This window comes from Streptomyces sporangiiformans, assembly GCF_005768555.2.
Lineage (GTDB): Bacteria > Actinomycetota > Actinomycetes > Streptomycetales > Streptomycetaceae > Streptomyces > Streptomyces sporangiiformans.
In genome coordinates this window covers 1-113422 of sequence record NZ_VCHX02000083.1, presented here as the reverse complement: position 1 = coordinate 113422, position 113422 = coordinate 1, and the positions used below count along the sequence as shown (strand labels likewise).

General features: G+C 70.4%; 100 protein-coding genes (1 of these 100 cut by a window edge). 45 read left to right on the top strand and 55 right to left on the bottom strand.

The window, feature by feature from the left end; all coding sequences use genetic code 11:
* Positions 1-117: the 5' end (the start) of a fluoride efflux transporter CrcB gene (crcB, locus tag FGD71_RS09320; protein ID WP_119099912.1), read on the bottom strand. Its footprint begins 357 nt before the window's first position; the window shows 117 of its 474 coding nt (coding positions 1-117); the start codon lies at positions 115-117; the stop codon falls past the left edge of the window.
* Positions 118-169: 52 nt separating this feature from the next.
* On the bottom strand, positions 170-562 hold the full coding sequence (locus FGD71_RS09315; RefSeq protein ID WP_119099911.1) for a nuclear transport factor 2 family protein: 393 nt from the start codon (positions 560-562) through the stop codon (positions 170-172).
* Positions 563-617: 55 nt separating this feature from the next.
* Between FGD71_RS09315 and FGD71_RS09310 the strand changes: the two genes are divergently transcribed.
* Positions 618-1187 (top strand): PadR family transcriptional regulator, encoded by a 570-nt coding sequence (locus tag FGD71_RS09310; protein WP_119099910.1) that lies wholly within the window; start codon positions 618-620, stop codon positions 1185-1187.
* Positions 1188-1257: 70 nt separating this feature from the next.
* Positions 1258-2796 (top strand): AMP-binding protein, encoded by a 1539-nt coding sequence (locus tag FGD71_RS09305; RefSeq protein WP_119099909.1) that lies wholly within the window; start codon positions 1258-1260, stop codon positions 2794-2796.
* A 77-nt stretch (positions 2797-2873) separates the two neighbouring features.
* Here FGD71_RS09305 and FGD71_RS09300 read toward each other — a convergent pair whose 3' ends face one another.
* Together FGD71_RS09300 and FGD71_RS09295 are read right to left on the bottom strand one after the other, a co-directional pair.
* Entirely contained in the window at positions 2874-4436 is a 1563-nt protein-coding gene (locus FGD71_RS09300; protein WP_119100041.1) for a glycoside hydrolase family 53 protein, read from the bottom strand.
* 88 nt (positions 4437-4524) lie between these two features.
* Positions 4525-6546: a beta-galactosidase gene (locus FGD71_RS09295; protein WP_119099908.1), complete on the bottom strand. Its 2022-nt coding sequence runs from the start codon at positions 6544-6546 to the stop codon at positions 4525-4527.
* A 186-nt stretch (positions 6547-6732) separates the two neighbouring features.
* On the opposite strand from FGD71_RS09295, the gene FGD71_RS09290 reads away from it, so the two are divergent.
* The 4 genes from FGD71_RS09290 to FGD71_RS09275 are packed head-to-tail and all read left to right on the top strand — an operon-like array spanning position 6733 to position 10902.
* A complete protein-coding gene (locus FGD71_RS09290) occupies positions 6733-8052 on the top strand; it encodes an extracellular solute-binding protein (RefSeq protein WP_119099907.1) in 1320 nt (439 codons plus the stop codon).
* Positions 8049-8972: a carbohydrate ABC transporter permease gene (locus FGD71_RS09285; protein WP_119099906.1), complete on the top strand. Its 924-nt coding sequence runs from the start codon at positions 8049-8051 to the stop codon at positions 8970-8972. Before FGD71_RS09290 ends, FGD71_RS09285 begins: the two co-directional genes overlap by 4 nt.
* Positions 8969-9874: a carbohydrate ABC transporter permease gene (locus FGD71_RS09280; protein WP_119099905.1), complete on the top strand. Its 906-nt coding sequence runs from the start codon at positions 8969-8971 to the stop codon at positions 9872-9874. Before FGD71_RS09285 ends, FGD71_RS09280 begins: the two co-directional genes overlap by 4 nt.
* Positions 9871-10902: a LacI family DNA-binding transcriptional regulator gene (locus FGD71_RS09275; RefSeq protein WP_119099904.1), complete on the top strand. Its 1032-nt coding sequence runs from the start codon at positions 9871-9873 to the stop codon at positions 10900-10902. The genes FGD71_RS09280 and FGD71_RS09275 overlap by 4 nt, the downstream gene beginning before the upstream one ends.
* Before the next feature lie 71 nt (positions 10903-10973).
* Here FGD71_RS09275 and FGD71_RS09270 read toward each other — a convergent pair whose 3' ends face one another.
* Complete coding sequence (locus FGD71_RS09270) at positions 10974-11393, bottom strand: SseB family protein (RefSeq protein WP_119099903.1); 420 nt, start codon at positions 11391-11393, stop codon at positions 10974-10976.
* A 360-nt stretch (positions 11394-11753) separates the two neighbouring features.
* On the opposite strand from FGD71_RS09270, the gene FGD71_RS09265 reads away from it, so the two are divergent.
* The 3 genes from FGD71_RS09265 to FGD71_RS09255 all read left to right on the top strand — a co-directional run bounded on the left by FGD71_RS09265 (position 11754) and on the right by FGD71_RS09255 (position 13281).
* Positions 11754-12338 carry a TMEM165/GDT1 family protein gene (locus FGD71_RS09265; protein ID WP_119099902.1) on the top strand — a complete coding sequence of 195 codons (585 nt, stop codon included), beginning with the start codon at positions 11754-11756 and terminating at the stop codon, positions 12336-12338.
* Positions 12339-12455: 117 nt separating this feature from the next.
* Positions 12456-12800, top strand: coding sequence for a VOC family protein (locus FGD71_RS09260; RefSeq protein WP_119099901.1), 345 nt, complete (start codon positions 12456-12458; stop codon positions 12798-12800).
* A gap of 85 nt (positions 12801-12885) precedes the next feature.
* Positions 12886-13281: a MarR family winged helix-turn-helix transcriptional regulator gene (locus tag FGD71_RS09255; RefSeq protein WP_119099900.1), complete on the top strand. Its 396-nt coding sequence runs from the start codon at positions 12886-12888 to the stop codon at positions 13279-13281.
* Positions 13282-13377: 96 nt separating this feature from the next.
* Here FGD71_RS09255 and FGD71_RS09250 read toward each other — a convergent pair whose 3' ends face one another.
* Entirely contained in the window at positions 13378-13785 is a 408-nt protein-coding gene (locus tag FGD71_RS09250) for an SseB family protein (RefSeq protein ID WP_119099899.1), read from the bottom strand.
* Positions 13786-14184: 399 nt separating this feature from the next.
* Here FGD71_RS09250 and FGD71_RS09245 point away from each other — a divergent pair, with 399 nt between their 5' ends.
* Positions 14185-15450, top strand: coding sequence for an alpha-L-fucosidase (locus FGD71_RS09245; RefSeq protein WP_119099898.1), 1266 nt, complete (start codon positions 14185-14187; stop codon positions 15448-15450).
* A gap of 54 nt (positions 15451-15504) precedes the next feature.
* Here FGD71_RS09245 and FGD71_RS09240 read toward each other — a convergent pair whose 3' ends face one another.
* The 3 genes from FGD71_RS09240 to lnt all read right to left on the bottom strand — a co-directional run bounded on the left by FGD71_RS09240 (position 15505) and on the right by lnt (position 20015).
* Positions 15505-17724, bottom strand: a complete 2220-nt coding sequence (locus FGD71_RS09240) for an NADP-dependent isocitrate dehydrogenase (protein WP_119099897.1) — start codon at positions 17722-17724, stop codon at positions 15505-15507.
* Between the two features lie 115 nt (positions 17725-17839).
* Positions 17840-18313: an NUDIX hydrolase gene (locus tag FGD71_RS09235; protein ID WP_119099896.1), complete on the bottom strand. Its 474-nt coding sequence runs from the start codon at positions 18311-18313 to the stop codon at positions 17840-17842.
* Positions 18314-18401: 88 nt separating this feature from the next.
* Positions 18402-20015, bottom strand: a complete 1614-nt coding sequence (gene lnt, locus FGD71_RS09230) for an apolipoprotein N-acyltransferase (RefSeq protein ID WP_119099895.1) — start codon at positions 20013-20015, stop codon at positions 18402-18404.
* Between the two features lie 218 nt (positions 20016-20233).
* Between lnt and FGD71_RS09225 the strand changes: the two genes are divergently transcribed.
* Positions 20234-21319, top strand: a complete 1086-nt coding sequence (locus FGD71_RS09225; RefSeq protein ID WP_119099894.1) for an O-antigen ligase family protein — start codon at positions 20234-20236, stop codon at positions 21317-21319.
* 9 nt (positions 21320-21328) lie between these two features.
* Here FGD71_RS09225 and FGD71_RS09220 read toward each other — a convergent pair whose 3' ends face one another.
* Together FGD71_RS09220 and FGD71_RS09215 are read right to left on the bottom strand one after the other, a co-directional pair.
* Positions 21329-21886 carry a hypothetical protein gene (locus FGD71_RS09220; protein WP_119099893.1) on the bottom strand — a complete coding sequence of 186 codons (558 nt, stop codon included), beginning with the start codon at positions 21884-21886 and terminating at the stop codon, positions 21329-21331.
* A 157-nt stretch (positions 21887-22043) separates the two neighbouring features.
* Entirely contained in the window at positions 22044-22829 is a 786-nt protein-coding gene (locus FGD71_RS09215; RefSeq protein ID WP_119099892.1) for a glutamate racemase, read from the bottom strand.
* A gap of 58 nt (positions 22830-22887) precedes the next feature.
* Between FGD71_RS09215 and FGD71_RS09210 the strand changes: the two genes are divergently transcribed.
* Positions 22888-24063 carry a glycosyltransferase gene (locus FGD71_RS09210; protein WP_181359156.1) on the top strand — a complete coding sequence of 392 codons (1176 nt, stop codon included), beginning with the start codon at positions 22888-22890 and terminating at the stop codon, positions 24061-24063.
* A 14-nt stretch (positions 24064-24077) separates the two neighbouring features.
* Here the strand turns inward: FGD71_RS09210 and FGD71_RS09205 are convergent, their stop codons facing one another.
* Positions 24078-25421, bottom strand: coding sequence for a TerD family protein (locus FGD71_RS09205; RefSeq protein WP_119099890.1), 1344 nt, complete (start codon positions 25419-25421; stop codon positions 24078-24080).
* 300 nt (positions 25422-25721) lie between these two features.
* Between FGD71_RS09205 and FGD71_RS09200 the strand changes: the two genes are divergently transcribed.
* The 4 genes from FGD71_RS09200 (at position 25722) to FGD71_RS09185 (ending at position 30486) form a co-directional block, all read left to right on the top strand.
* Positions 25722-26159, top strand: coding sequence for a DUF6643 family protein (locus FGD71_RS09200; protein WP_119099889.1), 438 nt, complete (start codon positions 25722-25724; stop codon positions 26157-26159).
* Between the two features lie 105 nt (positions 26160-26264).
* Positions 26265-27089, top strand: coding sequence for an MOSC domain-containing protein (locus tag FGD71_RS09195; protein WP_119099888.1), 825 nt, complete (start codon positions 26265-26267; stop codon positions 27087-27089).
* A 187-nt stretch (positions 27090-27276) separates the two neighbouring features.
* Positions 27277-27882 carry an Rv1733c family protein gene (locus FGD71_RS09190; RefSeq protein ID WP_181359155.1) on the top strand — a complete coding sequence of 202 codons (606 nt, stop codon included), beginning with the start codon at positions 27277-27279 and terminating at the stop codon, positions 27880-27882.
* Between the two features lie 168 nt (positions 27883-28050).
* The gene (locus FGD71_RS09185; protein ID WP_162931077.1) at positions 28051-30486 is read left to right on the top strand and encodes a right-handed parallel beta-helix repeat-containing protein; all 2436 of its coding nucleotides are present in this window, start codon (positions 28051-28053) and stop codon (positions 30484-30486) included.
* Here the strand turns inward: FGD71_RS09185 and FGD71_RS09180 are convergent.
* Positions 30456-32951 carry a hypothetical protein gene (locus FGD71_RS09180; RefSeq protein WP_420878261.1) on the bottom strand — a complete coding sequence of 832 codons (2496 nt, stop codon included), beginning with the start codon at positions 32949-32951 and terminating at the stop codon, positions 30456-30458. The two genes, FGD71_RS09185 and FGD71_RS09180, sit on opposite strands and share 31 nt — an antisense overlap.
* 297 nt (positions 32952-33248) lie before the next feature.
* Between FGD71_RS09180 and FGD71_RS09175 the strand changes: the two genes are divergently transcribed.
* The gene (locus FGD71_RS09175) at positions 33249-34079 is read left to right on the top strand and encodes a DeoR/GlpR family DNA-binding transcription regulator (RefSeq protein ID WP_119099886.1); all 831 of its coding nucleotides are present in this window, start codon (positions 33249-33251) and stop codon (positions 34077-34079) included.
* 98 nt (positions 34080-34177) lie between these two features.
* Entirely contained in the window at positions 34178-34657 is a 480-nt protein-coding gene (locus tag FGD71_RS09170) for an SRPBCC family protein (protein WP_119099885.1), read from the top strand.
* Between the two features lie 84 nt (positions 34658-34741).
* On the opposite strand, the gene FGD71_RS09165 is transcribed toward FGD71_RS09170, so the two are convergent.
* Entirely contained in the window at positions 34742-35839 is a 1098-nt protein-coding gene (locus FGD71_RS09165) for a PLP-dependent cysteine synthase family protein (RefSeq protein WP_119100038.1), read from the bottom strand.
* 352 nt (positions 35840-36191) lie between these two features.
* Here FGD71_RS09165 and FGD71_RS09160 point away from each other — a divergent pair, with 352 nt between their 5' ends.
* Positions 36192-36515, top strand: a complete 324-nt coding sequence (locus tag FGD71_RS09160) for a hypothetical protein (RefSeq protein WP_119099884.1) — start codon at positions 36192-36194, stop codon at positions 36513-36515.
* Between the two features lie 183 nt (positions 36516-36698).
* Positions 36699-37250: an ATP-binding protein gene (locus FGD71_RS09155; protein WP_119099883.1), complete on the top strand. Its 552-nt coding sequence runs from the start codon at positions 36699-36701 to the stop codon at positions 37248-37250.
* A gap of 26 nt (positions 37251-37276) precedes the next feature.
* Here the strand turns inward: FGD71_RS09155 and FGD71_RS09150 are convergent, their stop codons facing one another.
* The 3 genes from FGD71_RS09150 to FGD71_RS09140 are packed head-to-tail and all read right to left on the bottom strand — an operon-like array spanning position 37277 to position 40907.
* A complete protein-coding gene (locus FGD71_RS09150) occupies positions 37277-39838 on the bottom strand; it encodes an ABC transporter permease (RefSeq protein WP_119099882.1) in 2562 nt (853 codons plus the stop codon).
* Complete coding sequence (locus tag FGD71_RS09145) at positions 39835-40602, bottom strand: ABC transporter ATP-binding protein (protein ID WP_119099881.1); 768 nt, start codon at positions 40600-40602, stop codon at positions 39835-39837. Before FGD71_RS09145 ends, FGD71_RS09150 begins: the two co-directional genes overlap by 4 nt.
* Positions 40599-40907: an SHOCT domain-containing protein gene (locus FGD71_RS09140; protein ID WP_119099880.1), complete on the bottom strand. Its 309-nt coding sequence runs from the start codon at positions 40905-40907 to the stop codon at positions 40599-40601. The genes FGD71_RS09145 and FGD71_RS09140 overlap by 4 nt, the downstream gene beginning before the upstream one ends.
* Positions 40908-41154: 247 nt before the next feature.
* On the opposite strand from FGD71_RS09140, the gene FGD71_RS09135 reads away from it, so the two are divergent.
* The 4 genes from FGD71_RS09135 to FGD71_RS09120 all read left to right on the top strand — a co-directional run bounded on the left by FGD71_RS09135 (position 41155) and on the right by FGD71_RS09120 (position 43799).
* Entirely contained in the window at positions 41155-41715 is a 561-nt protein-coding gene (locus tag FGD71_RS09135) for a TetR/AcrR family transcriptional regulator (protein WP_240436484.1), read from the top strand.
* Positions 41716-41820: 105 nt separating this feature from the next.
* Positions 41821-42405, top strand: a complete 585-nt coding sequence (locus FGD71_RS09130) for a DUF4865 family protein (RefSeq protein WP_119099878.1) — start codon at positions 41821-41823, stop codon at positions 42403-42405.
* Entirely contained in the window at positions 42402-43310 is a 909-nt protein-coding gene (locus tag FGD71_RS09125) for a phosphotriesterase family protein (protein WP_119100037.1), read from the top strand. Before FGD71_RS09130 ends, FGD71_RS09125 begins: the two co-directional genes overlap by 4 nt.
* Before the next feature lie 66 nt (positions 43311-43376).
* Positions 43377-43799 (top strand): tautomerase family protein, encoded by a 423-nt coding sequence (locus tag FGD71_RS09120; protein ID WP_119099877.1) that lies wholly within the window; start codon positions 43377-43379, stop codon positions 43797-43799.
* On the opposite strand, the gene FGD71_RS09115 is transcribed toward FGD71_RS09120, so the two are convergent.
* Positions 43796-45274: a ketol-acid reductoisomerase gene (locus FGD71_RS09115; protein ID WP_119099876.1), complete on the bottom strand. Its 1479-nt coding sequence runs from the start codon at positions 45272-45274 to the stop codon at positions 43796-43798. The genes FGD71_RS09120 and FGD71_RS09115 overlap by 4 nt on opposite strands.
* An 89-nt stretch (positions 45275-45363) precedes the next feature.
* Here FGD71_RS09115 and ilvY point away from each other — a divergent pair, with 89 nt between their 5' ends.
* Entirely contained in the window at positions 45364-46212 is an 849-nt protein-coding gene (gene ilvY / locus FGD71_RS09110) for an HTH-type transcriptional activator IlvY (RefSeq protein WP_119099875.1), read from the top strand.
* A gap of 65 nt (positions 46213-46277) precedes the next feature.
* Here the strand turns inward: ilvY and FGD71_RS09105 are convergent, their stop codons facing one another.
* Both FGD71_RS09105 and FGD71_RS09100 read right to left on the bottom strand, forming a co-directional pair.
* The gene (locus FGD71_RS09105) at positions 46278-47513 is read right to left on the bottom strand and encodes an ROK family protein (RefSeq protein ID WP_119099874.1); all 1236 of its coding nucleotides are present in this window, start codon (positions 47511-47513) and stop codon (positions 46278-46280) included.
* Between the two features lie 88 nt (positions 47514-47601).
* Entirely contained in the window at positions 47602-48246 is a 645-nt protein-coding gene (locus tag FGD71_RS09100) for an alpha-ketoglutarate-dependent dioxygenase AlkB (protein ID WP_119099873.1), read from the bottom strand.
* Positions 48247-48365: 119 nt separating this feature from the next.
* On the opposite strand from FGD71_RS09100, the gene FGD71_RS09095 reads away from it, so the two are divergent.
* The gene (locus FGD71_RS09095) at positions 48366-49529 is read left to right on the top strand and encodes a methyltransferase (protein ID WP_181359154.1); all 1164 of its coding nucleotides are present in this window, start codon (positions 48366-48368) and stop codon (positions 49527-49529) included.
* 43 nt (positions 49530-49572) lie between these two features.
* On the opposite strand, the gene FGD71_RS09090 is transcribed toward FGD71_RS09095, so the two are convergent.
* Positions 49573-50367 carry an AraC family transcriptional regulator gene (locus FGD71_RS09090; RefSeq protein ID WP_119099871.1) on the bottom strand — a complete coding sequence of 265 codons (795 nt, stop codon included), beginning with the start codon at positions 50365-50367 and terminating at the stop codon, positions 49573-49575.
* Positions 50368-50437: 70 nt separating this feature from the next.
* Here FGD71_RS09090 and FGD71_RS09085 point away from each other — a divergent pair, with 70 nt between their 5' ends.
* On the top strand, positions 50438-51259 hold the full coding sequence (locus FGD71_RS09085; protein WP_119099870.1) for a phytanoyl-CoA dioxygenase family protein: 822 nt from the start codon (positions 50438-50440) through the stop codon (positions 51257-51259).
* Positions 51256-51540 carry a hypothetical protein gene (locus tag FGD71_RS09080; RefSeq protein ID WP_119099869.1) on the top strand — a complete coding sequence of 95 codons (285 nt, stop codon included), beginning with the start codon at positions 51256-51258 and terminating at the stop codon, positions 51538-51540. The genes FGD71_RS09085 and FGD71_RS09080 overlap by 4 nt, the downstream gene beginning before the upstream one ends.
* On the opposite strand, the gene FGD71_RS09075 is transcribed toward FGD71_RS09080, so the two are convergent.
* Together FGD71_RS09075 and FGD71_RS09070 are read right to left on the bottom strand one after the other, a co-directional pair.
* Complete coding sequence (locus tag FGD71_RS09075; protein WP_119099868.1) at positions 51526-52380, bottom strand: class II fructose-bisphosphate aldolase; 855 nt, start codon at positions 52378-52380, stop codon at positions 51526-51528. The two genes, FGD71_RS09080 and FGD71_RS09075, sit on opposite strands and share 15 nt — an antisense overlap.
* An 11-nt stretch (positions 52381-52391) precedes the next feature.
* Entirely contained in the window at positions 52392-53276 is an 885-nt protein-coding gene (locus FGD71_RS09070; protein WP_119099867.1) for an SIS domain-containing protein, read from the bottom strand.
* 128 nt (positions 53277-53404) lie between these two features.
* On the opposite strand from FGD71_RS09070, the gene FGD71_RS09065 reads away from it, so the two are divergent.
* Both FGD71_RS09065 and FGD71_RS09060 read left to right on the top strand, forming a co-directional pair.
* Complete coding sequence (locus FGD71_RS09065; RefSeq protein WP_119099866.1) at positions 53405-54184, top strand: DeoR/GlpR family DNA-binding transcription regulator; 780 nt, start codon at positions 53405-53407, stop codon at positions 54182-54184.
* Positions 54185-54257: 73 nt separating this feature from the next.
* Positions 54258-55328, top strand: a complete 1071-nt coding sequence (locus FGD71_RS09060) for an alpha/beta hydrolase family protein (RefSeq protein ID WP_240436483.1) — start codon at positions 54258-54260, stop codon at positions 55326-55328.
* Positions 55329-55446: 118 nt separating this feature from the next.
* On the opposite strand, the gene FGD71_RS09055 is transcribed toward FGD71_RS09060, so the two are convergent.
* From FGD71_RS09055 to solA, 14 genes are all read right to left on the bottom strand, one after another.
* Positions 55447-55890: a hypothetical protein gene (locus FGD71_RS09055; RefSeq protein ID WP_119099865.1), complete on the bottom strand. Its 444-nt coding sequence runs from the start codon at positions 55888-55890 to the stop codon at positions 55447-55449.
* Entirely contained in the window at positions 55887-57209 is a 1323-nt protein-coding gene (locus FGD71_RS09050; RefSeq protein WP_240436482.1) for a cation:proton antiporter, read from the bottom strand. Before FGD71_RS09050 ends, FGD71_RS09055 begins: the two co-directional genes overlap by 4 nt.
* A 745-nt stretch (positions 57210-57954) precedes the next feature.
* A complete protein-coding gene (locus FGD71_RS09045) occupies positions 57955-59238 on the bottom strand; it encodes an NAD(P)/FAD-dependent oxidoreductase (protein WP_119099864.1) in 1284 nt (427 codons plus the stop codon).
* Between the two features lie 47 nt (positions 59239-59285).
* The gene (locus tag FGD71_RS09040; RefSeq protein ID WP_119099863.1) at positions 59286-59951 is read right to left on the bottom strand and encodes a haloacid dehalogenase type II; all 666 of its coding nucleotides are present in this window, start codon (positions 59949-59951) and stop codon (positions 59286-59288) included.
* A 56-nt stretch (positions 59952-60007) separates the two neighbouring features.
* A complete protein-coding gene (locus FGD71_RS09035; protein ID WP_119099862.1) occupies positions 60008-60946 on the bottom strand; it encodes an aldo/keto reductase in 939 nt (312 codons plus the stop codon).
* A complete protein-coding gene (locus tag FGD71_RS09030; RefSeq protein ID WP_119099861.1) occupies positions 60943-62403 on the bottom strand; it encodes an aldehyde dehydrogenase family protein in 1461 nt (486 codons plus the stop codon). Before FGD71_RS09030 ends, FGD71_RS09035 begins: the two co-directional genes overlap by 4 nt.
* On the bottom strand, positions 62400-63353 hold the full coding sequence (locus FGD71_RS09025; RefSeq protein ID WP_119099860.1) for a succinylglutamate desuccinylase/aspartoacylase family protein: 954 nt from the start codon (positions 63351-63353) through the stop codon (positions 62400-62402). The genes FGD71_RS09030 and FGD71_RS09025 overlap by 4 nt, the downstream gene beginning before the upstream one ends.
* Positions 63354-63376: 23 nt before the next feature.
* Positions 63377-64759, bottom strand: a complete 1383-nt coding sequence (locus FGD71_RS09020; protein ID WP_119099859.1) for an aminotransferase class III-fold pyridoxal phosphate-dependent enzyme — start codon at positions 64757-64759, stop codon at positions 63377-63379.
* A complete protein-coding gene (locus tag FGD71_RS09015) occupies positions 64756-65622 on the bottom strand; it encodes an ABC transporter permease (protein ID WP_119099858.1) in 867 nt (288 codons plus the stop codon). Before FGD71_RS09015 ends, FGD71_RS09020 begins: the two co-directional genes overlap by 4 nt.
* Positions 65619-66512: an ABC transporter permease gene (locus tag FGD71_RS09010; RefSeq protein ID WP_119099857.1), complete on the bottom strand. Its 894-nt coding sequence runs from the start codon at positions 66510-66512 to the stop codon at positions 65619-65621. Before FGD71_RS09010 ends, FGD71_RS09015 begins: the two co-directional genes overlap by 4 nt.
* 3 nt (positions 66513-66515) lie before the next feature.
* The gene (locus FGD71_RS09005) at positions 66516-67655 is read right to left on the bottom strand and encodes an ABC transporter ATP-binding protein (protein ID WP_119099856.1); all 1140 of its coding nucleotides are present in this window, start codon (positions 67653-67655) and stop codon (positions 66516-66518) included.
* Complete coding sequence (locus FGD71_RS09000; RefSeq protein WP_119099855.1) at positions 67648-68754, bottom strand: ABC transporter substrate-binding protein; 1107 nt, start codon at positions 68752-68754, stop codon at positions 67648-67650. The genes FGD71_RS09005 and FGD71_RS09000 overlap by 8 nt, the downstream gene beginning before the upstream one ends.
* Before the next feature lie 81 nt (positions 68755-68835).
* The gene (locus tag FGD71_RS08995; protein ID WP_119099854.1) at positions 68836-69903 is read right to left on the bottom strand and encodes a succinylglutamate desuccinylase/aspartoacylase family protein; all 1068 of its coding nucleotides are present in this window, start codon (positions 69901-69903) and stop codon (positions 68836-68838) included.
* A complete protein-coding gene (solA, locus tag FGD71_RS08990; RefSeq protein ID WP_119099853.1) occupies positions 69900-71039 on the bottom strand; it encodes an N-methyl-L-tryptophan oxidase in 1140 nt (379 codons plus the stop codon). The genes FGD71_RS08995 and solA overlap by 4 nt, the downstream gene beginning before the upstream one ends.
* Before the next feature lie 284 nt (positions 71040-71323).
* Here solA and FGD71_RS08985 point away from each other — a divergent pair, with 284 nt between their 5' ends.
* Both FGD71_RS08985 and FGD71_RS08980 read left to right on the top strand, forming a co-directional pair.
* Positions 71324-72070, top strand: a complete 747-nt coding sequence (locus FGD71_RS08985; RefSeq protein WP_119100035.1) for an IclR family transcriptional regulator — start codon at positions 71324-71326, stop codon at positions 72068-72070.
* 338 nt (positions 72071-72408) lie between these two features.
* A complete protein-coding gene (locus tag FGD71_RS08980; RefSeq protein WP_119099852.1) occupies positions 72409-73152 on the top strand; it encodes an IclR family transcriptional regulator in 744 nt (247 codons plus the stop codon).
* 127 nt (positions 73153-73279) lie between these two features.
* Here the strand turns inward: FGD71_RS08980 and FGD71_RS08975 are convergent, their stop codons facing one another.
* The 3 genes from FGD71_RS08975 to FGD71_RS08965 are packed head-to-tail and all read right to left on the bottom strand — an operon-like array spanning position 73280 to position 78878.
* On the bottom strand, positions 73280-74719 hold the full coding sequence (locus FGD71_RS08975) for an NAD-dependent succinate-semialdehyde dehydrogenase (RefSeq protein WP_119099851.1): 1440 nt from the start codon (positions 74717-74719) through the stop codon (positions 73280-73282).
* The gene (locus FGD71_RS08970) at positions 74716-77613 is read right to left on the bottom strand and encodes an FAD-binding and (Fe-S)-binding domain-containing protein (protein WP_119100034.1); all 2898 of its coding nucleotides are present in this window, start codon (positions 77611-77613) and stop codon (positions 74716-74718) included. The genes FGD71_RS08975 and FGD71_RS08970 overlap by 4 nt, the downstream gene beginning before the upstream one ends.
* Positions 77610-78878 (bottom strand): aspartate aminotransferase family protein, encoded by a 1269-nt coding sequence (locus FGD71_RS08965; protein WP_119099850.1) that lies wholly within the window; start codon positions 78876-78878, stop codon positions 77610-77612. Before FGD71_RS08965 ends, FGD71_RS08970 begins: the two co-directional genes overlap by 4 nt.
* Positions 78879-79227: 349 nt before the next feature.
* Between FGD71_RS08965 and FGD71_RS08960 the strand changes: the two genes are divergently transcribed.
* Positions 79228-80883, top strand: a complete 1656-nt coding sequence (locus tag FGD71_RS08960; RefSeq protein ID WP_119100033.1) for a PucR family transcriptional regulator — start codon at positions 79228-79230, stop codon at positions 80881-80883.
* 29 nt (positions 80884-80912) lie between these two features.
* Here the strand turns inward: FGD71_RS08960 and FGD71_RS08955 are convergent, their stop codons facing one another.
* Genes FGD71_RS08955 through FGD71_RS08945 form a run of 3 tightly spaced genes read right to left on the bottom strand, consistent with a single transcriptional unit; the run spans position 80913 to position 83562 of the window.
* A complete protein-coding gene (locus FGD71_RS08955) occupies positions 80913-81449 on the bottom strand; it encodes a cupin domain-containing protein (RefSeq protein WP_119099849.1) in 537 nt (178 codons plus the stop codon).
* 35 nt (positions 81450-81484) lie between these two features.
* Positions 81485-82558 (bottom strand): phosphotransferase family protein, encoded by a 1074-nt coding sequence (locus FGD71_RS08950; RefSeq protein WP_240436481.1) that lies wholly within the window; start codon positions 82556-82558, stop codon positions 81485-81487.
* Positions 82555-83562, bottom strand: a complete 1008-nt coding sequence (locus FGD71_RS08945; RefSeq protein ID WP_119099848.1) for a C-terminal binding protein — start codon at positions 83560-83562, stop codon at positions 82555-82557. The genes FGD71_RS08950 and FGD71_RS08945 overlap by 4 nt, the downstream gene beginning before the upstream one ends.
* A 728-nt stretch (positions 83563-84290) precedes the next feature.
* Here FGD71_RS08945 and FGD71_RS08940 point away from each other — a divergent pair.
* The gene (locus FGD71_RS08940) at positions 84291-85562 is read left to right on the top strand and encodes an MFS transporter (RefSeq protein WP_119099847.1); all 1272 of its coding nucleotides are present in this window, start codon (positions 84291-84293) and stop codon (positions 85560-85562) included.
* A 168-nt stretch (positions 85563-85730) separates the two neighbouring features.
* On the opposite strand, the gene FGD71_RS08935 is transcribed toward FGD71_RS08940, so the two are convergent.
* Positions 85731-86555: a fumarylacetoacetate hydrolase family protein gene (locus FGD71_RS08935; RefSeq protein ID WP_240436480.1), complete on the bottom strand. Its 825-nt coding sequence runs from the start codon at positions 86553-86555 to the stop codon at positions 85731-85733.
* A gap of 138 nt (positions 86556-86693) precedes the next feature.
* Here FGD71_RS08935 and FGD71_RS08930 point away from each other — a divergent pair, with 138 nt between their 5' ends.
* A complete protein-coding gene (locus tag FGD71_RS08930) occupies positions 86694-87713 on the top strand; it encodes a LacI family DNA-binding transcriptional regulator (protein WP_119099846.1) in 1020 nt (339 codons plus the stop codon).
* A gap of 38 nt (positions 87714-87751) precedes the next feature.
* Here FGD71_RS08930 and FGD71_RS08925 read toward each other — a convergent pair whose 3' ends face one another.
* The 5 genes from FGD71_RS08925 to FGD71_RS08905 form a co-directional block, all read right to left on the bottom strand.
* Positions 87752-89821: an amylo-alpha-1,6-glucosidase gene (locus tag FGD71_RS08925; RefSeq protein WP_240436479.1), complete on the bottom strand. Its 2070-nt coding sequence runs from the start codon at positions 89819-89821 to the stop codon at positions 87752-87754.
* Positions 89822-90039: 218 nt separating this feature from the next.
* Positions 90040-91683, bottom strand: coding sequence for a glycoside hydrolase family 13 protein (locus FGD71_RS08920; RefSeq protein WP_119099844.1), 1644 nt, complete (start codon positions 91681-91683; stop codon positions 90040-90042).
* A 55-nt stretch (positions 91684-91738) separates the two neighbouring features.
* On the bottom strand, positions 91739-92572 hold the full coding sequence (locus tag FGD71_RS08915; protein ID WP_119099843.1) for a carbohydrate ABC transporter permease: 834 nt from the start codon (positions 92570-92572) through the stop codon (positions 91739-91741).
* Positions 92569-93621, bottom strand: coding sequence for a carbohydrate ABC transporter permease (locus tag FGD71_RS08910; RefSeq protein ID WP_119099842.1), 1053 nt, complete (start codon positions 93619-93621; stop codon positions 92569-92571). The genes FGD71_RS08915 and FGD71_RS08910 overlap by 4 nt, the downstream gene beginning before the upstream one ends.
* Before the next feature lie 11 nt (positions 93622-93632).
* The gene (locus tag FGD71_RS08905; protein ID WP_240436478.1) at positions 93633-94892 is read right to left on the bottom strand and encodes an ABC transporter substrate-binding protein; all 1260 of its coding nucleotides are present in this window, start codon (positions 94890-94892) and stop codon (positions 93633-93635) included.
* 395 nt (positions 94893-95287) lie between these two features.
* On the opposite strand from FGD71_RS08905, the gene FGD71_RS08900 reads away from it, so the two are divergent.
* The 6 genes from FGD71_RS08900 (at position 95288) to FGD71_RS08875 (ending at position 102345) form a co-directional block, all read left to right on the top strand.
* Positions 95288-96361 (top strand): LacI family DNA-binding transcriptional regulator, encoded by a 1074-nt coding sequence (locus FGD71_RS08900; protein WP_338120044.1) that lies wholly within the window; start codon positions 95288-95290, stop codon positions 96359-96361.
* Between the two features lie 641 nt (positions 96362-97002).
* Complete coding sequence (eno, locus tag FGD71_RS08895) at positions 97003-98313, top strand: phosphopyruvate hydratase (protein WP_119100030.1); 1311 nt, start codon at positions 97003-97005, stop codon at positions 98311-98313.
* 96 nt (positions 98314-98409) lie between these two features.
* The gene (locus tag FGD71_RS08890) at positions 98410-99414 is read left to right on the top strand and encodes a VOC family protein (RefSeq protein WP_119099839.1); all 1005 of its coding nucleotides are present in this window, start codon (positions 98410-98412) and stop codon (positions 99412-99414) included.
* A gap of 33 nt (positions 99415-99447) precedes the next feature.
* Complete coding sequence (locus tag FGD71_RS08885) at positions 99448-99999, top strand: carboxymuconolactone decarboxylase family protein (protein ID WP_119099838.1); 552 nt, start codon at positions 99448-99450, stop codon at positions 99997-99999.
* Positions 100000-100137: 138 nt separating this feature from the next.
* Positions 100138-101238, top strand: coding sequence for an alcohol dehydrogenase catalytic domain-containing protein (locus tag FGD71_RS08880; RefSeq protein ID WP_162931076.1), 1101 nt, complete (start codon positions 100138-100140; stop codon positions 101236-101238).
* Positions 101239-101436: 198 nt separating this feature from the next.
* The gene (locus tag FGD71_RS08875) at positions 101437-102345 is read left to right on the top strand and encodes a LysR substrate-binding domain-containing protein (protein ID WP_119099836.1); all 909 of its coding nucleotides are present in this window, start codon (positions 101437-101439) and stop codon (positions 102343-102345) included.
* A gap of 136 nt (positions 102346-102481) precedes the next feature.
* On the opposite strand, the gene FGD71_RS08870 is transcribed toward FGD71_RS08875, so the two are convergent.
* Positions 102482-103717, bottom strand: coding sequence for a CaiB/BaiF CoA transferase family protein (locus FGD71_RS08870; protein ID WP_240436477.1), 1236 nt, complete (start codon positions 103715-103717; stop codon positions 102482-102484).
* Positions 103718-103932: 215 nt separating this feature from the next.
* Here FGD71_RS08870 and FGD71_RS08865 point away from each other — a divergent pair, with 215 nt between their 5' ends.
* Positions 103933-104817: a 3-hydroxybutyryl-CoA dehydrogenase gene (locus FGD71_RS08865; protein WP_119099835.1), complete on the top strand. Its 885-nt coding sequence runs from the start codon at positions 103933-103935 to the stop codon at positions 104815-104817.
* A gap of 70 nt (positions 104818-104887) precedes the next feature.
* On the opposite strand, the gene FGD71_RS08860 is transcribed toward FGD71_RS08865, so the two are convergent.
* The 4 genes from FGD71_RS08860 to FGD71_RS08845 all read right to left on the bottom strand — a co-directional run bounded on the left by FGD71_RS08860 (position 104888) and on the right by FGD71_RS08845 (position 110144).
* Positions 104888-106195 carry an extracellular solute-binding protein gene (locus FGD71_RS08860; RefSeq protein ID WP_119099834.1) on the bottom strand — a complete coding sequence of 436 codons (1308 nt, stop codon included), beginning with the start codon at positions 106193-106195 and terminating at the stop codon, positions 104888-104890.
* Positions 106192-107436 carry a hypothetical protein gene (locus FGD71_RS08855; protein ID WP_240436476.1) on the bottom strand — a complete coding sequence of 415 codons (1245 nt, stop codon included), beginning with the start codon at positions 107434-107436 and terminating at the stop codon, positions 106192-106194. The genes FGD71_RS08860 and FGD71_RS08855 overlap by 4 nt, the downstream gene beginning before the upstream one ends.
* Positions 107437-107531: 95 nt before the next feature.
* Positions 107532-109778: a serine/threonine protein kinase gene (locus FGD71_RS08850; RefSeq protein ID WP_240436475.1), complete on the bottom strand. Its 2247-nt coding sequence runs from the start codon at positions 109776-109778 to the stop codon at positions 107532-107534.
* 201 nt (positions 109779-109979) lie between these two features.
* Complete coding sequence (locus FGD71_RS08845; protein ID WP_338120043.1) at positions 109980-110144, bottom strand: hypothetical protein; 165 nt, start codon at positions 110142-110144, stop codon at positions 109980-109982.
* Positions 110145-110185: 41 nt separating this feature from the next.
* Here FGD71_RS08845 and FGD71_RS08840 point away from each other — a divergent pair, with 41 nt between their 5' ends.
* From FGD71_RS08840 to FGD71_RS08830, 3 genes are all read left to right on the top strand, one after another.
* A complete protein-coding gene (locus FGD71_RS08840; RefSeq protein WP_119099832.1) occupies positions 110186-110587 on the top strand; it encodes an aminotransferase class I/II-fold pyridoxal phosphate-dependent enzyme in 402 nt (133 codons plus the stop codon).
* A 34-nt stretch (positions 110588-110621) separates the two neighbouring features.
* Positions 110622-111218, top strand: coding sequence for a TetR/AcrR family transcriptional regulator (locus tag FGD71_RS08835; protein ID WP_119099831.1), 597 nt, complete (start codon positions 110622-110624; stop codon positions 111216-111218).
* A 186-nt stretch (positions 111219-111404) separates the two neighbouring features.
* A complete protein-coding gene (locus FGD71_RS08830; protein WP_119099830.1) occupies positions 111405-112220 on the top strand; it encodes an SAM-dependent methyltransferase in 816 nt (271 codons plus the stop codon).
* A 37-nt stretch (positions 112221-112257) separates the two neighbouring features.
* Here the strand turns inward: FGD71_RS08830 and FGD71_RS08825 are convergent, their stop codons facing one another.
* Positions 112258-113163: a helix-turn-helix domain-containing protein gene (locus FGD71_RS08825; protein WP_119099829.1), complete on the bottom strand. Its 906-nt coding sequence runs from the start codon at positions 113161-113163 to the stop codon at positions 112258-112260.
* Positions 113164-113422 lie beyond the last annotated feature (259 nt).

The window sequence follows — 113422 nt, the reverse complement described above, 5'->3', positions numbered from 1 at the left end:
GCCGCCTGCCGCGACCACCGCCACGACCCGGCCCTGCCCACGCCACACCGACGGACGCGGGGCAGGCACGCGAAATTCCCCGGGTCCGTCCACCTGCTCGGAGTGGGGAGCTGTCATGGGCGTGCCTCTCCTGGTCGCGGCAGGAGATCAGGCTAACTCCGCCCGCTGATCAGGCGCCCGCCGCCTCCTGCGCGATGCGGTCGAACTGGGCCGCCATCGCCTGCTGGAGTGCCTGGGCGGCCGACAGCGGACGGACCATGACCACGAGGTCGTCGATCCGGCCGTCCTCGTCGAAGTGCAGGAAGTCGCAGCCCTGGATCTCCCGGTCCCCGACGCGCGCCTCGAAGACGAGGGCCAGGTCGCGGCCGTCGGCGTCGGCGATCTCCCGGACGTACCGGAAGTCCTCGAAGACGCGCATGACGCCGCCCAGGATCGCGGCGGTGATCGCCTTTCCGGCGTACGGCTTGAAGACCACCGGGCTGGTGAACACGACGTCCTCGGCGAGCAGGTCGACCACTGCCGCGTGATCGCCGTCCTCGACCGCCTTGCGGAAGGGGTTCATGACACTCCTCATAGTCAATTTGTTGATTAGGTGTGTCGGAGAGTACGCTCTCCGCATGGCACTGCGCAACGCTCTGCTGGCCTCACTCCTCGACGGCGAGGCGTCCGGCTACGACCTGGCGAAGAACTTCGACGCGTCGGTGGCCAACTTCTGGATGGCGACGCCCCAGCAGCTCTACCGCGAGCTGGACCGCATGGCGTCCGAGGGTCTGGTCGAGGCCAGGGTCGTACGGCAGGAGCGCAGGCCGGACAAGCGGCTCTTCGCACTGACGGAGGCGGGCCGGCGCGCGCTGCGCGACTTCACCGCCGAGCCGCCCCGGCCCACCGCGATCCGCGACGAGCTGCTGGTCAAGCTGCAGGCCGTGGACGAGGGCGACGAGGCGGCCGTACGGGCGTCCGTCGAGGAACGCGTCGAGTGGGCCCGGGCGAAGCTGGCCCGGTACGAGCGGCTGCGGCTCCGGCTGCTGGACGGGCGCGGCGAGGAGGAGTTCCTGGCCGGGGCCGAGCGGGTGGGCCCGTATCTCACTCTGCTGGGTGGCATCGCATTCGAGTCGGGGAACGTCCGCTGGGGCGAGCGGGTGCTCACGATCCTGGAGCGGCGGGCGGCGGCGCGCGCGTCGCGGTGACGGCGGGGGTACGTACTTGCCGGTGACGACCGAGGTACATACGTAGGAACACCGACCCGGAGGTGCTGTCGTGTACTACCCCTTGACCGTCCGTGACTTCCTCGACCGCGCGGCCCATGTGTATCCGGACCGCGTCGCCGTCGTGGACGAACCGGAGCAGCCAGGACCGAGCCTGGGAGAGCTCACGTACCGGGAGCTGGCGTCGCTGGCCCGTGCGCAGGCCGCCCGGCTCGACCGTCTCGGCGTCCCCGTGGGCGGCCGGGTCGCGGTGGTCTCGCAGAACTCGGCGCGGCTGCTGACCTCGTTCTTCGGTGTCTCCGGCTGGGGGCGCGTCCTGGTGCCGGTCAACTTCCGCCTCACACAGCCGGAGATCGACTACATCGTCCGGCACTCGGGCGCCTCCGTCGTCTACGCGGACGCGTCCTGCGCGGATGTGCTCGACACGCTCGACGTCAAACACAAGTTCGTGTTCGGCGACCGTGACGACGAGGAGCTCTTCCTACACGGCACTGCGCCGCAGGAGTGGGCCGAGCCGGCCGAGGACGCCACCGCCAGTATCAACTACACCTCCGGAACGACCGCCCGGCCCAAGGGAGTCCAGCTCACACACCGCAATCTGTGGCTGAACGCGACCGTGTTCGGTCTGCACACCACGATCAGCGATCGTGACGTCTATCTGCACACCCTGCCGATGTTCCACGCCAACGGCTGGGGCATGCCGTACGGCGTGACGGGTGTCGGCGGCCGCCACATCGTGCTCCGCCAGATCGACGGGGCCGAGATCCTGCGGCGTGTCGAGCGGCACGGTGTCACCCTGATGTGTGCGGCGCCCGCCGTTTTGAACGCCGTGCTCGACGCGGCGGCCGACTTCGGCGGTGAGATTCCCGGACGCGACCGGGTCCGCATCGTCTGCGCCGGCGCGCCGCCGCCGACCCGCACCATCGAGCGCGTGATGGGCGAGCTCGGCTGGGAGTTCATCCAGATCTACGGTCTCACCGAGACCTCCCCGCTCGTCACGGTCAACCGTGGCCGCGCCGAGTGGGACGACCTGGACACCACCGAACGCGCCCGCAGGCTGGGCCGGGCGGGCGTGCCCGCGCTCGGTGTACGCGTGGACGTGGACGTGGACGGCGAGGTACTCACCGCCTCGAACCACAACCTGGACGGCTACTGGGACCAGCCCGAGGAGACGGCGAAGGCACAGGCGGGCGGCTGGTTCCACACCGGGGACGGCGGATACGTCGACGACGAGGGCTACTTGGTGATCTCCGACCGCAAGAAGGACGTCATCATCTCCGGCGGCGAGAACGTGTCGTCGATCGAGGTGGAGGACGTGATCACCTCACATCCGGCCGTGCGCGAGGTGGCGGTCATCGGGATCCCCGACGCCCGGTGGGGCGAGCTGGTCACGGCGCTCGTCGTGACGGACGGATCGGGTCTCACGGCCGAGGAGTTGATCGCCCACTGCCGTACCCGGCTCGCCGGTTTCAAGACTCCCAAGCGGGTCGACTTCGTCGAGTCGCTACCGCGTACGGCCACCGGGAAGCTGCAGAAGTTCAAGCTGCGCGAGCCGTTCTGGACGCACGGCGGGGGCGACAGTCGGCAGTAGCGGCGGTACGTGACGAAAGAGCCCGCCCACGTTCGGCGCGTGGGCGGGCTCCGGATCAGTCGGTGCCGATCAGCGTGTCACCGGCGGTTGAACAGTGACATCGCCGGAAGCGCCCGGTCGTCGTAGCCGAACAGTGCCTGGTTCTCCCAGCCGTTGCCGGAGGACGGGTCGTTCGGGTCCCAGCCGTTGCCGCTGACCGCGGTCCAGGTGGACTCCCAGTAGAAGACGCCCAGTCCGCGGCCGTTCGGGACGGCCTCCACGATGTTCATGATGTCCCGCAGCCAGGCGGTCTGCCCGGCCGTCGAGGCCGGGTATCCGGACACCAGCTCACCGGTGGTGTTGATGATGTCCTCGTGCGCGTCCTCGCTGCCCAGCCGGAACGGATAGGCCGTCTCGGCGACGTAGACCGGCTTGCCGTACCGAGTCGCCACGTCGTCGAGGGTGGTCTGGAAGTCGTAGAGCGAGCCGTGCCAGTAGCCGTAGTACGACAGCCCGATGACATCGAACTTCACGCCATTGTTGACCGCGCTGTCGAACCACCAGCGGGTGCCCGCCAAGTCACCGCCCTTGGCCAGGTGCAGCGCCACGGTCGTGGACGAGTTGACCGCCTTGACCGCGTCGTAGCCCGAGTTGAGCAGTCCGGCGAGCTGCGACCAGTTGTTGGTGGAGCCCTCGTTCCAGAGCATGCCGCCGTTGATCTCATTGCCGACCTGCACCATGTCGGCCGTGGTGCCCTGAGCCTTCAGCGCGCCCAGCACGTCGTACGTGTGGTTGTAGACGTCCGTCTTCAACTGGCTGTACGAGTGGCCGGCCCAGGCGGACGGCTTGGACTGGGCGCCGGGGTCGGCCCAGGTGTCCGAGTAGTGGAAGTCGACCAGCAGCTTCATCCCCTGCGCCTTGACCCGCTTGGCCATGGCCAGCACGCGCGCCTTGTTGTTGTAGCCGTCGGCCGGGTTCACCCACACCTTCAGGCGGGCGTAGTTGTGCCCGGCGGACTTGAGGATGGCGAGCGCGTCCCCGGTCGATCCGGAGCTGGTCCGGTAGACGCCGCCCCGGGCCTCGCTCTTGGCGAGTGACGAGACGTCAGATCCCTTGACGGCCAGTCCGGGCGTGGTGCCCGAGGTGAACGTCATGTCGTCGACGTTGATCCAGTTGCCCGCGCCCGCATCGGAGTTGATGCTGATCGTGCACTTGTTGTTCGTCACCCTGATGGGGACGACGATCCGTATCCACCCGCTGCTGGAGACCGGCAGGTCGGTGCGCTGCTCGGCGCTTCCGCAGTTCTTGAGCGCCAGGTAGGCGGACTTCTGGCCGCCGCCCGAGCGCACCCAGGCCCTGAGGGTGTAGTTCCCGTTGGTCAGCCCGGAGAGGTACTGGTAGGTCTCCACCTTGTACGCGGAGGAGGAGTAGTGCGTCAGGCGGTAACTACCGCTGCGGCCACCGGACTCCGTGAAGGAGGCGGCGGTGGAACCGTACTCCGACCAGCCGCTGGGTGTGGCGGCGCCGGAGGCGTCGGCCTCGAAGCCGGTGTTGGTGAGCGTGCTCGCCGCCTGCGCCGACTGTGCGGGCAGGGCGGTGAGGGCGAGTCCGGCCGCGAGCGGTGGCAGCAGGGCTCTGAGCGTGCGTCTGGGATGGAACATCGTCGTCCGTCGTCCCTTCGACATGTGGGGATGGGGGGTGCCCCTCCGCCCGCGGCTCGTAGGGCTCGCACGGGCGGAGGGAGTCGGCTCAGCCGTCGAGTCGTACGACCCGGACGGCCCCCGCGGGTACCGCGAGGCGGCCCGCGGCGCGGTCGCCCGTCAGCAGCTCGGTGCCGTGCGCCTCCAGCGGCACCTTGGCGTCCGACGAGGTGTGGTTGATCACGAAGAGGTAGGTGCCGGACTCGCCGGTGCGGCGCACCGCTTCGACGTCGCGCGGCAGCTCGGCGCGCGGTGCGATCCGGGCGTCGTCGGCTGCCCAGCCCAGGACGGCGTCCAGGCCGTCGGATGCCAGGCGCGTGGCGACGTACCACGCGGAGCCCTCGCCGAGCCGGTGCCGGGTGATGGCGGGACGGCCCGCGGCGAGCCCATCGGCGAACGTCCACACGGTGTCCGCACCACGCGGCACCACGAACTCGGTCCAAACGTCGCCGGTGAGTTCGGAGCCCTCGGGGCCGGCGATGCGGACCCGGTCGCCCGGGAGCAGGGGCGAGAACTCCTCGACGGTCAGGCCGAGTACGTCCCGCAGCGGTCCCGGGTACGCGCCGTCGTGCACGGCGTCGTGCTCGTCGACGATGCCGGAGAAGTACGAGACGACGAGGGTTCCGCCGTTCTCCACGTACTCCGTCAGATTCCGCCCGGCGGCTTGAGTCATCAGATACAGCGCGGGCACGACGACTAGGGGATAGGCCGACAAGTCGGCTTCCGGGTGGGCGAAGTCCACCGTGAGGTGACGGTCGTAGAGGGCTTCGTAGAAGGCGTCGGCGCGCTCGCGCGCGTCGTGGTCCTCGCTGGGGCGCCACTGGAGGTTCTGCGCCCACCAGGACTGCCAGTCCCAGAGCACGGCCGCGTCGGCGACGGTACGGGTGCCGCGAATCTCGCTCAACGAGTCGACGGACGCGCCGAGTTCGACCACCTCGCGCCACACCCGCGTGTCCGTGCCGCCGTGCGGCAGCATCGCCGAGTGGAACTTCTCCGCGCCGCGCCGGGACTGCCGCCACTGGAAGAACAGGGCGCCCTCGGAGCCGCGGGCCACATGGGCGAGGGAGTTGCGGGCCATCTGGCCGGGGGCCTTGGCCGGATTGCGGGGCTGCCAGTTGATGCCGGACGTGGAGTGTTCGAGCAGCAGCCAGGGCGCGCCGCCCGCCACGGAGCGGGTGAGGTCGGCGGCCATCGCGAGGTTCACATGCGTACGCCGGCCGTCGGTGATCAGGTAGTGGTCGTTGGTCACCAGGTCGACCTCGCTCCCCCAGGCCCAGTAGTCGATGGAGTCGCACTGGCTGAGGGCGGTCATGAAGTTCGTGGTGACCGGTACGCCGGGTGAGAGGCGGTGCAGGATGTCGCGCTCGGCCACGAAGTTCTCGCGCAGGGTGGCGTCGGCGAAGCGCTTGTAGTCCAGCGCCTGGGCCGGGTTGCCGACGGTGGGAGTCACGCGGGGCGGGTTGATCTGGTTGAAGTCCGCGTACCGCTGGCCCCAGAACGCGGTGCCCCAGGCCTCGTTGACCGCGTCGACCGTCTCGTACGTCGCCCGGAGCCAGCGGCGGAAGTGGGCTGCGCAGCTCTCGCAGTAGCAGGCCGAGACCGGAACGCCGTATTCGTTGTGCACATGCCACATCGCCAGCGCGGGATGGTCGGCGTACCGCGTGGCGAGCCGCGTAGTGATGGCGGCGGCGGCCTCGCGGTAGTCGGCATTGCTGTGACAGATGGCGCCACGCGAGCCGAACTCGTACCGCGTCCCGTCGGCGGCCACCGGCAGGGCCTCGGGTTGCGCGCGGTAGAACCAGGCCGGCGGCGCCACGGTCGGCGTGCCGAGGTCGGCTCGGATCCCGTGTGCGTGCAGGAGGTCAAGGAGCCGGTCGAGCCAGCCGAACGCGTACTCCCCAGGTGAGGGTTCGAGCAGCGCCCAGGAGAAGATTCCGACGCTCACCATGGTGACGCCCGCCTCGCGCATCAGCCTGACGTCTTCGTGCCAGACGGATTCCGGCCACTGCTCGGGGTTGTAATCCCCGCCGAAGGCGAGCCTGGTGAGGCCCTTGGGGATGGTCTCCGGCATGGATCTCTCCCGTTTGAGTCGATCATTTGGGAACGTGCACACACAGCGCGGTCGGCGCGAGGCCAACATAACCGCACAGCAACAACCATTGACAAGTGTCCTGGATGTTTCTCTACTGTGAACGCTCACAGAAGCATGGCACGGTCGCCGCAGCAGAGCGGAGGCCCAGGTCAGGGAGAAAGATCCATGCCAAACACGAAGCTCGGTCGTCTTGTGGCCACCTCGGTGGCCGTCGCGCTCGGTGCCACCGCACTCGCCGCCTGTGGCTCCTCGGACGACGACAGCAGGGCCGACTCGGGGCCGGTCTCGCTCACGTACTGGTCCTGGACGCCGGGCATGGACAAGGTCGCCGACCTGTGGAACAAGGGCCCGGGCAAGAAGGACCAGATCACGGTCACCGTGAAGAAGCAGGCGTCCGGCGACACGCTCGTCACCAAGATCCTGACCGCGCACAAGGCCAAGAAGGCCCCGGACCTGGTACAGGCCGAGTACCAGGCCCTGCCGACCCTGGTCAGCAATGACGCGCTCGCCGACATAGCCGGCGAGGCGGGCGGGGTGAAGGACAAGTTCGCCGAGGGCGTCTGGCAGCAGACGACTCTGGGCTCGGACGCGGTGTACGCGATCCCGCAGGACTCCGGGCCGATGATGTTCTACTACCGCCAGGACCTCTTCAAGAAGTACGGCCTCAAGGTCCCGGAGACCTGGGACGAGTTCGCCGAGACCGCCCGCGCGCTGAAGAAGAAGTCCCCGGACACGGACCTCACCACGTTCTCCGCCAACGACTCCGGGCTCTTCGCCGGTCTCGCTCAGCAGGCCGGCGCCAAGTGGTGGACCACCGAGGGCGACAAGTGGAAGGTGGGCATCGACGACGCGGCCTCGCAGAAGGTCGCCGACTTCTGGGGCGGCCTCGTCGAGGAGGGCGCCATCGACAACCAGCCGATGTACACGCCGGCCTGGAACAAGGCGCTCAACACCGGCAAGCAGATCGCCTGGGTGAGCGCGGTCTGGGCGCCCGGCACACTGACGACCGCCGCTCCCGACACCAAGGGCAAGTGGGCCATGGCCCCGCTGCCGCAGTGGACGGACAGCGACAACGTGACCGGCAGCTGGGGCGGCTCCTCCACCGCCGTCACCACGGACTCCCAGCACAAGGCGGCCGCCGCGAAGTTCGCCTCCTGGCTGAACACGGACCCGGAGGCGCTGACCGCGCTCGCGAAGGAGGGCGGCATCTACCCCGCGGCCACGACCGCGCAGACCAGTGACGCTTTCGCCGAGCCGCCGGCCTTCTTCTCCAACCAGCCGGACTTCTACACCAAGGCCGCCGACATCGCGAAGACCACCGCTCCCTCTGCGTGGGGCCCGAACGTGAACGTCGCGTACACCACCTTCAAGGACGCGTTCGGCAAGGCCGCCAAGAACAAGTCGGACTTCGGTGCCGCCCTGAAGACGATGCAGGACGACACGGTCGCCGACATGAAGAAGCAGGGCTTCGAGGTCGCGGAGTGACGAGCGCACGCCGGAAGGCGTACGGGGTCAAGGGGGCCCCGTACGCCTTCCTCCTCCCGGCGACGATCCTGTTCGCCCTGTTCTTCGCGCTCCCCATCGGCTACGCGATCTGGCTCAGCCTCCACAAGGTCCAGGTCAAGGGCCTGGGCCTGGGCTCGGGCGCCCGCAGCGAGGTCTGGGCGGGCCTGGAGAACTACACCGACGCCCTGACCGACTCGGAGCTGCTGCACGGCGCCCTGCGCGTGCTCGGCTACGGCGCCATCGTGATCCCGGTGATGCTCGGCCTCGCCCTGCTCTTCGCGCTGATGCTCGACACCGACCGGGTCCGCCTCGCGCCCTTCACCCGGCTCGCGATCTTCCTGCCGTACGCCATTCCCGGCGTCGTCGCGGCACTGCTGTGGGGCTTTTTGTACCTGCCGGACGTCAGCCCCTTCTACTTCGTGCTCGACAAGCTGGGCATGCCGCAGCCGGACCTGCTGGACGGCGGACCGCTGTACCTCGCGCTCTCCAACATCGCCGTCTGGGGCGGCACCGGCTTCAACATGATCGTCATCTACACCTCGCTGCGGGCGATCCCGGCCGAGGTGTACGAGGCGGCGAAGCTGGACGGTGCCACTCCCCTGCAGATCGCACTGCGGATCAAGATCCCGATGGTGGCGCCCTCGCTGGTGCTGACCTTCTTCTTCTCGATCATCGCCACCCTCCAGGTGTTCAGCGAACCGACCACCCTCAAGCCGCTCACCAACTCCGTCTCCACCACCTGGAGTCCGCTGATGAAGGTGTACCAGGACGCCTTCGGCAAGAGCGACATCCACTCGGCGGCCGCCACGGCCGTGATCATCGCCCTCGTCACGCTCGCGCTGTCCTTCGGGTTCCTGCGCACCGCGAACTCCCGTACCAGGCAGGAGGAAGCACGATGAGTTCTCTTGCCGTTCGCAAGGCCGCTCCGGCCGCGGGCACGACACCCGGCACCGCCCAGGGCCCGCCGCTGCGCCGCCGGATCGCCTTCGTGCCGACCCTCACCCTGCTGCTCGGCGCGCTCTACTGCCTGCTGCCCGTGGCCTGGGTGGCGATCGCGGCCACCAAGTCCGGCCGTGAGCTGTTCTCCACGTTCACGTTCCTGCCGGGCACCGGCTTCGCGGAGAACCTCAAGGACCTCAACGCCTACCGCGACGGCGTCTACTGGAAGTGGATGGGCAACTCGGCCCTCTACGCGGGCCTCGGCGCCCTCCTGTCGACGGCTGTCTCGGCGCTCAGCGGCTACGCTCTGGCGATCTACCGCTTCCGCGGCCGCGAGACGGTGTTCAACGTCCTGCTGGCGGGCGTGCTCATGCCGCCGGTGATCCTGGCGATCCCGCAGTACCTGCTTCTGGCGAAGGCCGACCTGACGGATTCGTACGCGTCGGTGCTGCTGCCCCTGGTGCTCTCGCCGTACGGCGTGTATCTCGCGCGGATCTACGCCACGGCGGCCGTTCCCGGTGATGTCGTCGAGGCGGGGCGGATGGACGGGGCGAGTGAGTGGCGGATCTTCACGCGGATCGCGCTGCCGATGATGATCCCCGGTCTGGTGACCGTCTTCCTGTTCCAGTTCGTGGCGGTGTGGAACAACTTCCTGCTGCCGTACATCATGCTCAGCGACGACGAGAAGTTCCCGATCACACTCGGTCTGTTCACGCTCCTCGAGCAGGGCGCCAACGCCCCCGCCCTGTACACGCTCGTGATCACCGGCGCCCTGCTGGCGGTCATCCCGCTCATCGCGCTGTTCCTGGTCATCCAGCGGTTCTGGAGTCTCGATCTGCTGTCCGGAGCCGTAAAGTCATGACTATGAACCACTCGGGTGGCCGGCGCAGGCCGCCGACGATCCACGACGTCGCGCGCGAGGCGGGCGTGTCGCGGGGCACGGTCTCGCGCGTGCTCAACGGCGGGCACTACGTGAGCCCTTCGGCGCAGGAGGCGGTCAACGCCGCCATCCGCAAGACGGGTTACGTGGTGAACCGGCACGCCCGCTCACTGATCACCGGGCGCTCGGACTCGATCGGTTTTCTCCTCACCGAACCGCAGGAGCGGCTCTTCGAGGACCCCAACTTCAACGTCCTGCTGCGGGGTTGCACCCAGGCGCTGGCCGCGCACGACATTCCGCTGCTGCTGATGCTGGCGGGCACGGAGGACGAACGGCGCCGCATCGCGCGGTACATCACCGCGGGCCACGTCGACGGAGTGCTGCTGGTCTCCAGTCACTCCGGCGACCCGGTCGCCGAACAGCTGCGGAAGGCGGGGGTGCCGCTGGTCGCGTGCGGCAAGCCCATCGGCCTGGGGTCCAAGGTGAGTTACGTGGCGGCGGACGACCGGGACGGCGCACGGGACATGGTGCGTCATCTGCTGTCGCTCGGCCGCCGTCGCATCGGCGTGGTGACCGGTCCGCTGGACACACCGGGCGGTGTCGAACGGCTCGCGGGCTACAGGGAGGTGCTCACCGAGGCGGGCATCGAGGTCGACGAACGGCTCATCGTCTCCGGCGACTACAGCCGCTCCAGCGGTGAGGCGGGCGCCGAGCGGCTCCTCGACCGGGCGCCCGACATGGACGCCGTCTTCGTCGCCTCCGACCTGATGGCCCAGGGCGTGCTGACCGTGCTCCAGCGGTCCGGACGCAGAGTCCCCGAGGACGTCGCGGTCGGCGGATTCGACGACTCCCCCGCCGCCACAGCCGCGAGCCCCGAGCTGACCACGATCCGTCAGCCCTGGGACCGCATCAGTGCGGAGATGGTGCGCGTACTCCTCGCCCAGATCAGCGGCGAGGACCCGGCGGCGGTGATACTGCCGACGGAGCTGGTGAAGCGCCGGTCGACATGAGACAAAGGGGCACGGGGCTTCATGGGGTGCATGGGGTCATGGGGTACATGGGGTCAAGGGGTTCATGGGCTTCACTGTTCGCCGAGCAGTAATCGCACGCCGTCCACCGACAGCGTCAGCGTCTCCGGCGAACCGGGGTCGATGGTGAGCGAGAGGCCGGCATCGGGCCAGTGGGCCGGGAGCAGACCCAGGGGGACGAGGCGATAGCACTCGACGTCCGGCAGCACCTCGGCCATGCGCGCCTCCGAGGTGAAGACCTGCACGGTGCGGCCCGTCAGCGGAAGGTCCAGTGTCAGCGCGCCCTCCGCGTCCGTGGCGTCGGCGTCCGTTGCGTCCGCGTCCGTGGTGTCGTCGGCGGGAGCGGCGGGCAACAGCACCTGACTCCCCGCCAGCAGAGCCCGCGCGTCGCTGTCCTGGCCGTTGTGCGCCAGGACGCCCAGGGCGCGCAGGATGACGGTGGACGTGTCTTCGTCGGGAGGGTTGATGGTCATGGCGGTGCGTTTTCTTCCGTACCCCACGGGCGAGAGATTCCGTCTGTTGGGGATGTCATTCGCCTACCCTTCGATCGCACGCTCATGCGAGGCCCGCGCGCACGACCGGCAACGGGACCGGTAAACTAGGCCCCCGCGAAGGGGAGTAGCTCTGCGAACCGGTCGTCGACACACTGGAACCCACGGGTTCCCGGTGGCCGGGCCCGATAACACACGGGTGGGCGAGACCTTCGGCCAGGCATGATGCGTCGCACGGCGTGCGACGCACCCGTCATGCCGGGCCGATCGGTTCTCCCGTCGCCCCAGCTGAGGGCGTTTCGCGAAGATCCGGAGGCCCGGCCCGTACAGAAAGCCACCCGGATGTCTCTCGACCCCCTGGCGGTCATCACCGCCTTCGGGCTGATCTTCCTCGCCGAACTGCCCGACAAGACGATGTTCGCATCGCTGGCCATGGGTACCCGTATGCGGCCGTTGTACGTGTGGTTCGGCACGTCAGCCGCGTTCGCCGTGCACGTCGCGATCGCCGTCGGTGCCGGCAGCCTCATCGGCCTGCTCCCCGACTGGAGCGTCAAAACCGTCTCGGCCGTGCTCTTCGCGTTCGGCGCTTTCATGCTGTTGCGCGGTGTCGGGGACGACGCGGAGGAGAACGCGGGCGGCGGGGCCGTCACCGGGTTCTGGCCCGTCTTCACGACGGCTTTCACGGCCGTGTTCATCAGCGAGTGGGGCGACCTCACGCAGATCACCACCGCCAATCTCGCGGCCACGAACGGCGCCGCGTCCGTGGCCATCGGCTCCGCGGCCGCCCTCATGTCGGTCTCCACGCTCGCCCTGCTGGCGGGCCGATTGATCGCCAAGCGGATCCCTCTCAAGACCGTCCAGCGGGCCGGCGGACTGTGCATGCTCGGACTCGCCGTCTGGTCAACCGTCGAGATCTTCACCGGCTGAGCTGTCACCTCCGGAGCAACCGGTCAGGATTCGAGAAGCCGACTCCCGCCGACCGGTCATAGCGTGAGATCACCGGCGAGAACCGCCGGTGATCTCACGACCATCGAGGAGACCGGCATGTCCGAAGGCATCGAAACGATCACTTATCCCGTCAAGGACCTCGCCCGGGCCAAGGCGCTGTTCGGCGCCCTTCTGGGAGTGGAGCCGTACGCGGACGAGTCGTACTACGTCGGCTTCCGGCCCGGCGGACCGGAAGTGGGCCTCGACCCCAACGGTCATGCCAAGGGTTTGACGGGACCGATCCCCTACTGGCGCGTCACCGACATCAGAACGAGCCTGGCGGGACTCCTCGACGCGGGCGCGGAGCTACTGAAGGATGTCCACGACGTCGGCGGCGGCAAACTGATCGCCTCCGTGAAGGACGCGGACGGCAATCTCGTGGGCCTCGTCCAGGCACCCTGAGACCTCGAAAGCCTCCTCAGTCTCTTACATGCACCTGCACTAGTTGCACGGTAAAGGATTGCCCTTTTTCTGTTACCGTGCACCTATGGCAGCAGAGCAGCTCGGCGCCCGGCTCGAGGACCGGTGGCGGGACATCCTGGCGGTGCACGCACGCACGATGTGCGAGATCGACCGCGAACTGCATCCGCACGGCCTGGGCGCCAGCGACTTCGAGGTCCTCGACATCCTCGCGTCGAGCACGCCGGCCGGCTCGGCCGAGCAGTGCCGCGTCCAGAACGTCGCCGAACGCGTCCATCTGAGCCAGAGCGCGCTGTCCCGCCTCATCGGCCGCCTCGAGAAGGACGGCCTGGTCGAGCGCACCGCCTGCCAGGAAGACCGCCGTGGGGTGTGGGTCGCGCTCACTCAGAAGGGCCGCGACCTGCACAGCGAGGTACGCCCACTGCAGCGCGCCGTACTGGCGCGCATGCTGAACGGCGAGTGAGTCACGACCTTCTGCGCGCCCAATGCGCGGCCAGGCCCCCCCCCACAGGCCGGGCCCGGGCCTGCCGTGCCCAGCCTGTGTCAGAGTGCGTCGGCCTCAGCCGCGCGGACGCGCCAGAAGGGTCCGTACGCCCTCGGAGTTGAGCGTCAGGCCGTGCGGGGAACTGGCGTCGATGGTCAGCGACAGGTCCCCGGTGGGCCACTGCGAGGCGAGCGCCCCCAAGGGCACCAGCCGGTAGCGGGAGACGTACGGCAGCAGTTCGGCCATCCGCAGCTCCGACGTGAACACCGGCACCAGCGGCGTCTCGCCGTCCTGCTCCAGGACGGGCAGTGCCACCGTCGTGGGATCGGCCGCCGTGTCGTCATCCGTGTCGTCGGGCACCGGAACCAGCACTTCACTGCCGGCCAGTGCGTCCAGGGCCGCGTCGTCCTCGGTGTTCTCGACCAGCACACTCAGTGCGCGCTCGACCTCCGACGTGGCGCTTTCATTCGAAGGAAACTCCATGGCACATCCCGACGTAGTGGCGTTTTTCAGGCCACCCGGGACACGTTCGGCCCGGGCGCTTTGCTCGCGTACCCACCCCGGGCGATGGCATTCCTGCCCCACGCATCACGGAACGCTCACGGAATGAGGGGATGTCGTGAGAGGGCAGCCCGAGCCGGTCACAACTCACCCGCCGCGCCGGAGGCTCCGCCATGTCGGGGCGCTCACCTCGCGGGTGAAGGACGTGGGGAAGGGGCCTCTTCCATCCGGATGCCGTCGGAGTCGCTCCCCCCGCAGGCCGGCAAGACGCACCAGGAGCGGGCCGGCGCAGCGCGAGGGCACCCCGGATGGTGAAAACGGACCAGTAGTGGGTGACCGGCGCCCACACGTCGGCCCGTCGGCCGTGCGTAGCGTGTGCGCATGCCGATGCAACCCTGGTTTCCGGACGCCAAGCTGGGCGTCTTCATCCACTACGGCATCTACGCCGTGGCCGGCGCGGCCGAGTCCTGGTCCTTCTACACGGGCGAGATGACGCACGAGCAGTACATGAAACAGCTCGACGGCTTCACCGCGTCGCGCTACGACCCGGACGCCTGGGCCGAGTTGTTCGCCCGCGTCGGCGCGAAGTACGCGGTGCTCACCAGCCGTCACCACGACGGCGTCGCCCTGTGGGACACCGACCACCGCAATCTCGACGTGCTCCGGAACACCCCGGCCTCCCGCGACCTCGTCGCCGGATTCGTCGACGCGTTGCGCGCGAGGGGCCTCAAGGTCGGCCTCTACTACTCGCACTCCGACTGGAACCACCCCGACTACGCGAGCGAGAGGCACCCCGGGCCGCACATCGTGCCGCCCAACGGCTACTCGCACGCCGAGCCCGGCAAGGAGGACCCGCAGGCCTGGGCGCGCTATCTCGCGTACCGCGACGGCCAGGTCCGCGAGCTCGTCGAGCGCTTCCACCCCGACGTGCTCTGGTTCGACGGCGAGTGGGAGCGCACCGAGGAGCAGTGGCGGATGCGCGATCTCGCCGACCTGATCCACAAGGGCAGTCCGGACACCATCCTGAACGGCCGCATGCTCAGCTACGGCGACTACGCCACGCCGGAGCAGGGCGCCCCGCTCCAGGCCCCGGAAGGCCCGTGGGAACTGTGTCTCACCATCAACGACTCGTGGAGCTTCCGGCCGCAGGACCGCGACTTCAAGTCGGTGCGCCAGCTGGTGCGGTACTTCACCGAGACGATCGGCATGGGCGGCAATCTGCTGCTCGGCGCCGGCCCCCGGGAGGACGGCACGATCCCCGAGGAGCAGATCGAACGCCTGGAAGGCCTCGGCGCCTGGATCGCGCGGCACTCCGACGCGGTGTACGGAACGGTCGCCGGACTGCCCCCCGGGCACCACTATGGTCCCAGCACCTTGTCCGCCGACCGGCGCACGCTGTACCTGGTGTGCTTCGACGCGCCGCGTGAGTCCGTCTCGGTGCGCGGGCTGCGCAACAGCGTCCGACGGGCCACGGTCCTGGGCACGGGTACCGAACTGGGCCACCACGTCACCGGCGGCCTGGACGCGGTACCGGGTGTGACTTGGATCGATGCACCCGAAGCGGCCGACCTCGACGACGAGGCCACCGTGCTGGCCATCGAGCTCGACGGGGAGCTGGACCTGTACCGCGGGGCGGGACGGAACTGAGAAACGGGACCGCCCCGGCCGGCGGTGTGCCGACCGGGGCGGAAAGACGAACGCTCAGGCGAGCGAAGCGAGCGCCTGGTTGAAGGTCGCCGACGGACGCATGGCGGCTGCGGCCTTGGCGGTGTCCGGCCGGTAGTAGCCGCCGATGTCGGTCGGCGAGCCCTGGACCGCGAGCAGCTCGTCGACGATGGTCTGCTCCTGCGCGGTCAGCGTCTCCGCCAGCGCGGCGAACGCCTTGCCGAGCTCCGCGTCGTCGGTCTGCCGCGCCAGCTCCTGCGCCCAGTAGAGCGCCAGGTAGAAGTGGCTGCCGCGGTTGTCGATGCCACCGAGGCGACGGCTCGGCGACTTGTCGTTCTCCAGGAACGTCGCGGTCGCGCGGTCGAGGGTGTCGGCGAGGACCTGGGCGTGCGCGTTGCCGGTGGTCTGCGCGAGGTGCTCGAAGCTGGACGCCAGCGCGAGGAACTCGCCCAGGCTGTCCCAGCGCAGGTAGTTCTCCTTGACCAGCTGCTGGACGTGCTTCGGCGCGGAGCCGCCGGCGCCCGTCTCGAACAGGCCGCCGCCGTTCATCAGCGGGACGACCGACAGCATCTTGGCGCTGGTGCCCAGTTCCAGAATCGGGAACAGGTCGGTCAGGTAGTCACGCAGCACGTTGCCGGTGACCGAGATGGTGTTCTCGCCGCGGCGGATGCGCTCCACGGAGAGCTTGGTCGCCTCGACCGGGGACAGGATCTTGATGTCCAGGCCCTCGGTGTCGTGCTCCGGCAGGTACTGCTGGACCTTCTCGATGAGGACGGCGTCGTGCGCCCGGGTCTCGTCGAGCCAGAACACGGCCGGGTCGCCGGTCGCGCGGGCGCGGGTGACGGCCAGCTTGACCCAGTCCTTGATCGGGGCGTCCTTGGTCTGGCAGGCGCGGAAGATGTCGCCGGCCGAGACGGTCTGCTCCAGGACGGCGTTGCCTGCCTGGTCGACGAGGCGGACCGTGCCCGTGGCGGGGATCTCGAAGGTCTTGTCGTGGCTGCCGTACTCCTCGGCCTTCTGCGCCATCAGACCGACGTTCGGGACCGAGCCCATCGTCGACGGGTCGAAGGCTCCGTTGGCCCGGCAGTCGTCGATGACGACCTGGTAGACGCCCGAGTAGCTGCTGTCGGGCAGGACGGCGAGGGTGTCGGCCTCCTCGCCGTCCGGCCCCCACATGTGGCCGGAGGTGCGGATCATGGCCGGCATGGAGGCGTCGACGATGACGTCGGACGGGACGTGCAGGTTGGAGATGCCGCGGTCGGAGTCGACCATCGCCAGCTCCGGGCCCTCGGCCAGCTCGGCGTCGAAGGAGGCCTTGATCTCGGCGCCCTGGGGCAGCGACTCCAGGCCCTTGTAGATGCCGCCGAGACCGTCGTTGGGGGTCAGCCCGGCCGCCGCCAGCGTGGCGCCGTACTGCGCGAACGTCTTCGGGAAGAAGGCGCGCACCACATGACCGAAGATGATCGGGTCGGAGACCTTCATCATCGTGGCCTTCAGGTGCACGGAGAACAGCACGCCATCGGCCTTGGCCTGGGCGATCTGCGCGGTCAGGAACTCACGCAGCGCGGCGACCCGCATCACGGACGCGTCCACGACCTCGCCCGCCAGGACGGGCACGGACTCGCGCAGGACGGTGGTGGAGCCGTCGTCGCCCTTCAGCTCGATGCGCAGCGCGCCGGCCTCGGAGATCACCACGGACTTCTCCGTGGAGCGGAAGTCGTCCACGCCCATGGTGGCCACGTTGGTCTTCGACTCGGCGGTCCAGGCGCCCATGCGGTGCGGGTGGGCCTTGGCGTAGTTCTTCACCGAGGCGGGGGCGCGGCGGTCGGAGTTGCCCTCGCGCAGGACCGGGTTGACGGCGCTGCCCTTGACCTTGTCGTAGCGGGCGCGGATGTCGCGCTCCTCGTCGGTCTTCGGGTCGTCCGGGTAGTTCGGCAGCGCGTAGCCCTGCTCCTGCAGCTCGGCGACCGCGGCCTTCAGCTGCGGGATCGAGGCCGAGATATTGGGCAGCTTGATGATGTTCGCCTCGGGCGTCTTGGCCAGCTCGCCCAGCTCGGCCAGGTGGTCGTCGATGCGCTGGCCCTCCTCGAGGTACTCGGGGAAACCGGCGATGATCCGCCCCGCCAGGGAGATGTCCCGCGTCTCCACGGAGACCCCGGCCGTCGAGGCGTACGCCTGGATCACCGGCAGGAACGAATGCGTCGCCAGGGCCGGGGCCTCGTCAGTGTGCGTATAGATGATGGTCGAGTCAGTCACCGGGTGCTCCGCTCCACGTCTGCAACATTGCTCGACATCAAGATATCTCCTGATCGCCCCTCCCCGGACAGGGGTCCGCACAACGAGCATCTGCCCGGGGGCGCGACGGGCTCACTCAGGTCATGGGGTCGAACCACGTGGGCGCGTCGGAGAGTGCCTGCTTGATCCGGGACAGGGCGAACTCGTTCAGCTCCGGCAGTGCGTCGACGCTGAACCAGCCGACCTCCACCGACTCGTCGTCGTTGACGCGTGCCTCGCCGCTGACGGCCCGGCAGCGGAAGGTGATGTCCATGTACTGGCAGGTGTCGCCGTTCTCGTAGGTGACCGGGTTCAGGGCCTGCACCAGCACGACCCGCTCGGCGACGCAAGTCACCGCCGTCTCCTCGAAGACCTCGCGCACCGCGCAGACCGCCGGCTGCTCGCCCGGGTCCGGGATTCCGCCGATCACCGACCACTTGAGGGTGTCGGAGCGGCGGCCCAGCAGCACCCTGTCCTCGTCGTCCAGGACGATGGCGGTGACTCCGGGGAGCCAGAGCAGTTGCTGGCCGGCGGTGGCCCGGATCGTACGGATGAAGTCAGGAGTAGCCATGGGGCGACCCTAACGGCCCGGCTCCGTCGCCCCGATTGATTCCGGGCGCGTGCGACCGACGTAGGAGTGGCGTCCGACTCGCGTACGGCTATGCGTCACCGGCGCGTCGGCCGCGCACCCCGGCGATCACCGCCCAGCCGAGCCCGCCGGCGGCGACCAGCAGGAGCGCCATCTCGGGGAGCACGCCGAGACGCGTGGCCGGGGTCTCGGAGGAACGCAGCGGGACCTCCTGGACCAGTGAGTCCGCCACGAACATGCCGGTCTTCTGCGTGATCTTCCCGTCGGGCATGATCACGGCGCTGACGCCGCTGGTCACCGGGACGGTGACGGTCCGGCTGTGCTCCACGGCGCGGACCCGGGACATGGCGAGCTGCTGGTAGGTCATCTCGCTGCGGTCGAAGGTGGCGTTGTTGCTCGGTACGGAGATGATCTGTGCGCCGTCGGTGACCGTGTCGCGCACGGCCCAGTCGAAGGCCGCCTCGTAACAGGTCGCGAGCCCGACCTTTGTGCCCGCCATGGTGAACACGCCCGGCTTGGTTCCACGGCTGAAGTCCTGGCGCACCATGGACGTCCAGTCCTTGTTGATGGCACCGACCAGCCAACGCAGTGGGAGGAATTCGCCGAACGGCTGGACCTGACGCTTGTCGTAGGTGTCGACGGGGCCCTTGTCCGGGTCCCAGAGGATCTGCTCGTTGTAGAGCTTGCCGTCCTTCGCGACGACCCCGCCGACCGAGACGGGCGCACCGATCGCCTTGGCGGCCGTGTCGATCACGGCGCGAGCGTCGGGGTTGGCGAACGGGTCGATGTCGGAGGAGTTCTCCGGCCACAGCACGAAGTCCGGCTGGGGGACGTCACCAGCCTTGATCTTCGCGGCCAGGCGCTCGGTCTCCCGGGCGTGGAAGTCGAGAACGGCGCGCCGCTGGGAGTTGAAGTCGAGTCCCAGGCGCGGCACGTTGCCCTGGATGACGGCGACGGTCGCGGTCCCGTCCTCCGCCTTGTCACTGACCAGGGGCCGCGAGGCGAAGGCGCCGAGCACAGGGACGACGACGCTGAGCAGCGCCACCACGGCGGCGGAACGTCGTACGGCACGAGTGCGCCGCATTTCGACGACCTGACGGACGATCTCGTACAGCCCGAAGCCGCACAGGACGACCGCGAACCCGAGCACAGGAGTGCCGCCCACCGCGGCGAGCGGCAGGAAGACGCCGTCCGCCTGACCGAAGGCGATCTTGCCCCAGGGGAAGCCCCCGAACGGCACGCGCGCGCGTACCGCCTCGCCGGCGGTCCACAGAGCCGCTGCCCACAAGGGCCAGGCCGGCAGCTTCGACACCGCCGCGACACCCGCGCCGACGAGTGCGACGAACACCGCCTCGATGACGACCAGGGCCAGCCACGGCCCCGGCCCGACCTCCACACCGGTCCACACCAGCAGGGGCAGCAGATAGCCGAGGCCGAAGACGTAGCCGAGGCCGAAGCCCGCCTTCCACGTGCGGCCGCGCAGGCACCAGCCGAGGACCGCGAAGGCCGGCAGGGCGAGCCACCACAGGATGCGCGGCGGGAAACTGACGTAGAGCAGCACTCCGGAGAGTGCCGCGACGGCGGCCGGAAGGAACCGTCGCACCAGCCGTACCCCGCGCGATGCGGGCCGGGCCTGCGGTTCGAGCTGTTCCGACTCGTCTACGGATGTTGCTGTGGCGGTCACTCAGGGAGTGTACGGCGGATGACCTGACCGCCGACAGCGCGGTCCGTCCGCCGCCGGTCAGGCACCTCACCTGCGCGCCGCATCGTTTCTGCGCAACTCGTCCACAAATCGGCGCACCACCCGTTACGGTGTGCCGAAGCCCCTCACGTACGGCCGTATCCGGCCAATCGTTCGGGGTCCGTCATGGGTCGGGGGGCGACGGGGTGGGATCCACGGGGATGGCGTCGACGACCGGTCCGGTGTCGCCGTACGACAAACATCACGACAGACGCACGGTGTCGGACACGACCGGCGTGATCGTGCTCGGCGCCTGCGCGGCCTGGTCCTTGATCACCGCGTCGGCGCACGGCGGCCGGCCCGAAGGAGTGCTGCTCGCGGTGCTCGCCGTGGCCGCCGGTTACGCCTCGGGGCGGATCTGCGGATCCCTCCTGCCGGTCGCCGCCCCCTGCGCGGGCGCACTCGCCGGGCTCGGCCTCGCTGTCACCGCCCCGCACACCACACCGGGGCCGCAGGTCACTTCGCCCCTCGGGCATGCCGGTGCCATCGCGGCCCTGCTGGCCCTGGCCACGGGAGCCGCGTGCTGTGCGGCCTGGGCGGCCCGCACTCCGAAGCTGCGTCTCGCGCTGCGTCTCCTGGCCACCGGGATCGCGGTGACCGCCACCGTGCTGGGCTCGACGGCGGGCTTCGTCGCCTGTGCGGGGGTGCTCCTGTGCTCGCTCGCCGCGGACCGGATGCGGCGCCGCGCCCTGGGGCTCGCGGGTCTTGCCCTTGCCACGGCCCTCGTGACCGGTGGGACCTGGGCGATCGCCGAGAACGTACTGCCCGACGGCCTGACCTCCTCCCTGGAGGGAGAGCTCACCGCGCAGCGAGTGCAGCTGTGGCGCGACGCTCTCGACATGGCCGGCCAGGAGCCGGGGCTCGGTGTCGGCCCCGGCCGGTTCCCGGAGCTGAGCTCGACGATCACGCAGGCGTCGTCACCCGATGGCAGGCCCCACTCCGCGCCGTTCCAGCAGGCGGCCGAGCAGGGGCTCGTCGGCGTGGTGCTGCTCGCCGCCGTGTTCTGCTGGGTCCTGTACGCGCTGTGGCGTGCCCCGCGCCCCACCCCGGTCGCGCTCACCGCGGGCGCCGCCCTGACGGCGCTGGCGGCGATCGCGGCGGTCGGCAACGCGCTGAGCTTCCCCATGGTGACGGCCGGCGCGGGCCTGCTCGCGGGCCTCGCCACCGCCAGTCCGTTGCATGAGGAGGCGCCGGGAAACGAGGTGGACCAAGGCAGGCGCACCCGAAGTGGTCAACTGGGGCCGTGACGGCCGGTGTCAGACAGCGGGGCCCGGAGTGGTGGCCCGCAGCCGGGCGCGGATGACGCGTACAGCCGCCTCGGCGTTGTCCACCGTGACCGTGAACGTATGGCCGTCGCCGAGGCGGAGCACCAGGCCCTCGCCGCGCCGGACGATCACGGCGGTCCCTTTCTCGGGCCGCCAGCGGTAACCCCATCCGCCCCACTGACGCGGAGTGACACGGGGAGCGAAATCGGCATCGGCGATCTGTGAGAACGGGATGCGGCGGCGCGGCAGGCCGATGTGGCCGCACCGGACTTCGAGGCAGTCCTTGTCGACCTTCACGGCGACATGCACGAACGCCAGCGTGCCGAACAGGACGAGGAGTCCCGCGGCGATGCAGCCGACCACGGACATGACGAGCGGGGCGATGCCCGACGTCCAGGCCGAGTCGATGGCCAGTTCGATGCCCAGCGCCATGCACGCGGCGCCGCCCAGCGCGAGCAGCCACTGCACGCGGTTGGTCGCCCGGCCGTGCCATACCTCGGGATACGGGGCGTCGGCAGCGCCCTTTTCACCGTGGGGGTGGTCCCTCATGCCTTTGAGGGTACTCAGGTTCCTCAGCGCGGGCACCGGGTTGCAGCTTGTTACTGCTCCGGGTGGACGCAGATGTCCGGTCCGGCACCAAGGGGTGTCCTCCGGATCAGCCCCCGCTGCGGCGGGTCCGCGCCTTCAGTGCGCGGGGCTGACCGTTTCAGCGCGCGGGGCTGACCGCCCGCAGCAGCCTGCCCTCCGCGTATGTCAGCGCGGCCGTGGGCAGCGGCCCCTCGCTTCCGCTGAGCAGCACCGTGAGCGTGCCTTCGGCAGGCGCCTCGGGGGCGGCCTCCTCGCCGATCCGGCGCAGGGCCTGCGCGGCCACCGCGCCGGCGGAGCCATGCATGACGAGCGGGTCGGCGCCGGGGCGCTGCACCGCCTCGCGGATGCGCTCGGCGACCAGTTCGTAATGGGTGCAGCCCAGGACGACGACTCTTACCTCGTCGGGGGTGATCGCGGCGGCCGCCGCGATCGCGGCGTCGATCGCCGCCTCGTCCGCCTGTTCCACGGCGTCGGCGAGTCCCGGGCACGGCACCTCGGTGACCGCCACGCCGTCGGCGAACTCACGGATGAGGTTGCGCTGATAGGGGCTGCCGGTGGTGGCGGGCGTCGCCCAGATCGCGACGGGTCCGCCGCTCGCGACGGCCGGCTTGATCGCCGGGACCGTGCCGATGACCGGCAGGCCGGGTTCGAGGCGGGCTCGCAGGGCGGGCAGGGCGTGCACGGACGCCGTGTTGCAGCCGACGATCAGGGCGTCGGGCCGGTGCGCGGCGGCGGCCTCGGCGACGGCCAGGGCCCGCTCCGTGAGGTCTTCCACCGTGCGCGGACCCCAGGGCATGCCGTCGGGGTCCGAGGAGAGCACGAGATCCGCGTCGGGACGCAGACGGCGTACCGCGGCGGCAGCGGGAAGCAGACCGATTCCGGAGTCCATGAGCGCGATCTTCACCCGGTCACCATAGACGATCCGCCTCAACGGGCCATGGCGGTGCGGCAGACTGCGGCGGATGGACACCCTTGTGTGGAGCGCTTCGGGATCGCTCGCCGCGTGGCTGTGGCTGCTGCTGGGGCAGGGTTTCTTCTGGCGTACGGATCTGCGGCTGCCACCGCGCCGGGAACCGGAGGAGTGGCCGTCCGTCTGCGTGGTCGTACCGGCCCGGGACGAGGCCGCCGTGCTGCCGCACAGCCTTCCGTCGCTCCTCGCGCAGGACTACCCAGGGCGGGCCGAGGTGTTCCTGATCGACGACGGGAGTTCGGACGGCACCGGCAGGCTCGCCCAGGAGCTGGCCCAGCGGCATGGCGGGCTGCCACTCACCGTGGACTCGCCCGGGGAACCGCCCGCGGGCTGGACGGGCAAACTCTGGGCCGTACGGCACGGAATCGGTCTGGCACGCGCGCGTGCACCCGAGTATCTGCTCCTGACGGACGCGGACATCGCCCATGGGCCGGACAGCGTGCGGGAGTTGGTCTGCGCGGCCCGCACCGGAGGCTTCGATCTCGTCTCGCAGATGGCCAGGCTGCGGGTGGAGAGCGTGTGGGAGCGGTTGGTGGTGCCCGCTTTCGTGTACTTCTTCGCGCAGCTGTATCCGTTCCGCTGGATCTCGGTGAAGGGGGCCCGGACGGCCGCCGCGGCGGGTGGCTGCGTCCTGTTGCGCGCGGACGCCGCCGAGAAGGCCCGGATCCCGGACGCCGTCCGACAGGCCGTCATCGACGACGTGGCGCTCGCGAAAGCGGTCAAGGGCTCCGGGGGACACATCTGGCTAGGGCTCGCGGAACGGGTCGACAGTGTGCGCCCCTACCCGCGGCTGCACGACCTGTGGCGCATGGTGTCGCGCAGCGCGTACGCCCAACTGCGGCACAGCCCTCTGCTGCTGGCCGGTACGGTCGCCGGGCTGGCGCTGGTGTACCTGGTGCCGCCCGTGGCGCTCTTCGTGGGGCTCGCCTCGGGGGATGCGGGCGCGGCGATGGCGGGCGGGCTCGCCTGGCTGCTGATGACGGCCACGTACTTGCCGATGCTCCGCTACTACCGGCAGCCGCTCGGGCTCGCTCCGCTGCTCCCGGTCACGGCGTTTCTGTACCTCCTCATGACGGTGGATTCCGCGGTGCAGCACTACCGGGGGCGCGGCGCCGCCTGGAAGGGGCGTACGTACGCCCGCCCCGACGCGGCGCCGGAACAGCGGTAGCAGTCAGGAGGAGGTCACTTGCGGCCCGGCGTCCAGTTCATGCCCCACCCATAGGCGTAGTCGACGGTGCGCTGCGGGCTCACGCCGCGCTCGGGGACCAGGTAGCGCGCTTCGCGCTGGACGACGAGGTCGCTTCCGGTGTTGGTGATGAGGGCGAGCGCGCACACCGTCGAGGGCACGGTGCACTCGTCGAGCGAGAAGTCGACGGGCGCGCCGTGCAGCGGCTGAAGGGTCACCGTGGCGTGCAGATCGGCGAAGGAGCGGGCGCCCTCGTAGATCGTCACGAAGATGAGGATGCGGCGGAAGGCCTGTTGGTGGTCGAGGCTGATGGTGAGGTTCTCGCCACTCGCGACCGCGCCGGTGCGGTCGTCGCCGTCGAGATGGATGTACGGGGGCTGGTGCAGCGCCCCGTATGCGTTGCCGAGCGCCTGGACGACACCTTTGCTGCCGTCGGAGAGTTCGTACAGGGCGCACAGGTCGAGGTCGAGGTCCGCGTGCATGGCGACGGCCCGGCCCAGCTTGCTGCCCCACCCCGAGAACTGCTTGCGCACCTGCCAGTTGAGGTTCACGCGCAGGGCGCCCGAGGTGCCGCCCTGCTTGGTGAGCGAGACCGACGGGGCTTCCTTGGTGAGTGTGACCTTGGTCAGGCGTACCGGTGCCGTGGGCTGGGCCGGCGGTGCGGGCGGCGGAGTCACCGGCGGCGCCACCGTGACCGGCGGGGCCACGGGCGCGGGCGGCGGTGGCGCCATGGGCTGCGCGGGCCGGGTCGTTGACGGTGCGGGCGGGGCCGTGGAGGGCGTCGACGGGGCCGCGGAAGGCGCGGGCTGCGCCGCCTGCTGCGGCTCGTCCACCGTGATCCCGAAGTCCGTGGCCAGCCCTTCCAGACCGCTGCTGTAGCCCTGCCCGACGGCACGGAACTTCCAGGCACCCTGCCGGCGGTAGAACTCCCCGAGCACGAAGGCGGTCTCGACGGTCGCGCCCTCGCTGTCGAAGCGCGCGACCTCCGTGCCCTGTTGTGCGTCGAGGACCCGGATGTACAGGCCGGGCACCTGCCCGAACGTGCCGCCGTCCGAGGAGGCGGCGAGCACCACCGTCTCGATCGCGGGCTCCACGCGCGCGAGGTCGACGAGCAGCGTGTCGCTCACCTGGCCGCCGGCGTTCCGCTTGCCCTCGTGCCGCACCGCGCCGGAGGAATGGACCGGCTGGTTGTAGAAGACGAAGTCGTTGTCGGAACGGACCTTTCCGGAGGCCAGCAACAGGGCCGAGGCATCCGCGTCGGGGACCCCGTGGCCGGAACGCCACCCCAACTCGACACGAAGTCCGGTCGTGGGCACCGGAACATTCGATCCTTTAGGCATTGACATGTCCGCCCCCATCAGGTGTCACCGCGCCGTCCGACGACCGCGCCTCAGTGCGTTGAGTCGTTGTTCGCCAACTTATTCCCCCGACGGGCGAAGGCCCATGACCTCAATAACGAGTTCACTACGCTAATCCCCGGTAACCCGCCCGGAACTCGGCTTTTACGTGATCTGAACGTGGCACGCTGCCCCTTTTTGCCAGGTTCACCCACATTGAGGACCCCCCGTCACGGCCGACACGGAAAACAACCCTCTTATCGGTCTCCCCAACCAGCACATCGTGGGCTTAACTTATGTGCCATGACCTCCCCCCGCTCCACCTACGGTGGCGGTTACTACTCCGCCTCCTTCCCGGACACCCCGATCTACGACTCGCTCGTCGCAGAGCGGGGTACCCCGCAGATCGCGCCGATCCGGGTCCCCTCGGCGTACGACTCGGGCAGCCATCTGCCCGCGCTACCGGCAGCGCTGCCCGCCCTGCCGGCCGCTCCCTCGCCGCAGACTCCGTCGTACGGCTACCCGCAGGCCCAGCAACCGCAGCCACTGCAGCAGGCCGCCGCGCCGTACATCCCCCAACAGACCAACGGACCGCGGGGCTACCCAGGCACCCAGACCCAGCAGCCGCAGCGCCCCGTAGCGGGCGGCACGGGCTACGAGGCGATGCGCCCGGCGGCGCCGCGTCCCGCCCCGGCCCCGTACCAGGAGCCGTACAACGGTCAGCAGTACCGCGGGTACTGAGGTTCCCGGCGGGTACTGAGGTCTCTCGGGTACTGGCGTCGCTCGGCGGGGGTTGTCGGTGCCGGTCTCGGCGGGGTTGTCGGTATCGGCTGGCAGGATGACCCCATGTCGACGCCGGTACTGCACTCCGTCCACGTCTATCCGCTCAAGGCGGCCCGGGGCCACGCCCCGCGCGAGGCCGTCGTGGAGCCGTGGGGCCTGGCGGGCGACCGGCGCTGGGTACTGATCGACGAGACGGGCAAGATCGTCACCCAACGCACGCATGCGCGCATGGCGTTGGCCTCCGCCGACCCGCTGCCCGGCGGCGGGGTGCGGCTGTCCGGCCCCGGCCGTGAACCGCTGACCGTCCCGGTGCCCGATCCGATCGGCACGACGACGGTTCACATCTGGCGGGACAAGGTGGATGGGGTTGCCGCCGACGCCGCGGCGCACGCCTGGTTCAGCGACTACCTCGGCGTCGAAGTGCGCCTTGTGCATCTAGACGACCCGGCCACACGCCGGCCCATCGATCCGGAGTACGCGCGCCCGGGCGAGACCGTCAGCTTCGCCGACGGCTACCCCCTGCTGCTCACCACGCTCGGCTCCCTCGACGCCCTCAACTCGCTGATCATGCGGGGTGACCGGCCCGACGAGGGCCCGCTTCCCATGAACCGCTTCCGGCCGAACCTGGTCGTCTCCGGCACGGAGCCCTGGGCGGAGGACGACTGGTCACGGATCGCCGTCGGCGAGGCCACCTTCCGGGTCGCCAAGGGATGCGGGCGCTGCGTCGTGACCACCACCGATCAGGACACGGCCGAGCGCGGCGGAGAGCCCCTGCGCACCCTCGGCCGCCACCGCCGCGTCGGCGGCAAACTGCTGTTCGGGCAGAACCTGGTGCCCGAGTCCCTCGGCACAGTGCGTCTGGGAGATCCGGTCAGAATCCTCGACTAGGGGGTGACCCAAACAACACCCCTTGGATCCTCGCGGAGGGAACCACGGCACCGCTCAGGGCCGTTGAACATGATGAGAAATGCATGAAAGGCCGGTAGGAGAGGTGATTTCGCTCTCTCTTGCCCGGCCCCGTGCGTGGACGGCTCCGATCTGGGCTATCACGGACGCGGAAGGGGGGTGCGGGACATTGCGGGCAATCAGGGGACTCTGGCGCTGGCGTCACAATGCGCTGCGCCGCACGACCGATCTCGTCGAGGCATGGATGGCGCTGGCGGCGCTGCTGCTCATCCTGGTCGCCGCGCCCCTCGTCGGCACCCTGATCGGCTCAGTTGCCCAGGATGCCCTGCAGGAGTCCGTACGGGAGCAGAGGCAGAGCCGCCATCTGGTGGAGGCGACCGTCGTCAAGAAGGCGGACAGCACCCCCTTGGACACCGATCCCGAGACGTCCTCGGCGCGCGACTCCCGCAGCCGGGTACTCGCCAACTGGACGGGCCCGGACGGCACCGCCCACCACGGCACGGTCATGGCCGCCCTCAAGTCCCCGCACGCCGGTGACCAGTTCACGGTGTGGACCGACGACCACGGCCGAATAATGGGCCGCCCCCTGGACACCGCCACCGCGACGACGCACGCCGTCCTGGCCGGATTCGGCGCGGCCGCCCTCTGTGCGGGACTCGTGGAGGGCGGCCGGCGACTGCTCGTCTGGCGCATGGTGCGCCGCCGGTACGCCCGTTGGGACCAGGAATGGTCGCAGGCGGGCCCGGACTGGGGCAGGACCGGTACAGGCAGCTGACAGCTGTCGCTACGGTCAACTCCCCCTCCCCGCGCACGCTACGGTGGACCGGCCGAACTGTTCGGCACGTCGTGAGAGGCTGTCCTGGATCCCCGTCTGCGCATCCGACGGGTATCGATGTCAGCCTCTCAGGACCCGCGTACGACGAGGTGGGGGCACAACAGCGCCATGGCACAGGGCACGGTCCAGGTGACGCACACCGGCACGTCACGGTGGCGACGCCGCACGGGTGAGTACGCATCGCTCGCCGCCGCCCTGGAGGCCGCGGGAGACGGGGACGTGCTCACCGTCGCTCCCGGTACCTACCGGGAGAACCTCGTCGTCCAGCGGACAGTGACCCTGCGCGGCCCTGAGGGCTCCCCCGGTTCCGTACGCATCGCGCCCGTTGACGGAGTGCCTCTCACGGTGCGCGCCTCCGCCCTGGTCCAGGACCTGCTCGTGGAGGGCCAGGACGCGGCCGCGCCGGCGGTGCTCGTCGAGGAGGGCGCGCCGGAGCTCATGGACATCCGGATCGTCACGCGCTCCGCGGCCGGGCTCGAGGTGCGCGGGGGCGCGCGCCCGACCGTACGACGGTGCACGGTGGACAATCCGGCGGGCGTCGGCATCGCCGTACTGGACGGCGGGGGCGGGGTGTTCGAGGAGTGCGAGGTCGTCGCGGCCGGGCAGTCGGGCATCTCCGTGCGCGGTGGCGCCCACCCGCGCCTGGAGCGCTGCCGGGTGCACCATGCCTCGGGCGCGGGCCTGTCGGCGACGGGCGAGCACTCGGCGTTCGAGGCCGTCGGCTGCGAGGTGTACGAGGTCAGAGGCAGTGGCGTACAGGTCACCGGGCGGGCGACGGCCCATCTCACCGACTGCGATGTGCACCGTACGACCGCGGACGGCGTCACGCTCGACACGGACGCCGTGCTGACGCTCGCCGACTGCCGGATCCACGACATCCCGGAGAACGCGGTCGACCTGCGCTCCCGCTCGGTCCTCACGATGACCCGCTCCACGGTGCGGCAGTTCGGGCGCAACGGCCTGTCGGTCTGGGATCCCGGCACCCGCGTGGACGCCAACCAGTGCGAGATCCACGACAGTACGGGCGACTACCCCGCGGTCTGGGTGAGCGACGGCGCGACCGCTCTGCTCGACTCGTGCCGGGTGCACGACGTGCCGGATGCCCTCTTCGTGCTCGACCGCGGCTCGCGCGCCGACGTCGTCGACAGCGACCTGTGGCAGGTGCGCAACACGGCGGTGTCGGTGAGCGACGGCGCCACGGCGCAGCTCGACGACTGCCGGATCCGGGACGCCGCGACGGGTGCCTGGTTCCGCGACCACGGCAGCGGCGGCACCCTGTCGGGCTGCACCGTGGACGGCACACAGACGGGTGTGATCGTGACCAAGGGCGCCGACCCCACCGTCGAGCGATGCACGGTCACCTCGCCCGCGGAGGCCGGTTTCTATGTCTCGGCCGGCGGGCGCGGCAGCTTCCACGGCTGCCGGGTCACGGGCAGCGGCGGCTACGGCTTCCACGTGATCGACGGCTGCCGTACGACGCTCAAGAAGTGCCGCACGGAGCGATGCGCGCGTGGAGGGTACGAGTTCGCGGACGCGGGTGGAGAACAGGCGTCCGGCAGTGGACCCGTCGTCGAGGACTGCACGAGCGACGAGAGTGCCGGCGTGCGGCCTCCGGCGCAGGAGCCCGCCGTGCAGACGGCCGGCCAGTCCCCCGGTCTGCTCGGCGCCATCCCCGGCCAGCGCACCACCGAGCAGGAACCGCTCGTCGCCGCCCATGAACCCTCGCCGCCCGCGCGCACGTCGAAGGCGGTGCTCGGTGAACTCGACGCGCTGGTGGGCCTGGACAGCGTCAAGCGCGAGGTACGCGCCCTCACCGACATGATCGAGGTCGGCCGCCGTCGCAAGGAGGCCGGCCTCAAGGCCGCCTCCGTCCGGCGCCATCTGGTCTTCACGGGCTCCCCCGGCACCGGCAAGACGACGGTCGCCCGGCTGTACGGCGAGATCCTGGCCTCGCTCGGTGTCCTGGAGAAGGGCCATCTCGTCGAGGTCTCCCGGGTCGACCTCGTCGGTGAGCACATCGGTTCCACGGCCATCCGCACGCAGGAGGCCTTCGACAAGGCACGCGGCGGCGTGCTGTTCATCGACGAGGCCTACGCGCTCTCGCCGGAGGACTCGGGACGCGACTTCGGTCGCGAGGCCATCGACACGCTGGTGAAGCTGATGGAGGACCACCGGGAGGCGGTGGTCGTGATCGTCGCGGGGTACACGGCCGAGATGGAGCGCTTCCTGAGGGTCAACCCGGGTGTGGCCTCCCGCTTCTCGCGGACCATCACCTTCAGCGACTACGTTCCCGAGGAACTGCTGCGGATCGTGGAGCAGCAGGCCGAGGAGCACGAGTACCACCTGGCGCCGGGCGCCGGCGAGGCGCTGCTCAAGTACTTCACCGCGATCCCGAAGGGGCCCGCGTTCGGCAACGGCCGCACCGCGCGGCAGACGTTCGAGGCGATGGTGGAGAAGCATGCGGGGCGGGTCGCCCAGCTCGCCGAGCCGAGCACGGACGACCTCACCCTGCTCTACGCCGAGGACCTGCCCGAGCTGCCCTGAGGTTCGCCGTCCGCGCCCGGACCGGGCTGGAGCACGCCGCCATCGGGCATGGCGACGCTGTCTGGCGCGGCGACGCTGTCGCTGTCGGGCGCGGCGACGGGCTCAGGTGCGGCAGACTCTGGGGGCCCTCCTTCCGGGCGCGGTCCCGGTACGTCCGGCCGGAGCCGCGCGAGCAGTCGTCGCCGCTCTTCCGCGAACGCCGGGTCCGCCTGGTAGCCGGAGTGCCCGAGGATCGGCTCGGGCAGCGGGTGCCGCGCGGTGCGACCGTATGACAGAGGATCCTTGAGGGCCTCGCGGTCCACCGGGGGGCCGCAGTCGCCGGGCAGCCGGACGGGCCCGCCGATGGGGTCGGTGGCCCGGTGGAGGTTGCGCCAGCAGTCGACCTCGCGGCGCAGGCTGCTCAGCGCGGCCGACCCGAAGTGAGCCGGGAACCAGCGCCCGTAGAGCCGCTCCAGGGGCGAACCGTAGGTCAGCAGGGCGACCCGCTTCCGGACCGACGGCGTGAGCTGCCAGACCGCGGCCGCCGCGAGGACGCTGCCCTGGGAGTGCCCGGAGATCACGAGCCGCCCGCCCGTGGTGCCCGTCCACGTCGCCATGCGCCAGGTCAGGTCGGGCACGGCGCGCTCGGCGTAGCAGGGGGGCGCGAAGGGGTGCGCCGCGCGCGGCCAGAACGTACCGACGTCCCACAGGATGCCGATCGTGCGGCGGGCCGACGGATCGCGATAGGCGCGGCGGCCCCAGGTGACGAGCAATATGAAGCCGACGCCGATCAGCCAGGAGCCGAGGGCCTGCGCGGTCTCGGCCGCGCCCTCCACGAAGGCGTACGTGCCTTGTGCGGCATCGCCGGGCACCTCGTCGGTCGTCATCGCGCCCACGAGGGCGACGGCACCCAGCAGGAGTGTGACGGTCGAGATGATGCCGATGATGCGGGGCGCCCGGTCGGTGAGGGCGGCCATCGCGCGTGTCCTCGCGATGCGCTGGGTGCGCTCGGCGTCCTGCGGCTCCGACGGGTAGTCGAGGCCCACCTTGTCCGTCTCGGCGCGGCGCAGCTGCCCCGTGCGCCTGGCCAGCCAGCCGAAGAGCGCCAGGAGGACGACGATGAGGGGTGGGATGACGGACGCCTGCCAGGTCAGGAACACCGGCGGGCCGTCGATCGGTTTCTCGGTGCCGTCGAGCCAGTCGGCGACGCGCTGGGCCACCCCGCCGGACATCACGCCGCCCAGGGCGCAGGCCAGCATCGCGACGGCGGGTCCGGCGAGGCCCCGCATCGCGGTGCGGGTGTCGGGGTGGGTGCGATACAGGAGGTGGGCCACCACGCCCAGGGCGATCACGAGCAGGCCTTGGACGAGGGCGATGCCGCCGAAGGTCCCGCCGCCCGGCAGCCGGTGGCCCGACTGCCAGTCCGGGCGCGACCAGCCGGCGTACAGGAGGGTGAGCGCGAGCAGGGCGAGTGAGCCGAGGGGCAGCCAGCGCACCAAGGTCGCGTCGAGCTGCCGGTCGAGGTGTCTCTCGCTGCGGCCCCTGTGGCAGACGACCCAGATCACCACGACCGCCCCCGCGACGAGCGTTGCGGTCAGCAGCAGGCCCAGCGTTTCCAGGGCTGCCGGCCCGCCGTCCTCGCGGTCGTGGCGGGCTGCGGAGACACCGACCCCGGCGGCGACCGTCAGCAGCCCGGCGGCGGTGTGGGCGGCGCGCAGCCTGGCCACCAGCCTGCGCCCGTACCAGAAGCCGGGGCGGCCAAGGGCCGGGCGGCCGTTGTCGTCGGAGTCGTCGCGGGGGGCGCCCCCTTCGGACATCGGCCGCTGGGACTCGTACGCGCTCCAGGTGCGGTGGGAGAGGTACCACAGGAGGCCGGTGAGGGCGGCGGGTGCCAGGGAGGCGAGGGCGAGGCGGCGGCCGGGCTGACTCCACCAGCCGTCGTCGGATCCGGTGGGTGAGAGGAAGCCCAGCCAGGAGTTTTCCGCGGCGCACTCGGGCGTACCCGCGCACTGCCAGGCGACCAGGTCGAGGGCCACCTCGCAGGCGGCTGCCACCAGCAGCACCGTGAGCGTGAGGCTCACGAGGCGGACGAGCAGGCCATGGAGGCGTACCGTCCGCGTCCGGCTGTCGGGCACCGTGGGCCGCATCCAGTGGGCGAGGTTGACGACCATGAACGGCAGGAGCAGCAGCCACAGAGCGCGGGCTCCGTTTCCGGAGGTGAGGTTGCACCACACATACGCCTCGGGCACCGGTCTGCCGCGGTAGTCGTCGGGGCGTGCTTCCGCGTCGGCGTCGTCGACGCGGCGGTAGACGGCTGCCGTCTCGTCTCCGGTGATCCGCACGATGCGCGGATCGTTCAGCATTCCCTGGGGCGTGGTGCCACCGACGCCGTGAACCAGGAGTTCCAGTGCGGTGTAGGGCGCCGCGGGCGGCTGCTCGGGGCTGATCGCCTCCCCCGTCGAGGCAGGTTCCTTTGAACGCTCCACTGTCTTCGATTCCCCCGTGATGCGATGTGATGCCACGTGGCATGTGTCATGCGCAGGTACAAGGATGTCGGTTTCAGGGGCTGTGCGCACGTCTCGTCACGGAATCTCCCCGATCCGTGTGACGGTCAGGGCCGCTGTTGCCCGCGTGGCGTGTGCACGTCGGTACAGGGAGTGGCGCGACCTGCGGTCACCCATGCGAGGATGAGACCTCCTTGGGGTCGAAGGCGGGAGAATGTGCTCGTCGGAGGGGGTACGAGGGCGTGTCGGACAGAACGAGGCGAAAGGACCGGAGCGGGCGTGAGTGAGAATCAGAATCTTCTCGCGGAGCAGCGCCGCGCCCTGATCCTCGACGAGGTCCGGCGGCGCGGCGGCGTCCGGGTCAACGAGCTCACCAGGAAGCTCGGCGTCTCCGACATGACGGTCCGCCGTGACCTGGACGCGCTCGCCCGGCAGGGCGCGGTGGAGAAGGTGCACGGCGGCGCGGTCCCGGTGGTCGAGGCGAGCACCCACGAGCCCGGCTTCGAGGCCAAGTCGGGTCTGGAGCTGAGCGCCAAGGAGGACATCGCGCGGGCCGCCGCGGAGCTGGTCACGCCGGGCTCGGCGATCGCCCTGTCGGGCGGCACGACGACGTACGCGCTCGCCCATCAGCTCCTGGACGTGCCGGACCTGACCGTGGTGACCAACTCGGTGCGCGTGGCCGACGTCTTCCACGCGGCACAGCGGAACTCGGGGCAGCGGCAGGGCGCGGCCACGGTCGTGCTGACGGGGGGCGTGCGCACTCCGTCGGACTCCCTGGTGGGTCCGGTCGCGGACCGGGCGATCGGGGCGCTCCACTTCGACCTGCTGTTCCTGGGGGTGCACGGCATCTCCGTCGAGGCGGGTCTGTCGACGCCGAACCTGGCGGAGGCCGAGACCAACCGGCGGCTCGTACAGTCCGCGCGGCGCGTGGTCGTGGTCGCCGACCACACCAAGTGGGGAACGGTGGGCCTGAGCTCGTTCGCCGCACTGGAGCAGGTCGACACCCTGGTCACGGACGCCGGACTGCCCGCCGAGGCGCGCACGGACATCTCCGAACACCTGCGGAGTCTGGTGGTGGCGGGCGAACCCGTGGACGATACAGACATCTGATGGTCCGCCAGCTATCGTGACCTCGCCCGCGCACCACCGCTCCACCTCGGGTTCGCTGTGCTGTCCGGATCCCTTTTCCCGCGAGGGGGTTTTCGTCCATGGCTCGCCGACTGCGTCCGGCAGGAATCGACTTCGTCGAGACCGCTCCGTTGCGTCTGGTGTTCGCGAGAGGGGTGACCGCGCCGCCGGAGGCCGTCTTCCGGGCGCTGGCCGAGGACGTGGCGGGCTGGCCGGAGTGGTTTTCGGCGGTGACGCTGGCCCGGCCGACCGAGGGCGGCGCCGGGCGGCAGATCCACCTCAAGGGCGGGACACGCTTTGAGGAGACGGTGATCGCGTCCCAGCCCGCCGAGGTGTACGCCTATCGCGTCGACGCGACGAACGCGCCCGGGGTGCGAGCCCTCGTCGAGGAGTGGCGGCTGACGCCGGACGGCACGGGCACCCGGGTACAGTGGACCTGGGCCGGCGACGGGACCGCGGCATTCCGGTTCGCCGTGACGCTGGGGCGGCCGGGGCTGGGGCGCGCGTTCCGCGCCGCGGTCACGAAGCTTGACCGGCGTCTGGCGTCCACGCACGCCTGAGGGGTGATCGCCCGCCGGCACCCGCCGCACCGCACGGCTCCCTCGACGGGACCGCGGTGCGGCATCCGACCTCGCCGGCTCCGCTCAGTCCGGCCAGACCCCTGTAGCGAGCAGTGACTCGATCGCCGTCGTGTACGGCGCGATGTCCAGCCCCTGTCCGCCCAGCCACTCGTCCGAGTAGTACTTGTCCAGGTAACGGTCCCCGGGATCGCACAGCAGGGTGACGACGCTTCCCGTACGGCCCGCGGCCACCATCTCGGCGACGATCTTCAGCGCGCTCCACAACCCCGTGCCGGTCGAGCCGCCCGCCTTGCGCCCGAGGCCGTGTTCCAGCGCCCGTACGGCGGCCACGCTCGCCGCGTCCGGCACCTTCATCATCCGGTCGATGGCGCCGGGCACGAAGCTCGGTTCCATGCGCGGCCGTCCGATGCCTTCGATACGGGAACAACCGTCCGCGGTGACGTCGGCGTTGCCCGTCGTCCAGCCCTCGAAGAAGCAGGAGTTCTCCGGATCGGCCACGCAGATGCGGGTGTTGTACTGCATGTAGTGCACATAGCGCGCGATGGTCGCCGAGGTGCCGCCGGTGCCGGCCGCGGTGACGATCCAGGCGGGCTCGGGGTAACGCTCCAGCCTCAGCTGGTGATAAATCGACTCGGCGATATTGTTGTTGCCGCGCCAGTCCGTGGCCCGCTCTGCGTAGGTGAACTGGTCCATGTAGTGTCCGCCGGTCTCCACCGCGAGGGCGGCCGCCTCCTCGTACATCTTCCGCGGGTCGTCCACGAAGTGGCACCGGCCGCCATGGAACTCGATCAGTCGGCACTTCTCGGCACTCGTCGTACGCGGCATCACCGCGATGAAGGGCACGCCGATCAGTTTGGAGAAGTACGCCTCGGAGACGGCCGTGGAGCCGCTGGACGCCTCGATGACGGGGCGGTCGGGCCGGATCCAGCCATTGCACAGGCCGTACAGGAACAGCGAGCGGGCGAGGCGGTGTTTGAGGCTGCCGGTGGGGTGAGTCGACTCGTCCTTCAGGTAGAGGTCAATGCCCCACAGCTCAGGCAGCGGGAAGCGCAGCAGGTGTGTGTCCGCGGAGCGGTTGGCGTCGGCCTGGACCTTGCGTACGGCTTCTTTGAGCCAGAGCCGGTACTCCGCGTCGCTGCGGTCCACGTCGGCTGTGGCCATCGGCTCGTGGGTGCGGACCTGCTGTGGGGTGCTCACGGCCGGGCTCCTTAAGGTCGTGCCGCCGCAAGGTTCATGCGGTCGGACGCCTCGATCATAGACACCCTCCGCACACTCCTCACCTGCATAAACACGACTTTGAGCATCTCAAAGGAACCACTGGGGAACAGGGGTACGGACGGGTGGGGGCGCATCCACCGAAGTGCGCCGGACCATGGGAGCGACGCCGTCATGCGCACTGGTGCTCGACGCGTTGGGCGTGCAGACTGCACCGCAGGGGACGGCGATCCCGAGCGGGGATGCACACTGGATCAGGACCGGAGCACAGCCGTAGCGCACAAGGGGGCGGGGCATCATGGCGGAGCCGGAGTTCACGGCCACGGGCGTGCGCATCGGAAAGAGGCTGCGCTCACTCACCCAGGCCGGACAGGTCCGGATCAGCGACGGCAGGCTGGAGTTGCTCACCAGTTACGGCCGCGAGATCGACAGCGCTCCGGTGCAGGCAGTCCGCGCGTCCAAGCCCTGGTTCGCCCATGACGACCGCGCGTTGGCGGACGTCAACGGCACGCGCTACACGCTCACCCTCGGCGATCACGACCCCGCTCCGGGGGAGCCGGGGCCGCCCGCCGCACGCCGGTTCATCGAGGCGGTCCGCAAGGCCGCCGGGCGCGGCCGCTGAGAGTGTCACGAGTTGCAGGACCACCTCCCCTGAGTCACGCTGATCTCACGTCACTCTGGGTTTACCGGCGATTACGCTGCGAATCAGTCGCCGGGCACCAACAGCGGACGGCCGTGATACGCGGGCAGCCCGCTGGATCCGTACTCCGTCTTCTTCCGGACCTCAATTCGGGGAGTCGCAGCCGTGATCAGTCAGCCAAGCAGGCACTGCACGGTGGAGCTCCAAGCCCTGCCGTCGCGGATCGGCCAGGTCCGCAGAATCGTCTCGGCGCAATTGCGCTACTGGCATCTCGACCCCTTGATAGACCGGGCCGCGCTCGGTGTGACCGAGCTGTTGACCAACGTCCACCGGCACGCCGAGCCCGACAAGATGTGCACCGTGGAGATGGAGCTGCTGCTCGACCGGCTCACGGTCTCGGTGCACGACCACGACCCCCGCCTTCCCGAGGTACGGGATGCCGGCCCGTCCGCCACCAACGGCCGCGGCCTCGCGATGGTCGCGGCGGTGAGCGAGAGCTGGGGTGTGCGTCCGGACGGTGAGTCCGGCAAGGTCGTGTGGTTCTCGCTTCCGGCGTCCGCCTCGGCGTTGGCTCTGCCCTTCTGCCCGCCCTACGGAGCGGCGGTGGAGACCGCGTCTGCCGCGTCTGCCGCGCCTCGCGGCTTCGCGGAGGTGGAGCACGCCGCCGACGGTGTCGGATCAGGACACGCTCCCGCCCGGTCGGCCGTTGCCGGCTGACCGGGCGGTGACCCGCACTCACTCGGTCACTCGGTGGCGATGGCGCGCAGCACGTCGAGGCGCGCCGCCCGCCGAGCCGGGCGCAGTCCGGCGAGGGCTCCGGCCGCGAGGCCCACGAGCGCCACCACCGCGAGCTGCGTGGGCGGCAGCGCGAAGGCGAAGGCACTGTCACTGGCGCCGTCGGACGCCTCGACGAGCACCCAGCCGAGGAACCCGCCGAGAACGAGTCCGCCCACCGTGCCGAACGCGGCGACCAGGACCGACTCCCAGCGGACCATGGCGCGCAGCTGCGCCCGGGTCTGACCGACGGCCCTCAACAGGCCGAGTTCGCGGGTGCGTTCGTGGATGGCGAGCGTCAGCGTGTTGGCGATGCCGAGCAGCGCGATCAGCACAGCCAGCGCGAGCAGCGCGTAGACCAGGGTGAGCATCATGTCGATGCCGCCGGCCGAGGACTGCGCGTACTCGTCGCGGGTCTGCACCTCGGGGTTGCCGTATGCCGCCGCGACCTTCTCGACCGCCGCCTTGCCGTCTGCCGCGCTCACGCCGTCCTTGAAGGAGACGGCGATGAGGGTGTCGGAGTCCTGCGTGCGGTGCGGGGCCCAGGCGTCGCGGGTGATGACGTAGTCGCCGGCGAGTTCGGACCGGCCGTAGACCGCGCGGATCGTGAAGGTCTTCTTCTCGCCGTCGGTGAAGGCGAGTTGGGTCGTGTCGCCGGTCTTGAGGTGCTGCCCCCCGGCCTCCTTCTCGGTGATGGCGATGCCGTCCGTGCCGAGGTCCCGCATCGAACCGCGGACCGTGCCGAGGTCGAAGGTCCTCTGGAGCGCGACCGGGTCCGTGACCGTCAAGGCGCGCCCCTTGCCGTCGACTTCGGCGACGCCGCGGCCCAGGCCGACCGCCGTGTCCACCTCGGGCCGCTCCGCGATGGCGCCGGCGAGCCTGGGGCTCAGTCCACTGCCACCCGCACCGAACGACGGAGTGCTCACGGCGACGTCGCCCGCGAAGGACCGCGACACCGTCTGGTCCATGGTGGCCTTCAGCGAGGCGCCGAACACCGTGAACAGCGAGACGACGGCGACGCCGATCATCAGGGCGCTCGCGGTCGCGGCGGTGCGCTTCGGGCTGCGCAGGGCGTTGCGCCGGGCGAGCCCGCCGGTGACTCCGCGCAGCCGGTCGAGGGGGCTGCCGAGGACACGTACGGCCGTGGCGGACGCGACCGGGCCGAGGACCACGAAGGCCGCGAGCGTCAGGACGGCGCCGGAACCCGCGAGCCACAGGGAGGGACTCACGAGCACCCCGGTCAGTGTGACGGCGACGGCCAGCGCGCCGAGTCCGCCGCCCACGACGGCACGGGGGCGGGACGCGCCGGACTGGTCGACCGCCGTCTCCCGCAGCGCGGCGAGCGGCGCGGTGCGTCCCGCCCTGACGGCGGGCAGCAGCGCGGAGCCGAGGCAGACCACGATGCCGACCGCCAGCGGCAGCAGCATCGACCAGCCGCTGATCACCAAGTCCCCCTCGGGGAACGGGAATCCGATGGCCGGGAACAGAGCCTGCAGCCCCGCCGCGACGCCGATGCCGCCCGCGAGGCCCGCCGTCGAGGCGAGCACGGCGACGACGCTCGCCTCGACGAGGGTCGAGACGGTGACCTGGCGGCGGGAGGCACCGAGGGCGCGCAACAGGGCGTTCTCCCGGGTGCGCTGGGCGACGACGATCGCGAAGGTGTTGTGGATGGAGAAGGTCGCCACCAGCAGGGCGATGCCGGAGAAGACCAGAAGGAATGTGGTGAAGAGGGTCAGGAACTGGCTGGAGATCATGTCCGTGTTCTCTTCGGCCGACTCCTGACCGGTGATCGCCTCGATTCCCTGGGGCAGTACGGGGGTCAGGGCGTCCACGAGCTCCTGCTGGCTGGTGCCGGGGCCGGCCCGCACCTGGATGCTCGCGGCCTCGCCCGGCTTCGCGGTCAGATACTTCTCGGCATCCGCCTGCGTCATACCGGTGAAGGTCACCTGCGCCATGCCGTCCTCGCCGCCGAACGTCGCGAGGCCGACGATCGTCACCTCGACCGGGTCGGGTGTCCGCAGCGTCGTCGTGTCGCCGATCTTCAGGTCGCCCTTCTCGGCAGCTCCCCGGTTGACGACGACCTCTCCGGACTTCGACGGGGCACGGCCCTCGGCGAGTCGGTACGCGTTGAGCTTCGGGTCGTCGATCCAGTTGCCCGCGAGCGTGGGCGGGCCCGCGCCGCCGATGGGGTCGCCGTCGGCGCCGATGAGCTGACCCGCGCCCTGGATGTCGGGCACGGCGGCCGCGACACCGGGTGTGTCCTCGATCTTCTTCACCAGGCCCGTGTCGACGGGCTGCCGCACGCCCTGGCTCTCCCCCGGCGTGGTGATGGTGTTGGCGCTGCGGACGACGGCGTCGGTGCCGCTCGTCGCGTTGCCGAACATCGTGTCGAATCCGGCGCGCAGCGTGTCACCCATGACGAGGGTGCCGGCCAGGAAGGCGACACCGAGCAGCACCGCCAGGAACGTACCGGCGAAGCGCCGCTTGTGGGAGCGCAGGGACGACACGCTGATGCGCACGGACGCGTTCATGCCGGTGCCCCCTTGCTGTCGAAGGCCTTCATGCGGTCCAGGACCTTGTCGGCCGTCGGGGATTCCATACGGTCCACCAGGCGCCCGTCGGCGAGGAAGACGACCTCGTCCGCGTGCGCGGCGGCGACGGGGTCGTGCGTGACCATGACGACCGTGCGGTCCATCCGCCGTACTGCCCGGCCGAGGAGGTTCAGGACCTCCTCGCCGGAGCGTGAGTCGAGGTTGCCGGTCGGCTCGTCGGCGAAGACGACGTCCGGCCGGCCCGCGAACGCCCGTGCCACGGCGACGCGTTGCTGCTGTCCGCCGGAGAGTTCGGCGGGTCGGTGATGGAGTCGGTCCCGTAGGCCGACGACATCGATGAGGGCGTCGGTCCACTCGCCGGCCGAGCGCCCGTTCCTGCCGCCCGCGAGATCCAGGGGCAGCGTGATGTTCTCCGCGACGGTCAGCGTCGGCACCAGGTTGAAGGCCTGGAAGACGAAGCCGATGCGGTCACGGCGCAGCAGCGTGAGGCGGCGGTCGTCCAGTTTGCCCAGCTCGGTGTCGCCGATGAAGGCCGAGCCGGAGGTGAGCGTGTCCAGGCCCGCCGCGCAGTGCATCAGGGTGGACTTGCCCGAGCCCGAGGGCCCCATGATCGCGGTGAAGCGGCCGGCCGGAAAGGTGACGTCCACTCCGTCCAGGGCCCGTACGGCGGTGTCGCCGCGGCCGTACACCTTCACCGCGTCGGCGACACGCGCCGCGCTCTTGGTGGCGGTCGCGGTGTTCATGCCCCACCGCCCTTGCCCGTGAGCCCGTACTGCCCGAACTGCTCCTCCAGGACGGAGAGCCGACGCCAGTACTCGTCCTCGTCGATCTCGCCGGAGGCGAAGCGGCGGCCGAGCATCGCGATCGGCGAGTCGCCGGCGGGGCGCGCCTGGTCCATGCCGCGCCAGAAGCCGCGGGGGCCACGGCGGCCGCGCCAGACGGTACGGCGCAGGACGGTCACGACGCCGATCACGACGGCCGCCCAGATCAGCGGGAAGAACAGGATCCACGGGCCGGGCCCGCCGTCCCAGTGCGCCAGGGTCTGCATCTGAAGTCATCTCCTCGATGGCTGTTTCGGTGACGCTTCGAGGTTCGCGCCGGGAGGGGGTCCGGGTCGTCGTACGGCCAGCGGCAGTGGGCGTACCCCCTGGGGAGTAGGAACGCGGTCTTCAGCTGCTCCCCCGGGCTTCAGCCGCTTCCTCGGGCTTCAGCCGCGCTCTCGAACTTCAGCCGCGCTCTCGAACTTCAGCCGCTCTCCCTCGATTTTTGTACCTACTAGTATGTACAGTGACTTCATGAGCACCCCGGAGCGATTGATCGAGTCCACTCGCGAGCTGCTGTGGGAGCGCGGCTATGTGGGCACCAGCCCCAAGGCCATCCAGCAGCACGCGGAGGCCGGACAGGGCAGCATGTACCACCACTTCAAGGGCAAGCCGGATCTGGCGCTGACAGCGATCCGGCGGACCGCCGAGGAGATGCGCGCTACCGCCGAGGGAGTACTCGGCGGCCCCGGATCCCCGTACGAGCGCATCGAGGCCTATCTGCGGCGCGAGCGTGACGTGCTGCGCGGCTGTCCGATAGGGCGGCTGACGATGGACCCGGACATCATCGCGAACGACGAGCTGCGCGCGCCCGTCGACGAGACGCTGGACTGGCTGCGTGAGCGGCTCGCCGGGATGGTCGAGGAGGGCCAGGAGCGCGGCGAGTTCGCGCCCTCGCTGGACGGCGAGGAGATCGCCGCGACGATCGTCGCGACGGTCCAGGGCGGCTATGTGCTCGCGCGCGCCTCGGGGTCGTCCGCCGCCTTCGACACGGGGGTGCGGGGGCTGCTCGCCCTTCTCCGTCCCACCCGCTGAAGGCCGCCGGGCCTGTCTGCCGGGCCTGTCTGCCGGGCCTTTCTGCCGGGCCTTCTGGCCGAGCCAGACGCCACTCCCCCGAGCCTTACTGGAGGCATCCTTCCCATGCAAGCCATGCAGTACGAGCTGACGTTGCCCGCCGACTACGACATGGACATCATCCGCGGCCGGGTGTCCCGCATCGGTCATCTCCTCGACGACTGGGACGGCCTCGGATTCAAGACGTACCTGATGCGAGAGCGCGGGGTCGACGGATCACCGGTCAACCAATACGCGCCGTTCTATCTGTGGAACACCGTCGAGGGCATGAACTCCTTCCTCTGGGGCGGCGCTTTCCAGGGCCTCGTCGATGACTTCGGGCGTCCGTCGGTGCGGCAGTGGACCGGGCTCGCGTACACGGAGGGTGTCACTGCCGGTTCGGCTGCCGAGGTCGCGGTGCGGCGACGGCAGCGGATACGGGAGGGAGCCGAGCTGTCCGAGGTGATGGAGGAGGCGGTGCGCGAGGCCGAGCGGCTGGCCGCGCTGGAGGGCGCCGTCTGCGCTGCGGTCGTCGTCGACCCAGGGCGCTGGGAGCTGGTGCACTTCTCGCTGTGGGACCACGACACGCCCAAGGCGCCGGGTGATGTGTTCCGGGTGCTGCACATGTCGGCGCCCGAACAGGGCCGGCTGCCGCGGGGCCGGCAGTGGTGAGCACCGTCCGCACGGTCCTCGGGGACGTGCCTCCCGAAGCCCTGGGCCTGTGCGACGCGCACGACCACCTCTTCCTCAGCAGTCCTCAACTCCCCGGCCAGGAGCTGCGCGACGCGTCCGCCGCGCGGGCGGAGCTGGCCGCGTTCCGCGCGGCGGGCGGTGGATGCGTGGTGCAGTGGACGCCGTACGCCATGGGACGCCGGGCGGCGGATCTGCCCCTGCTCTCCCGTGACACGGGGGTGCACGTGGTCGCGGGTACCGGACTGCACCAAGCCGCCCACTACGAAGCCGAGTTGCTCAGGCGCCTGCGAGGCGGGCTCGCGGATCTCTTCGTCGCCGAGCTGACGGACGGCATCGGCACATCCGGAGTCCGGGCCGGGCTGATCAAGGTCGCCGGCGGCTTCCACGCGCTCGACGCCCACGCCCGCTGGACGATGACCGCCGCCGCCGAGGCCCACCACGCCACGGGCGCCCCGGTCGCCGTGCACCTGGAACTGGGGACCGGCGCGCTCAACGTACTCGACCTGCTGTGCGGGGAGTTGGGGGTGCCACCGCACCGGGTGATCCTCGGGCATCTCAACCGTTTCCCCGACTTCACCGTGCACCGCCGGGCCGCGGAAGCGGGCGCGTTTTTGGCCTTTGACGGCCCCTCACGCGCCAACCACGCCACGGACTGGCGTATGCCGGATGCCGTCCGTGCCCTCGCCGACGCCGGTTTCGGCCATCGGCTCCTTCTCGGCGGCGACACCACGACAGCCGGCGCGCGCTCGGTCGACGGCGGGCCGGGGATGCCGTATCTGCTGCGCGGGGTACGGCCGCGGCTCGAACTCGCCCTCGGGGAGGACCTGGTGGAGCGCATCCTCACGGAGAACCCCGGCCGGGCCTTCGCTGTGGACTGGCGCTGACGACCCTCCGGGCGCGGCCCCGGTGACGAGCCATAGATCCGGCCGATCTGACAGGGAACCACTCACATGCCTCTTGTTCGTATCGACGCGTTGAGGGCCGACCGTGACCGGCTCGACGCACTCGGCCGCGCCGTGCACGACGCTCTGGTGGAGACGATCGGCATTCCGCCCGACGACCGCTTCCAGGTCCTGGTCGGTCACGACGGCAGCAGCAGCACGCTGCGCTACGACGAATACCTCGGTGTGCACCGTGACGACGACATCGTGTACGTCGCGATCACGATGCGTACGGGGCGCACGCCCGCGCAGAAACAGGCTCTGTACCGGCGGATCGCCGATTTCGCCCACGAGTACGCGGGGACCGAGCCGCGGAACATATTCGTCACCCTGACCGAGAACGAGTCGATCGACTGGTCCTTGGGCGACGGGGTGGCGCAGTACGCCGCTTCCTCCGAGGTGGCCGACCCTGACCCGCCGGACAGCCCCTAGGCCACCGAGATGTCCACCGACGGCCGCAGTTTCGCCGCCGCGGCCAGCGCCTCGTGCACGGGATGCGTGGCGAAGGCGTCCAACAGCGCCTGATCCGCCGCGTTTTCGGAGGCGGGGTAAGCGATCTGCTCATAGGCCGCCTGGAAGCGCGGCCCCCAGCGGCGGGCGCCGAGCCGGGCGGTGCGGGAGCAGTTGTCGACCATGTACGCGACATCGCGCGCGTGCATGTACGGCAGCAGCGAGTCGACCGCCTCGATGACCGACTCGTTGACGATCTCCGACCAGGGGTGGCCGCGCTCGGCGAACTCGTCGATCTGCGCGGTCATGGTGGCGATGAAGACGCCCGCCGTGAACGCGTCGACGGGCAGGTCCCGTCCGGCTCGCCGGCCCCGCACCTCGTCGCCCACCGCCCACATGGGCGAACCGCCGATCTCGGTCATCGGGCGGGCACCGAGCCGCTGTTCGGCGAGGATCACGCTGCGCAACTCGGTGCCGTCGGCGACCTCGTCGTAGATCTCGGCGACGAGGTCGCGGGCCGGCCCGTACGTCGCCGAGTAGGCGCGGTCGAAGACGTCGTGCCCCGCCGGGTCGAGGTTCTCGCGCACCGCCCGCAGCCCGGAGCGCGAGACGGTACGAGCGATCGGCCCGGTGATGTTCTCGCAGGACCTCTCGTACGCCGTTACCGGGGCGTCGCCCGCGAGGCGGAAGCGCGCGTACAGGCTCTCGACGATGCCGTGGACGGCGCCGAGCAGGATGGCGCGCTCGCCGACGATGTCGGAGCGGTACTCGCTGTCCAAGGTGGTGCGGAAGGTGTACGGAGAGCCGAGGGCCACCGACCAGCCGAGCGCACGGTCGACGGCGTGCCCGTCGGGATCGGCGTGCACGGCGAAACTGCTGTTGATTCCGGCACCGTTGATCTTCTCGCCCTGCTGGTACAGGCGCCGCACCGAGTCACCCATGCCCTTGGGGCAGACCGCGATCACCCCGTGCCCGGCGGGGAACTCGCCGCCGATTTCCCGCAGATGACCGAGCAGGAAACCGTGCGAGAGGCCGATGGTGGCGCCCGGCTTCAGCGCCTCGAAGATCTCCCGGTGGTGGGCGGCGAGCGCGGCGTCCGCGATCAGCAGGATCACCAGGTCGCTCTCGGCCGTGACGGCGAGCCAGTCGCCGAGGGTGCCGTCGCCTTCGCTGAAGCCGTGGGCGCGGGCATCGGCGGCCGAAGCGGACCCGGGGCGCAGTCCGACGGCGACGCGGATGTCCGTGCCGGCGAGGGAGTCCCTCAGGTTGCCTGCCTGGGCGCGGCCCTGCGGACCCCAGCCGATGACACCGATGCGTCGGACGCCGGCGAAGGCCCGCGGCAGCAGCGGGAAGAGGTGGCGGCCGCCGCGCAGGATCGTCTCGATGCCGCCGGGGACGTCCATGGTCTCGACGGGAAAGACGGCGGAGGTGAAGGCGTTCGCATTCGTGGAGGTCATGGTCGAGTTGTAGGCTCCGGCCAGGTGTTGCGGCAAGCGCAACATTCGCAGCGGAGCGTTGCACGAAATGAAATCTGCAGGTGAGTGGAGTGCTGGACGACCACCGTGAGCTGCGGCTGTTCCTTCATCTGGCGCAGACGCTGAACTTCAATCGCACGAGTCTCGACTGCCACGTCAGCCCCGCGACGCTCACCCGAACCGTGCAGCGCCTTGAGGCGGGGCTCGGGCACCGGTTGTTCGACCGTGGTCCGCGCGGGGTGTCGCTGACGGCGGAGGGGCACCGCTTCCGCTCGTACGCGGTCGAGGCGCTGGAGCTGTGGCGCGCCTACCGCGAAGAGCACCCGGATCCGGCCGAACTCACCGGCAGGCTCGCCGTGTTCGCGACGGTGACGGCCTGTCAGGTGCTGCTTCCCGACCTGCTGGCGCCCTTTCGCGCCGCGCATCCGCAGGTACGTCTCGATCTGCGCACCGGCGACGCCGCGGCCGCGCTCGCCCGGCTCGACGAGGGCGAGGTCGACGTGGCGGTCGCGGGCATTCCGGCTCGGCTGCCGGAGCCGCTGGTGAGCCGGACGGTGGCGACGACCGAGCTGGTCTTCGTGACGGCCCGGGGCCGCGCGGACGACGGGCTCGACGGCCCGTTCGTCCTGCCGCACCGCGGTCTGGTGCGCGAGGCGGCCCACCGCTGGTTCCGCGCGCGCGGCGTCACACCTGAGGTGGCGGCCGAACCCGACGGCCACGAAGGGCTGTTGACCCTGGTCGCGCTGGGCTGCGGCACCGGCGTCGTACCGCGTCTCGTTCTCGACCACAGCTCCGTCCGCGAGCGGCTGATGGTAGTGCCCGCCGCTCCCCCGCCGGAGCCGTTCCCGATCGGCCTGTGCGTACGCCGGGCCGATCTGCGGCGGCCGTTGGTGGCCGCGCTGTGGAGTCTCACGACGTAGGCCGTCCGGCCCCCGTCAGTTCAGCGGATCGCCCTCGGCCGCTGGTCCGGCCCGGCGCGGAGCTGTCAGGCCAGCGCCGCCAGGGGGTCGTCCAGCACCGGCTGCCACGCCAGTTCGGCCGCTCCGACCAGGCTGTTGTGGTCGAGCGTGCAGGCGAGGATCGGTACGACCCCGCTCTGCCCCCACAGGCTGCGGTCGGCGACGACGGCTCGCAGGCGCTCCGGGTCGGCGTCGAGGAGGGTGCGGTGGAGTCCGCCGAGGATGATGCGGTCCGGGTTGAGGATGTTGACCAGTCCCGCGAGTCCGAGCCCCAGCCGGTCGATCAGCGCCTCTACGGCTGTGCGGACGGCCGGGTCGGCGTACTGGTTGCGGATCAGGTCGTTGGCCTGCTGGAGCAGCGAGACCTCGGGGCCGGGGTCACGGCCCGCCTCGGTGAGGAAGGCGAGCGGGTCCGCCTCGACGTCCAGGCAGCCGCGGCTGCCGCAGTGGCAGGGGCGGCCCTCGGGGTGGACCGTGAGGTGGCCGACTTCAAGGGCGAGGCCCGAACTGCCGGTGTGCAGACGGCCGTCGAGCACGAGCGCGCCGCCGACGCCACGGTGTCCCGTGGCCACGCACAGCAGATCGCGGGCACCGCGGCCCGCGCCGTGCCGGTGCTCGGCGAGCGCGGCGAGGTTGATGTCGTTGGCGGCGAACGCGGGGCCGGTGATCCCGGCCGCGCGGATCCGCTCCGCGAAGATGTCCCGTACGGGTGCGCCCGCCGGCCAGGCCAGATGAAGCGGGTTGAGGGCCGTGCCCTCGGGTTCGGCGACGGCGGACGGCACGGCGAGTCCGGCGCCCACGCACCGGCGTCCCGTCTCACGGAGCAGTTGGGCGCCCGCGTCGACGACCGAGTTGAGCACTTTCGCCGGGTCGGCGTCGACGATCTCGCAGCCGGGCGCCGTCGCGACGATACGGCCGCCCAGGCCGACCAGTGCCGCGCGGAAGCCGTCGGCGTGTACCTGTGCGGCGAGGGCGACGGGGCCTTCGTCGGCGAGGGACAGCCGGTGCGAGGGTCGGCCCTGCGAGCCGGCGGCCGCACCGGGGCGCGCGTCGACACGGATCAGCCCGAGCGCTTCGAGCTCCGCGGCCACCGCGCCCGCCGTCGCCCGCGTGACCCCCAACTCGGCGGTGAGCACGGCCCGCGTCGGCGCACGTCCCGTGTGTACGAGCTCCAACGCGGGCCCGAGCGCACCACGCCCTCGGTCCAGCCGCGTCCTCGTGGTTCCTTCTCCCACCGCTCGGGGGGCCGACTTGGCGTTCATGAGGGCGAGTCTCCCATGATCCGGTCTGTTGGAGGCCCGCTGAGGGCTCCGGGGGACGTGCCGTACGAAATGGGCAGGCCGATTCCGGTCAGAGGCCGCTCACGCGCAGTGTGACGTTGAGTCTGCCCGTCAGGCCGAGCTCCCGAGGTGCGGTGCCCGGGTGCACGCGTGGCACGCCGTGATACGCGAGCCGGGCGGGCCCCCCGAAGACGAAGAGGTCGCCGCTGCGCAGTTCCACGTCCGTATAGGGACGTGCGCGCGACTCGGTGTTGCCGAAGCGGAAGACGCATGCGTCGCCGAGGCTCAGCGACACCACCGGGGCGTCGGACTTCTCGTCGCTGTCGCGGTGCATGCCCATGCGTGCTTCGGCGTCGTAGAAGTTGATCAGGGCGATGTCGTACGGAGCGGTCGCCCCGCCCCCGAAGGCATCGGCCACCGCGCGCCGGCCGAGGTCGCCCAGCCAATCCGGGAAAGGCTTCACGGGGGCGCCGTCGCCGTCGACGACCGTGTGCGCGTACCCGTAGGGATACCAGTGCCGGCCGAGGCAGACCTGCCGGGACGTCATCGTGCCGCCGCCGGGGGTGCGGACCGTGCGCAGACCGGCGGGCGGGCGCGCCCAGTCACGGCAGGCCTCCAGCAGTTCGCGCTGGCGCCCGGCATCGAGCCAGTCCGGCAGGTGCACCGCGCCCGGCGCGACCTCCGCGCGGCTCCGGGGAAACAGCTCGGTGTCCATGACTCCATGCTCGCGCACCGTTGACGAACGTCATGCGGGACACCGGTCGACGCCCCTTCGAGGCCCTTCGGCGCCCCTGCGACCCCGCTGATCTGCGGCTCGGCTAGCCTTGGCTCACGATGGACGACCGTATGACGACGCCGTGGGGCGAGCCGGAGCTGGCCCGCTTCCCCGAGGACCCCCGCAACAGGCTGCGCGCCTGGGACGCCTCCGACGCGTACCTGCTGAGGCATCTCGAGGAGCTCACGCATCGCACGGAGGACGGGCAGGCGCTCGACGGGACGGTCGTCGTGGTCGGTGACCGCTGGGGCGCCCTCGCCACCGCCCTGCACGCGCACCGCCCCGTGCAGATCACGGACTCGTTCCTCACTCAGGAGGCGACCCGCGCGAATCTGGCGCGCAACGGCGTCGACGCGGACTCGGTGCGTCTGCTCACCACCCAGGATCCGCCGCCCCCGCGGATCGACGTGCTCCTGATCCGCGTGCCCAAGAGCCTCGCGCTCCTCGAGGACCAGCTGCTGCGCCTGGCCCCCGCCGTGCACGAGGGGACGGTCGTCGTCGGTACGGGCATGATCAAGGAGATCCACACCTCGACGCTGAAGCTGTTCGAGCGGATTCTCGGTCCGACCAGGACCTCGCTGGCCGAGAAGAAGGCCCGGCTCATCTTCTGCGCCCCGGATCCCGGACTCAGCCGACCGGCGAACCCCTGGCCGCTCACCTACACGCTGCCCGACGGCATCGGGCCGGTCTCCGGCCGCACGGTCGTCAATCACGCGGGCGTCTTCTGCGCGGAGCGCCTGGACATCGGCACGAGGTTCTTCCTTCAGCATCTGCCGTACGGGCAGGGTGCCCGGAGCGTCGTGGACCTGGGCTGCGGCAACGGTGTGGTCGGCACCGCGATGGCACTGGCCGATCCGGAGGCCGAGGTGCTGTTCGTGGACGAGTCGTACCAGGCGGAGGCCTCGGCGCGGGCGACGTACCGGACGAATGCCGACGGCAAGGCGGAGTTCCACGTCGGCGACGGCCTGAACGGGGTTCCGGCCACGAGCGTCGACCTGGTGCTCAACAATCCGCCCTTCCACTCGCACCAGGCGACGACCGACGCCACGGCCTGGCGGATGTTCACCGGAGCACGCCGCGCGCTGCGGCCGGGCGGTGAACTGTGGGTGATCGGCAACCGGCACCTCGGCTATCACGTAAAGCTCCGCCGCCTCTTCGGCAACAGCCAACTGGTCACCAGTGACGCGAAGTTCGTGATCCTGAAGGCCGTCAAGGAGTCCTGAAGGCCCTCGAGAATCCCGAGGGACGCAAGGAGTGCTTGGGGACTCAGGGAGTGCCGAGGGCCGTCTCGCCGTGTGACTCGCCGCGCAAGGCCCGTGGAGACGCGCCCAGTTCGCGTCGGCACGCCTTGTTGAAGGCCTGCAGATCGGGGATGCCGACCGACGCGGCGACCGCCGGGATGGAGAGTGTCGAGGCGCGCAGCAGGTGGTGGGCGCGGTCGAGTCTGCGGCGGCGGATGTACGCCACGACCGTGCCGCCTGTGGTGGCGTGGAAGAGCCGGGTCAGGTGGTTGTGCGAGACACCGGCGGCGTGGGCCACGGCGGGCACGGTGAGCGGGGCGGCAAGGTTCGCCTCGATGTACGCGACCGCGGTGGTGACGGCCGGATGCGGGCCGGGTCGTTCGGCGGCCGGGGCGAGATGGGCGATGCGCCACAGAGCGGTCCAGATCTCGGCCCGGGTACGCTCCGGCTCACCGGGCGCGGACGCGACCGCCTGGAGCAACAACCCGGTCAGCATGGGGAGTTCGGGCCCGGCATCCTGCATCACGGGCACGGTGCGCGGCGGCCCGACGGGGGCGATGCGCAGGTGCGCGTACAGGTGCTCCGAGCGGCCCTGGTAGCGGTAGCGAACCGTCGTGCCGGGCGGTACGAGGCTGATCCGGCCGGGGCGGATGGTGTGCGGCGTGCCGTCGACGGTCAGCTCGGCCTCGTACTGGTAGAGGTGCAGCTGCCACAGCTCCGGCAGGCGGAAGACGTCCGTGCGGCTCGCGACGCCGTGCACGCCGACGCCCGCGTTGGCGACGACGGGCGGCTCCCCGAGGTGAATCTCCGTGTCCCGCATGGTGAAAATATACCAGTGGTGGTGAACGGGACCAACGCGCCGAACCGGCCTGGCTCCATAGGTTCGGTCCATGACGAACTCCGAACACCCTCCTCTCCTGAGCTCGGTGCGGATGGCCCACTTCGTGGCCCACGGCTCGTTGCGTCTCGACGCGGTGGTCCCCGCGGAGATGAACGCCGAGGCGATCGGGTTCCTGGGGCGGGGCGTCCCGGGCGTGCCCTACGGCAGCACGGTGCCGGACGCCTACCCCGAGGGCTCCTTCATCCGGCGGCTCCTCGGCATCCCGGCCGTGGCCGGGGCGCTGCGCAGCCTCGTCGGTCCGGACCCGCGCGTCGACCACCACTTCGTGCACATCCGCGAGCCCCACGAGGGACGGGCGCAGCCGCTGCACGGTGACGCGATCATCGACGTCCGCGCCGACGCCTTCGACGTCCAGCTCATGTACTACCCACAGGACGTGACCCTGGACATGGGCGGCACCCTCAGCGTGCCGGGGAGCCATCTGCGGCGTACGAACGAGACCGACACCGGCCGCTACCAGAACCTGCTCGGCCAGTCCCGGCTCGTCTGCCCGGCCGGAACCGTGGTGTTTCTGCACCACGGCCTCTGGCACGGCGGGCGGCGCAACGACAGCGACACGGTGCGCTATATGTTCAAGATCCGCTTCAATCCGACCGTCCGGCAGCGACGGCTGTGGGACACCTCGGACCTCGGCGACCCACAGGTGGCCAAGGAACTCCTGAGGACCTTCCCGTGGTACGAGCCCGCCACCGGCCGTCTGGAGTTCTACAACCGCGTCCTGCTGTGGCGGTCGCTGACCGGCGACGAGTCCTTCGATCTCGAGCACTGGGTGACCCGTGTCTCCAACCGTCCTCAGGGAGAAGTGGCATGACGACCCGTCAGCACGTACTGGTGCTCTACCTGAGTACGTCGGCACTGGACTCGCAGGTCGTCGGCTGGTCGGTGTACGACGGCACGGGGCGTACGTCACCCACGACCGGGGACAGTGACGAACCGCCGTACAGGTCGGGGGTGGACGCCTTGCGGGACGGCTGGCGGCTGTTCCAGGCGGCTCAGTTGATTCCGCCGTATCCGGGCGGCGAGTACGACGTGTCGTTCCTCAAGCACGAGTTCTTCTTCGAGAAGCTCGTCGACACCTCAGCGGGCGCGTAGCACGCCGATGATCCGCGCCACCGCCTCGGCCATCGCCTCACGGGCCACCGTGAGGTACTTGCGGGAGTCGACCGCCTCGGGGTGGGCGGTGAGGAACTCCTTGATCGCGCTGGTCATGGCGAGGTTCAGGGCCGTTCCGACGTTCACCTTGGTGATGCCGCCCGTGACGGCCGCCGTCAGCTCGGCGTCCGGGAGCCCGGACGAGCCGTGCAGCACGAGCGGCACATCGAGGGCGGCGGTGAGGCGCCCCAGCAGGTCGTGGTCCAGGGCGGCGGTGCGCGTGGTCATGGCGTGCACGCTGCCGATCGCCACGGCGAGGGCGTCCACTCCGGAGTCGGCGACGAAGGCTCGTGCCTCGGCGGGGTCGGTGCGGGCGGCGGGCGCGTGGGCGTCCAGCGGCGGTCGGCCGTTCTTGCCTCCGACCTCCCCCAATTCGGCCTCGATCCACAGGCCTTGGGCATGGGCCCAGTCGGCGGCGGCCCGTGTGGCGGCGAGGTTCTCGGCGTACGGCAGCCGCGACGCGTCGTACATCACGGAGCTGAATCCGGCGTCGGGTGTCTGCCGCAACAGGTCGTCGCTCTGCACATGGTCGAGATGCAACGCGACGGGGACGGAAGCCTGTTCGGCAGCCGCGGTCGCGGCACGGGCCAGCGGGAGGAGCCGGCCGTACCGGAACTTCACCGCGTTCTCGCTGACTTGGAGGATGACGGGGGCACCCGCGGATTCGGCGCCGGTGATGACGGCTTCGACGTGTTCCAGCGTGATGACGTTGAAGGCGGGGACGGCGTCGCCTGTCCCGGCCGCCAGGGCGACCAGCTCACCGGTGGCTGCGAGGGACACGGCCACTCCTTTCAGGGCGTGGTGAGGATCACCGAACGGGTGAGGTGGCGTGGCTGGTCGGGGTCGAGGCCGCGGGACGCGGCTACGGCCACGGCGAGTCGCTGGGCACGGACGAGTTCGGCGAGCGGGTCGAGGCCTCCCGCGACCCACAACCCGCCAGTGGCGCGGACCTGTTCGGCCAGCCCGTCGGGTGCTTCGCCGAGCATCCACGTCGCCCTTCCGGCGGAGGTGATGCTGATGGGGCCGTGCCGGTACTCCATCGCCGGATAGGCCTCGGTCCACGACAGCGCGGCCTCGCGCATCTTGAGCCCGGCCTCGTTGGCGAGACCCACGCTCCAGCCGCGGCCCAGGAACGTGAACTGCGTGCAGTCGACCAGCCCTTCGGGCAGCGGCAGCGACAGGGCAGTGCGGGCGTCGGTGACGACGGCGTCGGCGTGCAGGCCGAGGTGGGCCCGCAGCAGCGTGAGCGCGGTGGTGGCGAACCGGGTCTGTACCACGGAGCGCTCGTCGGCGAAGTCGAGTACGACGGTGTCGTCCGCCGCCTCCAGCACGGGAGTTCGCGGATCCGCGGTGATCGCTACCGTGCGGGTACGTCCCTTCAGCCGGTCGAGCAGGTCGAGCACCTCTGTGGTGGTGCCGGAACGGGTCAGGGCCACCACACGGTCGTACGTGCGCCCGTACGGGAACTCGGAGGCGGCAAAGGCGTCCGTCTCCCCCTGGCCCGCCTCCTCGCGCAGCGCGGCGGCCGCCTGTGCCATGAACCACGACGTACCGCAACCCACCATCGCGACCCGCTCCCCCGCCGCCGGAAGCTCGGCCGCGTGCCCGGCGGCCTGCTCGGCGCCCCGTGTCCAGCACTCCGGCTGACTGTTCAGCTCGTCCTCGACATGACTCATGGGTCGTGCTCTCCCCAGCCTCGCTGATTGTTCTTGCAAGATATAGCGCCTTTTCGAGCACAATCAAGCACACTGGCAGGAACAGCGTGCGCTAGGGTCCCGGAGAGATCGAGGAACGGAGAGCGTGCATGTCGCGCGACGCCCGGTGGAAAGCGCTGCTGGAACTGCTCGTGGAGCGAGGTCGGCTGGACGTCGAGGAGGCGGCGGCCGAGCTGACCGTGTCGGCCGCGACGATCCGCCGTGACTTCGATCAGCTCGCCGAGCAGCAGATGCTCGTCCGCACCCGGGGCGGCGCGGTCGTGCACGGCGTCTCGTACGAACTGCCCTTGCGCTACAAGACGGCCCGCCACGCCTCCGAGAAGCAGCGCATCGCGAAGGCCGTCGCGGACCTGGTCGCGCCCGGTGAGGCGGTGGGCCTGACCGGCGGCACGACCACCACGGAGGTGGCGCGCGCGCTGGCCGTACGCAGCGACCTCGCGACCGGCTCACCCGCGCTGACCATCGTCACGAACGCGCTCAACATCGCCAACGAGCTTGCCGTGCGCCCTCAGTTCAAGATCGTGCTGACCGGCGGAGTCGCCCGCCCGCAGTCGTACGAGCTCGTCGGACCGCTCGCCGACGGCGTGCTCAGCCAGATCACTCTCGACGTGGCCGTGCTCGGTGTGGTCGCCTTCGATGTCACGCACGGCACGGCGGCCCACGACGAGGCGGAGGCCGCGATCAATCGACTGCTGTGCGAGCGCGCCGAGCGTGTGCTCGTGGCCGCCGACTCCAGCAAGCTCGGACAGCGGGCGTTCGCCCGGATCTGTGCGACCGACGCGGTGGACACGCTGGTCACTGACGTGGCCGTGAGTGAGGACATGGTGCGGCGGTTCCAGGAAGCCGGGATCACGGTCGTCGCCGTCTGACGTGCGCCTTCCCGGCAGGTCGGCGACGCGTCCGGAGCTGTCGCGACGAAGCCGCGGAGGGATACTGGGCGGTGTGCGGTTGCGGGGCTCGGTCTGTGTCGCCGCCGGGCTGGTGCTGGTGGCAGCGGTCGGCTGCACAGGGAACGACGGCCGCGGTGCCCCGTACACGGACGCGGCGACATCGGACGCGGCGACATCGACCCTATCCGCGAACAGGGACCCCGGCGGGACGCACGACCGGCCCTCGACGTCGGCTGCGCCGACCCCCACGCCGGCCGACCCCGTATCGATCCCGGGCCTGATCGCCCGCGACCACCAGGGCTCCGACCTCCGGCTCGGCTCCGTGCTCGCCCGGACCGAGGCATACACCCGGTACGCGATCACGTACGAGGCCAATGGGCTGACGATCTCGGGAATCATGAACGTCCCGGAGGGCAAGGGGCCGTTCCCTGCGCTGGTGCTGGCGCACGGATACATCGACCCCGCCGTCTACACCACCGGTCGCGGGCTCGCCCGGGAACAGGACCTCCTGGCCCGCGACGGCTATGTGGTCCTGCACACCGACTACCGCAACCACGCGGGCTCCGACGACGACCCCGACAACGACGTCGACCTGCGCCTCGGCTACACCGAGGACGTCATCGGCGCGGTACTGGCACTGCGCTCGGCCGACCGTCCCAAGATCGACGATGACCGGATCGGCCTGCTCGGACGGTCGATGGGCGGCGGCGTCGTGTACAACACGCTGGTGGTGGCACCCGGCCTGGTCGATGCCGCGGTGGTCTTCGCGCCGGTGAGTTCGCGTCCGGCCGAGAACATCGACCACTTCCAGCGCAGGAACGGCGATCCGGTAGCCGCCGAGATCGACGCCAAGCACGGCACGCCCGAGGAGAATCCGGAGTTCTGGGAGCAGGTCTCGCCCCTCACCTACGTCGACCGGGTGACCGAGCCGTTGCTGATCCACCACGGCACCGCCGACGACACATGCCCCCTCGCCTGGTCGGAGCGGACCGCCGCCGCCTTCGAGACGGCGGGCAAGGACGTCGAGCTCCGGAAGTACGCCGGCGAAGGGCACACGTTCGGGCCCCGGTGGCCGGCCTCGATGGACACGACGACGGCCTTCTTCGACCGGCATCTGCGCTGAGGCGGAGCCGCCCGGCCCGGGCACGTGCCGCTCCGTACTCCTCCGGGCTCTCGACTAGGTTCAGTACTCCTCCGGGCTCTCGGCTCGGTTCAGTACTTCTCCGGGCTCCCGGCTCGGTTCAGTACTCCTCCGGACTCCGGGCTCGATCCGGACCCACGGTACCGGCTCCCGTGCTGACCCGGCGGTAGGCGGCACGGGCGTTCACGACGCGGGCGAGGGTGGTTCCCGTGAGGGCGGCGGTGACCAGGCAGGCGAGCCAGAAGGTGTCACGGTGCCCGGCCCAGGTGAGGGTGCCCACGGGCGGGATCGCGAAGCCGTTGAGGAAGAGCCAGCACAGGACGGCCGTACCGGGAGCCGCGACGAAGCGCGCGCAGGTACCCAACAGGGCGGCCAGCAGGGACAGTACCGCCAGAGCGAGCGCCGGCCGGCCCGTGCCTGCGAGGCTGTTGAGGAGTGCCACCAGCAGCAGTGCGCCGCCGCAGGCCGCGGCCCACACGAGAGGGGTGGCCACGGGCTGGGGCACGGGCCTTGTCTCGGCGCTGAGAGGCAACCACTCGATCATGCCCAGGCTTCCCTCCGTTCCATTCCGTTCCGGTCCGCTCCGGCGTCCACTGGGGACTCGCCGCTCGCACACCTGGGAGCGAGGTTATGCGAAAACGGATCGTCCGACCCGACACCTGGACCCATCTCCCCACTCTCGAGCCCTGGCTGGACCAGGGCCGCACTCGGCTTGCGCCGGGTGATGCGGCGGGCAACGGGTTCGGTCCAGCGGGCGGTGAGCGGGCCGAGGATCACCAGGATCAGGACGTAGGCGGTGGCCAACGGGCCGATGCGCGGCTCGACACCGACAGCGAGCCCTGCGATGACGATGGAGAACTCGCCGCGCGCCACCAAAGTGCCGCCCGCCCGCCAGCGGCCCTTGACGGAGACACCGGCACGGCGGGCGGCCCAGTATCCCGTGGCGATCTTCGTGCCGACGGTGACGAACGCCAGGACGAGGGCGGGCAGCAACACCGGGGGAATGCTGGCGGGGTCGGTGTTCAGTCCGAAGAAGACGAAGAAGACCGCGGCGAACAGGTCCCGCAGCGGGGTGAGGAGGGTGCTCGCCCCTTCGGCGACCTCGCCGGACAAGGCGATGCCGACCAGGAACGCACCGACGGCCGCGGAGACTTGGAGCTGCTGGGCGATGCCCGCGACGAGGAGCGTGAGCCCCAGGACGACCAGGAGGAGCATCTCCGCACTGTCGGAGGAGACGGCGCGGCTGATCAGCCGGCCGTGGCGCAGGGCGACGTACAGGACGGCGCCGACGGTACCGAGGGAGATCAGCAGGGTGACGGCGCCACCCGCCAGACTCACCCCGGCCAGCAGGGCGGTGAGGATCGGCAGATAGACGGCCATGGCCAGGTCCTCGATGACCAGCACGCCGAGCACGACGGGGGTCTCGCGGTTGCCGAGGCGACGGAGGTCTCCCAGGACCTTGGCGATCACGCCGGACGAGGAGATCCATGTGACGCCTGCCAGAGCGACGGCGGCCACCGGTCCCCAGCCCAGGAGCAGGGCCGCGACGGCGCCGGGCACGGCGTTGAGCACGAAGTCGACCGCGCCGGAGGGGTATTGGGTCCTCAGGGTGGTGACGAGTTCCGAGGCGCTGTACTCCAGGCCGAGCAGGAGCAGCAGGAGGATCACGCCGATCTCGGCGCCGGTGGCGACGAACTCCTCGCTGGCCTGCAGGGGCAGGATGCCGCCGTGGCCGAAGGCGAGCCCGGCCAGCAGGTAGAGGGGTATGGGTGAGAAGCCCACCCGTCCGGCGAAGCGCCCGAGCAAACCCAGGGCGAGGATGATCGTCCCGAGTTCGATGAGCATTGCGGTCGTGTGGTGCACGGGCGTCTGTCCTCCGTTGATCAGTTCGGTGACGGCGTCTGTGCCTGAGCGGGCGTTCGACGGGTGAGGCCGAGGGCGGGTGGGCCGTCGGCGCCGTACGCGTGCGGCGGAGCGAGTGCCAACTTCCTTGATACCGAAGCCCCTTGGGGCGTCGGCGAAGGTTGCCTGCAGAGGGCAGCACGGGCAGGCAGCCGCCGGTGCCGCAGGCGGGAAGCGGAAGCGAGTGGGGTCGCGTCACTGCCGTCGGGCGGCGGTGAGCGAACCGCGAATGCGCCGGGCGCCTGTCCCGTACCCGAGGTACGAAGCTGCCCCCCACTGCGCGGAGCGAAGCAGCATCAGCGTGAATACTGGCTGCTCAGGCCGGTGTTGTCGGTATCAGGAACGCCGTCACGAGCGGCGTTGTCGACACGCGTCACCCTCGCGACGGACGAATCGGAACCGCGGGGGACCGCTGGGGCAGCAGGCGGACGGACAGCATGGACAACTCGCTCCATGTCGCGTCTCCCTCCCCCACGGCAACCCCGGAACCGCCGCCCTCTACTGCATTACTGAGCCAACCAACGCTCAAGAGAGCGTAAGTGCTTGGTAAAGGATCCTAGCGCACCCAGGAACCGCCACTGATGGCGACCTGGTCATTTCCTGACCATCGAGAAGGAACTCCCCGCCCCAAACACGTCGGCCGGGGCCCTTCCGCGACGACTCGCTGGAAGGACCCCGGCAGCACCACCGGTACGGATCGGTGCGCTCAGAGCAACCGGTCCTTGGCCTTGTAGTAGGCGCCGCCGAACGGCAGGAACCAGGGAGTGCCGTTGTAGAAGGGGACGGGCACCTTCGGGAAGCCGAAGCCGCGCAGGGGGTTGGCCTCCGGCTTGCCGTCCATCATCTCGGCCACGGCGCGGCCCATGTACGTGGCCATCTGGACGCCGTGACCGCAGTAACCCATGGAGTAGTACAGGCCGTTGACGTCACCCGCGTGCGGGATACGGTCCCAGGAGAAGCCGACCATGCCGCCCCAGACGTAGTCGATCCGTGTCCCGGCCAGCTGCGGGAAGATCTCGGTCATCTCCCGCTTGAGGATGTCGCCGCTCTTGATGTCGGAGGCCGGGTTGGAGGGGGCGAAGCGGGCCCGGCCGCCGAAGGCGAGGCGGTTGTCGGGGGTGAGGCGGACGTAGTGGCCGACATTCTTGTGGGCGACCAGCAGGCGGCCGTTCGGGATGAGCTCCTTGGCGCGTGCCTCCCCCAGCGGCTCGGTGACGATGATGAAGCTGCCGACGTTGATCAGCCGCTTGCGGAACCACGGCATCGACTTGTCGGTGTAGGCGTCCGTCGCCGCCATGACCTGCTTGGCACGGATGGTGCCGTTCATGGTCTCCACCAGGAAGCCGCCGCCGGGGAGGCGGGTGAGGCCGGTGGCGGCGTTGCGCTCGTGGATCTCGGCGCCGGCACGTTCGGCGGCGCCTGCCAGGCCGCCGACGAACTTGCCCACGTGCAGGCCCGCGCTGAGCGGGTCGAGCAGGGCACCGTGGTAGTAGTCCGTGCCGAGCTCGGCCCGCAGTTCGCTCTTGCTCAGGACGATCGTCTCGTGGCCGAAGTTGTCGGCCAGGTCTCGCTGCTTGGTCCGCAGGCCATCGAAGTGCCCGGGCTTGCAGACCGCGCCGAGGCGCCCGGAGCGGTTGAAGTCGCAGTCGATGTTCTCGGTGCGCGTGAGCTCCTCGACGACGTCGACCGCCTCGCGGAAGGCGTCGTACAGCTCACGAGCCCGCTCCTGCCCGAAGCGCTTGCGCGCCTCGGCGGGGCTGATGGTGATGCCCTGGGTGCACATGCTGCCGTTGCGCCCGGAGGCGCCCGAGCCCACCTTGTCCTTCTCGACCAGGACGACCCGGGCGCCCTTACGGGCGGCGTGATAGGCGGTGGACAGGCCGGTGAGACCGCCGCCGATCACCACCACGTCCGCCTCGTCGGGCAGGTCCTTTCCGGAACGGTCGGGCAGGGCGGGGGCTGTGTCCAGCCAGTAGGGGATCTGCTTCATGGCGTGCGTCCTCTGTGTTCTCGGTCTGTTTCGCCGTTGCGCCGTCGTCAGCAGCCGAGCAGCTTCGGCAGGCCAGACAGGTCGGGCAGCTCGTCGTACGGCTGGTAGTCGGAGCTGCCCAGGCGGCCGTAGCGGTTGATCCACACCCGGCGCTTCAGGCCGAGGTCGCGGGTCGGGATGTGGTCGTACTCCCAGCCCTGGGCGGTGTGGATGACCTGGGACGGCTCGACGCCCATGGTCTTGAAGGCGTACTCGAAGGTCTGGCGGTCCGGCTTGTAGGCGCCGGCCTGCTGGGCCGTGATGACGTAGTCGAACTCGACGCCGATGTTCTCGACGTTCCGCGCGATCAGGTTGTCGTCCGTGTTGGAGATGATCGCGATCTCGTACTTGGTCTTCAGGGCGCGCAGCGCGTCCGGGACCTCCGGGAAGGGACCGAAGGTGGGCACGGCCTCGACGAGGGCGTCACCGTCGGAGTCGCGGTACTCCAGGCCGTGCAGGCGCATGGCGTTGCGCAGGCTGGAGTGCAGGATCTCGTGGTACGGGCGGTACGCCTCCAGGACGGCCTGGAAGCGCATGACGCGGAAGTCGTCGAGGAACTCGTCGACATCCAGGTTGTCCAGGTCCAGCCGATCCTCTAGGACCTTCAGGGTCGTGGGGCCGAGCTCGAAGTTGATCAGGGTCGCATAGGCGTCGAAGGTGACGATCTCTCGCATGATGTTCAGCCTCAGTCTCGCGGGTTTCAGGGTTTTCCAAGGGTTGGGTGGGGGCTTCAGACGACGCGTTCGCCGGGGGTGACGATCGCGTCGAGTGCGGCCAGGTCGGCCGGGTCGGGGATCCAGTCGGCCGCCGCCGCGTTGGCGGTGACCTGTTCGGGGGTCATGGCGCCGCAGATGACGGAGCCGACGGCGGGGAGCGCGGCCAGCGCGCCCACGGCGACCTGGAGGAGGGTGAGTCCTCGTTCGGCGCCGTACGCGGTGAGCGCCTCGGCCTTGTCGAGGGCCGCGTCGGTGAGCCAGCCCTGCCGCCAGGACAGCCGGCTGCCGGGCGGGGGCTCCTCGCCTCGGCGGTACTTTCCGCTGAGCAGGCCGTTGGCCAGCGGGTAGTACGGCAGGAGGCCGACGCCGTGGCGCAGGCAGGCCGGGATCAGGTCCCGCTCCACGCCGCGGTCGAGCAGGTGGTAGCGGGCCTGGGTGGAGACGAAGGCGTCGGTGAGGTCCTCGGCCGGGAGGTTGGAGCAGCCGATGTACCGGATCTTGCCCTCGTCCACCAGCTCCCGCAGGGCGGTGACGGTCTCTTCCAGCGGAGTCACGCCGTCCGGCTCGTGGTACTGGTACAGATCGATCCGGTCGGTGCCGAGTCGGCGCAGTGACGCCTCCACCGCGTACCGGAGGTAGGCACGTGCCCCGCGCGGACCGTACAGGTCCGCGTCCCGGCCCATTTCCATGCCGAACTTGGTGGCCAGCACGGCTTCGTCGCGGCGCCCCTTGAGGGCGGCGCCGAGGAGCCGTTCGCCGTCACCGCGCCCGGTGGCGCTCTCCCCGACCCCGCCGTACATGTCGGCGGTGTCGAAGAGGGTGATCCCGGCGTCGAGGGCGGCGTGGACGACGGCCTTCGTTCCGTCCTCGTCGAGGCGGGCACCGAAGTTGTTGCCGCCCACCCCGACCACCGAGACGGTGGGACCGCGCTCTCCGAGCGGGCGGTACCTCATGACCGGTTCCCGAACCCGATGCAGACGTTCTTCGTCTGCAGGTAGCTCGCCAGGCCTTCGAGGCCCTTCTCGCGGCCCCAGCCGCTGTGCTTGTAGCCGCCGAAGGGGAGTTCGACGCCGGTGCCGACGCCGGTGGCGTTGACGTAGACCTGGCCGGCCCGGATGCCCTCGGCGAGCCGCATCGCCTTGTCGATGTCACGGGTCCAGACGTAGGACGCGAGGCCGTACGGGCTGTCGTTGGCGATGTCCAGGGCCTCGTCGGCGTCGTCGAACTCGATGACGGTGACGACGGGGCCGAAGATCTCCTCGCGGGCGCACCGGGCGTCGTTGGTCAGGCCGGTGAGCACGGTCGGCTCGACGTAGTAGCCGTCAGCCAGGGCCGGGTCGGACGGCGCACGGCCACCGGCCCGTGCCACGGCGCCCTCCTCGCGGGCCAGGTCCAGGTAGCCCAGCACGCGGTCGCGCTGCCTGGCGGCGACCAGCGGGCCGACGTCCGGGTCGGTGAGACCCGGGCCGACGCGCAGTGCGGCGGCGTGGGCGGCGAGCTTGTCGAGGAACTCCTCGGCGCCGCGCTGGAGCAGCAGCCGGGTGCCGGCCGAGCAGGTCTGGCCGGCGTTGCCGAACGCGGAGGCGGCGACGGCGCCGAGGGCCAGGTCGAAGTCGGCGTCGGCGAAGACGACGACCGGGGACTTGCCCCCCAGTTCCGTGACGGAGGGGACCACGTTGGCGGCGGCGGCCTGGGCGACCTTGATGCCGGTGGGCACCGAGCCGGTGAAGGTGACCTGGTTGATGTCCGGGTGGCCGGCGAGGGCCGCGCCGGTCTCGCCGTCACCGGGGACGACGTTCAGGACGCCCGGCGGAAGGCCGCACTCCAGGGCGATTTTGCCGATCTCCAGCGGGGTGAGCGGCGCCTCCGGCGACGGCTTGAGCACCACGGTGCAGCCGGCCGCCAACGCGGGGGCGGAACCCCTCGCGGTGTTCTGCAGGGGGTAGTTGAAGGGGATGATCTGGCCGGAGACGCCGATCGGCTCGCGGACGGTGTAGTCGATGAGGCCGGGCCCGAGGGGGACCGTGGTGCCGCCGAGCTTGTCGGCGACGCCCGCGTAGAACTCGAAGTACCGGGCGGCGGCTTCGACGTCGGCCTTGGCCTGGCGCAGTGGCTTGCCGACGTCCTGGCTCTCCAGGCGGGCCAGCCGTTCGCCCTGGTAGCGGATGGCCTCCGCGATCCGGTAGAGGATGCGGCCCCGGTCGGCGGCGCGCATCCCGGCCCATTCGGGAGAGGTGAAGGCCGCGCGTGCGGCAGCCACCGCCTGGTCCACGTCCGCCTCGCCGGCCAGTGCCACCTGGGCGATGGCCGTGCCGTTCGACGGGTCGAGGACGGTGAAGGAGCGTCCGTCGGCGGCGGGGACCTGCTTGCCGTCGATGAGCAGCTCGGTCAGCTGCAGTTCGCCGGTCATGGTCGGATCTCCCCCAGGAGCTCGCCGAAGATGACGACCTCGTCGCCGGGGCGGACGGTGCGGATCCGGCGGACCCAGAGCACGATGCCGTCCTGCGGGGCGGTGACCTCTTCCAGCGTGTTGCCGTAGTGGTCGGTGATGGTGGCGATCAGGTCGCCTTCCTTGCAGTTCTCGCCCGGCTCGGCGCGGGCGACGAAGAAGCCGCCGGAGGCGGAGCGGGCGAAGGTGCCGGAGACGGTGGTGTAGGTGTCCCGCAGCTCCGCCTCGCCGTCGGTCATGCCGAGGCTGCGCAGGACGTTGCGGACCGAGTTCATGTGCGTCTCGACATTGGCCTCGCGGTAGGTGCCGCCGCCGACCTCGATGGTGATGGCGGGCTTGCCCGCCGCGAGAGCGGGGTGGCGGACCGTGCCGCCCCACTTGCCGCCCTTCCAGACCAGCTCGTGACCGGCCGCCAGCGCCAGATCGGTGGCCAGGTCCTCGTAGCCGCCCTGCAGGATGACCAGCGGGGCGATCTCGCCGTAGGCGCCGCCGGTGTGCAGGTCGACCAGGGCGTCGACGGCCGGCACGACCTGCTCGACGAAGGTGGCGGCCAGCCGCTGGGAGTACGAGCCCTCCGCGTCGCCGGGGAAGATGCGGTTGAGGTTGAGGTGGTCGATGCCGCTGGCGCGGGCGGCCGCCTCGAAGGCGGGGGTGTTCAGGCAGGGGATGCCGACGACGGTGCCGCGCAGGGTGGCCGGGTCGATCTCGGCGAGCACGCGCCGGACGGCCTCCTGGCCGTCGTACTCGTCGCCGTGTACGCCCGCGTCCACACACAGGACCGGGCCGTCCTGCTCACCGTTGACGACGATCAGCGGAATGCCGAGCTCCACGCCGTAGGTGCTGGTGCCGACCGGGATGAGGCCCTGGGCGCGCTCGCCGGGGGCGACGGTCAGCGGACCGATGGAGTACATGTGGTTCCTTCCCAATACGTGGATCAGATGCGGGCGGACGCCTCGGCGAGGGTGCCGGCGACGATCGCGGCGATACGGTCGAGCAGAGCGCGGTCGCTGATCAGCGGGGGCGCGATCTGGACCAGCGGCGCGGAACGGTTGTAGACACGGGCCAGCAGGCCGGCTTCACGCAGCCGGCGCGGGATCAGGTCGACGATCACATCGGCCCGGGCGCGGTCGCTGAAGCCGCCGCCGTCGAGGTCGCCGACGAGTTCGCAGGAGTAGAAGAACCCGCTGCCGCGGACGTCGCCGACGATCGGCAGGTCCGTGAGGGCCGCCATGCGTTTCGCCAGGACGTCCTGGAGACCGCGGACGTTGTCCAGGATCCGGTCCCGCTCCATGATCTCCAGGTTGCGCAGGGCGATGGCCGCGCTCAGCGGGTGCCCGGCGAAGGTGTAGCCGTGGTTGAGGACCGCGCCGGGCCGGTTGATGACCTCGGTGACCTTGGTGCTCACCAGGGTGGCGCCCATCGGGGCGTATCCGGCGGTGATGCCCTTGGCGACGGTGATCATGTCCGGGCGGGCACCGTACCGGTCACCGCCGAACCACTCGCCGAGGCGGCCGAAGGCGGTGATCACTTCGTCGGCGACGAGCAGGAAGCCGTACCGGTCGGCCAGCGCCCGCAACCCCTGCCAGTAGCCCTTGGGCGGGGTGATGCAGCCGCCCCGGTTCTGCACCGGCTCGGCGATCAGCATGGCGATCGTCTCCGGGCCCTCGGCCAGGATCTCGGCCTCCAGCTCGGCCAGCAGGTGCGCGGTGAAGGCGGTGTCGTCGGCGAACTCCGGTGCGAGGCCGAAGCGGCTGGTGTTCGACACGAACCGGGTGTCGATCGCCGGCGGGCCGTACGGGTCCGTCAGGCCGGGGTCGTCGGTGAGGGACAGGGCCCCGATGGTCAGGCCGTGGTAGGCGCCGCGCCGGGCGATGGCCTTGGTGCGGCCGGGTTCGCCGTTCAGGGTGTGGTAGCGGCGGGCGATCTTCCAGGCGGTCTCGACGGCTTCGGCGCCGCCGCCGGAGAAGAAGGTGTGCTCGATGTCGACGGGGGCGATCCGGGACAGCCGCTCGGCGAGTTCGATCGCCGGCGGGTGCGCGGAGCCGAGCCACAGCGGGCTGTAGCACAGCTCGCGCAGCTGCTTCTCCGCCGCCTCGGCGAACTCGGGGCCGTAGGAGTAACCCAGCTGGCAGCAGTACAGCCCCGACAGGCCGTCGATGTAGCGCCTGCCGTCCGCGTCCTCGACGTACGGGCCCTCCCCACGCCGGACGACGAGGAGGTCCTCGCCCTCGGGGCCGAGCGAACCGTTGGCGGTCATGTGCAGCAGCAGGTGCCGCTGAGCGGTGGCGGCGGTCAGCTGAGCGGTGGCGGCGGTCATACGGCCTCACCTCCCGGAGCGGCGACTCCTACCGTGTTCTCGACCGACAGCAGGGAGTCCTGCCGCCCGGAACCGAGCCAGCGCACCAGGGCCACCAGGCCGAGGGCGAGGATCGCGAAGGCGATGAGGATCGCGCTGACCGCGGTCACGCTGGGATCGATCTCGAAGGTCAGGGAGTTGTAGACCTGCACCGGCAGGGTGACGGTGTCGACCGAGGACAGGAACTGGGAGATGTAGAACTCGTCGAAGCTGGTGATGAAGGAGAAGATCGCCGCCGCGATCATCCCGGGCGCGGCGAGGGGGAAGGTGATCCGCCGGGCGATCGTCAGACGGCCCGCTCCCATGCTCGCCGCGGCATCCTCCAGCCGCTCGTCGATCCCGCGCAGCGTCGCGATCAGGATCAGCACCGCGATCGGCGAGGCCAGCACGGTGTGCCCGAGGGCGATGGCGATGGGGCTGCCCAGCATCGCGGCGGGTTCGAAGAGCAGGAACAGGCCCAGTGCGGTGACGATCTGCGGGATGACCAGCGGTCCGAGGACCAGGGCGTAGACCGCCGAGCGCAGCGGGAGTTCGCTGCGGGTCAGGGCGGTCGCCGCGGTCACCCCGATGATGAGGGAGAACACGGTGCTCAGGGCGGCGACCAGGGCGCTCAGGGAGAGCGCGGCCGGCCATTTGCTGCCGTCGGCGAACAGTGCCTTGTACCAGTTCAGCGTCCACACTTCCGGCGGGAACTGCGCGAAGGCGTTGTTGCTGAAGGAGGTGACGAGGATGACGACGATCGGCAGCGCCAGGAACAGCAGGATCACGGTGGCGACCGCTGTCAGGACGATCCGTCCGACGAGGGTGCTGCGCAGTTCCATCATGATGCGCTCCTCTTCCTACGGCTGGCGCCGAGCGAGGTGACGAGCTTGACCAGCAGCAGTCCGGCGAAGGTCAGCAGCAGCAGGATGACGCCCTGAGCGGCCGCCCCGTTCCACTGGCTCTCCTTCGTCACCTGCTGGTTGATCAGGGTGGCGATCATCGTCTGGTTGGGTCCGCCCATCAGGGCGGGGGTGATGTAGTAGCCCAGCGAGAGGATGAAGCTGAGCAGTCCGGCACTGGCAAGGCCGGGGGCGACCAGCGGCAGGTAGACCCGGCGGAAGATCGTCACGCGTCCCGCGCCCATGCTGGCCGCGGCGGCCAGCAGCCGCCGGTCCACACCGCGCATCACGCCGTACAGCAGCAGCACCGTGTAGGGGAGCATCATCGAGGTGGTGCCGATGACCACGCCCAACTCGTTGTAGAGCAGCTGGTACGGCGCCCCCGGTGCCGACATGCCGGCCAGGCTCTCGTTCACCAGGCCCTTGTCGCCGAGCATGATGATCCAGCCGTAGGTGCGCACCAGGGCGCTGATGAAGTGCGGCACGACCACGATCAGCATGGCCAGTCCGGCCCACAGGGGCTTGAGCCGGGAGATCGCGTTCGCCAGGAGGAACCCGAACACCAGGCTGAGCAGCGCCGTTTCGGCGGAAATCCGCAGCGTGGTGATCAGGACGGAGAGGTTGACCCCGGTCAGCGCGTCGGCGTACCAGTGCAGGGTGAGCGATCCGTCGGTGTTCTTCAGGCTGAGGAGCAGTGTGCTGAAGATCGGGTAGACGAACAGCACCAGCAGGTAGACGACGACGGGCAGCGCGTAGAGGATCCCGACCCGGGTCTTGCGCGAAGCCAGGAGCTTGCGCGGACGGGCTGGGGCGGTGGCGGTGAGGGCGGCCATGGCTCACCCTCCCTGTTCGCCGGCGAAGAGGTTGACGTCGTCCGGGTCGGCGGTGATCCCGACCCGCTCGCCGGCGACGGGACCGCGGCCGGCCGGTACTTCCAGGCGCAGCAGCGGCGCCTCCTTGCCGTCGATCCGCACCCCCGCGCGCACCAGGGTGCCCACATAGGTGGCGGTCTCGACCGTGCCGGTACAGAAGCCGTCGTCGTCGGCGCAGGCCCGCAGCCGGCCCGGCTGCACGGCGACCTTCACCTCGGTGCCGGATGCCAGCTGGTGGCGCCGTGCCTTCAGCAGGCCGCCGGAGTTGTCGAGGCGGACCAGGGTGTGCTCGTCGGTGTGCTTCTCCACGCGGCCGGGCAGGAAGTTGGCCGCGCCGAGGAAGTCCGCGACGAAGGGAGTCCTCGGCCGCTCGAAAAGCTCCCGCGGGGTGTCGAACTGCTCGATCAGGCCGTTGCGCATCACCGCGATGCGGTCCGACATGACCAGCGCCTCTTCCTGATCATGCGTCACATAGATGACGGTCAGGCCGAGTTCCTGCTGGATGGACTTGATCTCGACCTGCAGCTGGTCTCGCAGCTTCTTGTCCAGCGCGCCCAGCGGCTCGTCCATGAGGATGACCGGCGGGCGGTAGACCAGCGCCCGGCACAGGGCGACACGCTGCTGCTGACCACCGGACAGCTCGCGCGGCTTGCGCCCGCCGAACCCGGACAGGCCGGCGATCTCCAGCGTCTCCCCGACCCGCTTGCGGATCTCGGCCTTGGGCACTCCGCGCAGCGTGAGCGGGAAGGCGACGTTCTCGCTGACCGTCATGTGCGGGAAGAGCAGGTACTGCTGGAAGACGAAACCGAGGTTCCGCTTCTGCGGCGCGAGCCGGGTCACGTCACGGTCCCCGACGGTGATGGTGCCGGAGTCGGGTTCGCAGAACCCGGCGATCATCATCAGCGTCGTGGTCTTGCCCGACCCCGAGGCGCCGAGGAAGGTGACGAACTCCCCGGCCGCGATCTCCATGGACGCCTCGTCGACGGCGACGACGTCCCCGTACGTCTTACGCAGGGCCACCACCGACAGCGACTTGCCGGTCGCGGTGGCCGGCTTACCGCCGGCCACCTTGACAGACGGTGCGGCGATACCGAACTCAGCCACGAGCCCACCCCAGCCAGCGCTTGGTGACAGCCGCTTCGTTCTTCAGCCACCAGTCGACATCCGCGTCAAAACCCTTGTCGTAGTACTTCGGCGCACCCGCGAGAGCGTTGCGCTCGTCCTCGGAGAGCTTGGCGTAAGCCACCGGAGAAGCCGGGTTCGACGGGAAGGCCTTCGCCAGCGCGGCCTGGCTCTCCGCCCGCAGCGAGAAGTCCATCAGCTGGTAGGCGGCATCCACGTTGGCCGCGCCCTTGGCGATGGCATAGCCCTGGAACTGGCGGCGCATGCCGTTGAGCTGCCGCTCGACCGGGACGCCCTGCTTCTGCAGATCGGCGATCCGGCCGTCCCAGACGGTGGACATCGTGACCTCCTCGCGGCTGAGGAGCACGCCGGGGAGCGGGCCGCTGTCCCAGAACTTCTTGATGTTCGAGCGCAGCCGGGTCAGCACCTTGAACGCGCGGTCCACATCCAGCGGGTACAGCTTGTCCATCGGGACACCGTCGGCGAGCAGCGCGAACTCCAGCTCAGGCAGGTCACCGTCCGGGTGGACCATCGCGCGGGCACCCTTGAACGCCTTGGTGTCCCAGAAGTCCGCCCACGACTCCGGCTTCTTACCGCCGAAGGCGTCGGTGCGGTACGCGATGCACTGGCCGTAGAAGCTGTGCCCGATGGCGTGGTCGGTGATCTGGGCCTCGGGGATCTTCGCGCTCTTCACGCTCTTGACCCGCTCGGGGTCCAGCGTCTCCAGGGCGTCCTGCTTGACGTACTTGGTGTGAGACATCATCGAGTTGTTGATGAGGTCGCACTGCGGACGGCCCTGCTTGATCTGCGCCAGCAGCGGAGCGTCGTCCAGGTTGAGCACCTTCACCTGGATGCCGGTCTCCTGCGTGAACGGCGTGTAGATCGCCTTCTGCAGGGCCGCGCCGTAGGAACCGCCGCTGTCGCGGACGACCACCGTCTTGCCGTCGGCCTTGGCGCTGCTGGAACCGGACCGGCTGGTGCCGGTGCCGCAGGCGCTGAGGGTGGTCGCGGCGGCGACGCCCGCCGTGACCCCGCCTATTCCTCGCAGGAACAGTCTGCGGTCTATTCGGGCATCTTTCATGGTGTGCCTCCTGGTGGTGCCGGCCGCGAGAAGGGGAGCGGCTGGGGAAGGGGGAAAGGGGAAGGGGGGCTTGAAGGGGGTCTAGGTGCGGGGACCCGCCTCGTCGGATCCGGCACCCGTACCGGGGGTCCGGAGGGTGTCGGGGCGCGCGGCCGTGTCGGGGTCCCACGGGACGGCGAGGGCGGCGAGTTCGGTGCCGGGGGCGACGGTGAGGCCGTGCATGCCGTAGAAGATCCGCCCGCCGGCCGGTGCGTGGACCGTGTGCTCCGTGCCGTCGGCCGGGTCGATGATGCGGCCGAGGACGTCGCCCTCCGCCACTTCGCCGATGACGTCGGCGTCGAAGGAGAACTCCGGGTACCACAGGCCGGTGGCCTCGGCGGTGGCACCGGCGGACCAGACCCACTCGCGGATCGGCGCCGGGGCGGAGTCGTCCGGGTCCAGCACGCCCAGGTGGCGCAGCGCCCGGAACAGGCCGTCGACGCGGCGGCGGGCCGTTGCCCCGTCACGCTGCCCGAGTTGGCCCACCTCGACGAGTACGGCTGAGATGCCCCGGCGGGCGGCGGCCGCGTGGCTGTTGCCGCCGTCTGCCTTCAGTCCGAGGATGACGTCCTCGATGCCGAAGGAGCCCGCCAGTTCGGCCGTGGCCTTGTCGAGGTCCGGGTCACCGGTGAGGCGGTAGCCGACGAAGTCCCGCAGGACCTGGTCGATGCCGCCACAGTGCAGGTCGATGTAGACGTCGGCGCCGTCGACGAGGTGGGTGAAGAGCCAGGCGGCCAGCCGCTCGGTGGGGCCGCCGGCCGGGTCGCCGGGGAAGACACGGTTGATGTTCACACCGTCGGCCGGGGAGACGTTGAGCCGGCCCTGGTACACGGCGTTGGGGTTGGCGACCGGACAGATGATCACCTGTCCGCGCACCTCACCGGGTTCCAGCAGGCTCGCCAGGCGCGCGACGGCGTCGATGGGCGTGAATTCGCCGCCGTGCACGCCCGCGGTGATGACGACCCGAGGGCCGGGGCGGGAGCCGTTGACCAGGGTCAGCGGAATGTCCGCGGTGAGGGTGCCGAGGTCGGCCCGGACGGTGCCGCGGGCCTTGGTGCCGGGCTCGGCGTGCAGGTCGCGGACGGAGAGCGTGGCGTCGTTCATGGTCATGCCTCCGTACGGCCGACGGTGGAGATGAAGTCGATGGGCTGGGGCGAGGTGCCGTCCAGCGCCAGGTCGGCGGCGATGTCGCCGAAGGCGGGCGAGAGCTTGAAGCCGTGGCCGGAGAAACCGGCGAGCAGGATCACGTTCTCGGCGCCGGGCAGGGGGCCGACCAGGGGGCGGCTGCTCTCGGTGTAGCCCTCCATGTAGACGGAGAGACGGGTCGGGTCCGGGTGCAGGTCCGGCATGTGACGCCCGATCAGCTCGGAGAAGATCTCCAGCTCCTCGGGCCGCACCGTCCGGTCCAGCTGGTTCGGGTCGCCCGCCGGCTGGTGCAGGGCGCGGGAGAGGCCGAGCTTGACGGAGATGCCGTCCGGCGAGGGCAGGCCGTAGCAGTGGGTGGGCGCGGTCCGGATGAACGCCGGGCGCTCCTCGCCGAACCAGGCCTCGGGGGTGGTGGGCACGTACCAGGCGCTGACCAGGCGGCGGACGTCCACCTCCCACGGCAGGTCGGGCAGCAGGTCGTTGACCCAGGGGCCGGGGGTGACGACGGCGGTGTCGAAGCGCTCGCTGCCGGAGTCGGTGCGGATCTCGACGCCGCCCGCGACGGGGACGATCTCGCGGACCGTGCTGTAGCGGCGGATCACGGCGCCCAGCTGCTCGGCGCGGCGAGCGGCGGTCTGGATGGTCAGCTCCGGGCGGATGAAGCCGGCGCGACGGTCGAGCACGGCCGCGTCGCCGTCCTCGATGCGGTACTGCGGGAAGCGCTTCGCGAGAATCTCGGCATCGAGCACCTCGTGGTCGAGGTCGTGCTCCGCGATGGACTGCAGGACGGTGGCCATCTGGTGGTGTCCGGTCGGCCCCATCAGCAGACATCCGGTCAGGCGGCGCAGCTCACGGCCGGCCTCCTGCTGCAGCTGCTCCCACAGGGCGTCGGCGTGCTTGAGGAGCGGGACGTAGCGGGAGTCCTCGAAGTGCGCGCTGCGGAAGATCCGGGTCTCACCGCCGGCGGCACTGCGGTCGTGGCCGGGGGCGAACCGGTCGTACCCGACGACCTCGGCACCCCGGGCCGCCAGCCGCCAGGCGGCCTGGCTGCCCATTGTTCCGACGCCGACGACGGCGACGCGCTTCCTGGCAGCTGACACAGGACTTTCCTTTCGTATCGCCGAGGCGCATGCTGGGCGCCCGACGTGAGGCTGGTCGATTCAAGGTGGTTTGAACGGGGGCCGGGCCCTCTCTCAGGGCTCTCGGCTCGCAGCCGCCGTGTCTCGCGGTGCCGGCTCACTTCTGCGGAGTCTCTTCCGCTGAGCCGTGCCACATTGTGGAACGCTGTGCTAGAATCTGGCACGAGAATGACAGCGGCTCGATGGGGAGTCAAGAGGGTGTCCATCAGAGATTCCGAGGATTAACAGGGGGAAACCGGATGGAAATGAAGAGCGTGACCAGGTCGCTGCGCATCCTGGAGGCGGTCGCCCAGCATCAGCCGGTCACTGTCGGGGAGTTGACGAAACTCTTCGGCCTGCCGAAGTCGACCGTGCAGCGCACCCTGGTCACCTTGGCGGAGGCGGGCTGGCTGCGCGCGAACCGCAAGGACACCACCCGCTGGGAGATCGGCGCCCGGGTGCTGGCCGTACGACCCGCCGCCCTCCAGGGATCCAGCCTGTTCGCCGCCGCCCGCGAGCCCATGATCCGACTCCGGGACGCGGTGAACGAGACCATCCACCTGTCGGTGCCCGACGCGCTGCAGTGCATGGTCGTGGTGGACCGCGTCGACTGCGACCACCCCGTACGGACCTTCCACAGCATCGGCGACACCTCACCGCTGCACGCCACCGCCGTGGGGCGCGCGATCCTCGCCCAGCTTCCGAAGCGGGACGTCGAGGAACTCATCGCCCAGGGCCTGGAGCGCTTCAGCGACACGACCCCCGCCGACCCCGACGAACTGCGCGCCGAGCTGGACCGGATCCGCACCGACGGCTACGCGATCAACCGGAATCATTACCGGCCGGGCGTCTGCGCCCTCGCCGCCCCCGTGCTCGACGAGAGCGGGACACCGCTGGCCGCCGTGGCGGTCTCGATGCCCGACTCCCGGTACGACGCGGACCGGGAGTCCGAGTGGGGCGACCGCGTCGCCGGCGCGGCAGAGGAGATCAGCGGACGCCTACTGGGCGGCTAACGGAAGGCGGTGGCCCAGGAGGGCCCCGGACCGGCGAGGGCCGGCTTGCACGCGTCGGAGCGTGCGGGCCGGCCCTTGCCGCATGTCAGGGCAGCCGTCGCCCCGGGCCCGGCCGGGGGAGGTGCCGGGCCCAGGGCGGCCGCCCCGCGCGGCACGGCGGGGCGGGGTCAGGGCGCTCCCGCCGTTCATCGCCGCGAAGGTCATCGGATCCACTCCTCTCCATGCCATATTGTGGAACACCGTGCTAGAATCCGGCACGAATCATGCCCACGGCTCCGGAAGGGAGTCAAGAGGTGAGCACGACGAAGCCATGCGACTGACGGGGGCCCCGGATGGAAATGAAGAGCGTCACCAGGTCACTGCGCATCCTGGAGGCGGTCGCCCGGCATCAGCCCGTGACCCTGGGTGAGCTGACGAAGCTCTTCGGCCTGCCGAAGTCGACCGTGCAGCGCACCCTGGTCACCCTGGCGGAGGCGGGCTGGCTCCGGGCCAACCGGAGGGACACCACGCGCTGGGAGATAGGCGCCCGCATCCTCGCCGTACGACCCGCCGCCCTCCAGGGATCCAGCCTGTTCGCCGCCGCCCGCGAGCCCATGATCCGACTCCGGGACACGGTGAACGAGACCATCCATCTCTCGGTGCCCGACGCGCTGCACAGCATGGTCGTCGTCGACCGCGTCGACTGCGACCACCCCGTACGGACCTTCCACACCATCGGCGACACCTCACCGCTGCACGCCACGGCTGCCGGGCACGCGATCCTCGCGCATCTCCCGAATCCCGAGGTCGACGAGTTCGCGACGGGCACGTTCGAGGGGTACGGCGAGGAGACCATCACCGACCCCAAGGAGCTGCGCACGGAGCTCCAGCGGGTCAGGGAGCGTGGCTACGCCGTCAACCACAACCAGTACCTCCAGGGGGTCTGCGCCATCGCGGCATCCGTCCTGGACGGTGACGGCGTCCCGCTGGCCGCCGTGGCCGTCTCCCTGCCGGACTCCCGCTTCGAGCCCGGCCGACTCGCCGAGCTGGGGCAGCTCGTGACCGAGACGGCGGCGGAGATCACCGCGCGCCACCTGCGCTGAGGGCGGGGGCTTCGGGCCGGCCCGCGGCGGGGCCGACCTGGACCCGTGCCCGGCCAGGAGGGCTGAGCGGCCGGGCACGGGGTGGCCCGCGGTGCGCGATGCGGCGTATGTCAGGGCAGGACCGCCGTCATTGCACGGGCACCGCGAGGTACTGGTACTCAAGGAACTCGTCGATCCCGACCCGGCCGCCCTCGCGGCCCAGCCCGGACTGCTTGACGCCGCCGAAGGGGGCGGCCGGGTTGGAGACGAGGCCGGTGTTGAGGCCGACCATGCCGACCTCCAGACGCTCGCTGACCCGCAGGGCGCGGTCCAGGCCCTCGGTGAAGACGTAGCCGACGAGGCCCCAGGGGGTGTCGTTGGCCCGGCGGATCACCTCGTCCTCGTCGTCGAAGGTGAGGATCGCCGCGACCGGGCCGAAGATCTCCGTGTCCATCAGGCGGCTGTCGGAGGCGACGTCCATGAGCACGGTCGGCGGGTAGAAGCAACCCGGCCCCTCGGGCGTACGGCCGCCTACGAGCACCCGGGCGCCGCGCTCCACCGCGTCGGCCACCAGTTCCTCGACCTTGGCCCGTCCGACCCTGTCGATCAGCGGGCCGACGTCGACGCCGTTCCGGGTGCCGGGGCCCACGACCAGCGCGCCCATGCGCTCGGCCAGGCGCCGCCCGAACTCCTCCACCACGGAGCTGTGGACGAAGAAGCGGTTGGCGGCGGTGCAGGCCTCGCCCATGTTGCGCATCTTGGCGACCATCGCGCCGTCGACCGCCTTGTCCAGGTCGGCGTCCTCGAAGACGATGAACGGCGCGTTCCCGCCCAGCTCCATCGAGGTCCGCACGACCGCCTCCGCGCTCTGGGCGAGCAGCAGGCGTCCGACGTTGGTGGAGCCGGTGAAGGAGAGCTTGCGAATCCGCCCGCCGCGCAGGAGCGGTTCGCACACCTCCCCCGCACGGGAGGTGGTGACGACGTTGAGCACGCCGTCCGGCAGCCCGGCCTCCTTGAGGATCGCGGCGAGAGCCAGGCTGGACAGAGGGGTCTGCGGGGCCGGCTTGAGGATCATCGTGCAGCCGGCGGCGATCGCCGGGCCGATCTTGCGGGTGCCCATGGCCAGCGGGAAGTTCCACGGAGTGATCAGCAGACAGGGGCCGACCGGGCGGCGGGAGAGCAGCATGCGGTTGCGGCCGTCGGGCAGGACACCGTTGCCGCCCTCGATACGCACGGCCTCCTCGGAGAACCAGCGGAAGAACTCGGCCGCGTACGCCACCTCTCCCCTGGCCTCGGCCAGGGGCTTGCCCATCTCGGCCGTCATCAGGTGGGCCAGCTCATCGGTGCGCTCGACGATGATCTCGTACGCCCGGCGCAGGATCTCGCTACGGACCCGCGGCGCCGTACGGGCCCACTCCTCCTGCGCCTGGACGGCCGCCTCCTCGGCGCGCTGGGCGTCCTTGGCGCCCGCGTCGGCGACATGGCAGAGGATCTCACCGGTCGCGGGGTCGTCCACGGGCATGGTGGCGGCGTCCGCGGCGTCCGCCCAGGCCCCGCCGATGAACAACTGCGTGGGTGTGTCGGTCATGGGGTTCCTCCTGGTTGATCGGCGGTGGGGTCGAGCAGCAGCTCCGCGAGGTGCAGGGCCCGGATGCCCCGGTCACCGGCGAGGTGGTCGATCTGGGTGGCACAGCTGAAACCGTCGGCCACGACGACCGTCGGCATGTCCTGGTCGATGCCGTCGAGGCGTGGCTTCAGAGCCAGGTCGGCGACGGCCATCGAGGTGTCGTAGTGCTGCTCCTCGAAGCCGAAGTTCCCGGCGAGTCCGCAGCAGCCCTCCGCCTCGTCGACCTTCTCCACGCCGAGGCGGCCGAGCAGGTCGCGGGGGTGGCGGCCCTTGAAGGTGGCGTACTCGTGGCAGTGGGTCTGCAGGACGACCTGGTCCGGCAGCTCCGGCGGGGTCCAGTCCGGCGCGGCCAGGTCGGTCAGGGCGCCGGTGAAGGTGTGGACGCGGGCCGCGACGCGCTGGGCGGCGTCGGTGCCGAGCAGTTCGGGCACGTCACGCTTGAGGGCGGCGGCGCAGCTGGGTTCGGCCACGATGATGGGCCGGTCGTCGCCGTTGTCCAGGTGGGCGACCGTACGGGCCATGACGCGGCGCGCGGTGGACAGCTGGCCGGTGCTCACCCAGGTCAGGCCGCAGCACAGGCCGTCCTCCGCCGTGCAGGGGATGCCGGCGTCGGCGAGCACGCGGCTCGCGGCGCCCGCGACCTCGGGGCGGAAGGCGCGGGTGAAGCTGTCGACGAAGAGCAGGGCCTTCGCCTGTTCACCGGACTTCGCGGCGCGCAGGACCTTGCGCAGGGCGCGCCGGGAGGCGAAGGCCGGGATCCTGCGCTGTGTGGTCACGCCGCCGAGCCGGGCAAGCAGCTTGCCGACCGGTCCGCGCAGCAGCGCGTTGATCGGGCGGGCGGCGAATCCGGCCAGGGCCGAGGTCAGCGGCAGCCAGCCCAGCGAGTAGTGGGAGCGGGGCCGGATCCTGCCCTTGTAGTGCTGGTGCAGGAACTCCGCCTTGTACGTGGCCATGTCGACGCCGACCGGGCAGTCGCTGGAGCACGCCTTGCAGGACAGGCACAGGTCGAGGGCGTCGCGCACCTCCGTCGAGCGCCAGCCGTCCTGGACGAAGTCGCCCCGCACCATCTCCTGGAGCAGCCGGGCCCGGCCCCGGGTCGAGTCGTTCTCCTCTCCGGTGGCCCGGTAGCTGGGACACATCACGCCGCCCGCGTCGCTGCGGCAGCGGCCGACGCCGACACAGCGGCGTACCGCACCCGCGAAGCCGTCCTCGTCGTGTGGGAAGGAGAAGAGGGTCTCGACGGGCAGCACGTCGGAGGGCGTGTGCAGCGCGAGGTCGGCGTCGAGTCGGGCCGGGGCCACGATGACGCCGGGGTTGAGCAGCCCCTCGGGATCGAAGATCTCCTTGAAGGCGGCGAACGTCTGGATCATCCGGTGGCTGTACATGACCTCCAGCAGCTCACCACGAGCCCGCCCGTCCCCGTGCTCGCCCGACAGAGAGCCGCCGTGCGAGACCACGAGCGCGGCCGCCTCGCCGAGGAAGCGGCGGGTCGCGGCCCGGCCGGCATCCGTGGCGAGGTCGAAGTCGATGCGCACATGGACACAGCCCGCACCGAAGTGGCCGTACAGCACCCCGGTCAGGCCGTGGGAGGACAGCAGCTTGCGGAAGTCCCGCAGGTAGGCGGCCAGGTTCTCGGGCGCGACCGCCGCGTCCTCCCAGCCCGGCCACGACTCCCCGCCGTCCACCAGACGGGCGGCGAGCCCGGCCCCGTCCTCGCGGACCCGCCACAGCGAACGCCGCTGGGCAGGACTCTGAACGACCCGTCCGCCGGTCATCCGGCCCTGGGCCTTGAGCACGTCGAGCAGTTCGGCGGCACGGGCGTCGACCGCCGCCTGGTCGTCACCGTCGAGTTCGACGTACAGCCAGGCCCGCCCCTCGGGCAGTCCGGTCACGGAGTCCGGGCCGCGGCGGGCGCGCATCGTGGCGACGATGGCCTCGTCCATCCCCTCCACGGCGGTGGGGTTCCAGCGCAGGATCTCGGGGACGTCCTCGGCGGCGTCGACGACGTCGTCGTAGCCGAGCGTCAGCAGCGTGGAAGCCTGTGCGGTCGCCACCAGGCGGACCGTCGCGGCGGTGACGACCGCACAGGAGCCTTCGGTGCCCACCAGAGCGCGGGCCATGTCGAAGCCGTGTTCGGGCAGCAGGTGGTGCAGTTGGTAGCCGGAGACCTGACGGGGAACGCGGCCCAGCTCGGTGCGGATCGGCGCCAGGTTGGCGTCGATCAGACGTCGGACGTCCGCTCTGAGGCGGGCGACACGCCGGACCGCGTCCGTGTCGTTCGGGTCGGCCGCGCGCAGGCCCTCGCCGTCGGCGACGGCTCGCACGCCGTCGGCCGTCACGATCTCCAGCGCCTCGATGTGCGTACTGGTACGCCCGTGCCGCACCGACCGGTTTCCGCAGGCGTCGTTGCCGATCATGCCGCCGAGGGTGCAGCGGCTGTGCGAGGAGGGGTCGGGGCCGAAGGTGAGCCCGTGCAGGGCGGTCGCGCCGCGCAGCGCGTCCAGGATCACCCCGGCCTCGACACGCGCGGTGCGCGCCACCGGGTCGATGTCCAGGATCCGGTTCATGTACCGGGAGAAGTCCAGGACCACACCCGGTCCGACCGCGTTGCCGGCCATGCTGGTGCCGCCGCCACGCGCGGTGATGGGGAGGCCCGCCTCCCGGCAGGCCCGCAGCACCGCGCTCACGTCGTCGGCGGTACGGGGGAACACCACGGCCCTCGGCGGGACCCGGTAGTTGGAGGCGTCGTAGGCGTAGGGACCGGTGGAGCCCGGGCCGGTCTCCACCCGCAGGCCGGGAGCGGTCCTGGTGAGCCGCGCGACCAGCGGCTCCAGGGCCGTGGTGGTGTCCGTCATCGCCCTGCCGCTCCCGATGTGCCGGCCTCCACCGCGGTCGCCCACGCCTGGAGGCCCTCGTCCACCGCCGTCTCGTCGATGACGAGTGCCGGGATCATGCGTACGACCTGGTTCCAGGCGCCGCACAGCAGCAGGAGCAGTCCCTCGTCGACGGCGGCTCGCTGCACGCGGGCGGCGGTCTCGGGGTCGGGGCTGCCGTCCTCGGTGACGAATTCGCTGGCCAGCATCAGCCCGAGGCCCCGCACGTCGCCGATGGCCGATGTCCGGTCGGCCACCGCCTCCAGGCCGTGACGCAGCCGCTTGCCCATCGCGTCGGCGTTCTCGACGAGCTTCTCGTCGCGTACGACGTCGAGGGTGGCGACGGCCGCCGCGCAGGCCACGGCGTTGGCGCCGTACGTACCGCCCTGCGATCCCGGCCACGCCTTGCGCATCAGCTCCTCGGACGCGGCGATCCCGGAGAGCGGGAAACCGCTGGCCAGCCCCTTGGCGGTGATGAGGATGTCCGGGGTGACGCCGAAGTGGTCGTGGCCCCAGAACCGGCCCGTGCGGCCCACGCCGGTCTGCACCTCGTCGAGGATCAGCAGGAAGCCGTGGCGGTCCGCCCGCTCGCGCAGACCTTCCAGGAAGGCGCGGTTCGCGGGCACGTATCCGCCCTCACCGAGCACCGGCTCGACGATGATCGCGGCCGTGTCGTCGGGCGAGGAGATCGTCTGGAGCGTGTAGTCGAGCTCCTTCAGGGCGAAGCGGGTAGCGGTGTCCTCGTCCCAGCCGTAGCGGAAGGCCGACGGGAAGGGGGTGACGACCACGCCGCTCATCAGTGGGGAGAAGCCCGACCGGAAACGGGTGCCGGAGGTGGTCATCGAGGCGGCGGCCACCGTGCGGCCGTGGAACCCGCCGTGGCAGACCAGCACGTTGGGGCGGCCCGTGGCCTGGCGGGCCAGCCGCAACGCAGCCTCCACGGCCTCGCTGCCGGAGTTCATGAAGAACAGGCTGTCCAGTCCGGACGGCAGCACTTCGCCCAGCTTCTCGACGAGGCGCCGCAGCGGCTGGTGCATGACGGTCGTGTACTGGCCGTGCACCAGCGTGCCCACCTGCTCCTGGGCCGCCGCCACGACCTTGGGGTGACAGTGCCCGGTGCTGGTGACGCCGATACCGGCGGTGAAGTCGAGATAGCGGCGGCCGTCCTCGCCGTACAGGTGGACGCCCTCGCCCCGGGCCGCCACCACGGGCGTGGCCTGGCGAAGGTGCGGCGACAGTGCGGTCATGTTCGTCTCCCGGCGCTGTAGTGGTCCTCGTATACGTGGTGTGCGTGTACGTGATCTGCTCCGTCCTCCCGAGCATCTCCCCTGCCGCGCACGGCGACACCGCATGATGTGTCCAGCCAGGACACGGCCTTCGGACGTTGTGTCAACCGCTCGGGGCGATGACGTGTGATCCCGCGCCGCTGGAACCGCCGTAAGACCGCTCTTGCGCAGGTCAGCGACCCTTGTCACAGTGTCCGGGCACGCAAGGAGGGCAGCCGTGACCGAGAACCACCGAGCCGTGACCGTTTCCGCGTCCGCTGACAGCGACACGGACGCGGACGCGGACGCGGACGCGCGGGAGACCACCGGGATTGGCCTCGCAGGCCCACCGCTCACCGTGGCCGACGCCCTGGCCCTTCCCGTGCTGGCCGCGGGACAGCCACGGGTCGTCACCGGCGAAAGCCGCCTCGACCGGCCGGTCCGCTGGGTCCACATCACCGAACTGACGGATCCCGCCTCCTTCCTCAAGGGCGGGGAACTCGTCCTGACCACGGGCATGCCCCTGCCCGAGGACGCGACGGGCGTGCGCCGGTACGTGGACGAACTCGCCGACATCGGCGCGGCGGCCCTGGTCATCGAACTCGTCCGGCGCTACCACCGCCCACCCGACGCGCTGGTCCGAGCCTGCCGCACCCGCGGGCTGCCGCTCGTCACCCTGTCCAAGGACGTCAACTTCCTGGAGGTCACCCAGGTCGTCCACACCCTCATCCTCGGCAACCAGACGGACGCGATGCGCCGGACCCAGCGGATCCACGAGGCGTTCACCGCGCTGACGCTGCGCGGCGCGGAGCCCGAGGAAGTGGTGCGGGCGGCGGCGGAGATGAGCGGGCACACGGTCGTACTGGAGAACCTGGTGCACCAGGCGCTGATCTGCGAGCCCTCCGGCAACACCGTGGAGAACGCCCTCACCGGCTGGGAACAGCGCTCCCGGGCGACCCCGCCCTGCGATCACACGGACGTGCGTGGCCCCGAGAGCTGGCTCGTGGCACCCGTGGAATACCAGGGCGAACGGTGGGGCCGCGTGGCCATGCTTCTCGGCCCACCCAGTGCATCGGGTTCCGCGGCCGGCGGGGACGTCCGGGATCTCGGGGCTCCCGTGGCCTTCGGGCCCGAGGACGTCACCGTCCTGGAGAGAACGGCGATGGCCCTGACCATCGCCCGCCTCATCCACCCCACACCGTGGGAACGCAGCGCACACCGAAGCGCGTTGCGGGACCTCGCCGAGCGGCGCCACCGCTCCCCCGAGGACGCCCGCGCCCGCGCCGCCGCGCTGGGCCTGCCCACCGAGGACAGCCGCTTCCTCGCCGTCCTCGTCACGCTGCCCGCGGAAACGGAAGACGACGCGGCGGAGCCGGAGACGCTCCTGGCCCGGGAACTTCGGACGGCAGCGGTTCCCGCGCTCGTCGGCGCGCTGGCACCCGGCCGCCTCGGCATCCTGCTCGCCCTACGCCCCGCCATGCCGTGGAGGCCCCCGGTGGAACGGCTGAGTCGCACCGCACTGGACCATGACCCGCGAGCCGTCGTGAGCGTCGGCTCCGAGGTCACCGACCTCTCCGACGCGGCCCGTTCCTTCCGCGAAGCGGCCCGCGTGGCCGAGGCGACCCTGCCCGGCCAGCAACTCCCCGAGGGCAGGTCCTTCCACGAACTGTCCGACATCGGCCTGCGCCGGCTCCTGTACGCGCTCCGCGAGGACATCCGGATCCAGGACTACGCCGAACGGCAACTCGGCCGGCTCATCGACCACGACGCACGCCACGGCACCGATCTCTTGACGACCTTGCGCCACTATCTGGACGCGGCCGGCAACAAGACCATCGCCGCACGCCGCGGCGGCCTGTCCCGCGAGACCGTCTACCAGCGCCTGCGAGCCATCGAGCGTCTGCTCGAGTGCGACCTCGAATCCGGCGAACAATGCACCGAACTGCACGTGGCTCTCACGGCCCTCGACGTTCTGCGAGGCCACTGAAAAGGAGGAAACCGCACGAAGCCGCCGTGTCAGCGGTCGTTCCCGACCTCGGCTCCGATCAGTACGAAGGCCGCGATGACCGGACGGTCGCTGCGATTGCGCCAGGCGTGCCGGGTGCCGTTCTGGATCACGATGTCTCCCGCCGAGAGCGGCGTGCACCGGCCGTCGTCGAGTTCGAGGACGACCTCCCCCTGGAGCACGATGCCGTAGTCGACGGTCGGCGTGGTGTGCATGCCGTCGGGCCCGATGAGCTCCGCGATACCGGGCGAATCGGCTCGCTGCTCACTGTCGAAGGCCACGGGGTCGAACGCCGGGTCGGCCATGGCGGTGTCCGGCGGCATGGTGAGGACGATGAAGCGTGTGCCGCCGGGGCCCGGGAGGAGACTGGTGATCTTCGGTGTGGGGTCCTCCCCGGTCCGGCTGACCGGTTCGCCGGGTTCGGTGGCCCACGGCACCGCGGACACCCAGCCGGGCAGACTGGTGAACTCTCTGGTGCGGGGAACGGGGCCGTCGCTGACGACGACCGATCTTCCGTTCTCGTCATGACCGGTGACGACTCTGCGCATGTGCGGCTCCTCTCGGTCGGGTTCGGACGGGATCCTCAGCTGTTGAGAGCGGTCCGCCAGGCGTCCAGTACGTCCTCCACGGTGGGGGCGAACGCACGGAGCAGGGCCGACGCCACGGTGCGTACGAACAACTTGTGCCGGTCGTCGGTGAGGTACTCCACCGGCGACTTGCCGTCCACGCGTGCGAGCAGCAGCGCCGGCAGCAGCGACGCCGCGCGCGCCTGAAGCGCCGCCCTCGGCTCCCAGTCGGCGCGCCGGAAGTACGCCTCGGCCAGCACCCGGGCGCACCCCAGGAGTTCGGCGCGGCGCCCGCGTACGACCAGGCTCTGGAGGAGCAGATGATTGACGCAGAAGGCCAGGTCGAAGGCCGGGTCTCCGTACCACGCGCATTCGGCGTCCAGCAGCACCGGCTGAGCGGGCCCGACAAGAATGTTCTTGGGGCTGACGTCGCCGTGCACCAGGGCCAGGTGCGTCGCGGCCGTGCGGTCGGCGAGGTCTTGGAGAACGTCGCGCAGCCCGGGGTGCGCGGCCGCGGTGGCCAGCAGGTACGGCTCGATGCGCAGCGCGTTGAAGTTGTCGTCGGTGGCGAATTCCGCCGCGAGTGCGGTGTCCCCGGCACTGGCCGCGTGCAGACCGCCGAGCACCTCTCCGACGGCCGCCGCGGTCTCCACCTCCACCTTTCCGTCGAGCAGTTGCGCCTTCCACACCGGGTACCGCTCGGGGGGCAGGTACGCCATCGCGAAGAGGCCGGCCGCGGCGTCGTGGGCCAGCAGTTCCGGGACGCTGTCCGGTCGGTGTCCGGCCGCGAACCGCATCCACGCCCACTCGTAGGCGTTGCGCGACACCGGCGCCTGCCAGTCGGCGGCGACCCGCAGTTTGGCCAGCGCCCGCTTCACGCACAGGGAGCGCCCTGGCAGGTCCACCCGCCACAGATCGGAGGAGACGCCACCGGCCAGCGGCGTCCAGCGCGCGGCTTCGTCCGGCGCGGCAAGCTTGTTGGCCAGCAGGAAATCGGTCAGCGCGGGCTCAGGTGCGGACGCGGAGACCATGACAGGCCCGGAGACCGGTGTCGGCACAGCAGCCGGTACGGGCACGGAGTTCGAGGTCATCGCCGGTCCCCCGGCCCACCAGCGGCATCGGCGCCGCGGGGGCTGTTGCGAGCGTGGGCCGGCGTCTCGCCCCTCAGCACCCGGACGACCTCCTCGGCGGCGCGGCGACGCAACTCCGTGACCGACGCGTCGGAGGAGAACGCCACATGCGGGGTGAGGACGGCGCCCGGCTGGGCGAGCAGTTCGGCGGGGACGTGCGGTTCGGTTTCCAGTACGTCGAAGGCGGCTCCGCCCAGGTGCCCGCTGTCCAGCGCCTTGACGACCGCGTCGGTGTCCACCAGGCCTCCCCTGCTGACATTGACCAGCAGACCGCCCGGCGGCATCAGTGCCAACTGCTCCGCGCCGATGACATGGTGCGTGTCCCGCGTCAGCGGCACATGGAGGATCACCACGTCGCTGCGGCGCAGCAGCTCCTCCAGTCCCACCATCTCCACCCCCGGAACGTCCTGGGGCGGGTGCGGGTCGTGTGCCAGGATCCGGCAGCAGAAGGCGCCCAGTTTGCGGACCGTGGCGCGCCCGATCCGTCCGTATCCGACGACGCCGCAGGTCAGCGTCGACAGTCGGCGCAGTCGGGCCGCCGCGGGGTCCCAGCGGCCCGCGCGGACCTCCCGGTCGCACACGGCCAGCCCGCGCGTCCAGGCCAGCACCATGCCCACGGCGTGGTCCGAGACCTCCTCGACGCAGTAGTCCGGCACATTGGTGACCCAGACGCCGCGCTCCGTGGCGGTGTCCACGGCGATGTTGTCGAGTCCGACACCGAGCCTGGCCACGATCCGCAGGTCCGGCGACGCCCCGACCGCGGCGGCGGAGACGGGCGCCCAGCAGGTGAGGATCCCCGAGGGGCGGTGCTCGGCGACCAGGCCCTCGATGACCTCGGCGGAGGCGGGCTCGGCGGGGCCGGTCACGAGGGTGAGGCCCGCTTCCTCGATGACCGATCGCTCGACGGTGTCGTCGGGCCAGGCGTAGTCGGTGAGCAGCACGGTGCCCGTGCTCGGTGGTCTCATAACAGGTCGTCCTCGCAGAATCGTGCGGCTCGCGGCGGACGTACAGGCATCTCGCCGGGGCACATCCGGTCAGCAGGATTGATCACCCACACGGCGCGTCGGGCCACCGGGTGTGCCCGGTGGGGGCCGTCGGCCGCCGTGGGTGGGGTGGAGAGGGTCGCTGGGCTTGCGTCGGGTGTCCCTGGCCCTCGTCGACTCGTGGTCGGAACGGAGAGCGCCACAGTACGCCCCTGGTACCGATCACAAGATGCCGGGAGCGTCGGAATAGTTGTCACAGCCACGTGATGTGCTAACGATAGCACTCGGGATTCTCGACCCGTCAAGAGCCGGACGCCCACCATCTCTCACCTGCGCCACCATCGCGGTCGCCGCAGGGATCCGACCACAAAGAGAACGCGGACTGCCGAAGAAATCCGGTTCCCGCATCTTGACGCGCCCCGTACTTCCCTCCATGGTTTCTGCGAGCCCATGACCGTGTGGCCGATAAGTGTCCGCACAGGGTCCGGCTGTCGAAGACGCCACAGCCACGGACGTCCCCCGACGGCGAATACGGCTGGAATTCACGCGCGGCGTTCAGCCGCGTACCGGCCCATCGCCCCTCAGCCATTCGGCGACATCATCGCGATCGCCGACTCGAGTCCGTGTTCAGCTCACCGTTTCTCTCCATCGCCCGTACGGCGTTGGATCTGCCGCGCCCTGCCGTGGCCCTTTCCTCTGGGAGCCGTTCCATGAATCACGCAGCGCAAGTCGAGACGCCCGCCGTGCCCACCCGGGACACGGCGGAAAGCAGCCGGTCCTCCCTTTCCCGCCCCATGGTCGGAGTGGGTTTCCTGTTGCTGATTCTGTCCTACATGGTCAATGCGATGGACCGTCAGGTTTTCCCTCCCCTCCTGCCGAACATCCGCGAGGAGTACGGGTTCTCCCTGGAGCAGGGCGGGCTGCTGGCGACGAACTTCACCCTCGGCATGGCCATCGCGGGCCTCCCGGCGGGCTACCTCCTGGACCGCTTCCGCCGCAAGACCGTGCTGCTGGTCAGCATCGTGATCTACTCCCTGGGCACGATGGCCACTCCGCTGGCGACCGGCCTCGCCGACATGACGGCGTACCGGGTCATCTCTGGCTTCGGGGAGGGCATGCAGTCCGCCGCCATCTTCGCGGCGGTCGGCGCCTTCTTCGCCCACCGGCGCGGCCTCGCCTTCGGCGTCATCGGCCTGGGCTACTCCGTCGGCGTGTTCATCGCCCCGCTGATCGGTGTCCAGCTCATGAACATGCACGGCACCTGGCACTCGCCCTTCTACCTGTTCGGCACAGCCGGGCTGCTGATCGCCGCCGTCTCCCTGTTCCTGGTGAAAGCCGGCCTGACCGAGACCTCCGTCGACGAGGTCGTCTCGACCAAGACCTACGAGTACATGCCGGTTTCCGCCTACAACCGCAACACGGTCGCGCTGGCCGTCCACGCGGTCATCAGCGGTGTGGCGATCTACGGGTTCCTCGGCCTCTACCCGACGTACCTCATCACCTCGCTGCACTACACCGCCGGTCAGGCCGCACTGGCCATGAGCTTCCTCGGTTTCGGCGGCATGACCGCCGTGTTCGGCGGCTGGCTGGGCGACCGCTTCAACCAGCGCAACCTGCTGATCCTGAGCCTGCTGGCCGTCTCCGCCATCAGCGTGTGCATCTACGAGACACACGCCGGAGTGGGGGTGCAGTGCCTGCTCGCCTTCCTCATGGGCGCCTTCGGGCTGGGCTTCATCTACCCCAACACCAACAGCGCGATACAGCGGGCCGTCCGTCCCGGACAGATCGGACGCGCCTCCGGTCTGTTCGTCACCAGTTACTACGGGCCGGCAGCGTTCTCGGGCCTGCTCTTCGCCGCCCTGGTGGACTCCTACGGCTGGGACCAGGCCGGGCTGCTGCAGGTCACGGTCCTGCCGCTGCTGGGCGTCGTGGCCCTGGCCTTCGTCCGCACCTCGCAGTTCAACAACGCCCCAGCCCACTAGCGAACCGGCAGGCCGAGCCGGCCCCGGCGGACTCGTCCGCCGGGGCCGGCTCGCGCCACGAACGGTGCCGAGCGATGCCGAGCGGTGGCACAGCACTGGCCTTGCCGGACCGCTGATGGGTTCGGCAAGGCCAGTGGTGTCTGCGGTGGTGTGCCTTCGGTGGCGCGCTCAGCGCCCCTCGGCCACGACGCGGTTGCGCAGGACGCCGATGCCCTCGATCTCGACCTCGACCTCGTCCCCGGGGCGGATCGGCCCGACGCCGGAAGGGGTGCCCGTCATGATCGCGTCGCCCGGCAGAAGCGTGAGATGGCGGCTGAGATAGCTGACGATGCCGGGGACGGCGAGCAGTAGATCGGCGGTGCTCGCCGACTGCTTGACGGTTCCGTTCACCCGTGTGGTCAGCGAGAGCCGGGACGAGTCGAGGTCCGTGGCGATGACCGGCCCCATGGGCGCGAACGTGTCCTGCCCTTTTCCGATCAGCAGCGCTCCGAATTTGCTTTCCTTGCGCTGGATGATGCGATCGCTGACATCATTTCCGCACGTATAGCCGAGGATGTATTCATGGGCTTCGGAGGGCTTCACATGGCGGGCCTCCTTTCCGATGACGACGACCAACTCGCCTTCGAAATGGATGAGTTCACCGTCGGCCGGATAGACGATGGCATCGCCCGGCCCGGCCATCGCCGTGCTCGGCTTCATGAAGACCACAGGGACTTCCGGAACGTCACGGTCGGTCTCGTCGATGTGCGACGCGTAGTTGTAGGCGAACCCGAAGATCCTGGGCCGCTCCAGCGGCGGCAGAATCCGCACCTCACCCACCTCGTCGATATCGCCCGTGGGGCGTATCCCGGTGAAGGGATCACCCTCGAACCGCGCGATCCTCGCGTCACCGGCTTCGAGTTCTCCGTAGTGACATACACCGCCGATCGAATATCTGACGATCCGCACGGACACCTCCGCACTCAGGCAGCCGCAGGCGGCTGCACGGCTCAACCAGGCAGTGCTAACGTTAGCACGCGGAGGATGATCGGCCCTCCGCCCCCACCTTCCCGTCACGGAGCGCGACGCGAATGCTATCGTTGGCACACGGACGGTAACGGACCGGATCAGCCACTCGAGGGGGCCCACTTCGTGATCACCACCAGGGACATCGCCGAACGCCTCGGGATCTCCGTCTCGACGGTCGGCCGGGCACTCGCCGACGACTCCCGGATCAGCGAGGAGACCAAGTTCCGGGTCCGCCAGGCCGCTGCCGAGATGGGGTACGTCGCCAACCGCGCGGCACGGATGATGCGGGGAGCGTCGAGCAACGTGGTCGCGCTGGTGATCCCGGACATCCGCAACAGCTTCTACTCGGCCATCGCGCACGAGCTGTCCAAGAACATGGAGGCTCAGGGCTACCAGCTCATGCTCTCGGAGACCGACGACGACAGGATGGTGGAACTCCGCCATCTGCGAGAGCTGTCCGCGAACCGCGTGGCCGGCATCATCATCGTGCCCACGGCGCGCCCGCACAGCGACTCCGTCAAGCTCCTGCGCGCGGTGCCGCATCTGCAACTGCTGCGCCGGCACCCCTCACTTGGATCCCAGTGGTTCGGCGTGGACGACCACGAGGCACTGCGACGGGCCACAGCTCACCTGGTGGCGCAGGGACACACCCGTATCGCCTACGTGGGCGGCCCCGTCGAACTGCCCACGGGCGCGGAGCGACTGCGGGGCTTCCGCAGCGCCCTGCAGGAGGGGGGCTTGCCCGACGACGCCGGACGGGCGGAGCTGGGGCCGCCGGCCTCACTCGCGCACGGCCGTGAGACCGTGCGCCGACTCCTGGAGGATCCGCGGGCGCCCACCGCGCTCGTCCTCGGGTCGATCCAGCTCACCCTGGGCGTCCTGGAGGAGCTGTCCCAGCAGGGGGTGAAGGTGCCCGAGGAGCTGTCCGTGGTCGGGTTCGGAGACGAGCCGGGATTCTCCTGGTGGGGCCCCGGACTCACCACGGTCGGCCTGCCCATCGAGGAGATGGCCACGGGGTGCGCGCTGTGGCTGATGCGCCGGCTCACCACGAAGCCAAGCAACGACGGGCCGTACACCTCCGTCTCCCCCGGATCGCTGGTCGTGCGCGGCAGCACGGCACCGCCCGGCGGCCGTCAGGCCTGAGCGGTGGGCCGTCCCGCCGGGGGCGCCGAGACATCGCGTCATCCCCTGACCACCGTCAGTCCTTCCGGCGCCAACGCACTCGTGGTGCCGTCCGCGGCGACCGTGATCTCGAGGGGATGTCCGGCGACCTGGAGTCCCGTCACCCCGAGCGGGCCGTACTCGTGCGCGAAGGTGGGGGCGACCGTGACGGTGCCGCCGGGTACGTCCGCCTCGAGGCCGAGGGCGGATCGAAGCACGAGGACCGACGCGGCCGCGGACCACGCCTGCGGCCGGCAGGAAGCGGGGTAGGGCGCGGGCTGCGCGCCCACTGTGCTGCCATGGCCCGCGAACAGTTCGGGCAGGCGGGCGTCGAAGCCGGCGGAGGCGGTGAGCAGGCCCGCCGCCAGCGGGGCCGCCGCCTGGGGGAAACCGGCCCGGACGAGGCCGTGCACGGCGATCGCCGTGTCGTGGGGCCAGATCGAACCGGTGTGGTAACCGTACGGGTTGAAGCCGGCCGACTCGCTGCTCAGGGTGCGCAGCCCGTGGCCTGAGTCGAGGTCCGAGGCGGTGAGCCGGGCCGCCAGCAGGGCGCTCTCCTCACGGTTCAGCAACCCCGTGCCGAGGAGGTGGCCGAAGCCGGAGGTCACCGAGTCCACCGGCCGCCCGTCGCGATCCAGGGCGACCGCCGGGTAGGGGCCTCGTGCGTCCTCCACCCAGAACCGCTTCCGGAAGCGGTCGGCCAGCCGTTCGGCCCATTCCTCCCACCCGTCGGCTCCCGGGCGGCCGAAGGCCCGCAGCAGTGCCGCCCCGCCCCGCGCCGCCTCGTAGGCGTACGCCTGCACCTCACACAGCGCGATCGGTGGGGCGGCGAGGCGGCCGTCGCGGTGGCGGATGGCGTCGTCGGAGTCCTTCCAGCCCTGGTTGGCCAGGCCCCGGCCGGTCTGGTCGATGTACCTGAGGAGGCCGTCGCCGCCCGTTTCGGCGTGGTCTCGCATCCATGAAAGCGCCGACTCGGCGTGCGGCAGCAGTCGTTCGACCTCCTCGGCGTGCAGGCCCCAGCGCCATGCGTCGTGCAGCAGAGTGATCCACAGGGGGGTGGCATCCACTGTTCCGTAATAGACCGGCGGCAGCACGACCACATCGGTGACCAGCGCCGTGCCGGTGAACTCGTGGGTGGTGCGCCGTACTTCGTGCAGCATCTTGCCCGGTTGCTCCTCGGTGGCCGGGTCGGCGATCCTCCCCTGGCGTCGGGCGAGCGTGCGCAGGGTGCCCGCGGCCAGGTCCGTGCCCAGCGGCAGCAGCATGCGGGCAGCCCAGATCGCGTCGCGGCCGAAGAGAGTCAGGTACCAGGGGGCGCCGGCGGCCAGGAACTGGTCGGCACGTGCTGCCGCGTTGCCGTCGGAGAGCGGGTCCGTCAGGCGCAGCCGGTCCAGGTCCGCGACCGACTGCGCCAGCCACCGGTCCAACCGCCGGTCCGCACTGCGCAGTACGGGAGTACGCCAGGGCACCCGGTCCGCGGGCGCGGCTGGGAACTGGTCGCCGTCGTCGTGCGCGGCCGTGCCGGACAGTAGCGCGCTCCACGACTGGCCGGGTGCCAGTTCGATCTCGTACGACAGCCGACCGGTTGCCGGGTCCAGCTCATCCGGCGCCGGGGTGCTGAGCAGTCGAACCGCGAACCCGCCGCGAGACCAGACCAGCGCGCCCGCATCCTCCTCCGCTTCGGCCGGTACGTCGTCCAGGACGTGGCCGGACTTCACCCGCTCCATCGGCGCGAGGTCGGTGGACGCTCGCACCGTGAGCCGGAAACGGACGTGCCGCGTGCCGTGGTTACTGACCTCGAAGAGCTCCTCCAGACGGCCGGAGAAGACGGTACGCCGCCGGCACAGGGCGACCACCGGATCCGCCGTCACCTCGCCCAGCCCCCGAAGGACCGCCCGGAAGCCCGCCTGATCGGCACCCTCCAGCCCGCCCGAGAGCGGCGCGAGGGCACTACCCTCGACGGCCACCGTCAGCCGGGCCAGCGCCCTGACGTCACCGTGGTAGAAGCCGTCCGCACCACCGTCGAGCTGCCCGTCCGGGTGTGAGACGACAAAGCTCGGTGCGCACAGCGAGATGACGGCGTCGTGCACGAAGGGCTGCAGGCTCCGCGCGACAAGATGGGGCGCTGCACCTGGGGCGCCGGAGGTCTGGGACTGGGTGGTGCTGTCCAAAAGAGATGTGCCTCTCGGGTTGATGTCGGAGCTCGTCGAACTCGCCGAGGACGGGCCAGGGCCTGTCCGGCCGGCGGGGAGTGACACCGGACAGACCCTGGCGGTTCGAGGAGGGCTGTTACGTCTCGTGCGAGCCGCTACACCTTGAGCCAGGCCGCCTGATCGGGTGCCAGCAGAGTGTCTTCGATGGGGCCACTGGCCAGCAGGATCGAGGTGTGTTCGGGCAGCTGGTACGCCTCACCTGAGAGGTTGACGACGCAGACGAAGCCGGGGTCGCGGCGGAAGGCGAGGACTCCTGCCGGGGCGTCGAGCCAGGTCATGGTGCCGTCGCCGAGGGCGGGGTTGTCTCGGCGCAGACGGAGGGCGGTGCGGTACAGCTCCAGCATCGACGTCTGGTCGCCGGACTGTGCCTCCACAGTGCGTTCGTTCCAGTTCGCGGGCTGCGGCAGCCAGGGTGCGGCAGAGTTATCCGTGGGGCTGAAGCCGAAGGGTGCGGTCTGTCCGGCCCAAGGCAAGGGGACGCGGCAGCCGTCGCGGCCTCGGTCGGTGTGGCCGGAGCGTTCCCAGATGGGGTCCTGGAGGACCGACTCGGGAAGGTCCTCGACTTCGGGCAGGCCGAGTTCCTCGCCCTGGTAGACGTAAGCGCCGCCGGGGAGGGCGAGCATCAGCAGGGCTGCGGCGCGGGCGCGGCGGGTGCCGAGTTTTACATCGAAGGGGCCTTCGGGCTGGTAGCGCTCGTTGGACACCCATCGCTTGACGGTCTTGCGGGCGTAGCGGCTGGTGTGGCGCATGACGTCGTGGTTCGACAGCACCCAGGTGGCCGGCGCGCCGACCGCGCCGAGCATGGAGAGCGAGTTGTCGATGACCGTTCGCAGGTCCTCGGGATCCCAGGTGGACATGAGGAAGTCGAAGTTGAACGCGGTGTGCAGGCCGTCCCGGCGGACGTAGGCGGCGAGCCGCTCGGGGGTGTCCGCCCACGCTTCGGCGACGAAGCACCGGTCGCCGGGGAACTCGTCGGCCACCTTGCGCCAGGCTCGGAAGATGTCGTGGACCTCGTCGCGGTCCCAATGCGGGTGGTCGACGTGCTGCCACGGCTGCCCGCCGTCCGGGTCCCGGCGGGGCGGCAGGTCGGGGAGCTGCGGGTGCTTGACCAGTCCGTGGGCGACGTCGATGCGGAAGCCGTCCACGCCACGGCTGAACCAGAAGCGCAGGATCGACTCGAACTCCGCGCGCACCTCGGGGTGTTCCCAGTTGAGGTCCGGCTGCTCGGGGGCGAACAGGTGGAGGTACCACTCACCGTCGGGCAGCCGGGTCCAGGCGGGTCCGCCGAAGGCGGAGACCCAGTCGTTGGGAGCTTCGGCGCCGTCGGCGCCGCGGCCGGGGCGGAAGACATAGCGTTCGCGTTCCGGGCTGCCGGGGCCGCCGGCCAGTGCCGCCTGAAACCAGGCGTGCTGGTCGGAGGTGTGGTTGGGCACGATGTCGGGGATGACGCGGAGCCCGTGCCGGTGGGCTTCCTCGATGAGCTGCTCGGCCTCGGCCACGGAGCCGAACAGTGGGTCGATGGCGCGGAAGTCGGCGACGTCGTAACCGTGGTCCGCCATCGGCGACTCGTACCACGGGTTGATCCAAATGGCGTCGACCCCAAGCGACTTGAGGTAGGGCAGGCGGGAGCGGATGCCCGCGATGTCACCGACGCCGTCGCCGTTGCCGTCGGCGAAGCTGCGGATGTAGACCTGGTAGATGACGGCGCTGCGCCACCACGGTGCTGCGGTGGGGGACATGTGGGTGCGGTACTCCTTGCACGTTGGGGGCAGGAGGGCGGCGGGGCGCCCGGGTCTACTTCGCCGCGCCGGCGGTGAGCCCGGCGACGATGCGGCGCTGGAAGAGCAGCACCATGACCACCAGCGGGATCGTGACGAGGACGCCCGCCGCCATCTGGCTGCCGAACGGGGTCTCGTACGTCGTGGCGCCGGTGAACTTCGAGATGGCGACCGGTGCGGTCTGCATGGCGGGCTTGTTGGTCATCGACAGGGCGATGAGGAACTCGTTCCAGGCCGCGATGAAGGTGATGATCGCCGTGGTGAAGATGCCCGGCGCCGCGAGAGGGATGATGACCTTGCGGAACGCCTGGCCGCGGGTGCAGCCGTCGACCATGGCGGCGTGCTCCAGTTCGTCCGGCATCTGCCGGAAGAACGTGGTCAGGTTCCACACCGCCAGCGGCAGTGCGAAGGACATGCTCGGCACGATCATGGCCTGGTAGGTGTTGATCCAGGAGATGTCCGTGAAGAGCTTCAGCAGCGGGACCACGATCGACACCACCGGGAACATCGAGGTCGCGATGATGAGGGTCAGGATCAGCCGCTTGAACCGGAACTCCAGCCGGGCCATGGCATAAGCGGTGAACGTGGCCAGCAGCAGCGCCAGGACGGTGGTGATGCCGGCCACGATCAGGCTGTTGAGCAGCGCGCGCCCGAACCCCTGCGCCGGGTCGAACACCGCACGGTAGTTCTCGAACGACACCGAAGAGGGCAGCAACGAGGTGTCGAAGATGTCCGAGGTGCGGCGCAGGCTGGAGACCAGCATCCAGTAGAACGGGGCCAGGCAGTAGGCCACCACCGCGAAGACACCCGCGTACAGAAGGCCGCCTCGCCACTTCTCTGTGAGGGTCATGCCGTCACCTCCTTACGGCGCGGTGCCGGGATCCGCAGGCGCCTGCCCTTCCGTTTACGTGTGTCCGCGCCGACGTCGCCGATCAGGTCGGCGCCGAGCAGCCGTACGAAGGTCAGCGCGATGAGGAAGACGTAGAGAAAGAGGAGCACCGAGTAAGCCGAGGCCGGGCCGAAGCGGACGTTGGACGCCTCGTGTTGCGCGAGCATCGACAGGGTCTCCACCGAGTGCTTCTGCGCGCCGATGAGGATGTAGGGCAGATCGAACATCCGCAGCGCGTCCATGCAGCGGAACAGCATCGCCACCAGCAGCGCGGGCTTCACCAGGGGCAGGGTGATGTGCCAGAACTGGCGCGGTGCGCTCGCTCCGTCGATGCGGGCCGCCTCGTAGACCTCCTTCGGGATCACCTGCAGTCCGGCCAGAACCAGCAGCCCGATGAAGGGAGCGGTCTTCCACACCTCGGCGACGATGACCGCGACCTTGGCGTGGAAGCCCTCGGTGGTCCACAGGACCTGGTGGCCGATGAGGGCGTTGGCGATGCCGTCGCTGTTGAAGATCCACCGCCACAGCAGGCCGGAGATGGCCGTGGGCACCGCCCAGGGCACCAGGATCCCGGCCCGGACCAGGCCGCGGCCCCGGAACGCCTTGTGCATGATCAGGGCCATCGCCACGCCGATCAGCGTCTCGAGTGCGACCGTGACGACCGTGAAGAAGGTGGTGTTCCAGAAGGCGTTCCAGAACCGTTCTCCCGCTTGGCCGAGGATGTCGGCGTAGTTGCGCAGCCCGACGAACGGTTCGGTGTCGCTGATGAAGCCGGTCTTCGGGTCCAGGCCCTTGGCCCCGTACAGCGACTCGTTCAACGCCATGAGCGTCGGGTAGAGCACGACGATCGTCAGCACCAGCAGCGTCGGGGACACCAGCAGTGCCGCCATCCGGCCCGAGCCCGCGGTCGCGCGGACCTGCTTTCGCGTGCGTCGGCGGTTCAACGGCCCCGAACTGCTGCCGACGGCGGGGTGAACGGCCCTTCCGGCTGGGGTCTTGGTGTCGGCCATGGCCCCGCTCCTCACTGCGCCGCGTACTTCTGCTGCAGGTCCTTCTGCAGGTTCTTCAGCGCCTGCGCACTGCTCTTGCTGCCGTTCAGGGCGGCGTACGCCTCCTGCTGGATCGCCGCGGTCACGTCGCCGTACTGCACTACCCGCGGGCGCGGTACCGCGCGCAGGATGGACTCCTTGAGTACCGGCAGGTACGGGTACTGCTTGACCAGAGCCTGGTCGTCGTACAGGGCGGTGTACGGCGGGGCGAGAGCCGCCTCCTTGAGGAAGTAGTTCGCGCTCTCCTCGCTGGTGTAGAACTTCATGAAGTCCACAGCCGTGGCCTTGTTCTTGGCGAAGGACGACAGGGCCAGATTGTGTCCGCCCAGGCTGGAGGAGCCGGGCCCGTTCAGTCCGGGCAGCGGCGCGACCGCGTACTTCCCCGCTATCTCGCTCTTGCCGGCAAGGGAGTACACGTACGGCCAGTTGCGCAGGAAGACCAGCTTGCCGGACTGGAACGCCTGGCGGCTGTCCTCCTCCTGGTAGGTGATGCCCTCCTTGGGGATCGTCCCGTCCTTGACGGAGTCGACGAGGAAGTCCAGGCCCTTCTTCGCCTCTGCCGTGTCGACGTCCGGCTTGCCGTTCGCGTCGGTGACGGTGCCGCCCGCGGAGTTCACGGCTTCGGAGAAGTTCACCGTCAGGCCCTCGTACTTCTGGAACTGCCCGGCGTAGCACGACATGTCCTTGGCCTCGGGCAGCTTCTTCACCTTGGCGCAGGCGGACTTCATCTCCGCCCAGGTGGCCGGGGGTTGGGTGATTCCGGCCTTCTTCAGCAGGTCGGTGCGGTAGTACAGCATTCCGCCGTCCGAAGTGGACGGGGCCGCGTACAGGCCGTCGCGGTACTTCGCCGTCTCCACCACCGGCTTCAGCATCTTGTCCAGCGGGAACTGCTTCTCGGGCAGCTGGTCGATCCACCGGTGGGCGGCGAACTCCGAGGTCCACACGACGTCGAGGTAGAGCACCGTGTAGGCGTCGGACTTCGTCTCCGCGTTCTGGATCATCTGCTGGCGCTGTGCGTCCGCGTCCGTCGGCAGTTGGATGAAGGTGACCTTCTCCTTGGGGTGCAGCTTGTTCCAGCGGTCGAGCAACGGCTGCAGGGTGCCGGTGGTGTCCTTGCCGGCCACGAACGTGATCGGGCCGCGGCCCTCGAACGACGTCGCCCCGGTCTGCCCGGAACCGTCGTCGCCGGACGAGCCGCAGGCGGAGAGGAGGAGCCCGGCGGCAGCAAGCACGGCCGAACACTGAAACGCTCTGGTGATCCTGGTCTTCACTGTCTCTCCTGGTCGTGCGGAACCGAAGTCACGGCTGGTCCCCTGTGAGGGAGTCGCTGCCGGGATGACTCTGAGATGGCCTGTTGGTGAGACCGCGTTGCCACTGCGCGTTGTAGATCAACACCACAGGTCAAAGCATTGAGGATCGACTCGAACAGGATTGCTTCGACTCCGCTGAGACAACGCTTGCAAAGTAGGGGTGCGTTTTCCGGAAGTCAATGCGTTACTTCGCGGTAATGCAGTGCGGCGCAGGGAGAAGAGCGCGTCTTATAAGGCTTTTTGCGACCATACGTCTGCCGTGACAGCGATGTCATCAGGGACTGCAAGCGCCGTGTTGTCTGTGCTACCTTCCGCTCATGCCACCAGCTCAGCGGCACCCCACGATGGCTGACGTAGCCGAACGGGCAGGGGTCTCCACTTCCACCGTCTCGCGTACCCTGCGCGGCCTGTCCACCGTTTCACCGGAGGTTCGCGCCCGCGTCGAGGAGGCCGCACGGGAGTTGAACTTCGCCGTGTCGCGGCAGGCTGCAAGCCTTGTCACGGGCAGGACCGGGACCATGGCAGTGCTCGTGCCGACACTCGACTCGTGGTTCATGGGAGCCGCCCTGTCCAGCCTGGCCCCGCTGCTGCGGGCGGCGGGCATGGAACTGAACGTCTACATGATCGCCGACCTGGCTGAGCGCACCTCGTTCTTCGAGCGCCTCCCGGCCCGGCGCAACGCCGACGCGCTGCTGGTGTTCTGCTTCGACCTCACCGACGAGGAGACCACGCGCCTGGACAACCTCGGCATGCCGGTCATCTACGTCAGCCAGCATGTCGAGGGCCGCCCCAGCGTCTACGTCGACGATGTCGTCGGCGCCCGCCGGGCCACCCGCCACCTGATCAACCTCGGACACCGCCGGATCGCCTTCGCGCACACCGCCAACGTCCGTGGTTTCAGCTTCAGTTCACGTGAGCGGCTTCTCGGCTACCAGCAGGCGCTCACCGAGGCGGGCATCCCGCTGGACGACGACCTGGTCGTCGCCACGCCGCCTCGCGACAAGCGCGGCACCACGCAGGCGGTGGGAAACCTGCTGAGCCTGCGCGAACCGCCCACGGCGGTCTTCGCCGAGCAGGACGAACTGGCCGCCTCCGTCATCTCGACCTTGCGCACCGTACAGATCCAGGTGCCCGAACGGGTCTCCGTCCTCGGTTTCGACGACCAACTGATGGCTGAGTGGCTCGACCTGTCCACCGTGGCCCAGTCCCCCTCGGACATGGGCCGCGCCGCCGCCGAACTGGCCCTGGAACTCATCAGCGACTCCGAGGCGGACCGCGGCCGGCACATCGTCCTGCCCACGCACCTGATCCCCCGGGGGACCACAGCCCCGCCGCCCGCCCCTCTGGGCGAACGCGAGGCCAACGGCCCCGCTCAGGGCCGAAACGCCTGAATCAACCCGGGGGACCCACGCCCTCCTGTGCTGTCCGTCCGTCCAGGAAGTGCGTGGATCCGCCGGAGTCCCTGCCGGAGGCCATGGCAGTGTGCGAACGATAGCACCCGAGAGCGACCCGGCCAACGGTTGAGAGCGAACCGGCCATCGCGACAAAGGGAGGTTTCATCAGCCTCTTGACACGGAGCCCTTACCCTTCGCACCATTGCGCTATCGTTAGCACTGCAAGCGTCGCGGTAGCCGAGCAACCCTCGCCACTGCCCTTCGTATCCACCGCCGCGACGACGCCACAACGCGACGAGCCGTAACACGTACATGCGTCGCCCCGCGTCGCACAGAGCCGTACGAGGTCCCGGTCGCGGCCCGGGCCCCGTCACCTCGAGCCGTCAGCGGACACTCCGGCGTGGGATGCGCCCTGAGGACCAGGAGCACCCGAGACTTCCGCGCACCCCAGCACCCCGAGCACCCCGAGCACCCCGAGCACCCTGCGCACCTTGCGCACCTTGCGCACCTTGCGCACCCGGAGCGCGGACGCGCCCCGCGGGAAGCCACACGCCGCCCGCCGAGTCCGTCGGGGAGGCCGGTGGGCACCGGCCACGGACAGCACCGTGATCGTTCAGATTCCGAAAGGTTGCACCGACATGACAGACGCGCGGATCGCCAAGCTCTACGGCCGCAGAGTGTGGGACTCACGCGGTCGGCCGACCGTAGAGGTCGAGGCGCACCTCGCGGACGGTGCCGTCGGACGGGCGATCGCACCGGCCGGGGCCTCCACCGGTCAGGGCGAGGCGCTCGACCTGCGTGACGGCGGCAGCCGCTTCGGCGGGCTCGACGTGCATCGCGCGGTGAGCTCGGTGAACACCGAGATCGCGCCCGCGCTCAAGGAGCAGGACGCGGCCGACCAGGAGTTCATCGACCAGCTGCTGGTGAACCTCGACGGAACCAGCGACCGGAGCCGTCTCGGCGGCAACGCGATCGTGGCGACCTCCATGGCCGTACTGCACGCCGCCGCGGCATCGGCCGACAAGCCGTTGTGGCTTCATCTGTCGGGCGGACGACCGGTGCGGATCCCCCTGCCGGAGATCCAGATCTTCGGCGGCGGGGCCCATGCCGACCGCCGCGTCGACGTGCAGGACTTCATGGTCGTCTGCCCCGCGGCAGGCAGCTTCTCCGAGGCCCTGGACTGGACCGCGGAGATCTACCGGGCCGCCGGCAGCCTGATGCGCAAGGCGGGCAAGACCGGCGGCGTGGCCGACGAAGGGGGCTTCTGGCCGGCGTTCGACTCCAACGAGGAGGCGCTGGAGACACTGACCCTGGCCATCGAGAACGCGGGCTTCGCGCCCTCGGCCCAGGTCGGCATCTCCCTGGACATCGCGGCCTCGCAGTTCGGCAGCGCCGGGAAGTACCGGCTGGCCCTCGACGACAGCGCCCTGGACACGGGTGCGCTGATCGAGATGCTCGGGCGCTGGATCGAGACCTATCCGATCCTGTCCATCGAGGACCCCCTCGGCGAGGACGATCCCGAGGGCATGATCGAGTTCACGCGGCGGTACGGAGACCGTTGTCAGGTGATCGGCGACGACTTCCTGGTGACGAACGCGAAGCGGGTTCAGGCGGCGGCGGCCGACGGAGCGGCCAACGCCGTGCTCATCAAACCGAACCAGGCCGGAACGGTCACCGAGGCGCTGGCCGCCCTCCGGGCCGGGCAGGAAGCCGGTTTCGCAACGATCGTCTCGGCCCGCTCCGGAGAGTCCGAGGACGTCACCATCGCCCACCTGAGCGTCGGCTGGGACGCCGGCCAGCTCAAGGTGGGATCGTTCACCCGCTCCGAGCGCATGGCGAAGTGGAACGAGGTTCTTCGCATCGAAGAGGCTCTGGGGAATTCCGCGGAATTCAGTGGATGGTCGGCATTCACGTTCGCCGGCCCCAAGGCCTCCACGGACGCCTCGTAATACGACCTCAGCACCGTGATACGACGCACGTCGTAAAACGGCCCCGCAGGATTACAGTCATCGAAATCCAGAGCCGATCGGAGCACGGAGACCGACATGCTGCCTCCCGTAAATCTGCGCCCGAGTTTCAACATCACCCGATCCAGCCATGTGCGTCTCACCGTGGCCGACCTGGCCGAGAGCAAGAACTTCTACGTGAACGCGCTGGGGCTCGTCGTCAGCGATGAGGACGAGCGCACCTGCTACCTCCGCGGCCTGGCCGAGGCCTGCCACCACAGCCTCGTCCTGGAGCTGGACGAGGAGGGCGCGGGCAGGAGCAAGAGGATCGGGTTCCGCGTCTTCTTCGACGAGGACCTCGACATCGCGTACGAGTGGTTCCGTGAGCGGGGTCTGCCCGCCGAGTGGGTCGACCTCCCGTACCAGGGCCGCACCCTGCATGTCAGCGACCCCATCGGCACGCCACTCGAACTGTGCGCGACCATGGAGACCCGGCCGCGGCTGCACATCAACTTCGAGCAATACAAAGGTGCCCACGCGCAACGGCTGGACCACTACCAGATCTTCGCGCCCGACACCTACGAACTGTGCGCGTTCTACAGCGAGCTCGGCTTCCGCAACTCGGAGTACCTGGAGCGCGGCGACAAGCTGCTGGGTGCGTTCATGTACCGCAAGGGCACCTGCCTCGACCTCGCGATCATCGAGAACACCGGGCCCGCCCTGCACCACTTCGCCTACACCGTCTCCGAGAGCCGTGACATCTTCACCGCCTGCGACTGGGCGGGCATCCTCGGCTACGGCGACGGCGTGGAACGGGGCCCGGGTCGTCATGGTCCGGGCGGGATGCTCTTCGCCTACCTCCGCGACCCCGACGGCCACCGGGTGGAGGTCTTCAACAGCCACTACCAGACGATCGACACCGAGGTCGAACCCGTGCGCTGGGACGCGGCATCGCTGAGCACCAACGCGCGCTGGGGCCTCCCGGCCCTGGAGAAGTGGTACTTCGAGGCGTCGCCCTTCGTCGGCGTGCCGCAGATCCCGCCGGCCGAGCAGCCGAAGCCCATGTCGCTCGAGCGGTTCCTGCTCGAGCAGCCCATTCCCTGACCCTTCGCATTGTCCGTCCCCCAAGGAGACGCCATGGCACGAGTGCCCTACCTTCGCCGCGAGGACTCCGACGAGTCACTGAAGCCCCTGTACGACCGGCTGGAGACCGAGCGCAAGGTACCGACGGCGAACATCTTCCTCGCCCTCACCAACGCGCCCACGCAGCTGGACGCCTTTCTGAGCTACGCCAACTCGCTGCGGGCCGCCGACCTCAGCCCCCGCTTGCGTGAACTGGCCATCCTGACCGTGGGTTACGCGACCCGGTCCGCGTACGAGGTCGCGCACCACCAGTCGCACGGCCTCAAGGCCGGGCTCACCGAGGAACAGCTCGCGGCGGTGGCCGACTTCGAGTCGTCCGACCTGTTCGACGCGACGGAGAAGGCGGTGATGCGCCTGGCCAAGGAGTCCACGCTCAAGATCGACGTCTCCGAGGAGACGTGGCGTGCCGCCGCCGAACACCTCTCGGACAAGCAGATGGTTGAACTGTCGTTGTCCATCGCCTGGTACAACTCCGGCGTCCGCATCATGGGTCTGCTGGACATCGACCTCGAGGACAATTACCCGAATCCTTTCCCGAAGTCGTAGGGCTCGACGCCGAAAGGCCCACGAGGCCCTGGGAGATGACTACCGAGCCGCCGGTCCGCTGCCTCGGTCGCCTAATTAATACCTCCGTCCCCGATCGCCTGGGACGGAGCAGTTTCGAGGAGTATTTCAATGGCGAAAATGCTCGCTGCACGACTGCACACCCTGGGTGAGCCGATGTCGGTGGACACGATCGACGTGCCCACCCCGCGGCCGACCGACGTGCTGGTGCGGGTCAAGGCGTGCGGGATCGTGCCGAACATGGCCAACGTGATCAACAACTGGCCCACCTGGTACCCGCACCAGCCACTGCCCAAGCTGCCCGCGATCTTCGGCCTGGACCCCGCGGGCGTGGTCGAGGCGGTCGGCGAAGCGGTACTCAACACCAAGCCCGGCGACAGGGTGTATGTGAGCCCTCTGCGGTCGTGCGGCAGCTGTCAGGTGTGTCGCGGCGGCGAGCTCGCCCGGTGCCGCTACTTCACCCTGAACGGCTACTTCAGCACGTCCCGTGACGGCCAGCGGATCTTCGATCTCTACCCCTACGGCGGCTTCGCGGAGTACATGACCGCGCCGCAGCACGCGATCGTCAATATCCCGGACAACATGACGTTCGAGCAGGCCGGAAAGCTCGGCTACATCGGCACGTCCTACGGAGCCCTCAAACACGCAGCGGCCGGCCCCGGCCAGGTCGCGCTGGTCGACGGGATCACCGGCACTCTCGGTGTCGCCTCCGCCCTGCTCGCGCTGGCCTCGGGTGTCTCCAAGGTCCTCGGAACCGGCCGCAACGAGGAGCTCCTCAAGCGCGTCAAGGAACTGGACCCGGACCGGATCGAGGTCATGCGGCTGGGCGAGGGCTCCTCGGGTGAGTGGGCGAAATCCCGCACCGCCGGCGAGGGGGTGGACTTCGTGATCAGCGCCCTGGGTGCCAAGGCGCCGGTGGAGACGATGCTGGACTCCATGCAGGGCGTCCGCCGCGGCGGCAAGGTGATCAACGTCGGCGGTGTGGGCGACCGGCTGCCCGTGGACGTCAAGTGGCTCATGGACGAGCAGGTCCAGCTGATCGGCTCCAACTGGTTCACCACCGCGCAGGGCCAGGAAATCGCCGACATGGTGGCCACCGGTGCCCTGGACCTGTCCTACCTGATCACCAAGCCCTTCCCGCTGTCCAAGGTCAACGAAGCGATCTCGGGACGCGTCACGGACCACGACGGCGGCTTCAGCAACTACGTCGTCATCCCCTGACGCCCTCCGGGCCGGTGCGCGTGCCGATGCGCGTGCCGGTCCGAGAGCCGGTGACGGCCGCACTCCCGACGCGGCCTGCGGCTCACCCCGCGGCGATCCTGTTCTGCCCTGACGTCGCCGCGGGGTGTCCTTTTCCACATCGGCCGTGTCCAGGGCCGGTGCTATCGTCAGCAAAGGGTTGGCAGGACGGAGGAGCCGGTGGAACTGCGCTGGCTGGAATCGTTCGTCATCGTCGCGGAAGAACTGCACTTCGCGAGGGCGTCGGACCGTCTGCATCTGGCTCCGTCCGCGCTCAGCGCACAGATCAGGGCCCTGGAATCGCACCTGGGCGTACGACTGATCGACCGCGGACGGCGCACGCGCCCAGCGCTGACCGGCGCCGGGCAGCTGTTTCTCGAGGAGGCGCAGCGCACTCTCGCGCAGGTTGCCCGTGCCGAGGCCGTGGGCCGGCGGGCGGGCCGCGGGGAGCTGGGGCACGCCGAGATCGCCTATGTGGCCTCGGCCGCCTTCTCCGGCGTACTCACCGACGTCCTCACCCGCTGCGCGGCTCCCGGCACCCAACTGACGGTGCAGGTACGTGAGTTGGAGACACCGGCCCAGCTCGAGGCGCTGGCCTCCTCAGACATCGACGTCGGCTTTCTGCGCTGGAGGCCGGAGTACCCGCCGGGAATCACAGCCGACTGTCTGCTCACGGAAGAGGTCGTCGTGGCGCTGCCGGCCGGCGCGCCGCTGGCGGCGCACGAGGCCGTGCCGGCGGCGCAGTTGTGCCATGAGCGTTTCGTGGCCCCGCACTTCGCCGAGGAGTACGGCTGCCGCGACCAGATCCTCGAAGTGGCGGACCAGGGCGGTTTCAGCCCGCAGTGCGCTCCCCCGGTACGGGACTTCATCGCCGCTCTCACTCTGGTGGGCGGCGGTCTCGCCGTGGCCCTGGTGCCGGATTCCCTGCGCCGCGTACAGATACCGGGGGTCACCTACCGTCCGCTGGCGGACGTACGGCTGACCACCCGGCTGGTCGGCGCCTACCGCAAGGGCGAGACCTCGCCCGCGGTACGCGGTGTGATCCGCCGCCTGCGGGAAGCGGCGGCCGCGACGGCTGTCGTCGAGTGACGCCCGGCTCAGCCGTGCCTCAGGGGGGTTACAGCCGGCCTCCGTTGCTTTCGTAGGTACGTACGGGCTCCACGTTCGCCATGTGCCGCACCTCCCGATGTGCTCCCCCGGCCCCCGCACCGTTTCGAGACGGAAGTCACGCTGAATCGGGGGTGCCGTGGACCGGGCGGCCGAAGATCTCCGCGGTGTGCTCGCCCAGGCCGGGTGGCGCCGAGTGGTACCGCGCGGGTGACGCGCTCAGCGCGATGGGGTGGGCGACCTGCCGGGACACCGTCGCGGGCGCCGGTCCGCCCGCCGGGGCGGGCATGGTGACGATGCCGGGCAACCCGAGTCGCTCGGCGAAGGCGAAGGCCTCGTCAAGCGTGTTGACCGGGCCTGCGGGCACCCCGGCGGCAAGCAGTGCGGCGGACCAGTGGTCGGCGCCGGCCGTGAGCAGCCGTTCGCCCAGCACCTTCCGCAGCTCCTCGCGGTGGGCCACCCGGTCGGGGTTGGTGCGGAACCGGTCGTCGTCCGCGAGACCCGGGCAGCCGAGGACGGCGGCCAGCGACGCGAACTGCCCGTCGTTTCCCACCGCGAGGGCAAGCGGGCGGTCCGCGGTGGGAAAGGTCTCGTACGGGGCGATGCTGGGGTGGGCGTTGCCCAGGCGTCCGGGTACGACGCCCGCGACGGCGTAGCCGGACGCCTGGTTGACCATGGCCGACAGCAGCGAGCCCAGCAGGCTGACCTCGACGCGCTGTCCCTGGCCGGTCGCGTCCCGGTGCCGCAGGGCGGCCATGATGCCCATCGACGCGTGCAGACCGGTGATCACGTCGACGAGGGCCACTCCTGCCTTCACCGGCTCGCCGTCGGGCTGTCCCGTCACGCTCATCAGCCCGCCGACGGCCTGGACCAGGAGGTCGTAGCCGGGGATCGCGGCCCCGCCGTCGGCCCCGAAGCCGCTGATGGAGCAGTAGACCAGGTGGGGGTGAGCGGCCTTCAGGTCGTCGTAGCCCATCCCGAGCCGCTCCATCGTGCCGGGCCGGAAGTTCTCCACGAGTACGTCGGACTCGGAGATGAGCTCCCGGGCCTGTGCGCGTCCCGTCTCGCTCGCCAGATCCAGGGCGACGGAGCGCTTGTTCCGGTTGACGCTCAGGAAGTAGGTGGACGTACCGTTCTCGTCGGCCGGCGGACGCCACTGGCGGGTCTCGTCGCCCGTCCCGGGGCGTTCGACCTTCACGACGTCGGCGCCGAGGTCGGCGAGGAGCATGGTGGCGTACGGTCCGGCGAGGACGCGGGAGAAGTCCGCGATCCGCAACCCCTCCAGCGCGCCGCGACCGCCCACTTCCCCGGCAGCACCGGTACGTCCGCCGGGGGTGCCGTCCTTGGTGCCCACATCTGCCTCCTGGTGATCGTCGCGGCCTGCCGGGCCCGCCCCGGGCGCGATCAGCGTGACGCGCCGCAGTAGGGCCGGTCAACGACGAAATGACGCATGTTTGTGCGCGGAAAACGTTCTGTCCGAGCAGGTCAGACGGACTGTCGGATGGCTACGCTCACCGAGCACCACAGGTCGTGGCGGCGTCGTGGGACGGTCGCCGGAGGGACGGAAACATGGCAGCCATCAAGCATGTGGGGATCGTCGGCGCCGGGCAGATGGGCCGGGGCATCGCCGAGGTCTGCGCCCGGGCCGGACTGTCCGTCGTGTTGTGCGACATGACCGAGGAGCGGGCCCGCGCCGGACTGGCCGGTGTCGCGGACTCCCTGCTCAGGGCGGAGAAGCGCGGCGCCCTCACTCATGAGGAGCGCGCGCATGCCCTGGCGGGCATCGCCGTGACCGGAGACCTCTCCCGGCTGGCTGGGGCCGATCTGGTCATCGAGGCCGCCGTCGAGGACGAGGAGGCCAAGACGGCTCTGTTCCGGCAGCTGGACGAGGTGGTCACCGATCCGGCCGCCGTGCTGGCCAGCAACACCTCCTCGATCCCCATCGCGCGGCTCGCCGCCGTGACCGGACGTCCGGAGGCGGTGGTCGGCCTGCACTTCTTCAACCCGGTCCCCGCCATGCCTTTGGTCGAGGTCATATCCTCGCTGCACACCTCGAAGGCCACGGAACTTCGTGTGCGTGCCTTCGCGGGCGACGTTCTGCGCAAGAAGACGATCATGGCCCAGGACCGTGCGGGCTTCGTGGTGAACTCCCTGCTGGTGCCCTACCTGCTGGCGGCGGTGCGGATGGTCAGCTCCGGCACGGCGACGGCCGAGGACATCGACACCGGGATGACGGCCGGCTGCGCTCACCCCATGGGGCCGTTGCGCCTGGCCGACCTCATCGGTCTGGACACGGTGGCGGCGATCGGAGAGGCGCTGTACGAGGAGTACCGGGAGCCGCTGTACGCCCCGCCGCCGCTGTTGCGCCGCATGGTCGAGTCGGGGCTGCTGGGCAGAAAGTCCGGACGAGGCTTCTTCAGCTATGAGACCGCCGCCGTGGGCGCACGCACGTGACGACGAGGCTGCCACGACCGGCAAGAGGGCTGCCACGACAGGCGCCTTGACGCGTCAGGGCGTACGGGGCTCATCCGCCGCGGCTCTCGCAGATGTCCTCCGGCGGCAGGAACGAGGGGTCGCCGCCGGTGTTCTCGCCCACCTGGACGCGTACGGTCTCCAGTTGCCGGAGCAGCGAGTCGAGGTGTTCGGCCGTGGGGTCCCCGAAGAATTCCAGCACCGCCCGATAGAAGACGTCGCGCAGCTCGGGCGGCATCGCGTCGGAGGCGTCGAAGCACAACGTGCGGGCGCGCGAGGTGAGCAGGGAGTCGATCTCCTGCTCGATGGGGTCCGCGGACGCCGTCGGCGGCAGCCCGGCCATGTCCGGGAACAGCGGCCGCACGGGCGGGTCCGCCTCCGCCCGCCAGCGTTCCCGCCCGGCCGGGCTCGACAGCCGCTCCACCAGTTCCTGGGCCGCCGGGTCGTCGCTGAAGACGGCGGCCATGTCCCCCGCGACCTCGTAGGCGTCCCGGTACTCGGGCAGCCCGTCCAGGAAGCGGGCCGAGGGCTCCACGCGAACGTCGTCGCCCGCGTACACGTACCGGATGAAGGCGCTCTGGTGCTCGTGCGTGCAGCCGAAACCGGGTGAGGCGAGCAGACCGCGCGATTGCCCGTCGGTCCCGGGGAGGCCCTCGTACGACGTGGTCAGGGACTTCTCGACCGACGCCGGGGAGCGGTCGCCGAGCAGCCGCGCCCAGGTCGTCCAGGCGCGCTCGACGGCCGGGTCACGCCAGTCGAGCCGGCCCGTGGCCCACTCGGTGTACCGCTCGGGGCCCGCCTGGTGGAGCAGGATGTCCTCGATCCAGTCCGTGCCGGGCCAGCCCGAGGTGGCCTGCGAGGCGAGCCCCAGACACCATTCGGGGTCGTCGCTCGGCGTGCCCTCCTTGCTCCACACCAGACTCTTCAGATCGACCTTCAGCGGCACCCAGTACGTGCGCCGCTTGCTGTCCACGAGCAGGGTGGGCGCCCACGGCTCGTAGGCCCGCTCCGCGGTCTTCGGGTCGAGCGGCCTGAGCTTGCCGCGGCGGGCGTACTCGGTGAGTTCACCGATGCTGTTGAGGATCGCGACGTCCGGCGGGGCATCCGCCTCCAGTTGCGAGACGAGGGTCTCGCGCAGCGAGCGGGTGCCTTCGTATGTGTAGGTGCGCCCCGTCCCGTCGTCCAGTTTCTTCAGGGCGGCTTCGAAGGCCTCGCCCTCCTTGCCGGTCCACGGGCCGAGGACGACGAGCGGATCGGGGGTGTCCGACGTGCAGCCGGGGAAGAGAGCGAGCAGGCAGACCGCGAGGAAGGCGCGCAGCACGCGGCTCACCAGACGGTTCGTGCGACACCTCGGGCTCATGGGGCGGCTCCCGGGCGGAGGACCACGAGGTACTCGCGGCGGTATGTGTGCAGGGCGCCGCCGGCCAGGGCCGCGGCGACCAGGCCCGCGGGGAGCACGAACGGGGCGACGCCGTCCAGGAAGGCGAGACGCCCGTCGGCCAGCCCGTCGTCGATGCGGGACTCCAGGACCCCGATGGCCTGCGGGTCCGGGCCGTCGAAGGGCCGTTCCTCGGCGACTGTCTCGGTCTCCGGCGAGGTCCGCTCGGCGAGCGCTTCCGCCAACAGGACGGCCTCGCCCTGCGCGTGCTGGGCGAGCAGCGCGTCGGCGGTCAGGAGCGGTACGGCGAGCATCGGCAGGGCGGCGACCGCGAGGGGGACGCTGAGCCGGATCCGGAAGCGGCGACGGAGGAAGGAAATGGTCCGCCACAGCCCGGCGGCGAGCAGCCCGAAGGCGAGCCCGGAGACGACCGCGGCGGCGATCACGCCGGCGCCCCAGGCGGCCCGGTCCGCGAACCGATCGCGCAGTTGCCGCTCCAGTCCCGTCACCCGGTCCACGATCGAGGTGGCGGCGGGGCCGGTCCCGGGCGGGCAGGGCGGATAGCGGTCCTCGCGGTCCGCGGCCGTGAGGGGCTCCGAGCAGAGCATGCTGCGTGCGTACGTCAGTTCGGCCTCACGCAGGACCGGGGCGGTCGCGTGGCCCTGGGCCCTGGCGATCCAGCCGGTGTAGTCCACGACCAGTGCGGACACCACGCGCAGTTCCTGCTCCTCGGCGACGGTCAACGCCCCGCTGCGCGTGACCTGGTTCAGGCTCTGCGCCGCCCGCGCGCTCCGCGTGCGGTATCGCTCGCTGAGCCCGCTGAGCTCCCCCGCCCGCCCCTCGTCGAGGCTCTTCTCGGCCTCGCTCTGCGCGATGAGCAGCGAGGCCTTGGCGTCCGCGAGGTCGACGAGCGCGGGCGCCACCCGGTCTCGTATGGATGCGGAGTCGCCGCGCACGCCCGTGTACGCCCACCCGAAGGCTCCGAAGGCCACCACGGCGAGCAGCGGCAGGGCGACGAGCCGGTCCCGCAGATACGCGCGGTTGCGGCGGTCGGTGGCCGACGGCCAGGCGTAGCGCCAGACGCGGTCGGCGAGTTCGGCTGCGACGGCGCGCGCGGCCCGGGCGCCGCGGCGGAGCCGCGACGGCGGCGGGGAGTCGGTCCTCGTGACCCGCGTCGCAGGACCCGCGCCTTCCGCCGGGCCGCGCCGGGTCCCGGTTTCCACGGTGGCGGCCGGCCCTGTCCGTTGTCCGGCCTCGGCGGGACGCCCGGTGCGCCCGGTGCGCCGGAGCCATGCGGTCCGCGACGATAAGCCCCGGTTCACTCGCGGGCCGTCCGGGGGCTCTTCCCCGACGGCGTGTGGGCGATCGTCCGGAGCCAGTCGGCGGCTCTCTTCCCGAACCATGGTCTGTCCCTGTGATGTCGGAAGGCGAGCGGGCGGACTTCGTAGGCGAGGTCCAGCAGGGTCTCGGCGACGGCCGCGTCCTCGGGGGCGGCCGAGCGGGCGGCCTGGTGGGCGAGGGCCCGGTAGAGCCGGGACAGGTCCTTGTGCAGGCCGGGCTCGTCGGGCGGGAGGCCGAGCCGTGTGTCGGCGCCCGCGGCCAGCGCGGCGAGCCCCTCCTCGTCGAGGGCGCCGCGCAGCAGCGCGTCCCGCACGGCCTCCCATACCTCGGCGGTCATACGAGCCCGGGCCTCCTCGTCGGTCAGGCCGTGCGCGTGGAAGAGCAGAGCGAGGCGTTGCAGCACTTCGCGCAGTCGCTCCAGCACTTCACCATCGTGTTCGGGGGTCCGCACATGCTCGACGCCGATGCGTACGGCCGCCGTACGGGCTGCGGTTCGGTGCCGCGAGTGCTGCGGCACCGCGTCCAGTTCTCGCACGGCTTCTTCCCGCGCGGTCTCGTCGCCCAGCGCGAGGCGGGCCCGCACGGCGCCGAAGGCGGCGCTGCCCAGCGACGGGTTGCGCAGCCGCACTGCCTCGTAGAACGTCAGCGCCTCGTGCCACCGTTCGAGGCGCTCGGCGCAGTAACCGAGGGCCAGCTTCGGCGCGTACTCGCCGGGGATCGCCGCGTACACCCGGTCGAAGTGCCCCCTGGCCGCGGTCACTTGGTCCCGGGCTAGCGCGAGCAGTCCGCGGTGCCAGTCCAGCCGCCAGTCGTACGGGGCGCGGTCGGGGCCGATCGACTCCTCGGCGGCCCGCAGCTCGCGCTCGGCGGCCTCGGGACCGTCTGCCGGTGATCTCAACCGGAGCCGGCAGCGCAGCAGATGGACCTCGGAGGACGCACGCCAGTCCGCGGTGTGCTGCAGCAGCGCTTCCGGGGCGGCGTCGGCCAGTCGGCTGACTTCGGCGTGGTGGTCGTCGTACGGGTCGGGGCGCGGTACGGGCAGTCGCTGCGCGACCTCGGCGGGAGACGGCGGCGCATACGGAGAGGGGGGCACCGGAGCGACCCAGCGCGCGAGGGGCGGCGCGGATCCGAGCGCCCCGTCGAGCGCGTACGCGGACTGGAGGAAGAGCGGCGACGGCTCGAAGGTCTCCGTGCCCGTCCGCAGCGACCTCAACTCACGGAAGACCCCGCGCAGTTGCTGCTCCATCTCGCGTGCGTCGGCGAACCGCTCCGTCCGCTCGCTCCGGGTCGCGCGGTGCAGCACACGGGCGAGCGAGACGAGCCCGAGACCATGGGGAGCGGGGGCGGTCATCTTCTCGGCCGCCGGAACCGCCGAGGCGCCCAGCGTGCCGAGGTCGCTGAGTCCGGCCAGGTCCTGCGGCGAGGTGCCGAGCCCGCTCAGCCGCCGCAGTGTCTCGCCCAGGCTGAACAGGTCGTCCTGGCCCGTGGACTCGCCGTCCGGGCCCACGGTCGGGGCGCGGAACCCCTCCGTCGTCAGACCGGGCAGCTCGGCCGCGCGCACGCTCCCCACGTCGATGATCTTCGTCGCGGTGCCGTCGTGCATGACGTTGTCCGGCTTCAGGTCGCCGTAGACCTTGCGGGGACGGTCGGCGTGCAGGTGCCCGAGCGCGGACAGGATCCGCACGCCGTACGCGAGCACGAACTCGTGGAAGCGGCCACCGCCGAACTCGCGCGGGATGAGCTGCGCCCGGGCCCGCACCTCCTCCAGAGTGAGCCCGTCCACGTACTGGAGCACGAGGAAGTCGCCGAGTTCGGGGTGATGACCGTAGTTGAAGACGCGGATGATGTCGTCGTGGGTGAGTTCGACCAGGGCCCGCCGCTCCTGGGCCAGTGCGCCCGCCGCGGCCGCCGCCTGCTCGGGGTTGAGGATCTTGATGGCGACCTCACGGTCGTCGACGTTGGTGTCGAGTGCCAGGTAGACCTCGCCCATCCCGCCGTAGCCGAGCGGCTGGATCAGCCGGTACTGGCCGGCGAGCAGTTGCCCGGGCGGCAGCGGCAGCTCCTCCGGGTCGCTGCCGCGGGACGCCGCCCGCTCCAGCAGAGTGATCGAGGGCAGCACGGTGGGGTCCGGGTTCTCCTCGGGGAGCTCAACCTGCGCGGCCCGCAGGAACGTCGGCTGCCCGGCGACGACGAACGGCCCCAACGAGCCCCCGGAATCGGGCACTTCACCGGACGCACCTCTGCCGGAATCCGGCACTTCACCGGACGCACCTGTGTCCGTATCCCCCATGCCTCCTCAGAATAGGCCCGAGCGGAGGGAATTGACTCCTCGCGTTCCACCCGGGAACCGTGATGGCCCCGATGCCGGCGCCGACGTTCACGGGTTTCTTCCATCGGCGTGGTTCCCCGGGAGGGCGGGGGGTGTTCAAGGACGGGGCCGACTCGCTGAAGCGCCGGGCCGACCCGCGCTGCCCGGCAGCGGTGTGGTCGCCGGCCGGCCCGCGAGCACCTCGATGACGTTGTCGACGGCGAGATCGACCATGGCGGCCCGGGTGGCCTCGGTGGCCGAGCCGATGTGAGGAAGCGTCACCACATGGGGGTCACAGCTACCTCGCCGGCCCCGCGGAGGTCATCGCGGCCGCCGCACGGGTCCACAACACGGCCAACAACGTGATGAACAGCGCCGTGCAGCGCGCCGCCCTCACCGCGGTGCGCGAATGCGACGAGGACGTGCGCGCCATGGCGGAGGACTACGGCCGCCGCCGGGACCTGATGCTGCACGCCCTCGCCGAAGTCCCGGGCATCCACTTCGCGGAACCCGAGGGAGCCTTCTACGTGTTCCCCTCGTACGACATCGACCTCCCCTCGGTACAGGTCGTCGCGTCGCTGCGCGAGCACGGCATCGCCGTCCGGCCGGGGAGCGAGTTCGGCGCCCGGGGTGAGGGTCACCTGCGGTTGTCGTACGCTGCCAGCCCGCAATCCATCACCGAGGGGGTCCGCCGACTGGCTCGCGGCCTCTCGGCCCTCAGCTGAACGGTGAATTCGCATGCAACGGGAGAGCCGCCCCATGCGCAGTGACACGGAGCGCAACCGCAGGCAGCTCATCAAAGCCGCCGCGCGACTGTTCGAGAACTCGCCGACCCCGGTCAGCCTGTCCGAAATCGCCAAGCACGCCGAGGTGTCCACCGCGACGGCATACCGGCACTTCTCCTCCGTCGAGGAGATCCTGCATGCCTTCCGGTCACAAGTGGGCTCCGAACTGCGCGAGTTCAGCGAGCGTCAGACCACCCGGGGCATGACCAGGCTCGAGGCGGTGTCCCGCTACTGGGTGTCGCTCGTCCTCGAACACGGCGGGGCCATGGCGCAGATGCGCTCGCACCGTGGATACCTCGAGCGGCTGCGCGAGGGCACCGGCTATCTCGCCCCGCAGGCCGAGGCACTCGCCGAGCCACTGCGGCAGACCACCGAGGAACTCGGGCTCGGCGACCTGGGCGACGAGGCCCTGTTCCTGTGGAACGCCCTGTTCGACCCCCGCGACATCCTCGACCTCATCAAGAGCGGACGCACGGAGGAACAGGCCGCCACCCGCCTGGTGGCCGCACTGCGCGGCGCCCTCATCGGCTGGGCCACGACGGCGGACCAGACGGATGGGCGCCTCAAGTAGGCCACCAGGGCGTCAGCTCCTCCTGCTACACCGCATCTGGGAGGATGCAAACAAGCCAACGGGCAGCCGAACAAGGCAGGTTGGGGCCGACAATTCACATGAGTCGAGCCGGGGGGAATAACGTGGGCGTCCACGACCATTGGTCGACGGTTTCGTGTTTCTCACCGCGTATGCACAGGAGCGTCCATGACTGATGAGGCAGAGAACTCCAAGCAGGAGACGCTCTCCAAGATCGATACCTCCGTGCCGCAGTCGGCTCGGATCTGGAACTACTGGCTGGGAGGGAAGGACAACTACGAAGTCGACCGTGTGGCCGGTGACGCGTTCCGCGAGATCTTCCCCGGTATCGAGACCGGAGCCCGCGCCGCCCGGTACTTCCTCGCCCGCGCCGTTCGCCATCTGGCCGCCGAGGAGGGCATCCGGCAGTTCCTGGACATAGGCACCGGGCTGCCCAATGTGGACAACACCCACGAGATCGCTCAGCGGGTGGTCCCCGAATGCCGGATCGTCTATGTCGACAACGACCCGTTGGTGCTGGCACATGCCCGCGCGCTGCTCACCAGCACGCCGGAAGGTGTCACCAACTATGTCGATGCCGACCTGCGCGAGCCGAGCACCATCGTGCGGGAAGCCGGGAAGACGCTGGACTTCGACCAGCCTGTCGCTCTCATGCTGATGGGCATCCTGGGCCACATCGAGGACTACGACGAGGCGCGCTCGATCGTGCGGCAGCTGGTGGACGCTCTGCCCTCCGGCAGCTACCTCGTGCAATACGACAGCACCAACACCAGTGAGTCCTACGTCCAGGCCATCCAGCAGTACAACGAGGGTGGCTCGATCCCGTACATCCTCCGCAGCCCTGAGCAGATCGCGGGCTACTTCGACGGTCTGGAACTGCTCGAACCGGGCGTGGCGTCGTGCTCACGCTGGCGTCCTGACGCCGGCGCCTGGGGCCTGCCCGCGGAGGTGCATCAGTACGGCGGTGTCGCCCTCAAGCGCTGAAGCCCGCCCGCTGCCGACTGCCGGCCCGCGGTTCGGATCAGGTTTCCTGGAGGATGCGATGGAGGATCGTCGCAGTCTCGTCCGGTGATTCGGCCTCGACCACCAGGCGGTTCATGACGTCCCAGTAGTACTCGATCTCGGTCGGCCTGTCGGGATAGAGGGCAGTGGCGAGCTGTTCGAGGTAGACCACGTCGGGCAACTGACCGCCGGGCAGGCGCAGGATGGTAACCGGACCGCCTTCCGCGGCGTGGCCGCCGGCGAGGAACGGCACGATCTGGACGGTGACCTGCGGGAGTTGGCAGATCTCGATGAGGTGCCTGAGCTGGGCGCGCATCGTGCCGATGCCGCCCACCGGGCGACGAAGCGCCGCCTCGTCGATCACGGCCCAGAGCTGGGCCGCCGGCCGGCGGTGCAGGATCCGCTGGCGTGTCATCCGCAACATGACTCGCCGATCGATCTCCTCCGCACAAGCGCCCGGGTGGGCTAGCCGGATGGAGGCGCGCGCATAGTCGGGGATCTGCAGCAAGCCGGGAACACGTTGGACCTCGAAGCAGCGGATGAGACTCGCTGCCTGTTCGGCCCCGAGGTAGGTCTGCATCCAGGCGGGCACCACGTCGTTGTAGTACTGCCACCAGGCGGGGGTGTTGGCCTGTTCGGCCAAGGTCAGCAAGGTGGCGCGCTCGGCCTCGCCCGTGACCCCGTAGAGAGTGAGCAGGTCGGCCACGTCGCGCAGTTTGAACCCGTGGCGACCGCCCTCCAGTCGGCTGATCTTGGATCGGGAGGCGCGGATGACCTGCCCCGCGGCCTCACGCGAGACCTGCTGTTCCTCCCGCAGTATGCGCAGCCGTGCGCCCAGCACCAGGCGCGGCACCATGGGGCCGGCCGACTGGCCGTCCAAGACCCCGCTGTCGGACGGTGTATGTGCGGCCTCTTTGGCGCCCATGGGCATTCTCCCTGCGGTGAACGCGACTCTCCACGCGCATGCAAGCACTGCGGCTAGCCATCCTAGGGGCAATGCCGTTGCTTCAGATTCCGGCGCCGACTCCTTGGCAGTGTTGGCCCGGGGGCGGTTCGGGTGGCTGCGAGTGTGTCTCCGGTCGGCGCACCCAGCTCCGCACCGGCGGCGGGGATCCGGTGGATCCCCGCCGCCGGGCAGTACGGCGATGGCGCGTTCTCTCGGACTCCCGCTCCGACGAACGGCA

Coding starts and splice junctions, on each gene's coding strand:
- FGD71_RS09095 (WP_181359154.1), top strand. CDS start 48,366: ATGGACGACCGTATGACGACGCCGTGGGGCGAGCCGGAGCTGGCCCGC.
- FGD71_RS09015 (WP_119099858.1), bottom strand. CDS start 65,622: ATGATGGAACTGCGCAGCACCCTCGTCGGACGGATCGTCCTGACAGCG.
- FGD71_RS08890 (WP_119099839.1), top strand. CDS start 98,410: ATGCTGCCTCCCGTAAATCTGCGCCCGAGTTTCAACATCACCCGATCC.
- FGD71_RS09065 (WP_119099866.1), top strand. CDS start 53,405: ATGTCGCGCGACGCCCGGTGGAAAGCGCTGCTGGAACTGCTCGTGGAG.
- FGD71_RS09165 (WP_119100038.1), bottom strand. CDS start 35,839: ATGGCCACAGCCGACGTGGACCGCAGCGACGCGGAGTACCGGCTCTGG.
- FGD71_RS09295 (WP_119099908.1), bottom strand. CDS start 6,546: ATGCCGGAGACCATCCCCAAGGGCCTCACCAGGCTCGCCTTCGGCGGG.
- FGD71_RS08965 (WP_119099850.1), bottom strand. CDS start 78,878: ATGACCGCACTGTCGCCGCACCTTCGCCAGGCCACGCCCGTGGTGGCG.
- FGD71_RS09105 (WP_119099874.1), bottom strand. CDS start 47,513: ATGAACGCCAAGTCGGCCCCCCGAGCGGTGGGAGAAGGAACCACGAGG.
- FGD71_RS09130 (WP_119099878.1), top strand. CDS start 41,821: ATGCAAGCCATGCAGTACGAGCTGACGTTGCCCGCCGACTACGACATG.
- FGD71_RS08980 (WP_119099852.1), top strand. CDS start 72,409: ATGAAGAGCGTCACCAGGTCACTGCGCATCCTGGAGGCGGTCGCCCGG.
- FGD71_RS08950 (WP_240436481.1), bottom strand. CDS start 82,558: ATGACCTCGAACTCCGTGCCCGTACCGGCTGCTGTGCCGACACCGGTC.
- FGD71_RS09070 (WP_119099867.1), bottom strand. CDS start 53,276: ATGAGTCATGTCGAGGACGAGCTGAACAGTCAGCCGGAGTGCTGGACA.
- FGD71_RS09090 (WP_119099871.1), bottom strand. CDS start 50,367: ATGCGGGACACGGAGATTCACCTCGGGGAGCCGCCCGTCGTCGCCAAC.
- FGD71_RS09200 (WP_119099889.1), top strand. CDS start 25,722: ATGACCTCCCCCCGCTCCACCTACGGTGGCGGTTACTACTCCGCCTCC.
- FGD71_RS09315 (WP_119099911.1), bottom strand. CDS start 562: ATGAACCCCTTCCGCAAGGCGGTCGAGGACGGCGATCACGCGGCAGTG.
- FGD71_RS08835 (WP_119099831.1), top strand. CDS start 110,622: ATGCGCAGTGACACGGAGCGCAACCGCAGGCAGCTCATCAAAGCCGCC.
- FGD71_RS08915 (WP_119099843.1), bottom strand. CDS start 92,572: ATGACCCTCACAGAGAAGTGGCGAGGCGGCCTTCTGTACGCGGGTGTC.
- FGD71_RS09280 (WP_119099905.1), top strand. CDS start 8,969: ATGAGTTCTCTTGCCGTTCGCAAGGCCGCTCCGGCCGCGGGCACGACA.
- FGD71_RS08900 (WP_338120044.1), top strand. CDS start 95,288: ATGCCACCAGCTCAGCGGCACCCCACGATGGCTGACGTAGCCGAACGG.
- FGD71_RS08910 (WP_119099842.1), bottom strand. CDS start 93,621: ATGGCCGACACCAAGACCCCAGCCGGAAGGGCCGTTCACCCCGCCGTC.
- FGD71_RS08955 (WP_119099849.1), bottom strand. CDS start 81,449: ATGCGCAGAGTCGTCACCGGTCATGACGAGAACGGAAGATCGGTCGTC.
- FGD71_RS09310 (WP_119099910.1), top strand. CDS start 618: ATGGCACTGCGCAACGCTCTGCTGGCCTCACTCCTCGACGGCGAGGCG.
- FGD71_RS08975 (WP_119099851.1), bottom strand. CDS start 74,719: ATGACCGACACACCCACGCAGTTGTTCATCGGCGGGGCCTGGGCGGAC.
- FGD71_RS08970 (WP_119100034.1), bottom strand. CDS start 77,613: ATGACGGACACCACCACGGCCCTGGAGCCGCTGGTCGCGCGGCTCACC.
- FGD71_RS08995 (WP_119099854.1), bottom strand. CDS start 69,903: ATGACCATGAACGACGCCACGCTCTCCGTCCGCGACCTGCACGCCGAG.
- FGD71_RS09225 (WP_119099894.1), top strand. CDS start 20,234: ATGGCGTCGACGACCGGTCCGGTGTCGCCGTACGACAAACATCACGAC.
- FGD71_RS09150 (WP_119099882.1), bottom strand. CDS start 39,838: ATGAACGCGTCCGTGCGCATCAGCGTGTCGTCCCTGCGCTCCCACAAG.
- FGD71_RS09035 (WP_119099862.1), bottom strand. CDS start 60,946: ATGAGGTACCGCCCGCTCGGAGAGCGCGGTCCCACCGTCTCGGTGGTC.
- FGD71_RS09135 (WP_240436484.1), top strand. CDS start 41,155: ATGAGCACCCCGGAGCGATTGATCGAGTCCACTCGCGAGCTGCTGTGG.
- FGD71_RS09145 (WP_119099881.1), bottom strand. CDS start 40,602: ATGAACACCGCGACCGCCACCAAGAGCGCGGCGCGTGTCGCCGACGCG.
- FGD71_RS09265 (WP_119099902.1), top strand. CDS start 11,754: ATGTCTCTCGACCCCCTGGCGGTCATCACCGCCTTCGGGCTGATCTTC.
- FGD71_RS09250 (WP_119099899.1), bottom strand. CDS start 13,785: ATGGAGTTTCCTTCGAATGAAAGCGCCACGTCGGAGGTCGAGCGCGCA.
- FGD71_RS09010 (WP_119099857.1), bottom strand. CDS start 66,512: ATGGCCGCCCTCACCGCCACCGCCCCAGCCCGTCCGCGCAAGCTCCTG.
- FGD71_RS09120 (WP_119099877.1), top strand. CDS start 43,377: ATGCCTCTTGTTCGTATCGACGCGTTGAGGGCCGACCGTGACCGGCTC.
- FGD71_RS09100 (WP_119099873.1), bottom strand. CDS start 48,246: ATGGACACCGAGCTGTTTCCCCGGAGCCGCGCGGAGGTCGCGCCGGGC.
- FGD71_RS09080 (WP_119099869.1), top strand. CDS start 51,256: ATGACGACCCGTCAGCACGTACTGGTGCTCTACCTGAGTACGTCGGCA.
- eno (WP_119100030.1), top strand. CDS start 97,003: ATGACAGACGCGCGGATCGCCAAGCTCTACGGCCGCAGAGTGTGGGAC.
- FGD71_RS09045 (WP_119099864.1), bottom strand. CDS start 59,238: ATGAAGCAGATCCCCTACTGGCTGGACACAGCCCCCGCCCTGCCCGAC.
- FGD71_RS09260 (WP_119099901.1), top strand. CDS start 12,456: ATGTCCGAAGGCATCGAAACGATCACTTATCCCGTCAAGGACCTCGCC.
- FGD71_RS09040 (WP_119099863.1), bottom strand. CDS start 59,951: ATGCGAGAGATCGTCACCTTCGACGCCTATGCGACCCTGATCAACTTC.
- FGD71_RS09140 (WP_119099880.1), bottom strand. CDS start 40,907: ATGCAGACCCTGGCGCACTGGGACGGCGGGCCCGGCCCGTGGATCCTG.
- FGD71_RS09290 (WP_119099907.1), top strand. CDS start 6,733: ATGCCAAACACGAAGCTCGGTCGTCTTGTGGCCACCTCGGTGGCCGTC.
- FGD71_RS08880 (WP_162931076.1), top strand. CDS start 100,138: ATGCTCGCTGCACGACTGCACACCCTGGGTGAGCCGATGTCGGTGGAC.
- FGD71_RS09000 (WP_119099855.1), bottom strand. CDS start 68,754: ATGAAAGATGCCCGAATAGACCGCAGACTGTTCCTGCGAGGAATAGGC.
- FGD71_RS08825 (WP_119099829.1), bottom strand. CDS start 113,163: ATGGGCGCCAAAGAGGCCGCACATACACCGTCCGACAGCGGGGTCTTG.
- FGD71_RS08945 (WP_119099848.1), bottom strand. CDS start 83,562: ATGAGACCACCGAGCACGGGCACCGTGCTGCTCACCGACTACGCCTGG.
- FGD71_RS08985 (WP_119100035.1), top strand. CDS start 71,324: ATGAAGAGCGTGACCAGGTCGCTGCGCATCCTGGAGGCGGTCGCCCAG.
- FGD71_RS08920 (WP_119099844.1), bottom strand. CDS start 91,683: ATGTCCCCCACCGCAGCACCGTGGTGGCGCAGCGCCGTCATCTACCAG.
- FGD71_RS09195 (WP_119099888.1), top strand. CDS start 26,265: ATGTCGACGCCGGTACTGCACTCCGTCCACGTCTATCCGCTCAAGGCG.
- FGD71_RS09255 (WP_119099900.1), top strand. CDS start 12,886: ATGGCAGCAGAGCAGCTCGGCGCCCGGCTCGAGGACCGGTGGCGGGAC.
- FGD71_RS09275 (WP_119099904.1), top strand. CDS start 9,871: ATGACTATGAACCACTCGGGTGGCCGGCGCAGGCCGCCGACGATCCAC.
- FGD71_RS09115 (WP_119099876.1), bottom strand. CDS start 45,274: ATGACCTCCACGAATGCGAACGCCTTCACCTCCGCCGTCTTTCCCGTC.
- FGD71_RS08830 (WP_119099830.1), top strand. CDS start 111,405: ATGACTGATGAGGCAGAGAACTCCAAGCAGGAGACGCTCTCCAAGATC.
- FGD71_RS09160 (WP_119099884.1), top strand. CDS start 36,192: ATGGCGGAGCCGGAGTTCACGGCCACGGGCGTGCGCATCGGAAAGAGG.
- FGD71_RS09235 (WP_119099896.1), bottom strand. CDS start 18,313: ATGGCTACTCCTGACTTCATCCGTACGATCCGGGCCACCGCCGGCCAG.
- FGD71_RS09025 (WP_119099860.1), bottom strand. CDS start 63,353: ATGTACTCCATCGGTCCGCTGACCGTCGCCCCCGGCGAGCGCGCCCAG.
- FGD71_RS09030 (WP_119099861.1), bottom strand. CDS start 62,403: ATGACCGGCGAACTGCAGCTGACCGAGCTGCTCATCGACGGCAAGCAG.
- FGD71_RS09170 (WP_119099885.1), top strand. CDS start 34,178: ATGGCTCGCCGACTGCGTCCGGCAGGAATCGACTTCGTCGAGACCGCT.
- FGD71_RS09085 (WP_119099870.1), top strand. CDS start 50,438: ATGACGAACTCCGAACACCCTCCTCTCCTGAGCTCGGTGCGGATGGCC.
- FGD71_RS08885 (WP_119099838.1), top strand. CDS start 99,448: ATGGCACGAGTGCCCTACCTTCGCCGCGAGGACTCCGACGAGTCACTG.
- FGD71_RS09245 (WP_119099898.1), top strand. CDS start 14,185: ATGCCGATGCAACCCTGGTTTCCGGACGCCAAGCTGGGCGTCTTCATC.
- FGD71_RS09205 (WP_119099890.1), bottom strand. CDS start 25,421: ATGCCTAAAGGATCGAATGTTCCGGTGCCCACGACCGGACTTCGTGTC.
- FGD71_RS09020 (WP_119099859.1), bottom strand. CDS start 64,759: ATGACCGCCGCCACCGCTCAGCTGACCGCCGCCACCGCTCAGCGGCAC.
- FGD71_RS09270 (WP_119099903.1), bottom strand. CDS start 11,393: ATGACCATCAACCCTCCCGACGAAGACACGTCCACCGTCATCCTGCGC.
- FGD71_RS09185 (WP_162931077.1), top strand. CDS start 28,051: ATGGCACAGGGCACGGTCCAGGTGACGCACACCGGCACGTCACGGTGG.
- FGD71_RS09055 (WP_119099865.1), bottom strand. CDS start 55,890: ATGATCGAGTGGTTGCCTCTCAGCGCCGAGACAAGGCCCGTGCCCCAG.
- FGD71_RS09220 (WP_119099893.1), bottom strand. CDS start 21,886: ATGAGGGACCACCCCCACGGTGAAAAGGGCGCTGCCGACGCCCCGTAT.
- FGD71_RS08865 (WP_119099835.1), top strand. CDS start 103,933: ATGGCAGCCATCAAGCATGTGGGGATCGTCGGCGCCGGGCAGATGGGC.
- FGD71_RS08940 (WP_119099847.1), top strand. CDS start 84,291: ATGAATCACGCAGCGCAAGTCGAGACGCCCGCCGTGCCCACCCGGGAC.
- FGD71_RS08860 (WP_119099834.1), bottom strand. CDS start 106,195: ATGAGCCCGAGGTGTCGCACGAACCGTCTGGTGAGCCGCGTGCTGCGC.
- FGD71_RS09210 (WP_181359156.1), top strand. CDS start 22,888: ATGGACACCCTTGTGTGGAGCGCTTCGGGATCGCTCGCCGCGTGGCTG.
- FGD71_RS09300 (WP_119100041.1), bottom strand. CDS start 4,436: ATGTTCCATCCCAGACGCACGCTCAGAGCCCTGCTGCCACCGCTCGCG.